Origin of the sequence: Roseateles sp. (assembly GCF_965262435.1) — a bacterium.
In the GTDB taxonomy this organism is placed as follows: domain Bacteria; phylum Pseudomonadota; class Gammaproteobacteria; order Burkholderiales; family Burkholderiaceae_C; genus Paucibacter_A.
The window spans coordinates 3190512-3305561 of the sequence record NZ_OZ253537.1; the positions used below are offsets into that span (position 1 = coordinate 3190512).

The window sequence follows — 115050 nt, forward strand, 5'->3', positions numbered from 1 at the left end:
GGCGGCCACCGACATTGCCTTCGCCATCGGCATCGTCATGCTGCTGGGTTCGCGCGTGCCGCCCTCGCTCAAGGTCTTCCTGACGGCCGTGGCCATCATCGACGACCTGGGTGCCATCGTCGTGATTGCTTTGTTCTACACCCAGCAGCTGTCCTTGTTGATGCTGGGTATGGCGGCGCTGTGCCTGCTGGGCCTGGCCTTGCTGAACCGCGCTGGCGTGATGCGCAGCGATGTCTACATCGTGTTGGGGCTGTTGCTCTGGCTGTGCGTGCTCAAGTCGGGCGTGCATGCCACCCTGGCGGGTGTGGCCACGGCGCTGTTCATTCCCATGCGTGACCCCAAGAGCGGCCACTCGCCGCTGGAGACGCTGGAGCATGGCCTGCATCCCTGGGTGGCGTTTCTGATCCTGCCCATGTTTGCGTTCGCCAATGCCGGCGTTTCACTGGTGGGCTTGAGCCCGGCGGCCTTGCTGGAGCCGCTGCCCCTGGGTATTGCCGCTGGCCTGGTTCTTGGCAAGGCTCTGGGCGTGTTCGGCAGCGCCTGGTTGCTGATCCAAACCGGCGCGGCCAGTCGGCCGCAGGGGGCGAGCTGGACGCAGTTCTTCGGCGTCTGCGTGCTCTGCGGCATCGGCTTCACCATGAGCCTCTTCATTGGTGGCCTGGCCTTTGCCGGGCTGGACCCGAGCTTTGAGACGCGAGTCAAGCTGGGCGTGCTGAGCGGCTCACTCCTGGCCGGGGTCCTGGGTGCCTTGATCCTGAGCAAAGCGGCGCCGGCGGCTGCGAGGTAAAAATTCCCCAAGCGCGGCTTGCCGGGCGGGTCAGTGAGGGAAAACGCTCAAGCTCGACGGCATCCGGTCGAAGAAGCAGACTGGCGCGAAATGGCGTTCGGCCGGTGCTGAAGCGTCGTTTGCGTGCCAGATTTGTCAGTTTGGGCTGCGAAGCAGCAGGTGTCGGGTGTCTGTCATATGCCCGCGCTTCAATCGCATCGCAGCGATCTTGTCTTCGGTCATTCGCTCTCAGAAAAGGAACCCGCTATGAAATCCTTGCCTGTCCATGCCGCCCAGCGCACCCTCGCGGCCTCAGCCGCGCCAGCCCTCTTGATGGGCTTGGTCGCGCCGGCTTTGCTGGCTTTTTCAGCGCTGCTGCCGCGTCCGGCCCTGGCGGCTGAAGGCGGCGCCACACCTGATCAGGCCGTGGCCATGGTTAAAAAGGGCGTGGCCTTCATCAAGAAAGAAGGCAAGGACAAGGGCTATAGCGAGATTTCCGTCAAGGGTGGCCAGTTCAGCTTTGAGGACCTCTACTTGGTGGTCTACGGATTGGACGGTACGGTCCATGCCCATGGCGCCAATGTCAAGATGGTGGGCAAGAACTTGATCGAGTTGAAGGATGTGGACGGCAAAGCCTTCGTCAAGGAACGCGTTGACATGGGCAAAGCCAAGCCCAGCTTCTGGCAGGACTACAAGTTCACCAACCCGGAGACCAAGAAGATCGAGCCTAAGAGCATGTACTGCGAGCGGCTCGAAGAGACGGTGGTGTGCGGCGGCATTTACAAATAAATAGAACAAAGCCGGCCAGCACCATGTGTTTCTTCCCCAGGGAGTCTTATGAAACTCGCAAGCAAATTGCTCGCAGCCCCACTGCTGACCGCGGTCATCGTGTTCGGAACCGGGCAGATCAACGCTGTCTTCCTGAGTCGAGCGGCGACCGAGAACCGCGCCAGCTTTGAGGCGCAGAAAGATGTCTTTCGCACCCTGACCAGTTCGCGGGAGCAACTGGCCCTGGTTCATGCCAGCGTCTACCGGACCTTGACCATCATTGCCTCTCTGGACGAGGCCAAGGTCAAGAGCGTGCGTGATGACCTGGCCCGGCAGCTGGCGGGCGTCAAGCGGGTCACCCAAGCCCTGGGGGAGTCTCCGGCTGCCGACGAGGACGTCAAGTCCGCCGCCGCGAAGCTGGGCGTGCTGATCGACAAGTACCTGAAGCAGGCCGACTCGGCCCTGGACCTTGCCACCATGGACCCCAATATCGGCGTGGCCTCCATGCAGGAAGGGGATGCCACCTTTAATGCCCTGGCCGCGCAGATGAATGCCGTGGTCGAACATGCCGAGGAGTTCGCCACGGAGAGCATGAACGCTGCCGACCGGACTTCCAGTGGCATCGCCTGGGGCTTGGGTGCGCTGGGCCTTCTTTGCGGCGTGCTGGCGGTGACGGCCTCCCGGCTGATGCAAAGGGCATTGACTGCCGAACTGCGGCGGGCGGCCGATTTGGCTCGTGAGGTAGCAGCTGGCAACCTGACCATTGACGCGAGCAGCCAGCGCCAGGACGAAGTGGGTGACCTGATGCGCGCACTCGGCGCCATGGCCGTGCAGCTCGGTCATTCCCTGCGCACGGTCATGGCTTCCAGTGAATCCATCCGAACCGCCAGTGCCGAAATTGCCCAGGGCAATCAAGATCTCAGTACACGCACCGAGCTGGCGGCTTCCAATCTGCAGCAGACGGCTTCCTCGATGGACCACCTGACGGGCAACGTCAAGCATTCCGCCAGTTCGGCCGGCGAGGCCAATCGGCTGGCGGCTTCGGCCGCAGAAGTGGCGGCCCGCGGCGGCGTGGTGGTGGGCCAGGTGGTCAGTACCATGGAGGACATCAACACCAGCTCGCGCAAGATCGGCGACATCATCGGTGTGATCGACAGCATCGCCTTTCAGACCAACATCCTGGCCTTGAATGCCGCGGTGGAAGCGGCCCGGGCCGGCGATCAGGGGCGGGGTTTTGCGGTGGTGGCCAGTGAAGTGCGTTCTTTGGCTCAGCGTAGCGCCCAGGCTGCGCGCGAGATCAAGACCTTGATCGGCGCCTCGGTGGACAAGGTCGAGGGGGGCACCCGCTTGGTGGCCGATGCTGGTCGCACCATGAGCGAGATCGTGGCCAGCGTGCAGAAGGTGTCCGACATCATCGGTGACATCTCTTCGGCCGCTGAAGCCCAGTCCAGTGGCATTGGCGAGGTCAACACTTCGGTGTTGCAACTGGACCAGATGACGCAGCAGAATGCCGCCTTGGTCGAACAGTCTGCCGCCGCCGCTGAAAGCCTTAAGGAGCAGGCCGTGCGCCTGGCCGAGGTGGTCCATACCTTCCGGCTGGGTGATTGATCGGCGCTGGTCCGGCAATAAAAAAAGCCGCTCCTCGGAGCGGCTTTTTCATGTCTGGGCTGAGGTTTCGCGTCAGTGCTTGGCGGCCTGACCATGGCTGCTGTTGAGCAGCTTGTCGGTGTAGGCGATGGCGATGGCCGAGAACAGGAAGGCGATGTGGATCAGGGTCTGCCACATCAGCGTCTTCTCGCTGTAGTTGTCGGCGTTGATGAAGGTCTTGAGCAGGTGGATGGACGAGATGCCGATGATGGCTGTCGCCAGCTTGACCTTGAGCACCGAAGCGTTCACATGGCTCAGCCATTCGGGCTGGTCCGGGTGGTCCTCCAGACCCATGCGCGAGACAAAGGTCTCGTAGCCGCCGACGATCACCATGATCAGCAGGTTGGAGATCATCACCACATCAATCAGGCCCAGCACCACCAGCATCAGGATGGTTTCGTTGAGCTTGGCAATCGGCTCGTAGCCGATCACCGCGCCGCCCGCGTCCTTGATCGCCGTGGCCTTGTAGCCGATGCTCTTGACCAGCATGCCCAGGGCATCCTGGTTGCCAAAGGCGGCTTCGATCAGATGGACCAACTCGGTCCAGAACTGGAAGACATAGACCGCCTGCGCCAGGATCAGGCCCAGGTACAGAGGCAGCTGCAGCCAGCGGCTGGCAAAGATGATGTTGGGCAAGGGGCGCAAAGGGCGCGACGGGGTGCTCATAGGGTTTGTACTCGGTGGTCTGTTCGAACTGGCGCGATTCTATGGGTGAGTCCGCGGTGCGAGGTGAAGACGCAGTGACAGCGCGGCCCAGCGGTACGCTCAGTTACCGCGCTAGAGTAAGCGCTTCGTCAGAGACAAGACGCACAGTTGCAAACATTCGCACAGTTTGCAATCAAGCCCGCCCGAGGAGACAAGTTCATGAGCGAGACACAAGCGTACCTGCCCAGCGCCGCCTGGCAAGAACAGGCCCACGTCAAAGGCATGGCCGCCTATCAGGCCCTGGTGGCTGAGAGCGAGGCCGACTACGAAGGCTATTGGGCCCGTCTGGCGCGCGAATTCGTGAGCTGGCAGACGCCGTTCACCCAGGTGCTCAACGACAGCGAAGCACCGTTCTTCAAGTGGTTCGAAGATGGCCGCCTGAATGTCTCCTACAACTGTCTGGACCGCAATGTCGAACGCGGTCTGGGCGACAAGGTCGCCATCATTTTTGAAGCCGACGACGGCGCGGTCACCAAGGTCACTTACAGCGAACTGCTGGCCAAGACGGCCCAGCTCGCCAATGTGCTGAAGTCACGTGGCGTGAAGAAGGGCGACCGTGTCGTCATCTACATGTCCATGTCGGTGGAAGGCGTGGCGGCCATGCAGGCCTGCGCGCGCATCGGCGCCACTCACTCGGTGGTGTTCGGCGGTTTCTCGGCGCAGAGCCTGCGCGACCGCGTGCAGGATGCCGGCGCGGTCATGGTCATCACCGCCGACGAGCAGCTGCGTGGCGGCAAGGCTTTGCCGCTCAAGGCCATCGTGGACGAGGCCTTTGCCGACGGCAGCTGCCCGACCTTGAAGGATGTGATCGTCTATCAGCGCACCGGCGGCAAGATCGCCTGGGTCGAAGGGCGCGACCACTGGCTGCACGAGCTGCTGGCCGGTCAGTCCACCGTCTGCGAACCGGAATGGGTGGAGGCCGAGCATCCGCTGTTCTTGCTCTACACCTCGGGCTCGACCGGCAAGCCCAAGGGCGTGCAGCATTCGAGCGGCGGTTATCTGCTGCATGCGGCACTGACCACCAAGTGGACCTTTGACCTGAAGGACGACGATGTCTTCTGGTGCACGGCCGACATCGGCTGGGTGACCGGCCACAGCTACATCACCTATGGCCCGCTGGCACTGGGCGGCACCGAGATCGTCTTCGAGGGTGTGCCCACCTACCCGGATGCCGGTCGCTTCTGGCAGATGATCGAAAAGCACAAGGTTTCGATCTTCTACACCGCGCCGACCGCGATTCGTTCGCTGATCAAGGCGGCTGAAACCAATGAGGCTGTGCATCCGGCTCGTTATGACTTGAGCAGCCTGCGCTTGCTCGGTTCGGTCGGTGAGCCCATCAACCCTGCCGCCTGGGAGTGGTACCACAAGCATGTCGGTGGCGGCCGTTGCCCCATCGTCGACACCTTCTGGCAGACCGAGACCGGCGGCCACATGATCACGCCGCTGCCGGGGGCCACGCCGTTGATCCCGGGTTCCTGCACCTTGCCCTTCCCGGGCATCACCACTGCCATCGTCGACGAACTCGGCAATGATGTGCCCAACGGGCAGGGCGGCATCCTGGTGGTCAAGAAGCCTTGGCCTTCGATGATCCGCACCATCTGGAACGACCCGGAGCGTTTCAAGAAGAGCTATTACCCGAGCGAGCTGCGCGGCTACTACCTGGCTGGCGACGGCGCCATCCGCGATGCCGACACCGGTTACTTCACCATCACCGGCCGCATTGACGATGTGCTGAACGTGTCCGGTCACCGCATGGGCACGATGGAGATTGAGTCGGCCCTGGTCAGTTGCACCGAGCTGGTGGCGGAAGCAGCCGTCGTCGGCCGCCCCGACGACACCACCGGCGAGGCCATCTGTGCCTTCGTCGTGCTCAAGCGCCCACGGCCCAGCGGCGATGAGGCCAAGGCGATCGCCAAGACCTTGCGCGATTGGGTGGCCAAGGAAATCGGCCCGATCGCCAAACCCAAGGACATCCGCTTCGGCGACAACCTGCCCAAGACCCGTTCCGGCAAGATCATGCGCCGCCTGCTGCGCTCGGTCGCCAAGGGCGAAGCCGTCACCCAGGACACCAGCACCTTGGAGAACCCGGCCATTCTTGAGCAACTGGGTCAGGCCTACTGAGCGAGTTACGCCCTTGGAAATACAAACAGGCCCCGTGGGGCCTGTTTCTCTTTCATGGCTGAAAGGGCTTGCGCCCTTCAGTCAAGCTGCTTCACTTGGTGCTCAGCACCCAGGTTGCCAATTGCTTGGCTTCTGCCGCGCTCACTTGCGTGTTGGCGGGCATGGGCACGGGGCCCCAGACACCAGCGCCGCCCTTGACGATCTTGTCAGCCAGTTTGGTGGCGGCGTCCTTGTCCTTGGCGTACTTGGCCGCCACATCTTTGTAGGACGGGCCCACCAGCTTTTTGTCGACGGCGTGGCAGGCCATGCAGTTTTTCTTCTGCGCCAATTCAGCGTTGGCGAAGGCTGCCGGTGCAGCGGCAACAGTGGCCACGGCGGCCAGGATCAGTGCGAATTTCATGACTTCCTTTCGAGGGCAGACAAAGGGGCAATTCCGCAGATTCCGGCTGGCTTTGTGTTCTACAGTTCAGGCCAACCAGTGCTGCCGGAATTGTAGTGTTGACGATTGCCGCTGGGCTGCATGTGCAAGGGGTTTCTCTCTATGTTGTTTTTGGTCTTGGGTGTTCTGGCAGTGCTGCTGAAGTGGGCGGGCATCGAGCCTGTGGCCAGCAGCAGCTGGCTCTTGGTCTTGTCGCCATTTGGCTTGGCCGTCGCCTGGTGGGCCTGGGCAGACGGCACCGGCTACACACAGCGCAAGGCCATGCAGCGCATGGACGAAAAGAAGGCGGCCCGCCGCGAGAAGGCCATGGAAGCCTTGGGGCAGATCGACCCGAAGAACAAGAAAAAGCGCTGAAGCCGCATACCGCGCGCCATGGCATAGGATGCGGGCCCGCATGTGGCGGCGCCCATCGGCGTTGCTGCTCATTGCATGCCTCTGACCAGACCTTGCCTTTCCTGTGCCCGCTTTCTTCAAGTCTCGACTCTTCGCCCTGACCCTGGTACTCGCCGCCTTGTTGGTGCTGGGCTTGGCCGTGATCAAGCTGCAGCGCCACCGGTCTGCGCTTGCAGGTGGCGAGGCTGCCGGCCATGCTGCTGCGCCCCCGGCCGCCGACGCAAGCACTCCGATCGCCCCCGACCTGCCGCTGAAACCACCGGCCAGCGAGTTCGGCGCTGCGGCTCGCCTCGAGTTGTGGGCGGGCGACGGCCATGCCGGTTTGCGCGAAGGTCCTCGTCGGGAGGCACGTTTTGCCGACCCCTATGGTTTGGTTGTCGATGCGCGGGGGCTGGTCTACATCAGCGATGGCGGCGACAGCAATCGCATCTTGCGGCTCGCGCCGGACGGACACCTCAGAAGCTACGCCGGGGGCGAGGAGGGCTTTCGCGACGGCCCGGCGGCTGAGGCTGCCTTTCACACGCCCTCAGGGTTGGCGCTCGATGCCCAGGGCAATCTCTATGTGGCGGACACCGGCAATCATGCGATTCGCAAGATCAGTTCTCAGGGTGAGGTCAGGACCTTGGCCGGCAATGGCCAGCCCGGCTTTCGCGATGGCCCTGCGGCTCAGGCTCGCTTCAACGGGCCTTTGGGTGTGGCCGTCGGGCGCGATGGTTCGGTCTATGTGGCCGACAGTTACAACGACCGGATCCGGGTCATCAGCCCGCAAGGCGAGGTTCGTACCCTGGCCGGCAGTGCCTGGCCGGGTGAGCAGGATGGTCGCGGAGCCACGGCTCGTTTTGATACGCCCACGGCCTTGGTGGTCGATGCTGAAGACCGGGTCTGGGTGCTGGACAGCCGCAACGATGCGGTGCGCGTGGTGCAGCCCGATGGCATGGTCAGCACCTTTGTGCGGGGCAAGGATGACGATGAGCAGGAACTGCTGCGCCGACCCTTGAGTCTGACCCGGAGTCACGATGGCTTCTTGTACATCGGTGTGCTGCGGCGTGGTGCTCTCTTGCAGATTGCGCCCGATGGCCGGGTGCATCGGCTCAGCGGCGGCCCGCAAGCACATCTGGCCAGGCCGGCGGGCTTGGCCTTGATGCCAAGCGGCGAACTCTTGGTGTCGGACGCGGCGTCCTACCGATTGCACCGCTTGAGCTGGCATTCGGAAGCGGGCCAGACTGATGATGAGGTGGCACCGCGGCCCGACGTCGGGCCTGCGCCGGATCTGGCGCTGCCTCGCACGGAGGGGCGCTGGCCCCTGTTGCCTCAAGGGAGCTGGCATGAGGTGGTGGGCACACCGGGCGAGGTGCGTGGGCGCTCAGGGGGTGACGCGCGCGATCATCTGCACGAAGGGCTCGATGTGCGCGGCGATGTCGGCGAAACCGTGGTCGCCATGGCCGATGCCAAGGTCAGCAGCCCCTTGGCCAACTGGGCTTATGGCAGCAATACTGAGGGCCTGGCCCTGGATCGCCTGAGCTATATCCACATCCGGGTCGGCCGAGACAAGCGCGGCCATCTGTTCAATGCGCGTCAGTTCCAGCTGGTGCTCGATGCCGCGGGGCGCCCCGAGCGCATTCGCGTCCGCCGCGGCATGCGCTTCACGGCCGGCGATGCGCTGGGCAGCATCAATCCCATGGCCCATGTCCACATCAATCTGGGCACGGGTGGCTACCACCGCAACCCCTTGCAGCTGGGTTTTCTGGGTTTCAGCGACCAGCAGCCACCCATGATCGAGGCTATCGAGATTGCGGATGCCGCCGGACGCCGTTTGCAGGCACAAGATCGTGGTCGCCTGGTTCTGCCCTCGGGACGATCCGGTCTGCAGCTGGTGGTCGATGCCTGGGATCAGGTCGATGGCAATGAAGAGCGGCGCCGCCTTGGGCTGCAGGCCTTGGGCTATCAGCTCTTGCGGGCGGATGGCCGACCCGTGGCGGGCTTTGAACAGCCACGCATGCTGCTGGATTTCGCGCGCCTGCCGGTCGATGACAAGGCCGTCAAGATGGCTTACGCAGCCCGCAGTGGTGTGACCGTGCACGGCAGCGCGGTGACTCGTTTCCGTTATCAGCTGGGCAGCTTGGTGCGCGATGGTCGCAGTGAAAGCGCCAGCTTGGGGCTAGAGACGCTGCCCCCCGGAGAGTATGTGCTGCGGGTGCTGGCGCGAGATTTCAGCGGTAACGAGGCTCAGCTGCGGCGCGACCTGCGCTTGCTGCTGCTTCCCTGACAGCTCAGCGGCCGCCGGGTCTGCTCAGACCAGGCCCTGCTTGCTCGCCAGCACGGCGGCTTCAGCGCGGCTGGATACATTGAGCTTTTTGTAGATGGACTTGATGTGGTCATTCACAGTGAACCACTTGATGCCCATCAGGTTGGCGATTTCCTTGATGGTGAAGCCCTTGCTGAGGTAGGTCAGGACTTCGCTCTCGCGAGGTGTCAGGCGCTCCCACTCCGGCGGCGGGTCCAGAACCACGCCGCGGCCGGCGGCAAAGGTGCTGGACGAGGACAAGGCGCCGAAACCGGAGTTCAGGGCCATGGGACCGCTGTCACCGCTGGAACTGGGGCGGAAGTGCGAGAGCAGCCGGCGTGCAATCGCGGGCGAGAGTGGCGGTTGGCCACGCACGATGCGCTGCAGCTCTTCGACCAGCACTTCAAAGCGGTCTTCCTTGAGCAGATAACCGTCGGCGCCGCATTGCAGGGCCGGGAACAAATGGTCGTCGTCGGAATAGAGGGTGGTGACGATTTTGAGTGCAGGGGTGCCGGCCATTTCGGCCAGCAGCTCCATGCCATTGCCGTCGGGCAGCTCCAAGTCCACCAGCACCAAACGGAAGCAGGCCTCGGGGTCGGTTTGCGCCAGCTGGGCGATGTGTCGTCGCGCCCCTTCCAGATCGCCGGCCTCGGAAATCTCCATGGGATCACTGAAGCTCTCTCGCACGACGCGGCACAGAAAGCTCCGGGCAACCGGGTTGTCTTCGATGATCAGTACTTTGACGGCCATAGTGAGAGGTTCAGCACAAATTCCATCCTAGCTTACATCTGAGCTGAGCGGCCCTTTGATGCGCCCGTGTTTGCGCTTGGCTAACGTCTTGTTGCAAAGCTGCTGGGGTCCGGACCTAGGGATTGCTCGGGTGAGAGGCCGGTCCGTGCCTGAGTAGTCGCTGTCTGGCATGTTCGCTGGATCACTCGACTCAGGGTTGTGCTGGGGTTCTACCGGCGAGTGCTTGCCTACAATGGCGCGATGCGCATATTGATCGCCAATGATGATGGTTACCTCGCCCCTGGTTTACATGCGCTGGTGAAGGCGTGCGAGGGGCTCGGGCAGATCGAGGTCATCGCCCCTGAGCAGAATGCCAGCGGCACCTCCAACTCCCTGACACTGGGCCGGCCGCTGTCGGTTTTCACGGCCAGCAACGGCTTCCGCTACGTCAACGGCACCCCTTCGGATTGCGTCCATGTTGCGTTGACAGGCTTGCTTGATTACCGCCCGGACCTGGTGCTTTCGGGTATCAATAATGGCGCCAATATGGGCGACGACACCCTGTACTCAGGCACCGTCGCTGCTGCGACGGAAGGCTACCTCTTCGGCATTCCTTCGATCGCGTTTTCCCAGGTCGACAAAGGTTGGGGGCAGCTGGAGGCCGCCGCGGCCATGGCTCGTGACTTGGTCCAGCAGGTGATCGCCGGCGGCTTGGGCCCTGCCTTCTTGCTCAATGTGAATATTCCGAACCGTGTTGACGCGGTCGAATTGCCGCGCCGTGTCACGCGCCTGGGGCGTCGCCATGCCAGCGAGCCGGTGATCAAGCAGATCAGCCCGCGCGGCGAAGCGATCTACTGGATCGGCCCGGCCGGCGATGCGCGCGAGGCCGGTGAAGGCACCGACTTCCACGCCACCGCCAATGGCATGGTGTCAGTGACGCCGTTGCAGGTCGACCTGACCCACCATGCAGCGCTCGCCGGCTGGGCCCAGCGTCTGGATCGTTTCGCATGAGCGCCGGCAAGCCGGCCGCCCGTCCGCAGCGCTTCCCTTTGCCCTTGGGCAAGATGGGCGGCGCCGGCTTGGGAGCACCGGCTGGTAGCGGCACCGCTGTGCGTGAAGTGCTGATGCCCCAGCGCCATTTGCGCGAAGCTGCGCAGGATGCGGCCCGGCAATTGGCTCCCAGTGGCCTGGGCTTGGATTCCGTCAAGGTTCGTCAGCGCATGGTGCAGCGCCTGCGTCGCGACGGCTTGCACGATGAGCGTGTGCTGGAGGCCATGGCTCGCGTACCGCGCCATGAGTTTGTCGACAGCGCCTTGGCCATCCAGGCCTATGAAGACACCAGCCTGCCGATTGGCCATGAGCAGACCATCTCCAAGCCTTCGGTCGTCGGGCGCATGACGGCTTTGTTGCTTGGTGGCCAGTCGGCCCGCCAACATGGCCACCTTGGGCGGACCATGGAAATCGGCACCGGCTGCGGCTACCAGGCGGCTGTGTTGGCACTGCTTTCGCAAGCCCTGGTCTCCATCGAGCGCCTGAAGCCCTTGCATGACAAGGCGCGACTGAATCTGGCTGCCGTGCAGCTGAGCCAGGTGCGCTTGATCTACGGCGACGGACGGCTCGGTTGGCCGGCCGGAGGGCCGTTTGACAGCATCGTCGCCGCGGCGGGTGGCGAGGACCTGCCCGAAGCCTGGCTGGCGCAGCTGGCGCCTGGTGGGCGTTTGATCGCGCCGATGGCCGCTCCGGGGGGGCGAGGTCAGGTGTTGGTCTGTGTCGATCATGTGGCAGAGGCCGGTCGTTCGCGCTTTGTGCGCAGCGAGTACGAGGCCGTATTGTTCGTGCCCCTAAAATCAGGCGTCATGTGAGGCGCTAGGTGCGCCTCGCGATCTTGGACTCCGGCCGCAGGGGCGGAGCCTTCCAACGCACCAGCTCTTACGGCGACGCATGCAACCGACAATTCATCCCTCCATCAAGCTCTTGCTGGCCAGCAGCCTGCTTTCTTTGACGGCTTGCGGGACCAGCCTCAATCGGGCCCCGGTGGAGGAGCGCCCGATCAGCGGAGCTGCCAAGACGACGCCGGCGAGCGCGCCGGTGCCGGCCACCGCGCCTGTGACCGTAGCGGAGAGCAAGCCCCTGCCGGGTGCCGAGAACGCGGGCAAGCCGGGTTACTACACCGTCAAGCCCGGTGATACCTTGATTCGAATTGCCTTGGATAACGGCCAGAACTGGCGGGACCTGAGCAAGTGGAATGGCCTGGACAAGCCCAATCTGATCGAGGTGGGTCAAGTCTTGCGCGTTCTGCCGCCGGGCGTTGATGCGGCTTCGGTGGCGGCGCGGCCCATCACCAGCGCCAAGGTGGAATCGCGGCCGCTGGACGCCAAGCCGGGCGCGGCTGCAGGAGGTGCATCGACGACGGCGCCAGGCGTGGCCACGGCCTCAGCTTCCGCTGCGTCGGCAGGCGCGAGTGCGGCCGCAGCTGCGCCGGCAGCGGCGCGGGACACCGACGAAGACCCCAGCTGGGCTTGGCCGACCGGCACTGCGGTCGGCGCTGGTTTTGACGAGCAACGCAACAAGGGCCTGGCGTTTTTCGGCAAGAGCGGGGATGCCGTGCTGGCCGCAGCGGATGGGCGCGTGGTGTACGCAGGTTCGGGCTTGCGCGGCTACGGCAATCTGGTCATCATCAAACACAACGCAACCTATCTGACCGCCTACGCGCACAACCAAACCCTGCTGGTCAAGGAAGACCAGGCGGTGCGCAAGGGCCAGAAGATCGCCGAAATGGGGTCCAGCGACGCCGAGCAGGTCAAGCTGCATTTTGAAGTGCGCAAGCTGGGCAAACCGATCGACCCCGCCAAGGTCCTGCCCTCACGCTAGCCTCCTTTTGGCCGGCGCATTCAATGTGAGCCCGCCATGAAACGAAGCGCGCCGACCGTAGTCTCTGATGCTTCAGCCTCTGCGGGTGCGCGCGAGCACGCGCTGCCGCCGCCGCGAGATGTGATGGAGCTTCACGGGGAGCTCGGAACGGCAGCGACAGACGATGAGGCGCAGGCCTCGCACCAGAGCTTGGCAGCCGGCAGCGATCTCGAGGTAGGCAATGCACTGCAGGCCTATTTGCGCGATATCCGGCGCACGCCCTTGCTCAGCCCCCAGCAGGAGTTCGCGACGGCCGTGAAGGCGCGGGCGGGTGATTTTTCGGCCCGCCAGGCCATGATCGAGCACAACCTGCGTCTGGTGGTCAGCATTGCCAAGAACTATCTGGGTCGCGGCTTGCCGCTCAGTGATCTGATTGAGGATGGCAATCTCGGCCTGATGCATGCCATCGGCAAATTCGAACCCGAACGGGGCTTTCGTTTTTCCACCTACGCGAGCTGGTGGATCCGTCAGAGCATCGAAAGTGCCTTGATGCACCAAGCACGTCTGGTGCGTCTGCCCGTGCATATCGTGCGCGAACTCAACCATGTGTTGAAGGCCCGGCGTGCGCTGGAAGCGGTGCAGAGCCAGAACGGCGGCGCCGGTCAGGTGCGCGCAGAGGATATCGCCGCCGCATTGGGGCGACCCTTGGCTGAAGTGTCCGAGTTGCTGGCCTACGCCGAGCTGCCCAGCTCGCTCGACTCTCCGGTCGACCGCAACGGAGAGGGCGGCGAGTCGATGATGGACCTGGTCGCTGATGAGCAGTCCGTCGATCCGCTGGGCCTGCGGCTCAGTCATGAGTTGGAAGAGTTGCTGGTGCACGGCATGGCGGCGCTGAACGAGCGCGAACGCGAGGTGCTGGCCGGGCGATTTGGCTTGTTTGACCGCGAACCCGAGACTCTGGATGTGCTGGCGGTGCGACTCAAGCTGACCCGCGAGCGGATCCGCCAAATCCAGATCGAAGCCTTGGCCAAGCTCAAGCGCAACATGATGCGGCACGGCATCGACCGGGACTCGATCTTCTGAGTATTGCTGGACCGGCGCTCAGGGCTGGGATAATCAGCCCATGAGTCAAGAAACAGAATGGCTGACGGTCGAGTCGCTCGACCTCGATGCCCAGGGCGTGGCCCACAAGGAAGACGGCAAGGTGGTGTTCATCGAGGGCGCTTTGCCTGGTGAGCAGGTTCAGGTCAGCATCGGCCGCAAGAAGAACGCCTGGGAACAGGGCACCATGACGGCAATGCGTCGTGAGAGTTCTCAACGCGTGACGCCGGGCTGCCCGCATTTCGGCCTGCATCCGGGGGCATGCGGTGGCTGCAAGATGCAGCATTTGCACGCCAGTGCCCAAGTGGCGGTCAAGCAGCGGGTGGTGGAGGACAACCTCTGGCATCTGGGCAAGGTCAAGGCGGAGATGCTGCTGCGCCCGATCGAAGGGCCGACCTGGGGCTATCGTTATCGGGCTCGCTTCTCGGTCCGCTATGTGCCCAAGAAGGGTCAGGTCTTGATCGGCTTCCACGAGCGGAAGAGCCGCTATGTCGCCGACATGCAGGTCTGCAAGGTGGTACCTCAGCGCGTCAGCGACTTGCTGATGCCTTTGCGTGATCTGATCGCCAGCATGGACGAGCGTGATCGCCTGCCGCAGATCGAGCTGGCCATGGGTGATGAGGTGATCGCCCTGGTGCTGCGCAATTTGAATCCGCTGCTGGAGGCCGACAAGACGCGCCTGCGCGACTTCGCTGCCCAGCATGAAGGGGTGCAGTGGTGGTTGCAGCCCAAGGGGCCGGACACGGTTCATTTGCTGGACGAAGGCGGACCGGAGTTGGCCTACCGCCTGCCCGAGTTTGGCGTGCTGATGCCCTTCAAGCCGACCGATTTCACCCAGGTGAATCCGCATATCAACTCGGTGCTGGTCGGGCGGGCCCTGCGTTTGCTGGATGTGCGGCCGCATGAGCGGGTGATCGATTGGTTCTGCGGCCTCGGTAACTTCACCTTGCCGTTGGCGACGCGCGCGCGTGAGGTGCTGGGCATCGAAGGCAGCGAAACCCTGGTGCAACGCTCGCGCGAGAACGCACGCCGCAATGGGCTTGAGGCCAAGACATCGTTTGTCGCCCGCAATCTCTTCGAGATGACGCCCGAGTTGTTGGTGGCCGACGGCGTGGCGGATAAATGGTTGGTGGATCCGCCGCGCGACGGTGCATTCGCCTTGGCCAAGGCGGTGGCCGACATTGCGCAGGATCCGAGCCTTGCGCCCGGCTGGACGCCGCCGCGTCGGATTGTCTATGTCTCCTGCAATCCATCGACGCTCGCGCGTGATGCTGGCCTGCTGGTCAATGTGGCGGGCTACCGCTGTACGGCGGCCAGTGCGGTCAATATGTTCCCGCACACCTCGCATGTGGAGAGCATTGCTGTGTTTGAGCGCGACGTGGTTTGAAGCGCAGCTGAGGCTGCTACCAAATGAAAAAGGGCCCACGGGCCCTTTTTTGTTTTGTGCTGCGCGGCGCCAAACTGAGCGCCGTCCAACAGCTCATTCGCGCTCGCCGCCGAAGATGCCTAGCAGGGACAGCAGGCTCTGGAACACGTTGTAGAGGTCGAGATAGATGGCCAGGGTGGCGGAGATGTAGTTGGTCTCGCCGCCGTCCAGCACGCGCTTGATGTCGTAGAGCATGAAGGCTGAGAACACGGCCATGGACAGCACCAGCAGGGTCAGCATCAGGGCCGAGGACTGCAGGAACACATTCACCACGCCGGCGACCAGCATGATGACGGCGCCTACGAACAAGAACTTACCCATGCTGGAGAGGTCGCGCTTGATCACGGTGGCCAGGCTGGCCATGGCAAAGAAGATGGCGCCGGTGCCGCCAAAGGCGGTCATGATCAGGCTGCCGCCATTCTTGAAGCCCAGCACCGCAGCCAGCAGGCGCGAGAGCATCAGGCCCATGAAGAAGGTGAAAGCGAGCAGGGCGTAGACGCCGGTGCTGCTGTTCTTGGTCTTCTCGACCAATATCATCAAGCCGAAGGCGCCGGCCATGAAGACGATCAGGCTCATGCCGGTGCCCATGGTCGCCATCACGCCGGTGGACACGCCCACCCAGGCGCCCAGCACGGTGGGCAGCATGGACAGGGCCAGCAGCCAGTAGGTGTTGCGCAGCACGCGTTGGCGCTCGGCCGCCAGGCCTTGGCCCAGGCCTACGTTCAGTTGGGTTTGCAGGGTTTCATTCATTTCAAGCGTCCTCCGTCGTTCAATCCATCGGTGGTGTGGCGCATGCAGGTCCCTCTGCGTCACTCCGGGCGAAATGTAGCGCGTGCTGGCTTGATTCACCGTGCGCCAGCGCTTGTGTCCGCGCAGCCGGGCTTTCGGGGTCAGGTCAGTACTGCAGCCGGCCACATGAATGCCTGCTGCCCATGGAGCTAAAGTGCGGCCTTTCCCGTCCCGATTCAAGAGAGACCATGAAACAAAAACCGTATCTGAGCCTGGAAGACGTCAAGCGCATGGCCGCAGCCGCCGAGGCTGAAGCATTGGCCCATCAATGGGCGGTCACCATCGCTATCGTCGATGACGGCGGCCATCTGCTGTGGTTGCAGCGCCTGGACGGTGCGCCTGCGGTGTCGGCCCAGATCGCTCCGGCCAAGGCCCATACGGCTGCGCTCGGCCGCCGCGAGTCCAAGATCTACGAAGACATCATCAACCAAGGCCGCGTGTCCTTTCTGAGTGCGCCGGGCTTGAGCGGTTTGCTTGAAGGCGGTGTACCGGTGCTGGTGGATGGCCACTGCATCGGTGCAGTGGGTGTCAGCGGCGTCAAGTCCAGCGAAGACGCGCAGATTGCGCGTGCAGGCATCGCGGCCCTGGCTTGAATGAGACTGGGCGCCGTCGTTTCGTGATGGCGCTCTGCTGAGGTTGAGGGTAGACATGCCGTGCGGCGAAGGCTGACTTGATGCCGTCATTTGCGCAAAGTATGCAAAACCGGGCTTGGTGATAACCCTGCTCGGTTATACTCAGCAGGTTTACCCGCAACCACAGCCACCCCAGCGAAACTCGCTTCAGTTTCTCCACCGAACTCAGGCTCCTCGGCCCGGTCCACCAGCGACCCGGGCCGGTCGGACGAGCAGAGCCGGGCGTGCGCACCTCACCGGAGTTCCCCGTGCTGCCCGATCTGCTCCATACCCCCAAAGCGATTCTCGCCCTGGCAGACGGCACGGTCTTCACAGGCACCTCGATCGGCGCAGCCGGTCACACGGTCGGCGAGGTGGTGTTCAACACCGCCATGACCGGCTACCAGGAAATCCTCACCGACCCCAGCTACTGCCGGCAGATCGTGACTCTCACGTATCCGCACATCGGCAACTACGGCGTCAATGACGAGGATGTCGAGGCCCCGAAGATCCATGCCGCTGGCTTGATCATCAAGGAGTTGCCCATCCTTGATTCCAACTTCCGCAAGACCCGCAGCCTGGCGCAGTACCTGCGCGACGAAGGCACGGTCGCCATTGCCGACATCGACACCCGCCGCCTGACCCGCTTGCTGCGCAGCACTGGTGCCCAGAACGGTTGCATCCTGGCCGTGCCCGAGGGGCAGCTCGTGACCGAGGCCCTGATCGCCGAGGCCGTGGCCAAGGCTCAGGCTGCGCCCAGCATGGCTGGGCAGGACCTGGCCAAAGTGGTCAGCACGCCCGAGGCACATGGCTGGACGGAAACCGAATGGACCCTGGGCAAGGGCTATGGCCAGCTCAGCCAGCCGCGCTTCCACGTGGTGGCCTATGACTTCGGCGTCAAGCGCAACATCTTGCGCATGTTGGCCCAACGCGGCTGCAAGATCACCGTGGTGCCGGCGCAGACCCCGGCTTCGACCGTGTTCGGTCTGGAGCCGGACGGTGTTTTCCTGTCCAACGGCCCCGGCGATCCGCAGCCCTGCGACTATGCGATTGCCGCCGCCGCGCAGCTGATCGAGGCCGGCATCCCGACCTTCGGCATCTGCCTGGGTCACCAGATCATGGCCCTGGCTTCGGGCGCCAAGACCTTCAAGATGAAGTTCGGCCACCACGGTGGCAACCATCCGGTCAAGGACCTGGACAACGGCCGCGTCAGCATCACCAGCCAGAACCACGGCTTTGCGGTCGATGCTGACAGCCTGCCCCCTAATCTGCGCGCCACCCACATCAGCTTGTTCGACGGCACGCTGCAAGGCCTGGCCCGCACCGACAAGCCGGCTTTCTGCTTCCAGGGTCACCCCGAAGCTAGCCCCGGCCCCCACGACATCGCCTACCTGTTTGACCGCTTCATCGGTCTGATGGCCAAGTCCTGATCACGGCCTGATGGAGTAAAGACATGCCCAAACGTACAGACATCAAGAGCATCCTCATCATCGGCGCCGGCCCCATCATCATCGGCCAAGCCTGTGAATTCGACTATTCCGGCGCCCAGGCCTGCAAGGCCCTGCGCGAGGAAGGTTACAAGGTCATCCTGGTCAACAGCAATCCGGCGACCATCATGACCGACCCGGACACGGCGGACGTGACCTATATCGAGCCCATCACTTGGCAGGTGGTCGAGAAGATCATCGCCAAGGAACGGCCCGATGCCGTGCTGCCCACCATGGGCGGCCAAACCGCGCTGAACTGCGCCCTGGACCTGCACAAGCACGGTGTGCTGGCCAAGTACGGCGTGGAGATGATCGGCGCCAACGAAAAGGCGATCGAGAAGGCAGAAGACCGCCTGAAGTTCAAGGATGCGATGACCAAGATCGGTCTCGACTCCGCCAAGTCCGGCATCGCCCATTCCATGGAAGAAGCGCTGACGGTGCAGAAGCGCATCGCCATCGAGACCGGCAGCAATGGCTTCCCCATGGTGATCCGCCCCAGCTTCACGCTCGGCGGCAGCGGTGGCGGCATTGCCTACAACCCGGAAGAGTTCGAGGAAATCTGCAAGCGCGGCCTCGACCTCTCGCCGACCAATGAGCTGCTGATCGAAGAATCGCTGATCGGCTGGAAAGAGTACGAGATGGAAGTGGTGCGCGACAGCCGCGACAACTGCATCATCGTCTGCTCGATCGAGAACCTGGACCCCATGGGCGTGCACACCGGTGACTCCATCACCGTGGCCCCGGCTCAGACGCTGACCGACAAGGAATACCAACTGCTGCGCAACGCCTCGATCGCCATCTTGCGCGAAATCGGCGTGGACACCGGCGGCTCCAACGTGCAGTTCTCGATCAATCCGCAAAACGGCCGCATGACCGTGATCGAGATGAACCCGCGCGTGTCGCGTTCCTCAGCACTGGCGTCCAAGGCCACCGGCTTCCCGATTGCCAAGATCGCCGCCAAGCTGGCCGTGGGCTACACCCTGGACGAGCTGAAGAATGACATCACCGGCGGCGTGACCCCGGCGTCCTTCGAGCCCTCGATCGACTACGTGGTCACCAAGATCCCGCGTTTCGCCTTCGAGAAATTCCCCATGGCCGATTCGCGTCTGACCACGCAGATGAAGTCGGTGGGCGAGGTGATGGCCATGGGCCGCACCTTCCAGGAATCGTTCCAGAAGGCGCTGCGCGGTTTGGAAACCGGCATCGACGGCCTGAGCGAGCGCTCGACCGACCGTGAAGAAATCATCCAGGAAATTGGCGAGCCCGGCCCGGAGCGCATCCTCTTTGTCGGTGACGCCTTCCGTCTGGGCATGAGCCTGCAGGAAGTGTTCGAAGAAACCGCCATCGATCCCTGGTTCCTGGCCCAGATCGAACAGCTGATCAAGATCGAGCAATCGCTGGCCGGCCGCAGCCTGGCTTCGTTGAGTGCCGACGAGCTGCGCCTGCTGAAGAAAAAAGGCTTCTCTGATCGCCGCCTGGCCAAGTTGCTGGGCACGAACCAGCATGAAGTGCGCGCCACCCGCCATGCTTTGAAGGTGCGCCCGGTCTACAAGCGCGTGGACACCTGCGCGGCTGAGTTCAGCACCGAGACGGCTTACCTGTATTCGACCTATGAGGAAGAGTGCGAGGCTGAGCCGACCAACAACAAAAAGATCATGGTCCTCGGCGGCGGCCCGAACCGGATCGGTCAGGGCATCGAGTTCGATTACTGCTGCGTCCACGCCGCGCTCGCCATGCGCGAGGACGGCTACGAGACCATCATGGTCAACTGCAACCCCGAGACCGTGTCCACCGACTACGACACGTCGGACCGCCTCTACTTCGAGCCGGTGACGCTGGAAGATGTGCTGGAAATTGTCGACAAGGAAAAGCCGGTCGGCGTGATCGTCCAGTACGGCGGCCAGACGCCACTGAAGCTGGCGTTGGATCTCGAGCGCGCCGGCGTGCCCATCATCGGCACCTCGCCTGACAGCATCGACATGGCCGAGGATCGCGAGCGTTTCCAGAAGCTGCTGCACGAGCTGGGCCTGAAGCAGCCGCCGAACCGCACGGCACGCACCGAAGAGCAGGCCGTGGCCCTGGCCAACGAAATTGGCTACCCGCTGGTCGTTCGCCCGAGCTATGTGCTGGGCGGCCGCGCCATGGAAATCGTCCATGGTGACAAAGACCTGGAGCGCTATATGCGCGAGGCGGTGCGGGTCTCGGAGAAGTCCCCCGTGCTGCTGGATCGCTTCCTGGAAGACGCCGTGGAAGTCGATGCCGATTGCATCAGCGACGGCACCGACGTGATGATCGGCGGCATCATGGAGCACATCGAGGCTGCCGGCATTCACTCCGGCGACTCGGCCTGCTCGCTGCCGCCCTACACCCTGTCCAAGGAGCTGCAGGATGAGCTGCGCCGCCAGACGGCGGCCATGGCGCGCGCGCTCAAGGTCGTGGGCCTGATGAATGTGCAGTTCGCCATCCAGGGTGACGTGACGGGCGGCCTCGACGGTGCCACGGTCTATGTGCTGGAAGTGAATCCGCGCGCATCGCGCACCGTGCCCTTCGTCAGCAAGGCGACCGGCCAGCAACTGGCCAAGATTGCCGCGCGCTGCATGGCCGGCCAGAAGCTCAAGGACCAGAAGGATCGCCTGGGTCGCGTGCCCGCCGAGGTGATTCCGCCGTATTACAGCGTCAAGGAAGCGGTCTTCCCCTTCAACAAGTTCCCCGGCGTGGATCCCATCCTCAGCCCGGAAATGCGTTCGACCGGCGAGGTGATGGGTGCGGCCAAGACCTTCGGCGAAGCGATGCTGAAGAGCCAGCTCGGTGCCGGTTCACGCCTGCCGCGTCAGGGCAATATCCTGATCACGGTGAAGAACGGCGACAAGGCGCGTGCTGTGGCCGTGGCCAAGGATCTGCATGCCCTGGGCTTCGGCGTCGTCGCCACCAAGGGCACGGCCGCTGCGATTGCTGAGGCGGGTGTGCCGGTCAAGCTGGTCAACAAGGTCAAGGATGGCCGCCCGCATATCGTGGACATGATCAAGGGTGGCGAGATTCAGCTGGTGTTCACCACCGTGGACGAAACCCGCACTGCGATTGCGGACAGTCGCCACATTCGCCAGGCGGCGCTGGCTGCCCGTGTCACCTACTACACCACCATGGCCGGTTGTGAGGCCGCGGTGGAGGGTATGAAGCACCAGAATGGCCTGCTGGTGCAATCCCTGCAAGAACTACATGCCGAACTGATCTAAACTTCAGTCCAACGATGTCCGCCGCCGCGCTCCTGGAGACACCAGGGTCGCAGCGGCGGCTTCATTTTGTGGAGCGAGCTTCAAGCAAGCGTTTGCGCTTTCTCGCCATTCAGCGGCTCTGGCCCGTGTTTCGCGGTCAGTCCCCAGTTTTTTCAAGGTTTCATTCAAATCATGGCCACTATTCCATTGACCGTCCGCGGTGCTGAGAAGCTCAAGGCAGAGTTGCATCAACTCAAGAGCGTTGAGCGTCATGCCGTGATCAATGCAATTTCCGAGGCTCGTGCCCAGGGCGATCTGTCCGAGAACGCCGAGTACGAAGCGGCCAAGGACAAGCAAGGCTTTATTGAAGGCCGCATTCTGGAGATTGAAGGCAAGCTCTCTGCCGCCCAGATCATCGATCCTGCGTCGGTCGATGCCGGTGGTCGAATCGTCTTTGGCTCGACCGTTGATTTGGAAGAAGAGGCCAGCGGCGCCGAAGTGACTTATCAGATCGTCGGCGATGACGAGGCGGATCTGAAGCTGGGCCTGATCTCCATCAGTTCGCCGATCGCTCGCGCCCTGATTGGCAAGGAGGCCGGTGACGTGGCCGATGTGCAGGCGCCCGGCGGCGTCAAGCGTTATGAGGTGGTGGAAGTCCGCTACGTCTGATTGGTTGTCGGTGCTGCTGCGCGCTCAACTCTTGCTGGCTGCCCTCTGGGGCGGCCTTTTGCTTTGTGTCGCTTTCATGGCGGCACCCAGCGCTTTCGCGGTTTTGGAAAAGGCGCAGGCTGGGCTGCTGGTCGGGCGTTTGTTTGCTCAGGAAGCGCACTTGAGTTTGGCCGCGGCGCTCTTGCTGATGATGATGGATCGCCGCATGACCCGCGACTCGCAATCGTCGGCTGTCCGAGCGGAATTTTTGCTTCCGGCTGCGGCGCTGTTTTGTACGGTGCTGGGCTATTTCGCCTTGCAGCCCTTGATGGCTGAGGCTCGGGCGGGCCAGGGCTCATGGTCATTCATGAGCTTGCATGCCGTGTCCTTTGCCTTGTACGGGCTCAAGACCTTGGCGGTCTTGGCTCTGGCGTGGCGCTGCAGCGGCCGTGCGCCGTAGCTGAAGCTCTCAGGGTGGTCGTCAGCTCCCGCTGACGACCGAGACCGTTTTATTGGTCTTGCGAAGTTTTCTTGATGCTGGTCAGTCGGCGCTTGGCGCGCTTGATTTCGCCACCTTGGGCGACGCGCTCGTTGCCGAGCACACGCAGCTTCTTGGTTTGCGGCCGGTGGTTGCCGCTCTTGGAGAACTTGACGATCTTGACGACGCGCGGTCCGAACTTGTTGTCAGCACGTGTGTTGTCATCTTCCTTTTCGGGCATCGGACGCCAGATGATGAGCAGCTTGCCGATGTGCTGAATCGGCGCCGCATTGAGCTCGCCGCAGAGGCTGGCAAAGATACCTTCGCGGTTGGCGCGGTCGTCCGAGAAAATCCGCACCTTGATCAGCCCGTGGGCGTTCAGTGCGGCGTCGGTAGCTTTGACGACGGCAGGGGTGAGTCCATCCGCGCCTATCATGACCACGGGGTCGAGATGATGGGCTTCGGAGCGTTTTTCCTTGCGCTGGGCAGGGGTCAATTGAATCGCAGGCATAGGCGTATTATCCGTGCAACATGAAGTTCACAACAAAAAGCAAAAAACTTAATAAGGCGTGGTTGCATGATCACATCAATGATCCCTACGTCAAGATGGCGCAGCGTGATGGTTATCGCGCTCGTGCGGCTTACAAGCTGAAGGAAATTGACGAAGAGCTCAAGCTGATTCGACCGGGGCAAGTGGTCGTTGATCTGGGTGCTTCGCCGGGCGCTTGGAGCCAGTACCTGCGACGCTGCTTTGCGCCCAAGGAAGCCGGTACAGGCGGCGCAGCGGTTGGGCAGTTGAACGGCATGATCATTTCCCTCGATCTTTTGGAGTGCGCGCCGATTGAAGGCGTGCATTTCATTCAGGGTGATTTCCAGGAGGAGGCCGTCTTGCATCAGCTGGAAGCTGCCTTGGGCGGCAGGCCTGTTGATGTGGTGGTGTCGGATATGGCGCCCAATCTCTCCGGTATCGAGAGTTCGGATGCGGCCCGTGTTGCTGGCTTGGTTGAGTTGGCTTTGGACTTTGCCCAGAACCACTTGAAGCCCGAAGGAGCTTTGGTGGCCAAGGTGTTTCATGGCAGCGGCTACACCCAGTTGGTCGAACAATTCAAGGCTACCTTCAAGAAGGTCAAGCCGCTCAAGCCCAAGGCTTCCCGGGATCGTTCGTCAGAAACCTTCCTGATCGGTATCGGATTGAAGAGGCCGGCTGCAGCCAAGGCTTGAAAGGCGGTCTTTTCGCATGGCCATGCAAATCGGCCGTGCCACTTGACTGCAATAGAATCGACCCCATATGCCGTGCACGTGGCTGAGATCAGTGCAGCCTGGCCGTAATGAACAAGGAGTGGCGGTGAACAATCAGTGGTTCTCGAAAGTAGCGGTCTGGATAGTGATTGCCCTGGTGCTGTTCACCGTCTTCAAGCAATTCGACCGAGGCGTGGCTCAAGGCAGCGCCATGGGTTACTCGGAATTTCTAGACGAAGTCCAGTCCGGGCGCATCAAGCAGGTGACTCTGCAAGAAGGCAATGGCGGGACCGACATCATTGCCGAGGGTTCGGACGGTAAGAAGATTCGCGTCACGGCCACCTATCTCGACCGTGGCTTGGTCGGTGACTTGCGCAACCATGGCGTCAAGTTCGACGTCAAGCCGCGCGAAGAGCCTTCCTTCCTGATCAGTATGTTGGTCAGCTGGGGCCCGATGCTGCTGCTGATTGGTGTGTGGATCTACTTCATGCGCCAGATGCAAGGCGGTGGCAAGGGTGGCGCGTTCAGCTTCGGCAAGAGCAAGGCTCGTATGCTGGACGAAGCCAATAACTCGACCACCTTTGCCGATGTCGCCGGTTGCGACGAGGCCAAGGAAGAGGTCAAGGAATTGGTCGATTTCTTGAAGGACCCGCAGAAGTTCCAGAAGCTGGGCGGTCGTATCCCGCGTGGCGTGCTGCTGGTGGGCCCGCCAGGAACCGGCAAGACCTTGCTGGCCAAGGCGATTGCTGGCGAAGCCAAGGTGCCTTTCTTCAGCATCTCGGGTTCAGACTTCGTTGAAATGTTCGTCGGTGTCGGTGCAGCGCGTGTGCGCGACATGTTCGAGCAGGCCAAGAAGAGTGCGCCCTGCATCATTTTTGTCGATGAAATCGACGCGGTCGGCCGTCATCGTGGCGCAGGGCTGGGCGGCGGTAATGATGAGCGTGAGCAGACCTTGAATCAGATGTTGGTTGAGATGGATGGTTTCGAAACCAATCTCGGCGTCATCGTCATGGCCGCCACCAACCGCCCTGACATTCTGGACCCGGCTTTGCTGCGTCCGGGTCGTTTTGACCGCCAGGTCTATGTGACGCTGCCCGACGTGCGTGGGCGTGAGCAGATTCTCAATGTACACATGCGTAAAGTGCCGGTCGGTCAGGACATCCGCGCCGACATCCTGGCGCGTGGCACTCCCGGTTTCTCGGGTGCCGATCTGGCCAATCTGGTCAATGAGGCGGCCTTGTTTGCGGCTCGCCGAAGCGGCCGCGTGGTCGAGATGGTCGACTTCGAGAAGGCCAAGGACAAGATCATGATGGGCCCTGAGCGCAAGTCCATGGTCATGCCTGAGGAAGAGCGCAAGAACACGGCTTACCACGAGGCAGGTCATGCCCTGGTGGCACGCTTGATGCCCAAGACCGACCCTGTTCATAAGGTCACCGTGATTCCGCGTGGCCGCGCACTGGGCGTGACCATGCAACTGCCGGAAGGTGATCGCTACAGCCTGGACAAGGAGCGCATGCTCAGCACGATCTCGGTGCTGTTCGGCGGCCGCATCGCGGAAGAAGTGTTCATGAACCAGATGACCACTGGCGCCAGTAATGACTTCGAGCGCGCCACCGCTATTGCTCGTGACATGGTGACCCGCTACGGCATGACTGATGAGTTGGGTCCTATGGTCTACGCCGAGAACGAAGGTGAAGTGTTCTTGGGTCGTTCGGTGACCAAGACCACCAGCATGTCGGAAGAGACCATGCGCAAGGTTGACAGCGTCATCCGTCGCATCATCGACGAGCAGTACGCGATTGCCCGCAAGCACATCGAGGACAACCAGGACAAGATGCACGCGATGGCGAAAGCCTTGTTGGAGTGGGAAACCATCGATGCCGATCAGATCGACGACATCATGGGCGGCAAGCCACCGCGTACGCCCAAGGACTGGACACCTCCTTCGGGCGGCAAGACCGAGCCAGCAACGCCGGTGGTCAATGCTGACGGGGCCGCTGCCGCAGCTTGAACGAATCGCGGCGCCGATAGGTGCAGCGTACTGCTGTGTTCATCGGGCCGGAATGAGTTGAAGCAAGGGTCAGCCTGAAAGGGCGGACCCTTTTTTCTTGTCTTGGAGTCCATGCCTTTGAGTTCACTGTCATGAAGTGGCAAACCACCCGATTCCTGATTGACCTGCAGCGCCCTCAGGTGATGGGCATTGTCAATGTCACACCGGACTCCTTCTCAGACGGCGGCCAGCATGCCCAGGCCCGTCAGGCGATTCTGCATTGCCAACGCCTGGTGGAAGAGGGGACCGATATCCTCGATATTGGCGGCGAGTCGAGCCGACCGGGTGCGCAGCGCCTCAGTGACGCTGAAGAATGGTCGCGGGTGGAGGCGGTGCTGCGCGAGGCCCTGACGCTCGGCGTGCCGGTGTCCATCGACACCTGCAAACCCGGGCTGATGCAGCGTGCGCTTGATATGGGCGTGGACATCATCAATGACATTCAGGCCTTGCGGGCCAAAGGCGCGCTGAGCGCGGTGCGAGGGCATCCCCGGGCCGGTGTCTGTCTCATGCATATGCGCGGCGACTCCGGCAGCATGCAAGGACTGGTTGACTATGCGGATCTTGTCGGCGAGGTGGCGAGCTTCCTCGCTGAGCGTGCCTCTGTGCTTCGAGCTGTCGGTATTGATGCCGACCGTATCGTCTTGGATCCAGGTTATGGTTTCGCCAAGACCAGCGAGCAGAATTTTCAGTTGCTTGCCCGGCAGTCTGAGCTGATGGGATTGGGCTACCCCTTGCTGATTGGTTGGTCGCGCAAGCGTGCTTTGGGTGATTTGACCGGCAGGCCCGTGGAGCAGCGGCTTGCGGGCAGTCTGGCTGCGGCGCTGGCCGGCGTGGCACGTGGTGCGCGCGTGCTACGTGTGCACGATGTAGCTGCCACGGTGGACGCGATCAAGGTGTGGCAGGCGGTTTCGAGCCGCGCGTGAATCGGTGGTGCAGTTGCTTCGGCGACTGACCGACAATAGAGAATTGTCTTTCAGGAGGGTGCTCACAATGAGCCGCAAGTATTTTGGTACCGATGGTATTCGTGGCACGGTTGGCCAGGCGCCAATCACGCCGGACTTCATGCTGCGCCTGGGTCATGCAGTGGGTCAGGTCTTGCGCAAGAAGTCGAGTCGTCCCAGCGTTCTGATCGGCAAGGACACGCGTATTTCCGGCTACATGATCGAGTCGGCATTGGAAGCCGGCTTTGCTTCGGCGGGCGTCGATGTGCAGTTGACTGGGCCTCTGCCGACGCCTGGCGTGGCCTACCTGACCCGGGCATTGCGGCAGGATTTGGGCGTGGTCATCAGCGCCTCGCACAATCCATTTGCAGATAACGGCATCAAGTTCTTCTCGGCCAAGGGTGAGAAGCTGCCCGATGCCTGGGAACTGGCTGTAGAGGCTGCATTGGAGGAGCCTCCTACCTGGATCGATTCCGCCAATTTGGGGCGCGCCCGACGGATCGGTGATGCCCGAGGCCGCTATATCGAGTTCTGTAAAAACAGCTTCGGCTCGGATCTGACCCTCAAGGGCCTGAAGATCGTGGTCGATGCAGCGAACGGCGCGGCCTATCACGTGGCGCCCGACGTGTTCCATGAGTTGGGCGCCGAGGTGATCTCGATCGGCTGCAGCCCTGATGGCTTCAATATCAACGCCGGTTTCGGCGCGACTTCACCTGCGGCCTTGGTCAAAGCCGTTCATGAGCATGGCGCGCATTACGGCGTGGCACTGGATGGTGATGCCGATCGCCTGCAGTTGGTCGATGCTCAAGGGCGTCTCTACAACGGCGATGAGCTGCTTTACGTCATGGTGGCCGACCGACTGTCGCAAGGCTTGCATGTGCCGGGTGCGGTGGGCACGCTGATGACCAATATGGCCGTCGAGCTGGCCCTTCGTTCGCGCGACGTTGACTTTGTTCGTGCCAAGGTGGGCGACCGTTATGTGCTGGAGGAGCTCAGTGCGCGCGGCTGGCAGCTGGGCGGTGAAGGCTCGGGCCACCTGCTGGCCCTCGACAAGCACACCACAGGTGACGGCATTGTCAGCGCGCTCTTGATCTTGCAGGCCATCAGCCGCACGGGGCAGTCTTTGTCCGATCAATTGGCGGCGGTGACGTTGTTCCCGCAGACCATGATCAATGTGCGCTTGCAGCCTGGGCAGGATTGGCGCAGCAATGCGCACCTGGCGCGTGAGCAGGCGGAAGTGACGGCTGAGCTTGGCGATCGGGGTCGCGTGCTGATTCGTGCATCCGGCACCGAACCCTTGTTGCGTGTGATGGTGGAGGCCAGTGATGCCGCCCTGGCGCAACAGAGCGCGCAGCGCTTGGTCGAGGCCGTCAAGGCCTGAGGAATGACTGTTGATCAGAACGGGTCGCTTGCGGCTCGTGTCTGCCCTTGAAAAAAGGCCTCTGCAGCTTTGATCTGCAGAGGCCTTTTTGGTGAGCCGAGCGGAGCGCAGTGAGGCTTCAGAGCCGTCTCAGAATCACGAAGCCGCTGGTCTTGTCGGAGGGACGTCGCACCGCGGCAACCAAGGTCCAGCCCTTGGAAATTTCGATCGCATTGCTTTGGACGGCGTGGCTGCAAGCGGTCTGTTGCAGGGTCTTGTCGGCCTCCACGCGCCAGTGGCCCTGGAATTGCAGTGCTGCCAAAGTGGCCAGAGATTGATCGGGTGCGGCCACGCAGTTGACATCAGCAGGCAGATGCGCGCGCAGACGTTCCACCAATGGACCATTGCTGCGGATGAAGTCCAAGGGCGGGAGCAGCAGCGTCATGATCAGCAGCCAGCTCAAGCTGACGCCACCGGCTGGCAAGACCAGACTCTTCCAGAGCGCATGTTGATGGCGGGCCGTGCGCCAGCGCACCAGGGCGATCCAGGCCGCCGTCGCCAGGGCGGCTAGCAGCAAGGCGAGCGGATTGAAGCTGGGCTCGAAGCTGTCCCCCAGGCCAAGGCGGCGCAAATTGCTCATGGGGGTGCGCGGCCAGCCTAGGTGCATGGAAACGTAGTGCAGCCAGAACAGCAAAGCCCAGGCACTGAAAAAGAAAACCGAAAACCAATCCATGGCGGCGGCAATGCCGCGTTGCAAAGTCGGCAGGGCAAAGCTGGCCAGTACCGCCATGGCCGGCAAGCTGAGCAAGAGTGCGCGGTCCGAGCCGCCCATGAGCACACTGGTCAGCAAAGGCACCAATGCCGCAAGGAGTGGCAGCAAGATGTGTCGACCTTGCCAATGAGCGCGCCAGCGCCACAGCGTCCACAGCGACATAGGCCAGACAGGCCAGCAGAACCACGCGAGCAGGCTCAAGTTGCGTTGAGCTTGTTCCCAGTCCAATGTGCCCTTCAAGCGCCAGGCCCAGGCGTTGAACTCCCAAGCGCTCAATGCAGCCAGAACTCCGGCAGCTAGCAGCCATGGCGTCAAGCTGCGCACTTCGGAGAAGCGTGAGCGTTGGCACAGCCAGGCGCCGACAGCGGACAAAACCAGGGCGACCGCCGGCGCGCCACTGGCTGCCAAGATGGGCAGTGCAAACAGACTGGCCCAGCGAGCCTTGGTGGCCCGATAGGGCGCAGCAGCCAAACCGTAGAGATAGATGCTGATGGCCAGCAGCTGCAGGAGTTCGGGCGTGGTTTCATGGCCCAGCTGGAGCAGACCCAGAGTCGCAATCAAGGCCAGCACCGAGCCATCTGCAAGTGCTCGTGCATAGTCCACCGCTTGGGCTTCTCCACCGAAGGCAAAAGCCACCGGTTGCGCCGCATCGGTGCGCGCCAAGTGAAAGCAGCTGTACCAAACCAGCATCAGCACCAGCGCAAGAATCAGCGCATAGGGCAGGCGGGCCGCAAATGCTGCGTCGGCAAAAGGCATGGCCTTGATGGCCAGTGCGCCAATCCAGTAGGGCAGGGGGCCGCCCTCGGCCGGGATGCCGGCGATGGCCGGCTGCCACCACGGTGCGCTGCCTTGGGCGATGCTGGCCATGAAGCCGAATGCGCTTAGGTCGGCGTTGCGCCAGGGGTCGCGGCCAAACAGTCCTGGCAGAACATAGGCGGCGCAGAACAGGATCAGGGCCAATCTGGGCAGGCGTTGGGCGCTGCGTTCGGCAACGATGGCAGGTGTCGGGAGATTCACTCGTGGTGCGTGCAGGGAGATTCTTGAAGTCGGATCATGCCGCAGAACGGCTGGACTCAGCGGGGCCTGCGCGCTCGGCGTCGGTAAAGTACTCTGGCGCTGGGCTTCTGCAGACAGGCATGAAAAAAGGCAGCCGCAGCTGCCTTTTCGGTCTTCGGCCCAATAGGGCTTACTTCTTGGCGAAGCCCGCAAACTTGTTGCGGAACTTTTCGACACGGCCGCCCAGGGAGTCGATGCTCTTCTGTGTGCCGGTGTAGAAAGGGTGCGATTCGCTGGTGGTTTCCAGCTTGATCAGCGGCACTTCGCGGCCGTCGTCGAGCTTGGTGGTTTCCTTGCTGGTCACGGTCGAACGCGTGATGAACTTGAAACCGTTGGACTGATCCACGAAGCAAACGTCGCGGTAGTTGGGGTGAATGCCGTCTTTCATGAGAGACCTCTCGCTTTGCGCTGACGTGCCGGGAGCCAAGTCGCACCATGCGACGCACTTTCCGACAGCGACAAAAACGCGGATTATAGCAATGTTTTTTGGGAGCCGGCCTCCGGGCTCGGCTCGATGCCCGCGTCTGCGGGCCTGTGTCCAGCAAGCCTCAGCCGCCTCGACGCATCATGTCGAAGAAATCAAGGTTGTTCTTGGTGGACTTCATCTTGTCCAGCACGAACTCCATCGCCTCGATCTCGTCCATGTTGTAGAGTAGCTTGCGCAGGATCCAGCTCTTTTGCAGGATCTCCGGCTTGAGCAGCAGCTCTTCACGGCGTGTGCCGGACTTGTTGATCAGGATCGAAGGGTAGACGCGCTTTTCGGCCATACGGCGATCCAGATGGATTTCGCAGTTGCCCGTGCCCTTGAATTCTTCGTAGATCACTTCGTCCATGCGGCTGCCGGTGTCGATCAGCGCGGTGCCGATGATGGTCAGCGAGCCGCCTTCTTCCACCTTGCGGGCGGCGCCGAAGAAGCGCTTGGGGCGCTGCAGGGCGTTGGCGTCCACGCCACCGGTCAGCACTTTGCCTGAGGACGGCAAGACATTGTTGTAGGCGCGGGCTAGACGAGTGATCGAGTCCAGCAGGATGATCACGTCTTTCTTGAGTTCGACCAAGCGCTTGGCGCGCTCGATCACCATCTCGGCCACTTGCACGTGGCGAGCGGCCGGCTCGTCGAAGGTGGAGCTGATCACTTCACCGCGCACGGTGCGGATCATCTCGGTCACTTCTTCGGGGCGCTCGTCCACCAGCAGCACGATCAGGTGGGACTCGGGATGATTGGCCACCAGCGCATGCGCGATGCTCTTCATCATCTCGGTCTTGCCGGTCTTGGGCTGAGCGACGATCAGGGCGCGTTGGCCTTTGCCGATGGGTGCGATCAAGTCGATGATGCGACCGGTGATGTTTTCTTCGCCCTTGAAGTTGTCACGCTCGAGCTTGAACGGTTCCCGCGGGAACAGCGGCGTCAAGTTCTCGAACATGATCTTGTGCTTGCTCTCCTCGGGCGTCAGTTCATTGACGCGGTCGACCTTGACCAGGGCAAAGTAGCGCTCGCCGTCTTTGGGGACGCGCACTTCGCCTTCGATCATGTCGCCGGTATGGAGGTTGAAGCGGCGAATCTGGCTCGGGCTCAGGTAGATGTCATCGGTCGATGCCATATAGCTGTCGTCGATGGATCGCAGGAAGCCGAAGCCATCCGGCAGCACTTCGAGCACGCCGTTGCCGAACACTTGCTCGCCAGCTTTGGCGCGCTTTTTCATGATCGCAAACATCAGCTCCTGCTTGCGCATGCGAGCGACGTTATCGATCTCCAGCTCTTCGCCCATCTTGATGAGTTCGGAGACGTGAAGCGCTTTCAGTTCGGAAAGATGCATGGGTGAACACCCGGTAGGTCGTCAGGGTCCTGCCAAGGACCGGGGACTTAAAACTTCGGCGGCAAGCGCAAATCGCCCTGCAAGCCACGCCAACGGCACAGAAACAGCCAGCGGAACTGCGAATACGAAAAACGAGGGAGCTTGGGCGCCGAGTCCACGCGCCAAAACCGTCGATGCGGCCAGGGCGTGTTGGCAATTCACTGTTGCCGCGAGCCGGGATCCGGGTGGTCACGGCAACAGATTGGAATTGATTATAGGTTAGCGTCCAGGAAGGCAGTCAATTGAGCCTTGGACAGGGCGCCGACTTTGGTGGCTGCCAACTGTCCGTCCTTGAACAACATCAGGGTTGGGATGCCGCGGATGCCGAACTTGGCGGGTACTTCGCGGTTCTCGTCGACGTTCATCTTGGTGACTTGCAGGCGGTCGCCATAGTCCTTGGAAACTTCGTCCAAGATCGGGGCGATCATCTTGCAAGGGCCGCACCACTCTGCCCAGTAGTCGACCAGCACGGGCTTGCCGGCTTGAATCACGTCGGCGTCAAAGGATGCGTCGGAAATGTGTTTGATCAGTTCGCTGCTCATGGAATGTCCTTGGACGGGGTCTCGGCGGGGTGCCGACAGAAGTCCAGTCAGGGCTGGCTTGAATGCCGCAAGATTTTGACACAAAGCCTCCTTGTTCGTGAGTCGCTCCCAATTGCGTAGGCTGGTCTGTGCCTGGTGTCTTTGTCGCGATGTCTTGTGGGTCCCAAGCCATGGCATAACGAGTAAATTGAGTGGATCCGCTTTCGTCTGCGAATGAGGTTGTCGAAGAATTGTTGGTCACACACGGAGTAATGCTGAATTTTCGGGCTAGAATAGATGTCTTAGTCGGGGCGTAGCGCAGCCTGGTAGCGCATCTGCTTTGGGAGCAGAGGGTCGCGAGTTCGAATCCCGCCGCCCCGACCAAGACCCTTTCGAGGAACCCGCTGTAAGCAATGGCTTGCAGCGGGTTTTTTCGTTGTGCAAAGGGTATGCGAAGGCCTCGGGTGGAGGCCGTGCTCCACGGGCTTGCCCTGGGTTATCTCGCCTTCACTGCGCGCAGTTCGAACCTGAGAATTGCGCCCTTCGTGGCCTTACCGGGCCAGCCAACCAAGAAGAATCACTGTCATGGCAATTCAACAACTGACCGACGAGCAGATCAGGACCTGGACGCGCGCCCAAAAGGACGAGTGGTGGTTCAAGAACGTGTTTCGTGGTGATATGCCGCAGTTGACGCTGCGCTCGGCCATGACCGGCTTTCTGCTCGGTGCGGTGCTGGCGGCGACTGCCCTCTATATTGGCGGCAAGACGGGCATTGGCATCGGCGTAGGTCTGACCTCCGTGATCCTGTCGTTCGCATTGTTCCGCGCTCTGCATGGTGCGGGGCTGGCCAAGGACTACACGATTCTCGAGAACAACTGCACCCAGTCCATCGCGACGGCAGCTGGCTATGTGGTCGCGCCCCTGTACTCGAGCCTGGCTGCCTACATGCTGATCACTGGGCGCATCATTCCCTGGTGGCAGATGATGATCTGGATGGCCGTCACATCGATTCTCGGCGTGCTGGTGGCTTTCCCGATGAAGCGGCGCTTCATCAACGACGAGCAACTGCCCTTCCCCGAAGGGCGTGCCAGCGGCGTGGTGCTGGACGCGCTCTATACCGGCGATGCGGCTGCAGGCATGTACAAGGCTCGTCTGCTGGGCGCGGTAGCTGGATTCACGGCTCTTTATCAGGCCATGGTCAGCGACGGCTGGATGAAGCTGATCCAATTCAAGATCCTGCGCATGGACCAATGGGCGGGCATGAAAGAGCCCTGGTACTTCCATGAGCGCTTGGATACTTACTATTACCAAGCGGCCGTGAAGGCTGATTTGTGGATCCCCAAGATTCTGGGTACCGATTTCCGCGTGCTGGGACTTCGCCTGACCTTGGATGCCGCCATGATTGGCGTGGGCGGCCTGATGGGTATCGCCGTCGCCACCAGCTGCTTGTTGGGCGCGTTCATCAATTTCGGGATCCTGGCCCCATTGATGATTCAGGCCGGCGACATTGCCCCGCGGGTCAGCCCGACCGGCGTTGTCGTTCCGCTGGGGCGTGCCGAGATCGTCAATCAATGGTCCCTGTGGTGGGGTGTGACGATGATGGTGGTGGGCTCGCTGACCAGCTTGCTGGCCAAGCCAGAGCTCTTCACCAGTCTGTTCAAGGGCAAGCCTAAGGGTTCGGCTGCAGCCGTCAGGGGCCCCGATCTGCTGGCTGGTATCGAAGTGCCGCTGTGGGTGTCTTACGTCGGCATCCCGGTGTTCAGCTTGCTGGGTGCCTGGGTGACACATCTATTTTTTGGTGTGCCCATGTTCCTGGCGCTGGTGTCTTTGCCCTTGATCTTTGTTTTGACGATCATTTGTGCCAATTCCATGGCGCTCACTTCCTGGACGCCCACTGGCGCGCTGTCCAAGATCACCCAGTTCACGATGGGTGCGATCGACCGCAGCAATCCGGCCAGCAATCTGCTGCCGGCTGGTATGACCTCGGAAATCGCTTCGAACGCTGCCAATTTGCTGTCCGACATCAAGCCTGGCTACATGCTGGGCGGTAAACCGCGTCACCAGGTGATTGGCCATGTGATCGGCATCTTCGCTGGCCTTGCGGCGTGCGTCCCCTTGTATTTCCTGCTGTTCCTGCCTGCCGATGCAGCCGGTGTGCGAACGACGACCACGCTGGTGACCGAGCAGTTTGCGATGCCCGCTGCATTGCAGTGGAAAGGTGTGGCGGAGTTGATTGCCAAGGGCATTCAGGGGCTGCCGCAATCGGCGGTGGTGGCCATGATCGTGGCCGCTCTGAGTGCTTTTGCGATTGAGGTGGCCCGCATTGTCACCAAGGGCCGCTTCCCCTTGTCAGCAGTGTCGATCGGCCTTGGCGTGGTTCTGCCGCCTGAATCGGTGTTCGCCATGTGGGTCGGCGCGCTGCTGTTCTGGGTGATGGGCTTGCGCAACAAGAAGGCCGGCAGCTCTGGCCACCGTTTCTGGGTCGAGGGTTGCGAATCCATCTGTGCTGGCCTGATTTCTGGTGCGGCCTTGATGGGCATTGGCAACGCCATCGTCAACGTGTTGCTGGCCTGAGTACCCTGTAGACCGGTCAGCCCAGGCGCATGGCAGCCTTGGGCTGCATGGCACAATCGCGGCCCGCAATGAGTGCCTGTTGCCGATGTGCATCAGGTGGGTCATGCACCCTGCTTAACTGCCTTCATCCGACCATAGCTCAACTGGATAGAGCACCCGCCTTCTAAGCGGGCGGTTGCAAGTTCGATTCTTGCTGGTCGGGCCAATTCTTGCGATCGAACCACTTTTTGGTTTCGTTGAATCGCCGGAGACCTTCGTTCTTGCCATTGGCTGATCGCTAGATTCTTGTCGCGCGTACAAGATTACCGCTGAATATCGGCGTCCTAGGGTTTTCCTGGTGTTTGCGCTAGCTTAAATCGGCCTTTGGCGCCGGATTCCTGCGTTTTGGCCTCCGATTTGCCTTCGCAAGGGTCGTATCTTGCGTGTTACAGAACGTAAAGTGGGAAGCACAAAACGAGGGAAGCGATGCGCTTTGAGGCGCACGCCCGGAGGGGGAGCGGGGTGGGGCTGACCAGGCCCCTCCCGCACCCAGGGGGAATGGCTTGGAACGCGTGCGGGCTTCAATGCTCGCCTTGAGTGTGTTCCTTGTGAGCTGGCGGCGCCCTTGTGGCGCCGCTTTGCTTTTGTTCCTTGCCACCTGCCGCGGAGGCTGGCAGCCGGTCCGCCGGATTCGATTGTTAGACTCGCCGGGCCGTGCTGCCTTGCAACTGCCACTTTGGGCCCGGAAAAGCTGAATCGACCCCCTCTGCACCGCACCATGAATTGCCTTGAATCCCGCCGGCGCTTGCTGCCGCCAGTTTTTGCCGCTCTGGTCGCGCTGACCTTGATGGTGTTGCCTCTGGCCGTGCGAGCCCAGGCTGCTGCAGATTGCCTGATGGTGTTTGGTCATGGGCGCAACTACGAACCCGCCATGGCGGCGCAGAATGCGCAGTGGGATCAGGTCAATCTGCGCTTCAACCGGCAGGTGGTGGAGGTGTTGAACCAGGCGGCTCGACCGGCTCATGGCATGGTGCTTCAGGTCGCCGCTGTGGACCTGGCGCGCAACCTGGGGATGCTGCTCAATGAAGCCGGGCAGCGCGGCTGCTCCCAAGTTCTTGAAACCACGGTGTTTGCCGATGTGGAGTCCGCAACGTTCAAAGCGCGGCTGCGCCTGTACCCCGTGCTTGGCTTGAAAGGCCCGCGTGCGGCCGATGCTGGCTTGAGCGTCGGGCAAGCGGTCTACACCAATGAGCGTGGATTTGAACTCAGCCTGCGCAGCCTGGAGAGGCTGCGACCTGAACTGCTGGCGCGGACCATGACCGAAGAGTTTCTGGCGGCTCAGTCGCAGGCCACGCCGCTTCAGGGGCCGGCCGCATCGGATCAGCCGTGATGACAGCGCCTTCAGCGCCGGCGGTATTGGCCTTTGCCGAACAGCGCGTCGCGAGCTTTGTCATCGAGCAGTGGTTTGCGTTGTCCCTCAAGCACGGCCAGCCCGCGCTGCACCGCTGGCCGAGCCGCAATCTCGTCAAACCAGCCCTTGAGATGGGGGAACTCCGAAAGCTGCACGCCTTGATTTTTCCAGCTGCGCAGCCAGGGGAAGATGGCCATGTCGGCAATGCTGTAGGCTGGCCCACCGACGTAGCGGCTGGCCGCCAGTCGCTTGTTGATGACGCCGTACAAGCGCTGTGCCTCATTGCTATAGCGCTCGATCGCGTAGTCGATTTTTTCCTGGGCGTAGATACGAAAGTGGTGCGCCTGTCCGAGCATGGGGCCTACGCTGCCCATCTGGAACATCAGCCACTGCAGCACTTCATATTTGCCGGCGGTATCGGCGGGCAGGAATTTGCCGGTCTTGCCTGCGAGGTAAAGCAGGATGGCACCCGACTCGAACAGATGGATCGGTCGGCAGTCCGGGCCTTCGTTGTCGGTGATCGCCGGGATCTTGTTGTTCGGGCTGATGGCCAGGAAAGCGGCTTCAAATTGGGCGCCGCTGCCGATATCCACAGGGATCACCCGATAGGGCAGTCCGCATTCTTCCAACATGATGTGAACCTTGTGGCCATTGGGTGTGGGCCATGAATACACTTCAATCATTTGGGTTCTCCACCTTGGCCAGACGGTCGATGCAGACCGCATCGGGTCGCAGCTCTGGCGATTGCCGCATTGTGCTAGCTCATGTTTTTTAAGCAAGTCAAACACTGGTTTGTGGCCCGCTCCAACGCAGCGCGGTGGCGGCCCATCCATGATTGGTCGGAGAGCCGCAACGCTCAGTTCCGGCTGACTCGCGACGGCCGTGGTTTTGTGATGGAGCAGCCCAAGGCCTTGCCTGGAGGCCTGCGCATCGAGTGGGGGGCTTCGCAGCGCGGTTACATCAAAGGCAATGAGCTTCGCATGCGCTGCGAGTTGCGGCTGCACAGCGACCTGCAGATGATGGTCTTGTGCAGGCAGCTGATGGATACGTTGGAGTCCACGGTCTTCGAAGCTTATACGGACACCCTCAAAACCCGTGTTGATACCGATACGCCGGAAGAGATGCGCTGGCTGGTGATGTTTCCCAAGCTCGGGCAGATCAGCTCCAAGCTGGTGCGCCAGCGCTTCGGTGCCGTCGGCGTCAACAAGGACCTGACTGCGGCCTGGCTGGATGGTGAGTTCTCTGAAGTGCTGGCTCAGGCCAGTCAGGATTTGCTGCCCGAGGGTCACCCCTTTGTGCTGATGACCATGCGTGGCAACGCCTATCTGCGTACTGCCATGGAGCAGCCCAGCTTGGCGGTGATTCAGGGTTTGCTCAAGGTGCTGGACTCGGCCTGCCGTGAAGCACAGCGCATCAACGGCCGCTTGTCCGACAGCGGTCCTTGGCCCACCACCACCTCGATTGCCTGGCAGTCTTCGCGGCCGGAAGAGGACCTCAGCCGGCCTTGAGTGCGGAGTTTGGGTCGAGCCGGGTATTGGTCCGTTCTGATAAGAGTCGCGCCCGCGCTGCGCCTTGCTGTGTTGGCTGTCCCGTCTTCAGCGGTTGGCAATTGTCAGCAGTTTGTCCCGGTTCAGCACGACCAGGCGTGTCGGTTCGACCCGCACCGCGCCCTCACGCTCGAAACTCTTGAGCTCCTGATTCACGCGCTGACGCGAGGCGCCCAGCAGCTGGGCCAGGTCTTCTTGGGCGAGTTGCAGTCCAATGCGGATTTCATCGCCCTGGAGCTCTCCATATGAGCGCGCTAGAAAGAGTATTTGCTTGGCCAGGCGTGATGCCAACGGGCGCGTGTTGAGGTCTTCGACCATGTCGAACATCAGGCGCAGGCGGCGGCAGTTCAAGCGCAGGAGTGCTTCATAGAGCTCGGTGTGGCGCTGCAGCAGCTCCTTGAAATCGGGTTTGCGCATGACCAGCAAGGTCGTTTCGCCGTGCACGCTCGCGTCATGCGTGCGAGGCAGGCCATCAAACAGAGAGATGTCACCGAACCAGGTGCCGGGCTCCACATAAGTCAGTGCAATTTGCTTGCCGGCCAGGGAGACTGAGCTGACACGCACGGCGCCCTTGGCGACCGCCATCCATTCTTCAGCGGGTTCGCCGCGGCAAGACAGCAAGGCGCCGTCGTGCAAGCGGCGGACTGAAGCGCGGGCGAGGATGTCGCTGCGCAATGCGGCCGACAGCTTGGAGAACCAGGGGCCGGAGTCGATGTTGTGGCGTTCAAGCTGTGTGAGGGCCGTGCTGTTCATTGTGGATCGCTGACGTGACGGCGGGGTTCCGCTGTCTGGCCCGACATTGTCCATGAGGGCGAGGGGCGCTGCTCCTTGGTGCTGCGAACGAGCGGCAAGATTGGGCACGAGTCTCGCAAATAGGTGGTTGAAGCAGGCTTGTTTCGCAGCTCCATCGAGCCCAGCCGAGGGGCCCTCCATGCTAGAGTGAGTCAAACAACATTGACCCCCGGCATGGACCGAGATTTCCCACTGTCCTCTCATCTTTGGCGCAAATCCCGTGTGCTGGCGCCGCTGCTGATCAGCTGGACCGGCCTGGGGTTCGGGGTCGCTGGCAGTGCTCATGCCCTGGGGGTGGACAGGCCGCTGACTCAGTCAGCCTTGGGCCAGGCCCTGAGTCTGGTGTTCCCGGTCTTGCTCAAGCCCGGTGAGATGCTGGCCGCTGAGTGCGTCCAGGCTGATGTGTATGCCGGTGAAGCGCGTGTGCCTCCCAATTTGGTTCAGTTGGTGCTGGAAGGGGAGAGCGAAGGGGCGGTGCGAGCCGTGCGCTTGTATAGCCCGGTGCCCATCAACGAGCCCTTGGTTCATGTCAGCTTGAGCCTGGGTTGCCCGACTCAGCTGAGTCGCCAGTACACCGCGTTCATCGATCCACCGGGTCTTGATCAAGGTGCCCGCGCCATCGCTGGTGCAGCGACGCGGCCGCCTCAGTATTCGCCAGCCCTGCGCGCAGCCCTGGGTGCTGCCGGCGCGAGACCTGAGGCGTTGCTGGCCGGCTCGGTCCGTATGCCCGTGCCTGCTGTTGTGGCGCCGTCCGCCGCGCGCCCCGCTCAAGCATCGGCCGTGGCGGGCATTCTGGCTGAATCAGGTCAGCCTCAGGCCAAAGCCCGTGCCAAACCGTTCCGATCGGTGGGCGTGAAGACTGTGCCGGTGCAGCCTTTGGTGGCCGGGCCAGCACCACGACTTCGCTTGGAGCCGCCTGATGCGGTGGAAGCAGCCGAATCGCCCCTGGCGCAGATTGCCGCTGCAGAAACGGCTCTGTTGCGCCTGCGCCAGCTCGAAGAGACGCTCAACCGTTTGCAGCAAGACAACCAGGCCAGCCGTGGCAAGCTCCAGGACTTGCACACGCAATTGGCGGCGCCGGAAGTTGCAGAACCACCGTCGCTTGCGTTGCTGTCCTTGGGCTTGCTGAGCCTGTCCTTGGCGGGCTTCAGTGCCTTCCTGTGGCGCAGCCGCAGTCGCGAACGAGCCGAGCGCGATGCGGCATGGTGGAGTGCCGGGCGAGTCGATGCCGACTCCCCAGAGCCATCTCCTGCAGTCGCCGAACCGGCCCGCGGTGCTGCGCCCAGCACTGGCGCGCCAAGCGCATCTTTGGCAGGCCTGCAGGTCGCCGCAGGTGCAGCGGTGCCTCCTGCCCTCGCGCATGAACCTACGCCCTTCGCCGGCTTGCCCTCATTGGGCAGCCGAGACGAACGCACAATCACCATGCCGCCACTGGATTCGGCTGAGCTGGCCGACGGCTTCGCCGAGAGTCGGGTGGGTTCCCTGCGCGATGATGTCGGCGGGCCAGCAGGGCGCAGCTTGCCGGCCGCAGAAGTAGCTCCGCTGGACGATTTGAATTCCGGGCCCTTGAGCATCCAGCTGCTCGACTCGTCGGCCAATTTTGTCAATGAAACTGGCGCGTTCACGGCCCCTGTGCCTTTGAATGTGACCGCCGTGGGCAACGATCACGTCACGGTGGAAGAGCTGATTGATCTGGAACAGCAGGTTGAGTTTTTCCTGGTGCTGGGCCAGAGCGAGGCGGCGATCGAGCTGCTGCAGGCGCGCATCAATTTTGGCGGCGCCAGTGCCTTGCCCTATTTGAAGTTGCTGGAGATTCACCAGCGCCAGGGCGAAGAGATGTACTTCAATGAAGTCGCGGCCAGCTTCGCCAAGCGCTTTGATGCGCTGGCACCCACATGGGGGCCGATCTCAATTCCGGTCGCGATCTCGAAACCTATGCCGCTGTCCTCAAGCGAGTGCAGGGCCGCTGGGCTGATCCTGCGGCTAGCATGGCGCTCTTGCAGGAGCTGCTGTCCAAGGGCGGGGACAACGGTCGCGGTTTCGATCTGCCCGCGTATCGCGAGTTGCTGTTCCTCTACAGCGTGGCCCGTGATCGCTCCGAGCATGAAGTCCGCAGCGATGAGATCGACCTCTTCCTGCCTCTGGACTCCAAGAACCAGCCCGATGACGGCCACCAATTGATGGCGACCATGATCTGGCAGGGCAAGGAAATTCCTGGGCCGCAACATGCGCTGGAGGTCGACATCTCCCTGGATGATGAGCCTGTCGCCCCCGCTTTGTCGCCCGTGGAAAACAGCCGTCACTGAGCCGGGCTAGCCCCGCTGGGCCGCGACTCAGAGTTGGTTGAGCAGCGCCACGGCGCGATCCAAAGTGCTGTCTTGCTTGGCAAAGCAAAAGCGAATGATCTTGCGTTCACTGGCCCGCATCTGATCTTCCGCGCTGTTGTGAAAGGCCGAGATCGGAATGGCGGCCACGCCGACTTCTCGCGTCAGCCATTGGCAGAACTCGCTGTCGTTCAGCTCGCTGGGCTGGCCCAGTTCGCCGTAGTCCACGCATTGGAAATAGCTGCCTGAACAAGGCAGCAGCCGCAGTTGCGAAGCGGCCAGGCCGGCACGGAAATGGTCGCGCTTGCGCTGGTAAAAGGCGGGTACGGACTGGTGAGGGCGAGGGTCCTCGAGGTAGCGCGCCAGACCGAGCTGCACCGGCGTGTTGACTGAGAACACCGTGTACTGGTGCACCTTGCGAAACTCGGTGCTGAGCGAGGCTGGCGCTGCCACATAACCGGCCTTCCAGCCGGTGACGTGGAAGGTCTTGCCGAAACTCGACACGATCAGGCTGCGTGCCGCCAACTCGGGAAAGCGCGCCACACTTTGGTGGGCCGCGCCGTCGAACACCATGTGTTCGTACACCTCATCACTGATCAGCAGTACCGAGGTGCCGCGCAACAGTTCCGCCAGGCTGAGCATTTCCTCCTCGCTCCAGACCGTGGCGCTGGGGTTGTGCGGCGTGTTGATGATGATGGCGCGGGTGCGCGGGCTGAGTGCGGCACGAATGCGCTCAAAATCGGGTCGGAAGCTGTGCGGGTCCAGCGGCACGCGCACCAGCACGCCGCCGGCCAGTTCTACATTGGGCGCATAGCTGTCGTAGCAGGGTTCCAGCACCATCACCTCGTCGCCCGGATGGACGATGGCCAGCAGCGCCGTCAAGATCGCCTGGGTCGCGCCAGCGGTGATGGTGATCTCCCGCTCCGGGCAGTAGGACATGCCGTGGCTGGCCAGAAGCTTGGCGGCTACGGCCTCACGCAGCGCCGGCACTCCGGGCATGGGCGGGTATTGGTTGTGCCCGGCCAGCATGGCTTGATGGACGGCCTCGATCAGTGCAGGGTCGCAGTCGAAGTCCGGGAAGCCCTGGCCCAGATTGACGGCACCATGGGCTTGCGCCAAAGCCGACATGGTGCTGAAGATGGTGGCGCCGACACGCGGCAGGCGGCTGATCAGCGCCGGTGTTTCGAAGTTCATTCGGTCTAGCAGTTGTGGGTCGGCCTTTGGATGACCTGACGTCAGAGTTTGTAGTCGCTGGCGTCGCCGCTCATGGCGCGTTCCAGCAGCGGGCGATTGAGGCGGTCTGACAGCAGCTCGGCAAAGCTGTAGACATAATTCCTCAGATAAGCGCCACGCTTGAAGGCGATGCGGGTGACATTCTGGCCGAACAGATGGCCCAGCGGCCGCGAGGCCAGATCGCTGCCCGGTGCATCTTCTCGCACCGCCATCTCGGCGACGATACCGACACCCATGCCTAGGCGCACATAGGTCTTGATGACATCGGAATCGATCGCTTCCAGAACAAAGTTCGGATGCAGACCGTGCGCACTGAAGGCGCGGTCGATGCGCGTGCGCCCCGTGAAGCTTGGGTGATAGGAAACCAGGGGCTCGGCGGCGAGCTGTTCCAAGCTGGGGCGTTCGACTTGCGCCAAGGGGTGGTCGGCCGGTACCACCAGCACATGCTGCCATTCATAGCAGGGCAGGGTGACCAGCTCCTCGATCTGGGCCAGGGACTCGGTGGCCAGGCCGACGTCCGCGCTGTCATCCAGCAGCATGCGCACGACCTGGTCAGGGTTGCCTTGGTGCAGGCTGATGCGCACCAGGGGCATCTGACGGCGCAGCTGAGCTACGGGCCCGGGCAACACATAGCGTGCCTGGGTGTGGGTGGTGGCAATCGACAGGGTGCCGTTGTCCTGCTTGGAGTACTCGTCACCAATGCGCTTGAGGTTGTTGACCTCGCGCATGATGATTTCGATGGCGGCCAGTACCTGCTGCCCCGGCTCAGTGATGCGGCGCAGGCGTTTGCCGTGGCGGGCGAAGATGTCGATGCCCAGCTCTTCTTCCAGTTCGAGAATCGCCTTGGAGACGCCGGGCTGTGAGGTGAAGAGTGCCTTGGCGGTCTCGGTCAGGTTCAGGTTGCGGCGCGCAGCCTCCTGCACGAAGCGAAACTGATGCAAGTTCATGTCTGCGGCTCGAGCGGGCCATCAAGCCAGGCCAGGCTGGCGTCGGTCATGGCCTGGATGATGCGTTCCTGATCGCCCAAAGCCGGGTGCAGCAACCAGCTCACCGTCGCGCCATAGTGTTGCTGCAGGCGTTCCAGCAGCGGGGGAATGTCGCGCCGCACATGGCCGCCGGTGCCCAGGAACATGGGCACGATATGGATGCTGGTGCAGCCCTGTGCCGCGAGCTCATTCGCGGCCTGTTCCAGGCTGGGTTCCATGAATTCTAGAAAGGCCAACCGCAAAGGCAGGCCGGGGCGCTGGGCCGCCAAGCGGGCGGCCACGGCCGCGAAGGGACGAGCCCAATCGGGGTCGCGTGCTCCGTGGGCAAATAGCAGCAGTCCTTGGCTCATGGGATAGGTTCCGTGGGGGTTGTCAGCGGTAGCGAACCAGCCAGCCAAAGGCGGCCAGAGAAAGGGCCAGATAGACCAGGCTCGGCGAGGCGGCGGCGGCCCAGGGCGTCCAGTTGTTCAGGATGCCCATATGGCCCGCCACATTGTTCAGCAGCACAAAGCTGATACCCAGCATGATGCCGCCAAACACCTTGAGGCTGATGCCGCCCGAGCGCCCATGCAAATAGGCAAAGGGCAGGGCCAGGGCGATCATCACAAAGCAGGCGAAGGGGTAGAGCGCCTTGCGCCAGAACTGGATGTTATGGGCCTGGGCTGATTGCTCTTGTGCCGACAGGTGCTCGGTGTAGCGGTAGAGCTCCAAGGTGGACATGGAGCCTGCAGGCAGCACCGCGGCCGTGATCACGCCGGCATGTAGGCTGCTCGGCCAATCGAGGCTTGGCAGGCGTAGCTCGCGCACTGGAGCCTCTTCTTTGTTGCCGGAGCTGCTGCGGGTGGCCCACTCGGTCCGCTGTACATCCTGCAACTGCCACAGGCCTTGCTTGTCGACACTGGCGCGCTCGGCTGCGGTGCGGGAGATCAGGCCGCCATGTTCATCAAACTCAAAGATGCGCACATCGCGCAGCTGGCCGGCCACATCGGCCTGGCCAACGTTGATCGAATAGCTGCGGTCCTGACCGTCCACGGTCCGGTGCTCCTTGAGCCAAGCACCCTTGGCGCCAGATTGGGTGTTCCCGGTGGCGCTGGCGCGCAACAGGTCGTACTGACGCTTGAAGAAGGGCTCGGCGTAGTCACCGGCCACAAAGGTGAGCACCGCGAAGACCAGGGCCAGATTGGCCAGCAAGCCGAGAGCACGCCCTGGTCCCAGGCCGCCGGTCCGCAAGATGGTGAACTCACTGGATTGGGCCAAACGGGCCAGGGAGAAGATCGTGCCGATCAGTACTGTGATCGGGAACAGCTGGTAGAAATGTCCCGGTATGGACAGCAAGGCCAGCTGAACTGCCACCCAGCTGCCAGCGCCGGCACGGCTCATGCGGTCGATTTCATCGACGCAATCGGTGAAGAAGAACAGGGACAAAAAGGCCAGGGTGACAAAGGCGACCGCACCGACGATGTCGCGGTAGAGCAGGCGGCGGACGGTCTTCATGCGGGGTTCCCCGGGCAGCTGGCTTTCAGGCCAGCGCCGCGGCGGCGAGGCAGGTGGATGCGATTGCCTTGGTCGCGCCACCAGAGCAGCAGCAAGGCCAGAGCCAAAGCACTGCCGTGAACGCTCAGAAGTGCGCCGCTCATGCTCATGCGGCCGCTGGTGATCCAGGCCTGGCTGAGGTTGACCAGGTTGAAATAGACGACAAAAGTCAGCAAGGCGAAAAGCAGGTTCCAGTTGCTGGCGCGGCGCGGATTGGTGGCCGACAGACCGAGTCCCAGCAGGCACATATTGACGGCCGACAGAATCATGCCAAAGCGCCAGGCCAGCTCGGCGCGGTTGCGCGGCGTGGGGGTGGTCAGCAGTTCCATCGTGGCCAGGGCTTTGGGCGGCAACTGATCGGCCGAACGCAGCACTTGGCTGTCCATCAGCACTTGGTACTCCTCGAAGCGAGCCAGGGTCTTCTCACCGCCAAAGCCCTTCATTTCATTGCGCTGACCGCGGTCCAGCACGAGGAATCGGTCGTCGCCGTTTTGCTCGATGCGTCCCTTGGATGAGGTGGTGACTGATTCGGTGTCGTTTTGCTTGGACAGGATGAAGACATTGCGACCAGTGCGGCCGTCTTCGCTGTCGCGTTCGATGAAGAAGACCCGGCTGCCGTCGCGCGAAGGCTGGAATTGGCCGGGCGCGACGCGGGAGAGGTCGCTGCGCTTTTGATAGCGCTCGCGCAGCTGGGCGCTGTTCTGGTTGCCCCAGGGCCAAATCAAGAGATAAAGCGCCATCACCACCAGCAAGACCGGCCAGGCCATGCGGAACACCGGCTTGGCGAATCGGCTCAGGCCGATGCCGCTGGCGAACCAGATGGACATCTCCGAGTCGCGGTACATGCGGCCCAGGCTGGTCACGATGGCGATGAACAGCGACAGGATCAGCATCGTGGGCAGATGGCCCAGCGAGGCGTAACCCAGCAACAGCATCACATCCTGCGGCGCCACGCTACCGCCCGCCGCCTGGCCCAGGGTGCCAATCAGCATGATGGTGAGGACGGTGGTGAGAATGACCACGAGGGTCACGCCGAAGCTGCGGGCCAGCTCGGTGCGTACGGTGGAATCGAATAACATCCTGGGACTTTTTTCTACTCGGCGACATTATGGACTTCCGTACACAGTCTGCGTCCTTTGACGCATTGGCCAGCTTCAATGCTGATGCCTTGATCCTGGTTCTGGGCGGTGACACGCTGCCCGCGGGCCTGGACGCCGGCCTGAGCGCCCTCATCAAGGACGCCATCAAGCTGGGCGACTTCGAGTTGAAAGCCGGCAAGTCGCTGGTGCTGCAGCGCCCCGCCGGTGTGAAGGTTCCGCGCGTGGTGCTGGCCGCCTCTGGCAAGACCAGCGTCAAGGCTGCACGCGCGGCGGTGCAAGCGGCGCTGGGTCTGCTCAAGGGCCGCGGCGTGGCGCATGCCGGCGTGGCATTTGTCGGCTTCGACCTCGCAGCTCACGGCGACAGCTTGGCCGAGCAGTTCGTGCTGGCCGCGGGCGATGCGACTTACGTGTACCGCCACACCAAGCCGAGCGCACCTGAAGCCGGTAAGCTGACCAAGCTGAGCCTGCTGGTGGACAAGGCCGACACGGCCTTCGCCAAGGCCGCCAAGCTGGGCCTGGCCCGCGGCGAGGCGATCGGTGCGGGTGTCGAGTTGGCCCGCGAATGCGCCAACCGTCCCGGCAACTACGCCACCCCGACCTTCCTCGGCGAGCAGGTCAAGGCCTTGGGCCAGACCTACGGCCTGAAGGTCGAAGTGCTGGACAAGAAGGCGGTCGAGAAGCTGGGCATGGGCTCCTTCCTGTCCGTGGCTCAAGGCTCGGACGAGCCGTTGCGTTTCATCGTGGCCCGCTACGAAGGTGCAGCCAAGACCCAGGCCCCTGTGGTGTTGGTGGGCAAGGGCATCACCTTCGACTCCGGCGGCATCTCGCTGAAGCCGGGCGCCGAAATGGACGAGATGAAGTTCGACATGGGCGGCGCCGCCAGCGTCATCGGCACCCTGCGTGCCGTGGCCGAGCTCAAGCCCAAGATCAATTTGGTGGTGCTGATCGCTGCCTGCGAGAACATGCCCAGCGGCCGAGCCCTCAAGCCGGGTGATGTGGTAACCTCGATGTCGGGCCAGACCATCGAAATCCTGAACACCGACGCCGAAGGCCGCCTGGTGCTCTGCGACGCGCTGACCTACGCCGAGCGTTTCAAGCCCGCCGCCGTGGTGGATGTGGCCACGCTGACGGGCGCTTGTGTGATCGCCCTGGGCGGCGTGCGCAGCGGCATGTACGCTAACGACGAGAGTCTTGCGCAAGCCCTGACCGCAGCCGGCGAAGCCTCGCTGGACCTGTGCTGGCGCATGCCACTGGATGACGACTACGAAGAAGGCCTCAAGAGCAACTTCGCGGACGTCGCCAATGTGGGCTCGCGCGCTGGTGGCTCGATCACTGCGGCCAAGTTCCTGCAGCGCTTTGCCAGCAAGTTCGTCTGGGGTCACCTGGACATCGCCGGTACCGCCTGGAAGGGCGGCGCGGCCAAGGGCGGCACCGGCCGTCCGGTCGGTCTGTTGACCCACTTTGTGCTGTCGCAAGTTCGTTGATCGAAGAATGGCGCGGGCGCCGGTGATCGGCGCCCGCCGTTTCTCGTTCACAAGGACCGAATGACTACCGAAGTCAGTTTCTACACCGGCGTTGCCGATCGACTCGGCTACCTCGTGCGCCTGCTGCGCAAGTCACAGCAGGCCGGGGTGCGCACGGGCGTGTGTGGCCCGGCCCATTTGCTGGGGCGGCTGGACAGCAAGCTCTGGGATGCCGAGGTCAGCATTTTTGTGCCGCACGCGCGCTGGGAAGCTGCGCATGCGGGTACGCCCTTGGGCGAGCACACGCCGATCTTGTTGATTGAGCGGTGCGCGGACTTGCCCCATCGCGAGGTGCTGCTCAATGTCGGCGCTGAAATGCCCGAAGGTTTCGACGAATTCCAGCGCGTGCTGGAGGTGGTGTCGACCGACCCTGAGCAGGTGCAGGCTGCGCGCCGGCGCTGGCGCCGCTATGAAGAGTTGGGCTTCAAGGTCACCCACCATAAAGTGTCCTGAGGGATTTGAAGCTTTGCCATTTGCACCCTGGCAAAGCCTGTTGCGCTTCCATGCTTTCCCCATGTCGTCACCCCCTTGTTTTGGGGTATGTTCAAGGGGTTGAGAATTCAACGGCAAATAACTCTCCTTCTTCCAACTCGGAGGTAATTCATGCAGGTTAAATTGAATGTTGTGGTCGGCGCCGTGGCGCTGATGCTGAGCGGTGCAGCCATGTCCCAGGACCTGGTCGTGAAGATCGGTCACGTCGGCCCCACCAGCGGCGCGATTGCCCACCTGGGCAAGGACAATGAGTTGGGCGCTCGCATGGCCATCACCGAGCTGAACGCCAAGGGCGTGATGATCGGCGGCAAGAAGGCCAAGTTCGAACTGCTGGCTGAAGACGACGCTGGCGATCCGAAGCAAGGTACGGCCGCAGCACAGAAGCTGGTGGACTCCAAGGTCAACGGCGTGGTCGGTCACCTGAACTCGGGTACCTCCATCCCCGCTTCCAAGGTTTACAGCGACGCTGGCATCCCCCAGATCTCGCCTTCGGCCACCAACCCCAAGTTCACACGCAACGGCTACAAGACCACATTCCGCGTGGTGGCTGACGACGTGCATTTGGGTGGCACGTTGGGCAAGTACGCCGTCAAGGAGCTGAAGGGCCAGTCGATCGCCGTGATCGACGACCGTACCGCTTACGGCCAAGGCGTGGCTGACGAGTTCGAAAAGGGCGTCAAGGCATCCGGCGGCAAGGTCGTTGGTCGCGAGTTCACCACTGACAAGGCCACGGACTTCACCGCCATCCTGACCAACTTGAAGGCCAAGAAGCCTGATGTGGTCTTCTTTGGCGGTATGGATGCTGTGGCCGGCCCGATGCTGCGCCAGATGAAGCAACTGGGCATCGAAGCCAAGTTCGTGGGCGGTGACGGCATCTGCTCGGGCGAACTGCCTAAGCTGGCTGCTGGCACCATGGGTGACGGCCAAGTGGTTTGCGCTGAAGCCGGTGGCGTGGAAGGCGAATCGAAGAAGACTTCGGACGCGTTCAAGGCCAAGTTCAAGGAAACCTACAAGGTTGAAGTCCAGATCTACGCACCTTACGTCTACGACGCTGTGAACGTTCTGGTGGCTGCCATGGTCAAGGCTGGTTCTTCCGAGCCGGCAAAGTATCTGCCGGTGTTGGCCAAGACCGAAGGCTACAAGGGCGTGACCGGCACCATTTCCTTCGACAACAAGGGCGACATCAAGAATGGCGCCCTGACCATGTACACCTACAAGGGTGGCGAGAAGGCGCAGATCGCCGTGGTTCGTTGATCTAGATAGGTCTTTTTGGATCGCAAAAGGCCCGCGTAAGCGGGCCTTTTTCATTTCACTGAACCGATGATGGGGTCAATTACGTCTTCAAACGTGGCAGTTTGGTTTCTCGTCCTGGCTTGATTTCCGTTTGCACTCGAAGCCCAAGTTTGTTTGCGGCACAGTCCCGTGGAAAAGGCACGCTGTCAGCTGCTGTGTTTTTCAAGGCGAATGTTGGATGCGTTCTACTGTGGGCTCTTAGTCGCTGGCTCCTGAAACTTCAATGGCCGTGTAGCGTTAATTTGTCTTTATTCCCGCGTGTCCCCCTCTAAACGGGGGGCTTTCAAGGTGGGTGGCTACAGGCATCATTCGCTCGCGATCAAGGTACGACCCAGCGTCAGATTTGATTGTCTGCTTCAAGGTCCGCAGCTAAGCGCGGAACGCCGGTGTCCACGCCCTGGGTGCCAAGAGTTTGAGGCAGGCACTTGACGCGGTTTGCAGTTCTGTTTTTGTGATCGGGGAATAGCATGATTCGGATATTCAGCCACTATTTGCACAGGCAAACCTTGCTGCAGGTCTTTTTTGATCTGGGGTTGATTGTTTTCGCGGTGGTGGCTGTGGTCATGAGTCAAGACGAGGCCGCGTCCTCGGTGATTCCCTTTGTTGCCTCTCATGGCTTGTCTTTGGCTGGTTGCATGTTCGTGATCAATTCGGCCAGTGGCCTCTATCAGCACGTTCACAACCGGTCACTGACAGAGTCCTGTGCTCGAGCTTTGCTGGGCTTGTTGTTCGGACTCCCGATTGCATATGCAATTTTCAGCCTCCTGCCTGTGGACCCTGGTCACCGCCAACTGGTGACTGTCGCTGCCATGGCCGCGGTGGCCGCCGTGATGGTGCACCGTGTTTACGCTGCTCACGCAGGAGCTCAGTCCCGGACTCGTACACGCATCCTGATTTTCGGGTCGGGTGCCGTGGCAAAGACTGTCGGTGCAACCCTGAAGGCGGCGGATCCGCATGCTTTGATCGTTGGGTATTTGCCAGGACCCAATGAGGAGAGCTTCGAAGTTCCCCAGGGTGAAATGATTGAATCGCGCGGCTCATTGACGGAGACCGCACGGAGCTTGGGCGTGGATGAAATCGTTGTGGCGCTGTCCGAGCGTCGCGGCGGTAGCATGCCCTTGCGTCAACTGCTTGACTGCAAGCTGTATGGCATTCGTGTGGTCGACATTGCCACGCACTTCGAGAAGACGCTGGCTCAGATCAAGATCAGCCACGTCAATGCAGGCTGGTTGATTTTTGGTGATGGCTTCAATCAAGGCATGGTGCGCACCGCGATCAAGCGCCTTTGCGATATCGTTTTCTCGTCGTTGATCTTCCTCGTCTCTCTGCCGATCATGGTGGTCACCGCCGTGCTGATCAAACTGGAATCGAAGGGCCCGGTCTTGTACCAACAAGAACGGGTCGGCTTGAACGGTGCCATTTTCAAGGTCATCAAGTTCCGGAGCATGCGGACCGACGCTGAGAAGGATGGCAAGCCACGTTGGGCAACCTTGAATGATGATCGGGTGACGCGTGTCGGTCGATTCATCCGCAAAGTGCGCATCGACGAGTTGCCCCAGCTGCTGAACGTGCTGCGCGGTGAGATGAGCATGGTGGGCCCCCGTCCCGAGCGCCAATTCTTTGTTGATGATTTGATCAGCAAGATTCCTTACTTCGCCGTCCGCCACAGCGTCAAGCCAGGTGTGACAGGTTGGGCTCAGGTTCGCTACGAGTATGGCTCGACCGTGGAAGACTCGATCGAGAAGCTGCAGTACGACCTGTACTACGTCAAGAACAATTCCTTGTTCCTCGATCTGTTGATCATGCTGGAAACTGTGGCTGTGGTGCTGACCGGCAAGGGCGCACGCTGATCGAGTTTCTGCGCTACTCAAGATGGGCCGGCTCTTGGAGCCGGCCATTTTTTTGTTCCGCTGCGGGCGAGCTCTTGGCATTTGTGCCGATTCAGCTGACCTGTACGTCGTGCTCCAATCGCTGATGCTTAACAGTTTGCTGGACCTCAGCTTGTTTGGTGATGCGCTGGCCGCTTCGGCCTATGCGGTGTTCACGCTCTATTTCACTTGGAAGCTTTGTTGGCGCCGCAGCGTGCCTGCGCACATCGTTTCCTACGTGTTTTTGTCTGCGCTCAGTGTCAGCACAGCCTGGGCGGCTTTGTCCTGGCTGACCCAGTGGCTGCGCCTGCCCATCGAGGTCGATGTCTGGCTGATCCCGCTGGCCGACTGGTTGCGCTATGCCCTGTGGCTCGCCTTTATCTGTCTGCTCTTGCGTCCGGCTGATGGCGGGGCTCGCGCAGCAGGTTTGCCTAGGTTCGTGCCGCTGGCGGTGTTGGTGTCCCTGGTTTCGCTGGCCTTTTTACTCTCGCGTGAATACAGCAGCCCGTGGCTGTCCTGGCCGGTCATGCTCAGCCGGCCCGCCGCATTTGCGTCGCTGGCTCAGGCTGTGGTGGGCCTGATTTTGTTAGAGCAGTTGCTGCGCAACGTTTCTGCGGATTCACGCTGGAATGCCAAGCCTGTCTGCCTTGGCCTGAGTGCCATCTTTGCCTTCGATTTGTTCTTTTTTTCGCAGGCTGCTTTGTTCCGGCGCTTTGACAGCGATGCTTTGAGCGTGCGCGCCTTGGTTCACAGTCTTGCGGTGCCTCTGCTGTTCATGGCCGCTCGTCGGCAAGTGGATTGGCTGGACAAGCTCCATGTCTCTCGGGCCGCCGTGTTTCATTCGGCCACGCTCCTGCTGGTGGGGGCTTATTTGCTGCTTGTGTCGGGGGTCGGCTATTACGTCCGTTACACCGGTGGTGAGTGGGGCAGGGCGCTGCAATTGGCCCTGATGTTTGTGGCGCTGATCGCGCTTGCTGTGGCTGTGCTGTCGGGCTCGATTCGAGCGCGCTTGAAGATCTACATCAGCAAGAATTTCTTCAATTACCGTTACGACTACCGAGAAGAGTGGCTTCGGTTTACCGCCATCCTGTCTTCGGGTAGCTCACCGCAGGAAATGGGCCTGACGGTGGTCAAGGCATTGGCCAATTTGGTGGAGGCGCCTTCAGGTGCGCTGTGGTTGCGGCGCGGTGTCGAAGCCGAATTGCATCCGGTGCTCCATTGGAACCTGCCCCAACAAGATCAGGCAGAACCGATCGCCTCCAGCTTTTGCGAGTTCCTGCGTGAGCGCAACTGGATTATCGATACCCAACAACTTCGTTCGTGGCGTCAGGATTACCAGGAGGTGGCTCTGCCTGACTGGCTGCTGGACGATGCGCGCTATTGGTTGGTCATTCCTTTGATCGTGGGCGGAGAACTGCTGGGATGGGTCTTGCTCGGGCGGCCACGGGCGCCCATCGAAGTCAACTGGGAAGTCCGAGACCTGCTCAAGACCGCCAGCAGTCAGGCTGCGAGCTATCTGGCCCAAATGCAGGCGGCAGAGGCCTTGCTAGAGGCACGCAAGTTCGATGCCTTCAATCGCATGTCGGCCTTTGTGGTTCATGATTTGAAAAACATCGTGACGCAGCTGTCCTTGATGATGAGGAACGCCAAACGGCTTCGAGATAATCCCGAGTTTCAGCAGGACATGCTGGATACGGTGGAAAACTCATTGGAAAAGATGCGCCAGTTGATGCTGCAATTGCGCGAGGGCGAAAAGCCGCATGGCTTGAGCAGTGGCGTGGACCTTGTCGGCATTGCCAAGCGCCTGGCCGCTGCAGCCGATGCGAAGGGGCGACGCCTGAACTTGCAATTGAACCAAGGCTTGCGTACGCGTGGCCACGAGGACCGGGTTGAGCGAGTTCTCGGTCATGTGGTGCAAAACGCATTTGATGCCAGTGAGGCTGAGGCCGCCGTGAGCTTGGTCCTGGAACAGAATGGCAGCATGGCTCGCCTCATCATCAGCGATCAAGGTTGCGGAATGAGCGAAGAATTCATTCAAAACCGGCTTTTTAAACCTTTCCAAACCACCAAATCCAGCGGCATGGGTATTGGGGCATATGAGAGCTACCAGTACCTGCAGGAACTAGGCGGGAAGATTTCGGTGGACAGCAAACTCAAGATCGGGACCACAGTGACGATTTCCTTGCCCTTGTTTCACAGCGGCGGAGCGGGTGAACATTCCTTGGTGGGCGGCGCATGAGTGCCGTGCGTCAACAACCTTTGCTGATCGTCGAAGACGATTTGTCCTTGCAGAAGCAGCTCAAGTGGTCGCTCGATCGGTTTGAGTCCGTTCTGGCTCAGGACGTGGCCTCGGCCGTGTTGCAGTTCCGACGCCACAGCCCGGCCGTGGTGACCATGGATTTGGGGCTGCCCCCGGATCAGGATTCGGTGTCCGAGGGTTTCAAGTGCCTGGAAAAGCTTTTGGAGCTCGACCCTTCGGCCAAGGTAATTGTGCTGACCGGTCAGAACGACCAGGACAACGCACTGCGCGCCATTCGCATGGGTGCCTACGATTTCCTGTCCAAGCCGGTTGATCCGGATGTGCTGAGCTTGACGGTCGAGCGTGCCTACCGGCTCTACGAGTTGCAGCAAGAGAATCGTCGCTTGCAAACCGCACAGCAAACGGGTGCCCTGAGCGGCCTGGTGACCCGGGATTCGCAGATGCAGCGCATCTGCCGGACGATCGAGAAGGTCGCCAGTAGTGATGTCACGGTGCTCTTGCTCGGCGAGAGCGGCACCGGCAAGGAGGTGCTGGCCCAGGGCTTGCATGAGGCATCCAAGCGGGAAGGGCGCTTCGTTGCCATCAACTGCGCGGCCATTCCAGAGAACCTGCTGGAGAGTGAGCTTTTTGGTTACGAGAAGGGGGCCTTTACCGGCGCCAGCAAGACCACCATAGGCAAGATCGAGACCGCCCACGGCGGCACCTTGATGCTGGATGAGATCGGCGACCTGCCCATGCCCTTGCAGGCCAAGCTCTTGCGATTCTTGCAAGAGCGGGTGATTGAGCGGGTCGGTGGTCGCAAAGAGATTCCCATCGATGTGCGGGTGATCGGCGCAACCCATCAGGACTTGAAGTCTCAAATCAGCTCAGGCGGTTTCCGAGAGGACTTGTATTACCGCCTGGCTGAAATCGTGATCGACATTCCTGCCCTGCGCGAGCGTCAGGGTGATGCGGTGCTTTTGGCTCACACGTTTTTGCGGAAATTCAGCAGCGAGCTGCGCCGCCCTGGCCTGAGTCTGGGTGAAGACGCGATCCGCAAGATCGAGGCCTATCCCTGGCCCGGCAATGTGCGAGAGCTGCAGAACATCATCAAGCGTGCCGCCATCATGGCCGACGGCCAACAGATCACAGCCGACGACATCGGCATCGCCGCTGCGGCGCCGGCGGATGGCGAAGAAGCGCCAGTCCTGGACTTGCGCACCGTTCGCGAGCGCGCTGAACGTCAGGCCGTGGTGGCCGCTTTGGCGCGGGTGGACGGCAATATCGTGCGCGCGTCTGAGTTGCTGGGAGTCAGTCGTCCGACCTTGTACGACCTGATGGACAAGTTGCAGATCAAGGCTTGATCAAGCGGGATGGTCGTTGAGGCTGGCTCGCGACACCCTCCGCTGCGATGGGCCTCAGCAGTCACTGTTTAGGTTGGCTGTGGCGGGTATAGCTCGCCTGATTTGCTTGGCTGCAAAAGCAAGGGCCCATTGAAACCGAGTCGATTTGTGGCCGGGCTGTGAAGCTCAGGGTCTTTGTGCTTTCGAAAAGCTGGGCGTCTTGCCGCTTGCAAACTTTGTCACGATTTTGCGCGCGACGTATATTGGCCGAACGGTGGCGAGCATGCGCCCGCAATGCCATGCGGCCCCGTCACTCCCGCTGATTCCATACCCGCCGCCCGAATGCAGCGGAGTTCTGGGGGACGCATCAGATTGAGGAATCTATGAGTCAAATCCGCCGGTCCAGTTTTCGCAAGAGCCTCCATCAACAGCTGCGCGGCTTGTTCCGCAAGTTCCCGCAGAGCATCCGCTTTCCTTTCTACCGGCGCATGGTGGACTGCGATCCCGCGCCCGACAGTCGATTGGAGCTGAAAATTGCGGAGAGCCAGGAAGAGCTGGAGGCATGTTTTCAGATCCTGCATGACGCCTACGTATCCAGCGGCTTCATGAAGCCGCATCCGTCTGGCATGCGCGTTACGATTTATCACGCACTGCCCACGACCACAACTTTGTGTGCCAAGTTCGACGGCCGTGTGGTGGGTACCATTTCAATCATCCGCGAAGGCGTGTTTGGCTTCCCCATGCAGTCGGCGTTTGACCTGACTCAAGTGCGCGCCAAGGGCGGAAAGATTGCGGAGATTTCCGCGTTGGCGGTACATCCTGAATTCCGTCGCACTGGCGGCGCGATCTTGTTCCCCTTGATGAAATTCATGCGGGAATACTGTGCGGAGTACTTTGACACCCGTCACTTGGTGATCGCTGTGAATCCCGATCGCATCGAGCTCTACGAGGCTGTGCTGTATTGCGAGCGGCTTCAGGAAAACGTTGTTGATCGCTATGACTTCGCCAACGGTGCGCCGGCTGTCGGCGCGACCCTGGATTTGCGTACCGCGTCGGCTGTGTTCAAGCAAGGCTACGGCCGCCGCCCACCGCGCAAGAACCTGCACAGGTACTTTTTTGAGCTGACTCTTCCCAATATCAAGCGGCCCAGCCGTAAGTATTTCACCACCAACGACCCGGTGATGACTCCTGAGTTGCTGGACTACTTCTTCAATCAAAGGACTCAAGTTCTTCCCCAACTCGACGATCGCAAGAAGTCCCTGCTGTGGTCGATTTACGATCAGGTCGAGTACCGCCCCGTACTGCCTTTGATGCAGGGCTCGGCTGATCACGGCCATCCATTGCGTCGTCACCAACGCTATTCCATCCGTTGCCCTGGCACAGTGGAGTTCGATCTGGGCGGGCAGAAACAGAGCTTCGTGTTGGATGTCATCGAGATCTCGCTTTCCGGCTTTCAAGCGGAGTCCAAGATCAGTCTGTCGCTTGAGCAGGACGGCTGGGCTGAAATCGATCTGGGGCACAACAAGCGTTCGCGGGTCGAGGTGCGTTTGGTGCGCCATCGAGAAACCGAAGCAGGGAATTTCTACGGCTTCAAGTTGTCCGATCCCGATCAGACGTGGCGCGAGTGCGTGGCCGCCTTGGAGATGAGCTTGACCTCAGGAGATTTGGCTTGATGCTTGGGATGCAAAGTGTTCTGCGGCCGGGCTGCTGGACTTGGGCTTCAGGCCTTCGCAACGTTGTGGCTGCGTTGGCCTTGCTTGTCTCTGCAGCTCATGCCCAGAATGCTTCGCCGCTACCGAGCACGGCCGAGATCATTGCGCGCAGCAAACCTTCGGTGGTGCTGGTCGGTACCTTCAACCCCTTGGCCAATCCGCGCTTTGCCTTCCGTGGCACAGGCTTTGCGGTGGCCGATGGTAGGCGTATCGCAACAAATGCCCATGTGCTGCCGGAGTCAGGGTCCGAGCAGGAGTCTCAATTGGTGGTGCAGGTCAAGCAGGCCAACGGTGCGTGGGAGATACGCAAAGTGCAGGATGTCAGCTTGGAGCGCTCTCACGACTTGGCGATTCTGGACATCGGCGCTCCGGCGTTGCGGCCTTTGCCATTGAAAACCGAGCTGCCCCAGGAGGGCACCGAGGTGCTTTTCATCGGCTTTCCCATCGGGGGCGCGCTGGGCTTTTCGCATGTCAGCCATCGCGGCATGATCTCGGCCATCACGCCCGTGGCCCTGCCTGCGCCCAGTTCCAATTCACTCAACGCTCGCAATCTGTCGCAACTGCGTTCTGGTGCTTTCAACATCTTGCAGATGGACGCTGTGGCCTACCCCGGCAACAGCGGGGGGCCAGTGCTCGATGCCCGTACAGGCGAGGTGCTGGGCGTCATCAACATGGTCTTGATCAAGAACACCAAGGAATCGGTGTTGGCCCAACCCTCAGGTATCAGCTACGCCATACCGATAGATAACGTGGCTCGCATTTTGCAGCGCTGATCCGCCGGCATCTGGCCCGGCACGTCCTGCCTTGCTTGCAGTAGAGGAGTCGTCATGAATGTATTGATCACCGGTGGCGCTGGATTCATCGGCACCCACACCACCCGCGCTTTGGTGGCCCAGGGGCATCGCGTCCGGATTCTGGACAGCCTGGACCCGCAGATTCACGGCGCTGAACCGAAGTTCAGTGCCGCGCTGCAAGAACTGGCGGAATGTCGCCTGGGCTCGGTGTTGAGCTTGAGTGATTGCATGGAGGCCTTGGACGGTATCGATGCCGTGTATCACATGGCCGCGCGCACGGGCGTGGGGCAAAGCATGTATGAGATCGCGGACTATGTGTCCACGAATGTGCTGGGCACGGCCGTCCTTTTGGAAGCCATTCTGAAGAAGAAGGTGGAGCTCCATCGCCTGGTGCTCTCGTCTTCGCGGGCCATTTACGGTGAAGGCCTGTACAACTGCCCGATTCACGGCATCCAGCATCCCGAGATCCGTTCGGTGGCGGCCATGAATCGAGGCGATTTCTCCATGCCATGCCCGCATTGCCAGGCGCCGATGCAGGCCATGCCAACGACCGAGGATTGCCCGTCCGCGCCTTTGTCGGTGTATGCGCGTACGAAGAAAGAGCAGGAAGACTACTGCGACTACTTTGCCAAGACTTACCAACTGCCCGTCACCACTTTGCGCTATTTCAATGTTTATGGCTCCGGCCAGTCGTTGAAAAATCCCTACACCGGGGTGGTCTCGATCTTCTTTTCCTTGCTTCGCGAGGGCAAGTCCCTGTCCATGTACGAGAGCGGACTACCGATCCGCGATTTCGTGCATGTCCGCGACGTGGTGCAAGCCAATGTCTTGGCCTTGAGCACGCCAAGTGCCGCCGGCCAGAAGTTCAATGTCGGCTCCGGCGTCCCTGCCAGCATTGCCGACATCGCCCGGACACAAGCACAGGCGATGAAGCTCGACGCCCAACTGGACGACCGTGGCGAGTTCCGCGTGGGCGACATCTTCGCCTGCTACGCCGATCTGGCGCGTTCTCGCCGAGACCTCGGCTTCCAACCTCAAGTAGACCTGCTTCAGGGCATGGAGGAGTTTGTGGCCTGGGCCTCGGGTGAACAGTCCGAGAATTTGTACGACAAGACTGTGAGCGAGCTCCGCGCCCACGGCCTCTTTGGCCAGGCACGGCGGTCTTGAGGCTTGCTCGCGCCACGTCCTCACCCACACTGAGTCGCGACTGATGATTGCATCGAAATTGCTGTTTGTGGCTGAGGCTGTTTCCTTGGCCCACGTGGCACGACCCAGCGTCCTGGCCCACCGCGCTGTTGAGTTGGGCCATGAGGTTGTGTTTGCGAGCAATGGTCAGTTTCCGATCTGCTCGGCCAGCCCTGAATGGCAATCTCACACCCTGCAGAGCATTGCGCCTGCGCTGTTTCTGCAGCGCCTGGCGGCGGGGCAGCCGGTCTACACCGAGGCGGAATTGCGCCAGTACGTGGAGGCCGACATCCGCATGCTTGAGTCCGTGCGCCCAGCCGCGGTCGTGGGTGACTATCGGCTTTCCCTGAGTGTGGCGGCGCGTAAGGTCGGCATTCCTCTGCTCTCGATCGCCAACGCGCATTGGAGCCCGTTTGCTCGTGATCAGCGCATGCAGGCGCCTGAGATGGCGCCGGCTCGCTATCTGGGCTATGCAGGCCTGGATCTGGTGTTTCGTGCCGTTTGGCCATGGGCCAGCTTGCATCACTGTGCTGCGATGAATCGGGTGCGCAAGGACCATGGCTTGCCGCCCTATCAAACCTTGCGGGAGTACTACTGCGATGGTGATCTGACGCTCTATTCGGACACCCCAGCCCTGGTGCCTACCGAGGGCTTGCCAGCGTCGCACCACTATGTCGGGCCTATCGTCTGGTCGCCGACCATGGGATTGCCCGAATGGTGGGAGCGGGCCGTCAGCCAAACCCGGCCGCTGGCCTATATCACTCTTGGCTCGACCGGCAGCGTTGACCTGCTGCCTGGAATCATTGAAGCCTGTCTGGCCGAGGGCTTGAGTTGCCTAGTGGCCACGGCCGGTCGCAGCGACTTCCGCTCGGACTCACCTCATGTGTTCAGCGCGCCCTATCTGCCGGGCAGCGAGGCGGCCGCCCGGGCCGACCTGGTGGTTTGCAACGGCGGCAGTGCCACCGTGCAGCAGGCCTTGCAGAAGGGGCGGCCGGTGTTGGGCATCTGCTCCAACCTGGACCAGGTTTTGACCATGAAGGCCATGCAGCAAGCGGGCGTCGGGCGCTATTTCCGCGCCGGGCAATTCGCGCAGCCGCGCATGCGTCAGGCCTTGCGCGACTTGGCGACTGATCCGGCGCTGCGCGCGCGAGCCGCAGCGATGGTTGGTGAGTTTGCGCAATGGGATCCCCGCATCCATTTCCCGCGTGTCCTGCACACCGTCCTGGCTTGAGCGGCAGGCTGCGCCTGAGACAATGCGCGGATGAATTTGCCCGTCTCACCCGATTCCCCTGTTTCCCCAGTTGCCGAAGTCAGGCCCGAGGGTTTTCTTCGTGTCCAGGCAGTCTTGCGACAACGCGGCCATGCTCAGCCCCCCCGTTGGCTCGACGTCGCCGCGCGGACTTCGCAAGAAGCAGCCGAGGCCTTGGGCGTCAGCCTGGGCCAGATTGCCAAATCGGTGGTGTTTCGTCGCCGAGCCGATGACGCCGCGGTGATGGTGATTGCCTCGGGCGACCGCCGCGTTGACGAGAAAAAGCTGCATCAGCACACCGGGCCTCTGGGCCGTGCCGATGCCGACTACGTCAAGGCACGCACCGGTTTTTCGATTGGCGGGGTGTCTCCGCTGGGCTTTGCGCCGTTGCCGGGGCTGCCTTTGCCTCAGCTGTTTCTGGACGCTGATCTGCAGCGCTTCGAGCTCATCTGGGCTGCGGCTGGCCATCCGAACGGCGTGTTTCCGATGAGCCCTCAGGAGCTCAAGCATTTGACCGGTGCCGAGTTCATCGAGGTGGTGCAAGCATGAGTGGCCTGCGTCCTCCTGTGCCCGTGGCGGCGCCAGTGCCGGCCTCTACCGTGAGCTCCCCCTGCACCAATATCTGCCGTATTCATGCGCCGACCGGCTGGTGCGAAGGTTGTGCCCGCAGCATTCCGGAAATCACCGTCTGGTCACGCGCCGACGATGAGACACGCCGCGAGATCCTGGCGCGCCTGCCCGAGCGTCGCGAGCAATTGGCAGAGCAGGGCATTTTCATCGCCTGAGTGCCCGTCCGCACGAGTCCTTCAGATCTACTTTCGTCCACCCGCGTTCGGCTGGGGCCCACAGGGCCGCAGCACCCGACAGGAGCCTTACTCATGAAACAGCTGCGCTTTTATTTCGACCCGATTTCTCCCTACGCGGCCTTGGCTTTCGAGCATCTGCCTCAAGCCTTGGAGGGATTGAGCTACAGCGTCGAATACCGGCCGATTCTGTTTGCGGCCTTGCTTCACGCTTTGGGCCAGAAAGGACCCGCCGAGATTGAACCCAAGCGCCAGTGGACTTTCCGTCAGGTCAGCTGGGCCGCTCACAAGTTGGGACTGCCGCTGCAGGTGCCGGCCCAGCACCCATTCAACCCCTTGCCTTTGCTGCGCCTCGCCTGGGCCTGTGCCCCGGCGGGCGGCACGCCGAACCGAGCCACAGTCGAGCGCATCTTCCGTCACGTCTGGCGCAGCGAGGGTGCTCATCCCGCCGATGCCGCGCGTTTGGCCGCGCTGACGCAGGAGCTCGCTCCGGTGCGCGACCCCGCCAGCGAAGAAATCAAGGAAACCCTGCGTGGGGCCACCGAAGCAGCGCTGACGCTCGGGGTGTTCGGGGTGCCGACGATCGAGGTCGACGGCCGGCTGTTCTGGGGCCTGGATTCGCTGGAGATGCTGGCCGCCTACCTCAAGGGTGACGCCTGGTTTGAGCAGGGCGACTGGGAGGCGGCCGCCGTGCCGCGCCCTGGCTTGCGCCGCGCCGGTACCTAAGGCTTGCCGCCAAGTCGAGTGCGGCAGCTCGGGCTGGCGCGGCCGGCGATGTCTTGAGCTGACGCGCTAGTTCAGCGGCATACCGAGGCTGACAGACTCAGCCCGGGACTTACCCTGTAAAGGCTATAAATTTCGGATTGTGAAATTTTTAAGCAGGGTTGCAGCGGATTTTGTCAGCCTGGATTCAGTTCGGCGTCAGAGTTGGGTCAGAGCCGGCTCCCATGATGCGTGTCAAGAGCTACCGGTCGGTGGCTCTCAAGCAAACGTCGGTTTGCAAGAGGATGGGCCCTCAGCCTTTTGCTGGTGAGAGCCTCTCAGGACCCCAGGTCCATCCCCTTGTGGCCGGACGAAATCAACGGAGACACCCACCATGGCAACTGCAAACGCAGTCTCCACCAACACGCCGATGACGGCAGAGGAAAAGAAGGTCATCTTCGCCTCCTCGCTCGGCACCGTGTTCGAGTGGTACGACTTCTACCTCTACGGTTCGCTGGCGGCCATCATCGCCAAGCAATTCTTCTCGCAACTGGATCCACAGGCGGCCTTCATCGCCTCGCTGCTGGCCTTTGCGGCTGGCTTCATCGTGCGCCCCTTCGGCGCTCTGGTGTTCGGTCGCCTGGGTGACATGATCGGCCGCAAGTACACCTTCTTGGTGACCATCCTGCTCATGGGCCTGTCGACCTTCATCGTCGGCATCTTGCCCGGTTCGGCCACCATCGGCGCTGCGGCTCCGGTGATCCTGATCGCACTGCGCATGCTGCAAGGCCTGGCCCTCGGCGGCGAATACGGCGGCGCTGCCACTTATGTGGCAGAGCATGCGCCACAAGGCAAGCGCGGCGCCTACACCTCCTGGATTCAAACCACGGCGACACTGGGCCTGTTCCTGTCGCTGATGGTGATTCTGGGCACGCGAACCCTGGTCGGCGAGGCTGCGTTTGCCGATTGGGGCTGGCGTGTTCCTTTCTTGGTGTCCATCCTGCTGCTGGCCATCAGCGTCTGGATCCGCCTGTCGATGAATGAATCGCCGGCCTTCCAGAAGATGAAGGCAGAAGGCAAGACCTCCAAGGCGCCTTTGTCTGAGTCTTTCGGTCAGTGGAAGAACTTGAAGATCGTTGCCCTGGCCTTGTTCGGCCTGGTGGCTGGTCAAGGTGTGGTCTGGTATTCGGGCCAGTTCTACGCCCTGTTCTTCCTGACCAGCGTGTTGAAGGTGGACAACGCCACCGCCAACATCATGGTGGCTGTCTCGCTGCTGCTGGGTACACCCTTCTTCGTGATCTTCGGCACTCTGTCGGACAAGATCGGTCGCAAGCCCATCATCATGGCGGGTCTGCTGCTGGCCATCGTCACCTACTTCCCGCTGTTCAAGGCTCTGACCAACGCTGCCAACCCGGATCTGGCCAAGGCTCAAGCCAGCGCCCAGATCACCCTGACCGTGGACATGAGCACCTGCTCCTTCCAGGGCAGCCCGGTGGCCAAGGAAGTGGACTTCACCAGCTCCTGCGACATCGCCAAGCGTGCCCTGGCGCAGTCCTCGGCCAGCTATGAAACCCTGCCGGGCCCCGCTGGTTCGGTGGCCGTTATCAAGATCGGCGACAAGGTCGTCAATGGCCTGAACGCGACCAAGCTGAACGACTACAAGTTTGACGAAGCAACGGTCAAGGGCATTGCCGCTTTCAAGAAGGAACTGTCTGAAGGCCTGAAGGCCGCCGGCTATCCCGCCAAGGCCGACCCGGCCAAGGTCAACCAGCCCATGGTCGTGGCCATCCTCTTCGTCCTGGTGCTGTACGTGACCATGGTTTACGGTCCGATCGCCGCGATGCTGGTGGAGATGTTCCCGACTCGCATCCGCTACACCTCGATGAGCTTGCCGTACCACATCGGCAATGGCTGGTTCGGTGGCCTGCTGCCTTCCATCACCTTTGCGATGGTGGCTCAGAACGGCAACATCTATCACGGCCTCTGGTACCCGATCGGCGTCGCCGCCATGACCCTGGTCATCGGCCTGCTGTTTGTGCGTGAAACCAAGGACGTGGACATCTACGCCAAGGATTGAAACAGGCCCTGTCTTGCTTGGTCTCGTGCTCAAGGCGCGGCCAGGCAAGCACGGTGAGTTTGAATTGGAAAGGGAGGCCGCTGGCCTCCCTTTTTTGTGCCTGTCACCCGTTGCTAAGCCGGTCTCAAACTCCACCGGGGCTGGGCTGCGGCCAACTTCTGGGGCTGAGGTGGTCCCCGTTGCCGCCTTGCCGCTGAAGTGCTGGATTAGCTGGAATGCTTGCCCGGCGCCAGCTGGCAGTTTGCGCCTCTGTACGCTCAGCCTGCTGTCAGCTTGGCGCGCAAGAATTCAGCATCCAAACTTTTGATTCGGGAATACAACCATGTGGAAATTGCTCGTCGGATTCTTTTTGTTCGCAGCCCTGGCCATCTTCATCATGAGCAAGGGTGGCGACATCGATATGAGCGGCGAAAAGCATGATGTGACGGCGGGCCATGCCGAAGCGCCTGCGGCGGCCTCTGAGCCCGCTGCTGCGGTGGCCGCTTCGGCACCGGCTTCTGCTGCCTCCAACTGAGGAGCTTGCCCCGGGCTGCCGAGGCAGCCCGTTAGCGCTGCATTGAAACGTTCGAGTGCCGTGTCTCAGTGCAGTGCTTCTTCGCTGCCGCTGCCGCGTTGCGGCGCAACGATAGGCAGGTGCATCACCATGCGGGTGCCCTGGCCGACAGTGCTGAACACTTCGATCTGGCCGCCCAGCACATGGGTGACGATGTTGTGCACGATGTGCATGCCCAGACCGGAGCCGCCGGTGCCCAGCTTGGTGGTAAAGAAGGGGTCGAAGATGCGGCGCCGTACCGACTCATCCATGCCGCGGCCGTCATCCTCGACGCTCAATTCGACCTCCTCGGCACTGGGCAGGCTGCACCGCACCAGGACTTCTCCCTGTTCGCGGCCTTCGAAACCATGTACCAAGGCGTTGATCAGCAAATTGGTCAGCACTTGGCCCAGCGATCCCGGATAGCTGCTCATCTCGATGCCCCTCACCAACTCGGTCCGGATCAAGAAAGGCGTGTGCTTGAAGCTGGGCTCGACCATGACCAGCACGTCCTCGATCACCCGGTCGAGCTCGAAGTCGCGGCGCGAGTCGGTGGTCTGGTCGATGGCCACGCGCTTGAAATCACGCACCAAGTCAGCAGCCTTCTGCACATTGCGCTGCAGGATGTCCTGGCCGCGTCGGGTGTCGCGCACCAGGTCCTCAAGCACGCTGCGTCGCATCGGTGTGTTGTTGCTCAGCATCTCGTCGAGTTGTCGGTAGCGGTCCTCCAGCGAGGACACCACCGTGAGCGAGTTGCCCAGGGGCGTGTTCAGTTCATGGGCCACGCCCGCCACCAAGCGCCCCAGGGATGCCAGCTTCTCTGATTCGACCAGTTCATGCTGGGCCGTCTTCAGGTTGGCCAAAGCCTGGGTGAGATCGCCATTGCTGGTGGTCAGTTCAGCCGTGCGCTGTTCCACCTGTTCCTCCAGGGTGTTGGCGTGTTCGCGCAAGGCGTCGAAGGCTTGTAGCAAAGACTGGCGCATGCGCTCCATGGACAGCCCGACTCGGGCAATTTCATCGCTACCGCCGAGCTTCAGCGGCTGCTGCAGCTGGCCAGCGGCCAAGGCTTCGGCGGCCTGCGTCAGTTGGGTCATGGGTTGCAGCACGCGGCGTTGCATCACCCACAGGATCAGGGCTGAGGACAAGGTCAGGGTCAGGAAACTGCGCCACAAGGTGCGCAGCATTTCGGCCTGCTTGGCCTCGAGCAAGGGCGCGGCACTCATTTCCACCGTCAGCTCGGCAATCTTGCGCCCATCGCGCATGACGGCCCGGCTTTCGCTCAGGGTCAGGTCCGGTTCGGTTGCCGCTTCTTGCTTGCGGCGCAGCTCCTGAAACGGGGCGACGGAGGAGGGCTCGCGCACCACGACCGAAACAAAGCGCGGGTCATCGAACTGGGCCTTGATCATCGGTTCGGCCAGGTCGGGCGAGACCTGCCACACCGGCTCGGCCAGCGACAGGGCCATCACTTCCGTGGTGCGCACCAGGTCACGCTTGAGATCCTCCAGCGCTGTGCGCCGCGTCTTTTGCGCGTCATAAAGCAGCACCAAGGCCGTCGGCACCAGCAGGCCGATCAGCAGGGCGACGATGACCGCGTAACGAAGCGACGCGCGTTCAAACATCATGGAACCCGGTCCGTGCGAGGGCGGCGATGCAAACCAGGGTCGGCAGGGGCAGGAAGCGGTGCGTCATCACGTCAACAGGGGCCGAGGTGCACCGAGTGTATGGGCAGTTGCGCGCGGGTCAAGCGGCGCACGGGTTCGTCGTCGTGCGCGCGCGTCGCCGGGCGCCGCTGCCGTCTGCGACAGCCATCAAGCGGCTTGTGCGCTCAGCACCGTGACGCAGTTACGGCCGCAGCGCTTCGAGGCGTAGAGCGCCCGGTCCGCCCGCGCGAAGAAGTCGTTGGCACTCTCGCCAGGGTGCATCTGGGTGACGCCCATTGAAATGGTGATGCGCTCCAGCGCGGCCTGAGTTTGCGCGGGGCGGATGCGACTCGCCGCCACCGAGGCTCGCATCTGCTCGGCCACGCTCTCGGCTTCGGCGAGCTGAGCCCGCGGTAGCAACAAGGCGAATTCTTCCCCGCCCACGCGCGCCGGCAGGTTGTCGTGGGCGGCCACGCCTTTCAGCGTTTGCGCCACGGCGCGCAGCACATGGTCTCCGAACTGGTGGCCGAAGCTGTCGTTGACACGCTTGAAGAAGTCGATGTCGCCGAGCACCAGGCAGGGTGCTGGCTGCCCTGCGTCTGCAGTGCTGTTTGGCCCGCGATGGCGTGCCGTGCACTGGCTCAGTTGCTGTTCGAAGGCGCGCCGGTTGGCTAGGCCGGTCAGTGCGTCCACCAAGGCATCGGCACGGGCTTTCTGCACTTCAGCGCGCAAGAGACGGATCTCGTTCTGGCTGCTGTCCAGTCGGCCCTGCAATTGCTGCAGACTGGCGCGCACTTCCCGGGTGCTGTCGAGCAGTTCTCGGACCATACCTGCAGGGTCCTGTTCGGCGAACTGAGGTTGAAGGGCGGCGTCGGCGAGTAGCTCTTGGACCCAGCGCTGCAGCGAGGCTTCGAAGCCGGCCGTGTGCTGGCCGGCCTGAGCGGTCGAGGCCGACAAGTTGTCCAACACTCGCGCCATGCCGTCGCCAATGGTCTGGGCGGTTCTGGGGTTGAAGTCGCTGACATGGGCGTCATAGAGCTGCCAGGTCTGGGCTTCGTCAAGGCTGCGACCCTCTTGCGTGAGCTTCTGCACGGCGCGGCTCAAGGGCGGGTTGATGCCGCTGACATGCTCGTACCAGACTGCATAGCTGACCGGGTGCAGCGCCGCCCGCTGCCGTGTCATCAAGGGCAGGGCCGCGCGCAAGTGTTCGGCGCTGCGTGACATCGAATCCTGGTATCTCATCGGGCTTGCCTTTTTTGTTCCTGGCGCGGGTGTGGCCAAGCTCGTCGCGGCAGATGCAGGGCTGCCGTTCCGTCTTGGGCCGGGCCGCCTCGCTCTTGCGGTGCCGTCCACTTGGCTTGCTTCGCTTTCGGCCTGCGGCTGACGAACTCAAGAGCAGCGACTGACTGTGATCGCAGTGCTGCTGACTTTCGTCAATTAGTACCGCCTCTCTAAGCCTTAGTCTGCGGCCTGACTTTCTCTTTCATGGCGCCGACCGCGCCAGCCCATGCTCATGACTACAGACCTCAGTTCCCCGCAGCAACTGCAATCTATGTTTGACCGCAGTGGCTTGCGTGCCCTGGAGTTGCAAGGTCGTCGCCTCTTGCCCATCGTGCAAGGCGGCATGGGTGTGGGTGTCAGTGCCCAGCAGTTGGCCGGCACCGTGGCTTCGCTCGGGGGCGTGGGGACCTTGAGCTCCGTCGATCTGCGCCGCCAGCATCCCGATCTGATGGCCCGCACCGAAGGCCACAACGCGGGCGAGGCGGCCAAGCGCTTGATCAATGAAGTCAATCTGATCGCGCTGGAACGCGAGATCGAGGGAGCCAAGCAGCGCGCCCAGGGCCGTGGCCTGGTGGCGCTCAATGTCATGCGTGCCGTTGCTGAATACGCGCCGCAGGTGCGGCGGGCGCTCGAGTGCGGCATTGAGGCGGTGGTGGTTGGGGCCGGCCTGCCGCTGGACCTTCCGGATCTGGCGGCGGCCTACCCCCGGGTGGCCTTGATTCCCATCCTCAGCGATGCTCGTGGTGTGCAGCTGATCGTGCGCAAGTGGGAGCGCAAGCAGCGCCTGCCCGATGCCATCGTGATCGAGCACCCGCGCCTGGCCGGGGGCCACCTCGGCGCGGCCAAGGTCAGTGATGTCAACGATGCGCGCTTCGACTTCGAACGTGTCATACCCGAGTGCCTGGAGTATTTCGAGAAGGCCGGCATCGCTGGCAAGATTCCCCTGATCGCGGCCGGTGGCGTGCGCTCCTTCGAGGACATCCAGCGCCTGCAGGCCCTGGGGGCAGCGGCCGTGCAGCTGGGCACGCCCTTTGCCGTCACGCTGGAAGGCGACGCGCATCCCGAATTCAAACGGGTCTTGGCGGAGGCCAGTGACGCCGATCTGGTGGAGTTCATCAGTGTGGCCGGCCTGCCTGCGCGCGCTGTGGCCACGCCTTGGTTGCGCAACTATCTGCGTGCAGCTCCCAAGCTGCAGGCCATGGCTCAGGTCAAGAGCCGCTGCACCAAGGCGTTCGACTGCCTGGCGCAATGCGGCCTGCGTGACGGGCTCAAAGAGGCCGGTCAGTTCTGCATCGACAACCAACTGGCCGCCGCCCTGCGTGGCGACGCCAAACATGGGCTGTTCTTTCGCGGCGTGGGCGCCTTGCCTTTCGGCAGCCAAATTCGCAGCGTTGCCGAGCTGATGCAGTGCCTTTTGAGCCCCAGCGGTGGACGGGCCGCGCTGGGCGTTTGAGTCGGGTGCTGAGTCCCTGATCAGGGCCTTGAACCCGCCGTCGTTTCACGGGTTTGTCCGGGTGCCAATGGTCACCCGAGAGGGCCTGCCCTGCGCCACAATCGCGCCTTGAATTTTCGCCGACGGCGCCTTTGTGACCGGCGAAAGACAAGAGACGAGGGTGAGGGGGAGAGTCATGCGTGACGCTGGAGGAAGGGCTGCTGCTGCGGCCCGGCAGCAGGGCACCGTGGTGCCCGTGTGGAGCAGGGCTGCGCGTGCAGCCCTGCTGGCCTGCCTGTGTGCAACAGGCCTGGCACAAGCCCAGATCAAGATCGGCCAAACGGCTGGTTTCAGCGGACCCGCGGCCGCCGGGGTGCAAGAGATCACCGATGGCGCGCGCCTGTATTTCGATGCCATCAATGCCCAGGGCGGCATCAAGGGGCAGTCGATCGAGCTGATCTCGCTGGATGACAAATACGAGCCCCAACTCAGCGCCGCCAATGCCGAGCGATTGATCGAGCAGGGCGTGGTGGCTCTGTTCCTGAGTCGTGGTACGGCCCAGAGCCAGGCTCTGCTGCCCTTGCTCAGCAAGTATCAGGTGGCCTTGGTGGCGCCGTCCAGCGGCGCCATGGTCTTGCATCAACCCTTCATCCCCCAGGTCTTCAATGTGCGGGCCACCTTTCAGCGCGAGGCGGCGCGGGCGGTTCAGCATCTGGCCGCCATCGGCGTCAAGCGGGTGACTGTGGTGCAGGTCAATGATGCCTTCGGCAACGACGCTGGTGTTGGTGCGATCAAGGGCTTGGAGGCCCAGGGCATGAAGGCCTCGGCCATCTTGCGCTTCGATCGCGACAAGCCCGAACTCGCTCCCTTGATGGAGCAGGTGGCCAAGGCGGGCGTTGAAGCAGTGCTGTTCATCGGCCCCAGCTATGCCGTGGTGCAAGGTGTCAACGCTCTGCGCGCCACGGGCTCCAAAGCCCATATCGCCACCCTGTCGAACAATGCGTCCACGGACTTCGTCAAGGCCTTGGGTGAGAACGCGCATGGCGTCATCGTCACCCAGGTCTTTCCGTATGAGCGCTCCAGCAACAACCCCCTGGTGCGCGAAGCTCTGGGCCTGGCCAAGGCACGCGGTCGCAACGAGCTGAGCCCGGCTCAGATCGAAGGCTTCGCGGCCGCCAAACTGATGGTCGAGGGACTCAAGCGCAGCGTCAAGGACATCAACCGCGCCAGTCTGCTCAAGGCCCTGGAAGGCGTGCAGCGCCTGGACCTCGGCGGTGTCGAGCTGCATTACGGGCCCAAGGACCGCAGCGGCCTGGATTTCGTCGACATCTCCATCATCGGGCCTGACGGCAAGTTCTGGCGCTGAGCCTCTGCGGCCTGCGCGGCTGACTCGTCGAGGAGAGAAGGCCCAGCTCGCCCGCGGGCAGAGCCTGGCTTCTATGATGCCGGCGATGTCTTCCCCTGTGCCGAGTGAATGTTCCCCTGCGCCCGCGCGTCTGTGGCCGGGTTTCGCCTTGGCGACGGCCGGGGCTGTTGCCTTCTCGGGCAAGGCCATCATTGTCAAACTGGCCTACCGGCACGGCGTCGACGCCGTGACGCTGCTGATGCTGCGCATGCTGATCGCGCTGCCGATGTTTCTCTTGCTGGCTTGGTGGGCCGGTCGGGGCAAACCGGCGCTGAGCCGGCGTGATGTGCGCGTGGTGCTGGGCCTGGGTTTCAGCGGTTACTACCTGGCCAGCTTTCTGGACTTCGCCGGCCTGGCCTACATCAGCGCCAGTTTTGAGCGCCTGATCCTCTACCTCAATCCGACCCTGGTGCTCTTGCTGGGCTGGGTGTTTTTCAAACGCAGGGTCACGGGCCGGCAGTTGACGGCCTTGACCATCAGCTACAGCGGCGTGCTCCTGGTGTTCGGTCAGGAGTTGTCCGTGCAGGGCCCTGATGTCGGCTTGGGCGCCGCGCTGGTCTTCGGCAGTGCGCTCAGCTATGCCTGCTATTTGCTGTTCAGCGGCGAGGAGGTGCAGCGCCTGGGCGCGATGCGCCTGACCGGCCTGGCCACCAGCGTGGCCTGTGTGCTCTGCGTTGTTCAGTTCCTCGTGCTGCGCCCGCTCGGTGGCCTGGCCCAGCTGGCGCCCGAGGTGCTGTGGCTGTCCCTGCTCAACGCCACGGCCTGCACGTTTGCGCCGGTGTTGATGGTGATGCTGGCGATCGAGCGCCTGGGCGCCAGTTTGGCGGCGCAGACCGGCATGGTGGGGCCCATGTCCACCATCGTGCTGGGCGCGCTGATTCTTGATGAACCCTTCACCGTCTGGGTGCTGTTGGGCACCTTGTTGGTCCTGGGTGGGGTGTGGTTGTTGACGCGTTGGAGGTGATGACGATGGATCTTGGACTGTCGGGCCGTTGGGCCCTGGTGTGTGCGGCCAGCAAGGGCCTGGGTCGAGGCTGTGCCGAGGCCTTGGTGAAAGAGGGCGCCCATGTGGTGATCACGGCACGCGGAGCCGAGGCGCTCGAGGCCACGGCTCAGGAGCTGCGGGCGCTGAACCCTGCCGTGCAGGTGCGCACCGTGGTCGGTGACATCGCCACGCCCGAGGGCCGCGCTGCCGCCCTGGCGGCCTGTCCGCAGGTCGATGTGCTGATCAACAATGCTGGCGGTCCGCCGCCGGGCGATTTCCGTGACTGGGACCGTGCCGCTTGGCTGGCTGCCATCGACGCCAATATGCTGACGCCGATCGAGCTGATCAAGGCCACGGTGGATGGCATGGCGGCGCGTGGTTTCGGTCGTGTGGTCAACATCACCTCGGGCGCGGTCAAGGCGCCCATCGATGTGCTGGGCCTGTCCAATGGGGCGCGCTCGGGCCTGACCGGTTTTGTCGCCGGTCTGGCGCGCCAGCCGCAGCTGGCCGGCCGCAATGTCACGATCAACAACCTTTTGCCTGGCGCCTTCGACACCGAGCGCCTGCACAAGACCCTGGTGGCTGGCGCGGGCAAGAACGGCCTGGCAACCGAAGAGTTTGCGCAGCGCCGCAAGCAAGGCATTCCGGCCCAGCGCTTCGGCACGGCCGCTGAGTTTGGCGCCCTCTGCGCCATGCTGTGCAGCGTCCAGGCGGGCTATCTGACGGGGCAGAACATCCTGCTCGATGGCGGCGCCTACGCCGGGGTCTTCTGAGGCTGAGCGGCCCACATTCGGTCCGTCGCAATTTGTTACCGCTGCCTGCCCTTTTTGGGGGTGGGTGAGCGGGCCGCACTTGGGCACAATGCCGGGCTTCGTGTGGTTATGCCTGAATGGGAGTGCATCTTGATGATGAAGCAGAAGGTCTTCGTGCAGACCGGCGTGGTGGCTGCGGCTGTGATGATGCTGGCGGGCGGCGCCCGCGCCGAGGAGCAGGGCTCCAATGTCGAGAAGTGCTCCAAGAAGCTGGGCGTGATCGCCGTGGCCGAGCCGCAGACCGGCTGGCACCATCTGTCGCGTTATGGCCTGGGTTCGCCGGAGGCGCTGCTGCGCATGATGATCCAGCAGTCCGGTTGCTTCGATGTCGTCGAACGTGGCATGGCCATGCAGAACCTGCAGCAAGAGCGCGCCCTCGGTCAGAACGGTGATCTGCGCCAGGAATCCAATGTCGGCAAAGGTCAGATGCAGGCGGCCGACTTTGTCATGACGCCCAATGTGCAACTGGCGGCATCTGACACCGGCGGCATCGGCGGTGCCTTGATGGGCCGCCTGGGCGTGCTGGGCGCCCTCGCCGGCGGCCTGAAGTTCAAGGAGGCCTCGACCAGCCTGCTGATCGCCGATGTGCGCTCCAGCATCCAGGTGGCCGCAGCCGAAGGCAAGGCCACCAAGACCGATTTCGGCATTGGCGGCTGGGCCTATGGCAACGGCATGTTGGGTGCCCTGGGCGGCTACACCAAGACGCCAGAAGGCAAGATGGTGGCCGCCAGCCTGCTGGACAACTACAACAAGATTGTCCAGACTGTCCGTGACCAGCCTCAGCTGATCCGCAGCAACAGCGCTTCGGGCGATGCCAATGCTGCGGCTTCACAAAAGGCCGAGGCACCGCAAAAGCCAGGCCAGACCTTGTGCCCCAAGATCGCCAATGTTAAGGCTTATGCCAGCGCCTCGCGCGAGGGCAAGGTGGTGGCCACGCTGACCAAGAACGATGAACTGATCGCCTCGGGCGAGCTCAGCAACGGCTTTGTGTTTGTTGACGCTGCCAACTTCAGCGGCTGGGTGCAGCGCACCCTGGTCAGCGCTTGTGGCCTGGTGTCGAGTGCGCCGTCGGTCCAGCCCGTCACGCAGACGGTCGCTGGCGGCATCTTTGGTAATTTCACGGGCAGCTTCAGCGGCCCTGAGCAGGGCAGTTTCACGGTCAGCATCTTGCCCGGCCTGAACGGCAGCGGCACGGTGACCGGCAGTGGCATGTCCAGCCAGACCGGCGCATTCAGTGTCAGCGGTGCGGTGCAGCCGAACGGGCGCCTCACCATGGTCGCCTCGGGTTCGGCCGGCTCCGCCCATTACCAGGGTGGTGTCGACCCGATCAGCGGCACGGTCAGCGGCAGCTGGAGCTACGGTGGCGGCCTGAAGGGCGGTGGTTCCTTCAGCGGCCAGCGCAGCTGAGCCCTTTTGGTTTGAGAATCAGCGCCGAGCAGAAACCCAGATTCCGGCCGCGATCAGGCCCAATGCCGCGCCGTGGTACCACTGCGGCCATTCGCCCAACAGGGCGGCCGACATCAAGCCGGCGAACAGCGGCGTGAGGTTGCCAAAAAAGGCAGCCACCGCCGGACCGGCCTGGGCCACACCGAGACCCCAGCAGCGGTAGGCGATCAGCGAGGGCCCAACGGCCACGTACAGGAGGGTAAAGGCAAGACCTGGCCCCCAAGCAATGGGCGCAGCACCGAGCACTTGCTCGGCGCCTGCCATGCCGCCGGCAAAGACCAGGCCGAACAGCAGCTGGGCCATCAAGGCCTCCGCCCAGTTCCAGCCGGGGCTGTCTGCGCCGCGCATCGAGGCCGGCGGGCGCGCCAGCAGCCAGCTGTACAGCGCCCATGACACGATGGCCAGCAGCATCAAGAGATCGCCGCTGACGAACTGCACCTGGGCCAGGGCAGCTGGCTGACCACGGGCCATCACCAGCGCCACGCCAGCCAGCGACAGCAGCGCGCCGAGCAACTGGCGTCGCTGTGGCCGCACCCCGAACAGCAGGGCGCCCACCGCGAGCATCCAGACGGGCAGGCTGGCCGCGATCAAGGTCACATTGAGCGCAGTCGAGCTGCGCAAGGCCTGGTACTGCAGCGCGTTGTAGCAACCCATGCCGAGAAAGCCGGTCAGGGCCAGGTAGGCCCAGCGTTGGCGTAAGGCTGTGGTGTTCCGCAGCAGGCGCCAGGACAGGGGCAGCAGCAGCAGGCCTGCCAAAGCCCAGCGCAGGGCATTGAGCGACAAAGGGCTGATGCTGCCCACCACCATGCGACCCAGCACCGCATTGCCGGCCCACAGCAAGGGCGGCAAGGTCAGCAGTAGACCGAGGCGCAGGTTCAAAGGTGTGGGCTCTTGCCAGCCGCAGCGTGCTGCGTAGTTCCTTGGCTGCGCATGTCCATGCCTCAGCTCTCCGTGTCGGCAGCAGTTGCGGCGGCCGAGCCGTCGAGCGCCACTTCAAAGCTGAAGCAGGAGCCCGTACCCGGTTGGCTTTCGACCTGCACCTGGCCGCCCATGAGGCCGACCAGGCGCTGCACGATGGTCAGGCCCAAACCCGTGCCGCCATAACGGCGCGTGATGCTGCCGTCGGCCTGGCTGAAGGGTTCAAAGATCTGCTGGATCTGATCGCGTGTCATGCCGATGCCGGTGTCATGGACGCTGAAGCGCAGGCGCAGCGCCGCGGCGGTGCCGCCGGTGGGTGGCAGCTCGCTGGCATCGGCGTCGATGCGTTCCACCTCGACGCGCACTTCGCCTTTTTCGGTGAACTTGAGCGCGTTGCCGACCAGATTGACCAGCACCTGGCGCAGGCGCAGGGCATCGCCGGTCGCGTGTTGAGGCACACCGGGCTGCACACGTGCATGCAGGTGCAGGCCTTTTTCATGGGCTTGCAGCAGCAGCGGATGCAGGGCCTCGCGCAGACAATCGTGCAGGGAGAAATGGGCTTGTTCGATGTGCACACGGCCCGACTCGATCTTGGCCACATCGAGCAGGTCGTTGATGATGACCATCAAGCCCTTGGCCGAGCTGTGCGCCAGCTCGATGAACTTGCGCTGCTTGTCGCTCAACTCGGTCTGCAGCACCAGCTCGGTCAGGCCGAGCACACCGTTCATGGGCGTGCGGATCTCGTGGCTCATATTGGCCAGGAAGCTGCTCTTGGCCTGGCTGGCGGCTTCGGCCACTTCGCGCGCGGCCTCCAGCGCGGCCTGGCTGGCCTTGAGGTCGGCGATGTCACGGGCATTGAGCAGCAGCACTTGCTCCCCAGTCACCGGGTCGCGCATGGGGCGTGCGTTGACCCCATGCCAGCAGCGCCCGCCGTCGCTGAGCAGTTCCAGGTCTGCCTTGAAGCTGTGCCCCGCCCGCACCTGGTTGAAAACTTTGATCGCATCTGCCCGGTCGGCAAACAGGGCTTCGAAGTCGCTGATGCGGTGGCCATCGCTGGCAGGCTTGCGGGTGTCGAAGGCCAGCGCCGCGGCCGGGTTGCGCATCAGGGTGTTGCCGTCCTGCAGGCTGAAGACGGCGATGCGCACGCTGGTGTGCTGCAAGGCTTCGACGCCGCGCAGCATGGCCTTGTCACTGCCGCTGGCCAGGGAGTCGGCCGCGAACAGCATGACCTGGCGACGGTCGGGCGTCAGGATGCCGCGCGAGACCAGCATGACGGTGGCCGGTTGGCCCTTGGGGTAGAGCGTCCACTGCTCGCGCACGATCTTGCCCTGACCATGGTCGGCGGCAGTGACCGCCAGTCGTTCGCGCACGGCTTCGCTGGTGTCCGAAAAATCACGTGACAAGAATTCTTCCGCACTGCTGGCACGCCAGAAGCTCAAGGCGGCTGCATTGGCCCATAGATTGCGCTGGCGTTCGGGATCGAAAACCCACATCGGCACATCGAGCCAGTCGTAGTGGGTCAGGCAGGCAAAGTCGAGCATGGAGGATCAGTGGGGCAGTGGGCTGCCGGTCCGTAGGCGGTGGGGCGCGGAATGCTGCGCATTGTCGCCTGCGCGACCCCATGCTCGGACTCGCTGGGGCGCGAGCTCACGCAAAAATTTGCGCAAACAAGGCGGGCATGTCTGGCATGCGTCGGCATGAGCTGAGCCCTGCGTTTCACTCGACCACGGCTGCCCGGTAGGCGTGCCAGCTGGCATGCCCCAGCACCGGCCCCACCACCAGCAGGCCGGCAAAACCGGGCAGCAATGCCAGCACCACCAGCACGGTGATCAGCGCCCCCCAGAACAGCATCACACCCGTCTGCGTCAACACCAGACGCAGGCTGGTCAAACCGGCCGTGACCGCGTCGGTGGGCCGGTCCAGCAGCATGGGGATCGAGACCACGCTGACGGCATAGATCAGGCCAGCGAAGAAGGCGCCGACGCCGAGGTAGGCGACGATGAAGCCCAGGTTTTCGGGGTTGAGCAGCTTGACCAGGGATCCGCTGAGATCGGGCATGCCGTCAAAGCTGACGGCAAACACCACCAGGGCCGCGCGGCCCCAGATCATCTCCAGAATCAGCAGCACGGTGCCGAAGATGGCGATCTGCGACATGCGCTTGCGCCAGGCGGTCAGGCAGTCCAGCAGTCGCGGCTGGAAACCCTGTTGTAGCCGGCGGCTGACCTGGTACAGGCCCAGACAGAGAAAGGGCCCCATCAGCAGGAAGCCCGCGGACAGGGCCAGGGTGTAGATGGGCGCGTGCTCGTAGACGCCGAGCAGGCACCAGCCCATGAGCATGAAGCAGGCGCCGAAGAACAGGCCGATCAGGGGCGCGCGCCGAAAGTCCCGCCAGCCGGCGGCCAGCCAGCGAAACGGGTCGGCAAAGCTCAAGGGCCTCAGCCCGATGGCGAAGGCGCTGTCGGCGGGGATCTCATCACGCGAGCTGCTGTCGTCAGCCGGAGGTGTGATCGGCGCAGCCGCGTCGGGCGAAGGCGGTTCGGCAGGATTCATGGGCGCAGCTTAGGCGCCCAGCCGGCCCGCGCACCAGCGGGCTTTCCAGCAGACGGCGCGCGCTGCCGTGCGCTGCCTTCGAGGTTCAGCGGCAGCGCCGCAGACTTCAGCCCTTGCGCACCCGGCGGATCTCGTCCCAGATCAGCAGAGCCGCGCCGACGGAGATGGCACTGTCGGCCACATTGAAGGAGGGGAAAGCCCAGCCGTTCCAGTGCAGCTGGATGAAGTCCACCACATAGCCGTGCAGCAGGCGGTCGATGACATTGCCGAGGGCGCCGCCCAGGATCAGGCTCAACGCCGTGGCAAACAGCGTCTGCTGGCCATGGCGTTTGAGCATGACGAGGATGAAGACCGTGGCCACGGCGCCCAAACCGACAAAGAACCAGCGCTGCCAGCCATCCGCCCCTGCCAAAAAGCTGAAGGCTGCGCCGGTGTTGTGCCATCGCACAACGTTGAAGAAGCCATTCACGTAGCGGCTGTCGCCGAGCTGGAAATTGCCCAGGATCAGCACCTTGGTGAACTGATCCAGGACGATGATCAGCAAGGCGATGGCCAGCCACAAGGCCAGCTTGTTGCCGCCGCTGCTATTGCTGCTGCTAACTTTTTTGATCGAGCTTGCCATCGTTCAGGCCACCGTCCGGGTTTCGCCGCTGCCGTGCAAATTGCTGTCGCAACGGCCGCACAGGGTCGGGTGGCTCTCGCTGAGGCCCACGTCGGCGCTGTAATGCCAGCAACGCTCGCACTTTTGGTGCGCCGAGGGTGTGACCGTGACGCTCAAGGCCTCCGCAGCCACCAAGCTGGCGGCCGAGGTGATGAAGACGAACTTCAAGTCCTCACCCAGCGACTGCAGCAGGGTCAGGTCTTGCGCATTGACGCCCAAGGCCACCTCGGCCTGCAGGGAAGCGCCGACGCTGCCGGCCGTACGCAATTCTTCAATGGACTTGTTGACCGCCTCACGGATCTCGCGGATGCGGCCCCACTTGGCCAGCAGGGCCTCGTCGGGCGCGGCGAAGGGCCAGTAGGTCTCCACAAAGATGCTGTTGTCGCCATGGCCGCCGTCGAAGATGGCCCAGGCTTCTTCGGCCGTGAAACTCAGGAAGGGCGCCATCCAGCGCAGCATGGCCTGGGTGATGTGCCAGAGCGCGGTTTGCGCCGAGCGTCGTGCCAGGCTCTTGGGCGCGGTGGTGTAGAGGCGATCCTTGAGCACGTCGAGGTAGAAGGCGCCCAAGTCTTCCGAGCAATAGACCTGCAGCTTGGCCACCACCGGGTGGAACTCATAGCGCTGGTAGTGCGCCAGGATGTCGGCCTGGAGCTGCGACGCACGAGCCAGGGCGAAGCGGTCCACTTCCAGCAGCTGATCCAGCGGCACGGCATCGGTCTTGGCGTCGAAGTCCGAGACATTGGCCAGCAGGAAGCGCAGGGTGTTGCGGATGCGGCGGTAGGCGTCCACCACGCGGGCCAGGATCTTGTCGTCCAGGCCCAGGTCGCCCGAGTAATCGGTCGAAGCGCACCAGAGGCGGATGATCTCGGCCCCCATCTTCTCGCTGACGGCTTGCGGCGCCACCACATTGCCCTCCGACTTGCTCATCTTGCGGCCCTTGCCGTCGACGACGAAGCCGTGGGTCAGCAAGCCCTTGTAGGGCGCACGGCCGTAGAGTGCGCAGCCGATCAGCAGGGAGCTGTGGAACCAGCCGCGGTGCTGGTCGTGGCCTTCCAGGTAGAGGTCGGCCTCGGGGCCGCTGTCGTGGGCGGCGCCGGCATGGCTGCCCTTGAGCACATGCTGGAAGGTCGAACCGGAGTCGAACCAGACGTCAAGGATGTCACTGCCCTTGCTGTAGTGCTCTGCCTCTTCGCCCAGCCACTCGGCCGAGTCCAGCTTGGCCCAGGCCTCGACGCCGCCGGCTTCCACCAGCTGCGCGGCGCGCTCGATGAACTCCAGGGTCTTGGGGTGGGCCAGGCCGCTGTCCTTGTGCAGGAAGATGGGCAGGGGCACGCCCCAGCTGCGCTGGCGCGAGATGCACCAGTCGGGCCGGCCGGCGATCATGTCGCGCAGGCGAGCGCGGCCGTTCTCGGGGTAGAAGCTGGTGGCGTCGATGGCTTCCAAAGCGGTCTGGCGCAGGGTCTTGGCGGCCGGGTCGGTGGCGAACAAACCTTCGCCCTCATCCATGCGCACAAACCACTGGGCCGCCGCCCGGTAGATCACCGGCGTCTTGTGGCGCCAGCAATGCGGGTAGCTGTGGGTGATCTGCACATGCGAGAGCAGGCGGCCGGCTTCTTCCAGCGTCTGGGCGATGACGGCATTGGCCTTCCAGATGTGCTGGCCGCCGAACAGGGGCAGGCTGGCTTCGTAAGTGCCGTTGCCGGTGACCGGGTTCAGGATGTCCTTGAAGGCCATGCCATGCGAGATGCAGGACTGGAAGTCATCCAGGCCGTAGGCGGGCGCCGAGTGCACGACGCCGGTGCCGTCCTCGGCGGTGGCGTAATCGGCCAAATAGACGGGGCTGGTTCGGTTGTAGCCCGCATCGACATGGGCCAGCGGGTGCTTGAACTCCAGGCCGGCCAGGTTCTTGCCAACCGTGGTGGCCAGTACCGAGCCCTCGAGCTTCCAGCGCGCCAGGCACTTCTCGACCAGAGCCTCGGCCACGACATACAGGCCACGTGGTGTATCCACCAGGGCGTAGCTCAGCTCGGGGTTGAGGTTGAGCGCCTGGTTGGCCGGGATGGTCCAGGGCGTGGTGGTCCAGATGACGGTGAAGGCATCCTTGTCCAGCGAACCCAGGCCAAAGGCTGCGGCTAGGCGCACCGGCTCGGCGCTGAGGAAAGCCACGTCCACGGCCGGGCTCTTCTTGTCCTGGTACTCGATCTCGAACTCGGCCAGTGAGGAGCCGCAGTCGAAGCACCAGTACACGGGCTTGAGGCCGCGGTAGACGAAGCCGCGCTCGAACATGCGCTTCAGGACGCGGATCTCACCGGCCTCGTTCTTGAAGTCCATGGTGCGGTAGGGACGGTCCCACTCACCAAGCACACCCAGGCGCTTGAAATCGGCGCGCTGGGCGTCGATCTGCTCGCCGGCATAGGCGCGGCTCTTGGCCTGCACCTCGTCGCGCGGCAGGCCGCGGCCGTGGGTCTTCTCGATCTGGTTCTCGATCGGCAGGCCGTGGCAGTCCCAACCGGGGATGTAGGCCGCGTCCAGGCCTTCCAGCTGGCGGGCCTTGACGATCATGTCCTTGAGGATCTTGTTGGCGGCGTGGCCGATGTGGATCTGGCCATTGGCATACGGCGGGCCGTCATGCAGCACAAACTTGGGCGCGCCGCGGCGCGCTTCGCGCAGACGCTGGTAGGTGCCTTGTTCTTCCCAGGCCTTGATCCAGCCCGGCTCGCGCTTGGGCAGGTCGCCGCGCATGGGAAAAGGGGTGTCGGGCAGGTTCAGCGTGGCGCGGTAATCGGCGGGGGTGTCTTTGGCGGCTGTCATGGTGAAGCGATGGCTTTCAGGCGTGAGCCCGTTCAAAAGAGGCGCCGCGCGCAGGGCGGGCGTTGGAATGCGTGCAGGAGGGGCGAGGGCGCAGAGCCCAGCGCAGGGGCTGCGGCAGGCCGGTGTGCAGCACCCGGCCCCCGCGTCGATCAAATTCGATCGCGGGTGGTCTGTCGGCGCAGGGCGGCGTGAGTGGCCAGGAAGGCGCGGGCCTGCTCGGCATCCTGCCGGATGGCCGCTGTCAAAGCGTCGAGCCCGTCGTAGCGGGCTTCGTCGCGAAGTTTGTGCAGGAGTTCCACGCGCACGAGTTTACCGTAGGCCTCCTCGCGGCCCAGTGGCGCGGGCCAGTCGAAGCAATGCACCTCAAGCAGCACGCGGCCGGCGTCTTCCACCGTGGGGCGCACGCCGAGGCTGGCCACGCCATCCAGCGGCTCGGCGGCCAGGCCGTGGGTGCGCACGGCGAAGATGCCATGCGCGGCCGGCTTGTCGTGGCTGAAGCGCAGGTTCAGGGTGCGAAAACCGTCCAGGGCACCGGGGCTGGATTCGCCCAGGCTGCGGCCCAGCTTCTGGCCATGAACGACATGGCCCGAGATGGCATAGGGCCGGCCAAGCAGTCGCGTCGCGCCCGCCATGTCGCCAGCGGCCAGGGCCTCTCGCACGGCCGAGCTGCTGACGCGCAGCCCGTGTACCTCGTAACTCATCATGCGGGCGACATCGAAGCCGCGCTGCCGTCCGGCTGCGTCCAGCGTGGCGTAGTCACCTTGCCGCTTGGCGCCGAAGCGGAAGTCATCGCCGACCAGGATGTAGCGAGCCCCCAGGCCCTGCATCAGCACCTGTTCGATGAAGGCTTGTGCACTCAAGGCGGCCAGCGCCGCATCGAAGCGCAGCACGATGACCTGGTCGATGCCACAGCGCTTGAGCTCGCTGAGTTTGTCGCGCAAGGTGGCAATGCGTGCCGGTGCGAGCTCGGGCTTGCCGGCGAGCTGGGCGAAAAAGTCGCGTGGGTGGGGCTCGAAGGTCATCACGCAGCTGGGCAAGCCGCGGTGAGAAGCCTCGGACTTGAGCAAGGCCAGCATGGCCTGGTGGCCGCGATGGACGCCGTCGAAATTGCCAATCGTCAGCGCACAGGCGCTGGCGATGCCGGGATGATGAAAACCGCGAAAAACCTGCATGGCGCCGATTATCGTGCGCCGGCGCAGCGGCCGGATTTGCCCTTCAGACCAGGGCGGCCGAGCGGCTCAGCTGCGCGACCTGCATATGGCGCTGCACCACGGCCACGAGGTCGTCCATTTCGAAGGGTTTGACCAGGTAATCGTCCATGCCGCACTGGATGCAGCGTTCGCGGTCGCCGTTCACGGCGCTGGCGGTCAGGGCGACGATGGGCACGGGCGGCAGGAACTTCTGGCGCTCCTGGCTGCGCCAGCGGCGCGTGGCCTCGAAGCCATCCATGCGCGGCATCTGGCAGTCCATCAGGACAAGCTGGTAGTCCTGTTGATTCAGGCAGGCCAGCGCTTCGACCCCGTTCTCGGCGGTGTCCACCTGCAAGCCACAACATTCCAGCATGGAGGAGGCCACCAGCACATTGACCAGACTGTCGTCGACCAGCAGCACGCGGCCGCTGAGCTGCGGCGCCAGTTCGCTGGCCGGCGTTGCAGCACCGAGCTTGCGATAGTCACTGGCCACCGGCGCGCGTGCTGCAGCAGGCTGGCATGCTTGCAAAGGCAAGGTGAATTCGAACAGCGAGCCCTGGCCGGGCACGGAGCTGCAACGCAAGTCTCCGCCCATGGCGCGTGCCAGTTCGCGCGAGATGGTCAATCCCAGGCCGCTGCCGTCCTGGCGCACAGCCTGTGCCTGCTGCGTGGCTTGCTCGAAGGGGGCGAAGATGCGCTCCATCTGGTCGGCGGCAATGCCTTCACCGCTGTCGCGGACCGCGAAGCGCAGCAGGGTGCCAGCACGCATGTCCAGGGTGGCGCTGACTTCCACTTGAACGCTGCCGTGCTCGGTGAACTTGATGGCGTTGCCGATCAGGTTATGCAGCACCTGCTTGATGCGGGAGGCGTCACCGAGTGCATGGCTGGGCAGGGCGGGGCTGAACTGCAATTCGAACGCCAGGCCTTTGTCGCGCGCGGTCTGCACCAGCAACTGACAGACGTCATCGACAACCTCACGCAGGCTGACCGGTCCGGCGTCGACCGCCAGCTTGCCCGATTCGATGCGCGCCAGATCCAGGATGTCGTTGACCAAGGCCAGCAGATGGCGGCCTGAGCGCCGCACGATGTCGATCTGTTCGCGTTGCTCCGGGTTCAGCTCGCTGCGCTCCAGCAACTGGGTCATGCCCAAGATGCCGTTCAGCGGTGTGCGGATCTCGTGGCTCATGACGGCAACAAAGCGGCTCTTGCTGGTACTTTGGTGTTCGGCCGACTGCAGTGCTTGCTGCCTTTGTTCGGCCACCCAGGCATTGGCAAAGCGCAGGCGTAGCAGTTCGGTCAGGCGCAGCTCGATTCGGCGTGACTCGCTCAAGCCCAGGCCAAGAAAGAAGCCCAGGCCGATGGCGATGACCGCACCGGTCTGCGTGCCGAGGCTCAGTTGGTAGGCCATCAAGGGCGCGAGGGCCAGGCTAGAGAAGATCAGGTTGGCTTGGAACCGGCCTCCCAGCACGAACAGCCCCATGGCGCTCAAACCCAGCATCGATGCCAGCATCACGCCTTCAAGCTCAGGTGCTTGCGGGGTATGGAAGAACCAGCCCATGGCCCCCCAGCTCAGCGCATCCAAGGCCAGCAAGCGCAGGGCGCGACGACGCCATGGCAAAAGGACTTCAAGTGGCGGGCTCTCCTGGCTGCCCTTGCCCTGGAACTGACGCTGAAAGTGCAGGGCTTGGGCACAGCGCCACACGGTCATTGCGGCGCGCACTGCGAACCAGCCCAACAGGAGTTCGTGAGAGAGGTGGGGCCAGAGCAGATAGACCGGCAAGGCACAAAAAGCCAAGCCCAACAGGGTGCGTTTGACGGTGCCCTCAAAGAGCCCGAGTATTTGTTCGACCTGAACCTGGGCGGAAATATCGGGGCTCTGGCGCTCTTCTCGCGTCAGCCCCATGTCCTGGGGCCACACCGAGGCCATGCTGGCGCCCGCCTTGTTCGCGGCCCATGACGCCGACTCTGAAGTCATCTGGATACCCCTCGACGTCCCGGCTGCCACTTGATGGGCCGCTCGTTATGCACAGCTCTGCGGCTGCGACCTTCGCTCACTCTCTCGGTCGTCTTTCTACAGGGGCTTGATGACAAACTGAACGGGGTCAACCCTTGAAAAACAATTGCAGACAGGAAATCCCCGGGAATTCCCTGGGTGAGCCGACGGCGGAGTCGCTATCTGCAGCTCAAGGCGTGATCAAGGAGGGGCTGCTGACCCACTGCCACTCGCCGGGTTTCAGATCGCTGGGCAGGACCAAAGCGCCGAACTCCGATCGGTGCAGGCTTTCCACGCGGTTGCCCACGGCGGCCACCATGCGTTTGACTTGGTGGTACTTACCTTCCGTCAAGGTCAGGCGCAGACCGTGGCTGCCAAAAGCTTCTGCGCCCTCGGCCTTGACCATCTCGGGCGTGAAACCCGGGCGCTCGCTGGGGCTGGGCTTGCTCGACTTTTCAGGCTTGCGGGCTTCACTGGCGCGCCGGGCTGCCAACTCTGGCGGCAGTTTGGATTCCGCAGGTTCGCGCAACTCCACGCCGGCCAGCAACTGGGCCACCATCTCGGCAGTGACGGGGTGCTTGCACTGTGCTTCGTAGACCTTGGGCACATGGTGCTTGGGGCTGGTCAGCTTGTGAATCAGGGTGCCGTCGTCGGTCAGCAGCAGCAGACCCGTGGTGTCTTCGTCCAATCTCCCCACGGGCTGGACATTCCGCTCGCGCAGCGGCGCGGGCAGCAGGCTCATGACGCTAGGATGGTGCTTGGGTTTTTGCGAGCACTCGTAGCCGGCCGGCTTGTTCAGCAGGATCAGCGCTTTCTCATAGAAGGGCCAGGTCTTGCCGCCGACCTCAAAGCTGAAACCCTCGGTCTCGAACTCGGCATCGGCGTCGTCGACCTCCTCGCCAGCGATTCGAACTTCGCCGTTGTAGATCAGGCCGGCACAGAGGCGGCGGGTGCCGAAGCCTTGCGAAAAGAGGATGTTGGAGAGGCGCATTTTCATGGCCCTATTGTCTACGAGGACGCTGCGCTGTCCGCACGCGTCAGCTCTTGTGGCGGTCGGCGCTGGCTATCATGAGTCGATGGTTACGCGGCACAGCTGTTTCCTTGGGCATGGGCATGGGCACGCCATGTCGCAAGGCCCACGGCGGGCTTGTCGCGACGCGTCCATGTCGAACAGCCCCCTTACGCTTGCGAGGAAGCCCCCAAGATGTCTAGCACCCCGACTCCTCGTCCTTTGCCCGTTTTGGCCATTCACGGAGGCGCCGGCACCTTGACGCGTGGCGCCATGAGGGCCGACCAGGAGGCTCTGTACCGCGACGCCCTGAGTCGTGTTTTGATGGCCGGGCAAGAGCAGTTGGCCCTCGGCGCCAGTGCAGTCGATGTGGTGGTGGAGGCAGTTCGTCTGCTTGAAGAATGTGAGCTCTTCAACGCTGGCAGAGGCGCGGTGTACACCGCGGCTGGCACGCATGAATTGGATGCCTGCGTGATGGATGGTCGTGACTGTCGTGCCGGTGCGGTGGCGGGTGTCAGCCGTACGCGTAACCCGATTCTGGCGGCGCGCGCGGTGATGGATCACAGCGCCCATCTGCTCTTTGTTGGCGCTGCCGCCGATGAGTTGGCAGCTCGCCATGGCTTGGAGCAGGTGTCTCCCAATTGGTTCGGCACGCCGCATAGGCTGGAGCAGTTGCGGCGCGCGCAGCGCTTGCAGGCAGGCGCGCTGCGTGATCACGATGGGCAGGATCTTTTGGACCAGGCGACACCCATCGAAGCCTCAGGTCCGATTGATGAAGAAACCAAGTTCGGTACCGTCGGCGCCGTGGCCCTGGATGCTGCTGGTCATTTGGCGGCTGCCACTTCGACGGGCGGCATGACCAACAAGCAAGTCGGCCGTGTCGGTGACACGCCTTTGGTCGGTGCAGGAACCTACGCCAACGATGCCACCGTGGCAGTGTCGTGCACGGGCACAGGAGAGTTGTTCATTCGTGCATGTGCCGCGCACGATGTTTCTGCTCTGATGGCTTATGCCGGCATGTCCCTCGAAGAGGCTTGCGATCGTGTGGTGATGCAGAAGCTGCCAGCCGATGCCGGAGGCTTGATCGCTGTCGCTGCAAATGGCGATGTCTGCCTGCCCTTCAATTCTGAAGGCATGTATCGCGGATACGTCCGTGTGGGCGCAGTTCGGCCTGTGGTCGCGGTGTATCGCTCGAAGTGAAACTCTGGCTTCAATGGTTTTGCCGCAAGCACCTGGGGTGCAAATCGCGCAAACTTCTCAGGCAGAAAAGCGAAAAAGCGGCCAATGGCCGCTTTTCTGTCTGGATCCGGCTGTGCCGAAATCAGCTCTTCTTTCCTTTGCGACGCGTGTACACCACACCAAACACGGCCAAGCTGACCAAGGCCAGCGAACCCGGCTCCGGTACGGCGTTTGCCGTTGCGCGGATCAGGGCTTGGCCGCTACCGCTCGGGTTGGGGTTGTACACCGAGAAGGTGTAGTTCGTCGTGCCAGTCAAACCTGCGGCCCAAGTGCCGTTCAAGCCAGCCAAGTAAGTGTCGACCTGCGTCTTGAATGTGGTGCCGGTTTCATTGAGGTCCAGGCCGCTGTTGGTGTAGCCCGCGCTGTAATACTTCTTGTTGGTCGACTGACCTGCGCCATCGCCGAGGATTTCCCAAATGGCGAATTGGAAGGCGGCCGACTTGACCGAAGAGGTGATGCTGTCAGCGTAAGCATGCTGAAACAGGTTTGTCAGATCGCTCAAGACGCGCGAGGTCGTCGTGGTCGAGTCGTCATAAACGCCCTGGACGCCTGCAGCCTGATAGTTGGCGCCAGCAAAGATCGAGGCATAGCCCAAGGTCGCGCCGCCAGGCGTTGCCTGGTAACCATTGACAAAGTTGCTCAGCGAGACTTTGTCGTAGGTGTCCGGCGAGATGTAATTGTTCAAGGGGTCCAGGCAATAGACCCAGAAGCTGTTGGCCCCCAGAGTGCTGCTGGTACCTTCGTTGACTTTCCAGGCGCCCATGTTGACGTTGCGTGCAGCCGTGTTGCCGAACACCAGCGAGTGAGTTTCTCCCAAGGAAGAGCCCGTGCCGGTCGCCTTGGTCACGGTCGTCGCGCCTTGAGCGTAAGCGGAGCCTGCGGCCACCACGAGCAGAGCCGACGCGGCGAAAGACGCAAATCGACCGGTGGTAGTTGTCGCTGTAGCAGCGTAGTTCATGGTGTGGACCCTGTCGGCGTAGATGGTGTTACGGAAATCTTGGATAGCATCCTACGTGCCCGGTGAATCCGAACAATCCCGCGAACCGGGGGGTGCTTGGAAACCGTAAAAATTCACAGCTGAAATCTGCTGGCCAAACAAGGATGCAATCTTTGTTCTTGTTTGTATTTTGCCTGCTCAATAGCCGACAAGAGAACCCCCGATTTCAAGGGGCGTGAGTAAAGTCTCGGTTGAATTCACCGTGAACGTGAATATTCGCATGGGCCATTCAGCGGATTTCTTTTAACTGACTCCGCCATATTTTCGTCACGAAAAAATCAAAGTATTGATTACAAGCCCAATTCGATTTTCAGGCGATTCAGGTCCTGAGTCATCGGCAGCTTGGGCTGGCTGTTGAGCGCTGCGTTCAGCTCTTCCTTTGCCTCCGCTTTGCGGTTCAATTTTGCCAAGGCAAACGCCAAGTGGTAGCGGATTTCGCCGTTGTTGGGGCTGCGAAGTCGAGCCTCACGCAAATGGCGCAATCCGCCTTCGATATTGCCGCGCTGGACGAGGATCCAGCCCAAGGTGTCAGCTGCATCGGCATTTCCTGGGGCTTGTTTCAGGGCTTTTTCTGCGACAGCGACAGCGCCTGCATCGCCCATGCGCTGCAGCAGCTGGGCATAGTTCAGCTGCATCCCGATGTCGGCGGGTTGCAGAGCCAGAATCTGTTGGTAGTTTTTCTTGGCCGCCTCATTTCGGCCAGCCTGCATTTGCACGCCTGCCACGGCTTTGAGGGCAGTGATGTCGCTTGGTGATTTTTTGGCCCAGGCTTCCAGCATTGCCAAGGCCTTGTCCAGTTCGCCGGCGGCAACCAGGGCTCGGGCCAGCAGGATGGCGTTGGGCGTACTGGGCTCTTTTTCAAAGACGGTGCGGTAGCCGGACTGGGCCGCAGCAAATTGGCCGCGTGACATGGCCACATGAGCGCCGACCAACGCAACTTGTACCTTGCCAGGGTGGGTGCTGTTCAAGGTTTTGAGCGCGGCATCGACCTTGGCTGGGTCACCGCGGCGGGCTTCCACCTCGACTTGGAGCAGCAGGGCGCCGAGATCTCCGGTCTGGGACTGCAGGGCCTTTTGCACGTTGTAACTGGCGCCATCGATATTGCCGGCTGCCAATTGCATGCGACCAATCTGCACCTGCTGCGGGGCGTCAAAGTCAGCCACTCGGGTGGCTTCCTGGAAAACCTGGCGAGCGTTCGCGCCATCGTTCATGGCCAGATAGACGCGGCCCAAGGCCAGCAGGGCGGGCAACTTGCTGGAATAGTTCGCAGCCAAAGCCTTGGCCAGGGGCAGAGCCTGGTCCACCTGGCGCTGCTCCATATAGAGGTCGACCAGCATCAGGCCAGGACGCGCGTCGACGCGTTGTACTTCGTGAGCCTGCTTCAGATGAACAATGGCCTCATTGGGGCGTTTGGCGCGCAGTTCGAGAATTGCCAGTTGGTAGAGCAGTTCGGTGTCGTCCTTGTTGCCGCCTTCCAGCAACTTTTCCAGGCGTTTGCGAGCGGGATCGAACTTGCTTTCCTCCATGTCCAGCCAAGATAAATTGATCGCGGCGGGCCGGAAATTCGGATCCTTCTGCAGCAACTGCTGAAAGGCCTCGCGTGCGCCCTTTTTGTCGCCGGAACGGCCCTTGATATTGCCCAGGAAGTTGAGCATGGTCAGGTTGTCGGGCTCCCGTTTGACGATGGCAAGCGCGGTCTGCAAGGCTTTGGCCGTTTGGCCTTGGCTCAAATAGACATTGGCCAGTTGAACGCCGGCACGACCATCGCCGGGTGCGGCGGCGAAGGCTTTTTCCAAGTTCGCCAGGCCCAGCTTGTCCTGGCCGAGGCTGAGTTGACTGAAACCCAGTTCACGGATGGCCGAGGTCGAACCGCCGCGCGCGGCCGATTTTTCAAAGAACTCACTGGCCTGGACATAGCGTTTGCGAGCCATGTTCACCGTGCCCAGCAGGAACAGCACCTGCGGGTCGTCCGGGTTGATGCGCTGAGCGCCCTCCAGCAGGATCATGGCCCGGCCGTAGTCGCGGGTGTCAACCAGGATGGATGCCAGCATCACCTGGGCGGCGTAGTTCTTGCTGTTGAGACCCAGTAGGAGATCAAGATAGCCACGAGCCTTCTCTGGATTGCCCAGGGCTCGGTGAGACATGGCTCCAGCCAGCAGCAAGGGATCATTGCCCGCCAGTACCTCGGGAGCGATCGCGTCAATCAGGTCGACCGCGTTGGCAAAGGCGGTCTTCGCAGCCGCGAGGTCGCCTTTGCGATTGGCCAGAAAACCGCGCAAAAATGACGCTCGAGGGTCTTCGAGCTCCCAGTCCAGCAATTGCGCCAAGTCTTTGCTGGCTTCGGCTTCCTGGTTCAGGCCGATCAAGATTGAGGCTCGTGCAACTCGTGCGTCGACCTGCTTGGGGTTCAGCTTGAGTGCACGTTCCTGGGCCGCGAGGGCGCCTTTCAAGTCTTGCTGACCCTGCAAAATCGTGCCCAGGGTGTACCAGGCACCGGCTTCGCCCGGTGAAAGTTCTGTCCCTTTGATGGCCGAGGCTTTGGCCTTGTCGCGCTCACCTTGGCGCAGCAGCATGGGCGCTTCCGCGGTCCAGGGGCTGCCCGAGCGAGGGTTCAAAGCCTTGGCATCGGCGAAACTCCTGGCCGCCAAGCTCACATTGCCTGACATGGCGTAGGCTGAGCCGCGCAGCGTCAGGACCTCGGCCTGTGCGTTGGTTGGTAGGCCGCTGGTGTTGATTTGATCCAGTAGCTTTTTCCGGTCGCCCAGTAGCAAATAGATCTGCGCCAAGGGAATGGCCACCTCGCTGCGGCTGACTCCCTGCTTCAGAGCTTCTTCCAGCGCGGCTTCTGCGGCCTTCAGTTCGCCCTGACCCAAGAGCACCTTGCCCAGCAGCAGGTGGGCCGCCAGCATCTTCTGATCCTCCTGGATGGAGTTCTTCAGCTGGATGATGGATCCAGGAAGGTCGCCGCGTTCGAAGCGCCGCAGGCCGTCTTCGTAATACGTCGAGGCCTTGTCGGCAGCCGCCAAGCTCCAGTTTGAGCCGCTCAGCAAGAGCATGCCCAGCACCAGAGGGCGCAGCAGGCGGGGAGCAGATGAGAAGCTCGCATAGAGCGCAGTCGAAGAGGCGGGCGTTTGTTTTGATCGCATGGGCGAAGTATCGTCAAGCGCCAAGAGCGGCGGGCGGAATTTATACCGGGCAGAAGCGCAATTGTGCAGCTTGGTTCGAGCCTCCTGCGGCAAGCAGGCTCGCCTGCTGAACGCGGCGCTACCCGACCTTCAGTAGCGCAAGTCCAGCGTTAGCACGTCATTGTCGCGACGCATCTGGAAACGGGTCAGGAAGCTGTTGCCCAGCAGGACGTGGCTCATCTGGCCTGGAACCACGATGGCCTCGACGTTGCGCACCTCGACGTCGCCAATGCGCACGGTGTCGAGGTAGAGCGCATGAGCCGGCACGATGCCGTTGGCGGTGTGGGTTTGCAGGCGGCGGCCATCGCGGAATCTCAGATTCAAGCGTTCGGCCTCGGCCTGGCTGATGGAGATGGCCGTTGCGCCCGTGTCGACCAAGAATTGGGTAGTACCGCCGTTGATGGTGCCGCCAGTTGTGAAGTGCCCACCATGCCCGGATGCCAAAACGATCTGGCGCCCGGTGTTGGGGGCTGCGCTGGCGTTACCGACGCGGCCCGGCGAAGCGCCGAGCAGCAGGCTTTGACGCCGACCGGCGATTTCGACGACGACCTGGGATTCGTCCAGGGACAGCAGCTTGACGCCACGTACACGTTCGCCCACGGGCACGGTGCGCGGCTCGCCGTCGATCAGGAGCAGGGCCGCCTTGCTGCCCAGGCTGCCGTTGAAGCTGACCACCTGGGCCACTGCCGCTGAGCCCCACAGGACCGCAGCCAGCACGATCAGGCCCGACCGCAGGGTCTTACTCACGGAAATTGCCGTAGTCGAGCGGCACATCGGCCATCTCTTTTTTCAACATATTGATGGCCACTTGCAGGTCATCGCGGTTCTTGCCGGTGATCCGCACGGTGTCGCCCTGGATGGAGGCTTGCACCTTGAGCTTGCTGTTCTTGACCGCAGCGACGATCTTCTTGGCCAGATCGGACTCGATGCCGTTCTTGATCTTGTAGACCTGGCGCACCTTGTCGCCGCCCATCTTCTCGACTTTGTCTTGCTTGTCGAGGAAGCTGATCACCACGCCTTGCTTGACCAGCTTGGCATACAGCACGGCTTCGATCTGCTCCAGTTGGAAGTCACTTTCGCCGACCGAGTGGATTTCCTTTTCCTTTTCCTTCAGCGTGACTTCAGCGGCCGTGCCTTTGAAGTCGAAGCGGGTGCTGATTTCCTTGATGCTGTTGTCGACCCCGTTGCGGATCTTGACCATATCGGCTTCAAGGGTGGTGTCAAAGCTGGGCATAGGTTTGGGTTTCTTATTTCTGTTGGACGGCGGGAGATGCCGCCTTGATCTGGGAAAATTCTGCCATGCCGGAACAAGCTGTAAATCCCCCGAATGAGCTGACTGCACCTTCGTTGCTCCTGGAGCGCGAGGTCAATCTGAAGCCCTACAACACCTTTGCGCTGCCAGCGATGGCACGCCGACTGGTGCGCATCCGCGAAGCGGCCGATGTGCGCCGGGTCCTTGATCACCCGGAATTGGGCCGTGCACCCAAGTTTGTCCTGGGTGGCGGCAGCAATTTGGTGCTGAGCAAAGACCTTGATGCGGTGGTTCTGAAGATGGAGATTCCTGGCCTGCGCCTGCTGGAAGAGCGAGCGGACGCCTGGATTATCGAGGCAGGCGCCGGAGTGCCCTGGCATGAGCTGGTGCAATGGACGATGGACCACGGCTTTCCAGGTCTCGAGAACCTGGCCTTGATCCCTGGCACCGTGGGCGCAGCGCCGGTTCAGAACATCGGCGCCTACGGCCTGGAGATGAAAGACCGACTGGACAGTGTCGAGGTGGTCGACCTGGTCACAGGCCGTCCGGTGCTGCTGCCGGCCGAGGTCTGCAAGCTGGGCTACCGGGACAGCGTCTTCAAGCACAGCACCGATGGCGGTCTGGCGGGCAAATGCGTGATCACCCGGGTGCGCCTGCGCCTGCCCAAGCCCTGGCGGCCGGTGCTCGGCTATTTGGAGCTGGAGCGCAAGATGGCCGAAACCGGCATCAGCGAGCCCAGTGCCCGGCAGATCTTCGACTGGGTGTGCGCGGTGCGCCGTGCCAAGCTGCCTGACCCGGCCGTCATCGGCAACGCGGGCAGCTTCTTCAAGAACCCGGTGGTCAGCCCCGAGCAATGCCGCGACATCATCGGCCGCGACCCTGGCATCGTTCACTACCCCATGCCCGACGGCAGCATCAAGCTGGCGGCAGGCTGGATGATTGACGCCTGCGGCTGGAAGGGCAAGGCCGTCGGCGGCGCTGCGGTTTACGAGAAGCAGGCCCTGGTCCTGGTGAATCGCGGTGAGGCGCGTGGTGCCGAGGTGATCACGCTGGCCCGGGCGATTCAGGAAAGCGTCTACGGCCGCTTTGGCATTCGCCTGGAACCTGAACCGGTGCTGATCTGATCGCCTCGCTCAGACCAGTTGATGCTGGCGGCACAGCGTTGCGCTTTGGGTCAGGTCGGTCTGCAAGGCCTGGCTCAACGCCTGGAGCTCGGCCCAGTCGGCGTCGCTTGGCGTGGCCGGCAGGAGTTTGACGCGCAGCTCCACCGCTTGTGCCGCCCGCGCCACCGTGCTCAGGCCCAGGTTGGCCGCCGCACCCTTGACACCATGGGCGGCCTCGCTCAGTTGGCGAGCATCGTGCGCCCGCAGGCTGTTCTGAATGGCATCACCGGTGCTTGCCAAACTGTCCAGATAGCTGCTGTAGAGCTGACGCACGGTTGCGGCCGGCAGCATCTCGCGCAAGGCTGCCAGCGCCTTCATGTCCAGCCCGGGCTCCGCGACCTGGCTATCGGCTTGCGCCAAATCTGACGCGTTCGCGGCCACCTCCGCCACTTCGCGAGACAGCGGGCGCAACTTCGTCGCCAGCTGGTTCAGGGCTCGGGACAACGCCTCCACGCCGATCGGCTTGGGCAAGAACTCGTCCATGCCGGCTTGCAGGGCGCGCTGGCGTGATTCAGCAAAGGCGTCGGCCGACAGCGCAATGATGCGCACCTGGCATTTGGGCATGGGCAGGCGACGCATGGCTCGGGCCGCATCAAAGCCATCCATGACCGGAGTGTGCAAGTCCATCAGCACCAGGTCGAAGTCCTGCTGGGCCAGGGCCTGCAAGGCTTCCTGGCCGTTTTCGCAGAAAAATGCGGCATGGCCCAGGCGCTCTAGCACGGCCTGCAGATAGCTGCGATTGGTGGCGTGGTCTTCCGAAACCAGGATGCGCAGCCGCGGCGGCGTGTTGCGGGGCGTTTCTTCGCTGGCTGGGGGCGGGCTGACAAGCGGCGCCGCGCAGCTCAACAAGGGCAAGTCGACCGTGAACGTGGAGCCTTGACCCGGGCTGCTGACCACCGATATGTCGCCGCCCATGGCGCGCGCCAGATTGCGCGAGATTTCCAGGCCCAGACCGGTGCCGCCGAAGCGCCGCATGCGCGTGCTGTCGCCTTGGCTGAAGCGCTGGAACAGCTTGCCTTGGGTGTCGGTGTCCATGCCCAGGCCGGTGTCGCTGACGTCACAACGCAGCAGGGTCTGACCCAGGGCAGACTGTTGGCGGCTCAGGTGCAGCATGACCTGACCCTGCTCGGAAAACTTGAGTGCATTGCCGAGCAAATTGAGCAGGATCTGGCGCAGCCGGGTCGGGTCTGCGCTGATCCATTCGGGCACATCGTCATCGGCATGCAGGCGCAGGGTCAGCGCCTTGCTCAGGGCTTGCGGTCGGCTCAGTTCGTCGAGCTCCTGCAGCAAGCGCGGCAAGTAGACGGGTTCGGGCTGGATGTGAATTCCGCCGGCCTCCATCTTGGAAACATCGAGGATGTCGTTGAGCACGCTCAGGAGGTGGCGGCTGGAGTCATGCGCGGCGCGCAGCTGGCTTTTCTGCGAGGGCGTCAGCGCGGTGTCTTGGAGCAGGTCCAGCATGCCCAGCAAACCGTGCATGGGCGTGCGCAGTTCATGGCTCATATTGGCCAGGAACACGCTCTTGGCCCGGCTGCCCGCTTCGGCTTCGGTCTGGGCCTGCTGCAGGCGTTCGGCCAGATCATGCTGCTCCTGGCCGTACTGTTTGAGTCGACGGAATTGGCGCAGTACCAGGGTGGCGAAGCTGAGCGTCAGGGCGCACAGCAGCACGGTCAGCCACAAGCTCATGCGGGCTTGTTCGCGCACCAGCCGGTTGCGCTCGTCGACCTGCTCGGCGACATGGTGTGAGGCGGTCAACGAGAGCTCGCGCACCGAGCTGGACAAGCCTTCCAACTGCTGCAAGGCCGACTGCAGTTGCGCGCCACTGTGCCCCGGCTGGGTTTGCTGGCGCAGCCATTCGGCTTTCAAGGGCAGGGCATCGGCCCAGGCCACGAAGCGCTTGCTGCGGTCCAGGGTCTGGAGATAGTCGGGGTGTTCGCGCAGCACCAGGGTGGCATGCTCACCTTCGATCAGGCCGAGTCGGCTGACGAAGATCTCATAGCGCTGCTCAATCTGTTCGACGTCCACGCTGCCGGCCGCATGCGTGGCCTCATCCAAAGCCAAGCGCAGGCGCAGCGATTCCACCTCGAACTGGAACAGGCTCCAGATCATGTAGTCGTCCTGGTAGCTGCGTGTGGCATTGAGCAACTGGTACTGCCGGATCTGCAGAAAGCCCACCGCTGCCAGTGCCAGCACCAGCATGCCGGCCATGAGCAGCAACAGTGCTCGCCAGCGGCGCAGATGGCCGCCGGCCTGAAGCTGTACGGTGCCGCTCACCGGACCTCCAGCGCCTTCAGCTGCCAGATCGAGCGGCTGTAGTAGATGGTGCTGCGTAGCTGTGGGTCATGGTCATAGGGGTAGACGATGAAGATGGGGCCCTTGTCGCGCAAGGCGATGGGCTTGCCGTCGATCTGCAAAGCCAGCACTGGCTTGAAGCGTTCGGCGTCACTGACCGGAATGCTGACCTTGTAGTCATTGACAGCGCGCGCATGCACGACCTGGCCTTGGGCGCCGGCGCGGCTCAGAACATCCCGCAGCAAGGGGCCGCTGAAGGTGCGCGGGCCGGGGTACCAGGGAGTCTGCGTGTGGATGCTGTGCTGGGGCAGGGCGCTGAGCTGGGCCAGATCAAACTGGACCACCTGGTCCTGCCCACCTGCGAGCTTGCCGCTGACGGTCAGGACCACAGGCCCACGCGCGGCCGCAGCGGCGGCGTCCTGGGCCATGGCGGGCCGGGTTCCGGCGGCAGCCAAGAACAGCCAAGCTAGCCAGGCCCGGCGTCTGGCCCCTGCACAGCGGAGCTTCATGGTCGTGCGGTGGCTGAGGGTCAGCGCGCTTCGTCGCTCTTGTCGTTGGCGAGCTGGAGCAAACTGCCGCTCTGGCCCGCGGTCAGCAGGCCGGCCTGGGTGTAGGTCATCAGCTTGGCGCGCGTGTCGACGATGTCCAGATTGCGCATGGTCAGTTGGCCGATGCGGTCTTGCGGCGAGAAGGGCGCGTCCTCGACCTTCTCCATGGACAGGCGCTCGGGCTTGTAGGTCAGGTTGGGGCTGCGGGTATCCAGCAGCGAATAGTCATTGCCACGGCGCAGCTCGATCGCCACCTCGCCGGTCACGGCGCGGGCCACCCAGCGCTGGGCGGTTTCGCGCAGCATGATGGCTTGCGGGTCGAACCAGCGGCCTTGGTAAAGCAGACGGCCGAGCTTGAGGCCGTTCATGCGGTACTGCTCGATGGTGTCTTCGTTGTGGATGCCGGTGACCAGGCGCTCGTAGGCGATGTGCAGAAGGGCCAGGCCCGGGGCTTCGTAGATGCCGCGGCTCTTGGCTTCGATGATGCGGTTCTCGATCTGGTCGCTCATGCCCAGGCCGTGGCGGCCGCCGATGCGGTTGGCTTCCAGCAGCAGGGCCACCGGGTCGCTGTACTCGACGCCGTTCAGCGCCACCGGCATGCCTTCTTCAAAGCGCACGGTGACTTCCTCGGCCTTGACCACCACGTCATCGCGCCAGAAGGCCACGCCCATGATGGGGTTGACGATCTTGATGCCGCTGTTCAGGTGCTCCAGGTCCTTGGCCTCGTGGGTGGCGCCCAGCAGGTTGGAGTCGGTGGAGTAGGCCTTCTCGGCCGACATCTTGTAGCCGAAACCGGCCTTGCTCATGAAGGCGGACATCTCGGCGCGGCCGCCCAGCTCGTCGATGAAGGCCTGGTCCAGCCAGGGCTTGTAGATCTTCAACGCCGGGTTGGTCAGCAGGCCGTAGCGGTAAAAGCGCTCGATGTCATTGCCTTTGAAGGTCGAACCGTCACCCCAGATGTTGACGTCGTCTTCCTTCATGGCCGCCACCAGCATGGTGCCGGTCACGGCGCGGCCGATGGGCGTGGTGTTGAAGTAGGTCACACCGGCGGTGCTGATGTGGAAGGCGCCGGCCTGCAGGGCGGCAATGCCTTCGTGCACCAGCTGGGCGCGGCAGTCCACCAGCACGGCCTTCTCGGCACCGTACTGCATGGCTTTGCGCGGGATCTCGTCGTAGTCCGGCTCGTCGGGCTGGCCCAGATTGGCGGTGTAGGCGTAGGGGATGGCGCCCTTGTTGCGCATCCAGTGCAGGGCGGCGCTGGTGTCCAGGCCACCGGAGAAAGCGATACCGACCTTCTGGCCGACGGGGATGTTCTGAAGAATGCTGGACATGTGGAACTCGAGGGGGCTGAGTGGGTTCGAGCGAAACGTTCGGGAGCCAGGCTCAGCAGGTGGACAACAAAGGGCGGACGCGTCGCATTTTCTGTCAATTTTCACGAGCGGCCCGGCGCATCGTCGCGCCGGGCTGACAGCGAGCGCCGCCTTGCGGGTTCAGAAGCCGGCGCCGGGTTGGGCGAGGTACTGCTGTTCGGCCTCGGTGGAGGCCCGGCCCAGCAGGGCATTTCGGTGGGGGAATCGGCCGTATTGAGCGATCACCTGCTGGTGGCGGTGCGCGTAATCGGCTGCGCCGGCCAAGCGTGGGTCTTCAGCGGCCAAAGCTTCGAAAGCCCGCACGCAGCGGTTCTGCAAGGTCAGGTCTTCGGCATGTTCCAGCGGCATGAGCATGAACCAGCGCTGCAAGGCGGAGAGCTCACGGGCCTCGGGTTGGTCCATCAGGCTCAGAGCCAGCTGCAGCGCCAGTGGGTCGCCTGCAAAGGCTCGAGCGCTGTCACGGAAGATGTTGCGGGTGAACTGGTCCAGCAGCAGGATTCGAGCCAGTCGCGCTTGCGCGCTATCGCCCCAATCGCTCAGACCTTGCTGCAAAGCCTGTTCGACCAAGGCGCCAAAGCGGCTGCGGATCTCTGCATCGGTGGCCGCGCTCTTGGTGAACCAGAGCGGGCGCACCTGGCCATCCTCTGCGCTGCCCAGCGTGCCGAACCAGTAGTTGAGCACGGCCTGGGCATCCGCCGGCAGACGCAAGCGCTGCCACTGCGGGTGGCGCTGCAGATAGGCCTCGACATAGCTGCAGCCGGGCAGCAGGGGCAGACCAAGGCCCGCAGCCCAGCGCAAGCCGTGCGCCACCAGTTTGCCGGCCAGGCCACGGCCTTGCAGGGCTGGCGCCGTTCCGGTGTGGGTGAAGACCAGATCGCGGCCGCTGAGTTGGTAGTCCAGCTCGATTTGATGGCCGTCGACCAGGGCCCAAAAACGGCCTTGAATCGCGCCGCCGGCGCCGCTCTCGCTGTGGTGTTGGATGTCGAGGGTACTCATGACTTCAGCGTCCCAGTTGTTGCCAGAGGTAGCTGTACTCCAGCGCTTGCAGCGTGGCGCGCTGCTCGTTGTCAGCCGCGCCGCCGTGGCCGCCCTCGGTGTTCTCGAAGTAGTACAGCGGGTGGCCTTGTTCCAGCATCAGCGCCGCCATCTTGCGGGCATGGCCGGGGTGGACGCGGTCGTCGCGGGTTGAGGTGGTGAACAGCACCTTGGGGTATTTCACGCCGGGCTTGACGTTCTGGTAGGGGCTGTACTTGGAGATGAAGCTCCACTCCTCGGCGCGGTCCGGGTCGCCGTACTCGGCCATCCAGGAGGCACCGGCCAGCAGCTGGTGGTAGCGGCGCATGTCCAGCAGCGGCACTTGGCAGACCACGGCATTGAACAGATCGGGGCGCTGCACGAATGTAGCGCCGACCAGCAGGCCGCCGTTGCTGCCGCCCATGATGCCCAGATGCCTGGGCGAGCTGATCTTGCGGGCAATCAGGTCCTCGGCCACGGCGATGAAGTCGTCGTAGCTGCGCTGCTTGTTGGCCTTGACGGCGGACTGGTGCCAGGCCGGGCCAAACTCGCCGCCGCCGCGGATATTGGCCAGCACGAACACGCCGCCGCGGCTGTACCAGGCGCGGCCGAAACCGCCCGAGTAAAAGGGCTGCATGGAGGCCTCAAAGCCGCCGTAGCCGTAAAGCAAGGTGGGGTTCTGGCCATCTAGGGCCGCGCCTTCCGGGCGCACCAAGAAGTAGGGCACGCGGGTGCCGTCCTTGCTGGTGGCGAAATGCTGCTCGGCCTTGATGCCGCGGGCCTCGAACTTGGCTTCACGCGCCTTGAGCAGCTCGCGCGCGTCGCTGCCGGCGCGGGCGAGGAAGAGGCTGTCGGGGGTCAGGAAGTCCGCGTAATTGACCAGGTAGTGCTCGGCCAGCTCGTCCTGGGCCAGCTCGCTGTCGTGCAGGGCTTGCAGATGCAGGGTGCCGGGGAAGGGCGCCTGGATCTGGCGGTGGCGGGCCGGGCGGCCGGGCGCAAAGCTCCATTCTTCGAGCTTGCTCGCCACCTGGTCGTTGATATTGAGGACCAGGTGCTGGCGGGTGGTGATGAAGCTGTCCAGCGAGCGGGTGGCGCTGGGCTTGAACAAGGTGCTGAACTTGCGCTCGCCGCGGATGAAGGCGGCTGCCGGTGCGCTCAGCAAGCTGCCGGCAGCGTGGCGCACGCCGGCGACGCGCCAGTCCTTGCGCGGCTGCAGCAGCACGCGGGCGCCCCAGAAGCTCAGCTGCAGGTCGGTGGGCAGGTCCAGGGCCTGGAGCTTGGCCCCTTGCAGCAGGAAATAGCGCTGGTTGTAGAAATCCAGCGCGCGGCTGAACACGGTGCGCTCATGGCCGGGCGTCCGGTCCACCATCACCGACACGGCCACGTCCTGAGCCTGGCCCTCGAACACCGTGCGGGCCTGGGCCAGCGGCGTGCCGCGCTGCCAGCGCTTGATCACTCGCGGGTAGCCCGAATCGGTCAGCGTGCCGGGACCGAAATCGCTGGCCACATAGATGTGATCGGCATCGATCCAGCTGACCTCGCTCTTGGCTTCGGGCAGGACGAAACCGCCTGCGACGAACTGCTTGCTGACGGTATCGAACTCGCGCACCACATGGGCGTCCGAGCCGCCGCGCGAGAGCGAGACCAGGCAGCGCCGGTACTCGGGGGCCAGGCAATGGGCGCCGGCAAACACCCAGCTCTCGCCCTCAGCGGCGCCGAGCGCGTCCAGGTCCAGCACGGTTTGCCAGGCGGGGCTGGCTTTTTTGTACTCGGCCAGGCTGCTGCGGCGCCACAGGCCTCGCTTGTGGTTCTGGTCTTGCCAAAGGTTGTAAACCCAGGCCCCCTTGCGGCTGATCTGCGGGATGCGGTCGCTGGCGTTGAGCAGGTCCAGCATCTCGCGGCGCAGGCCCGGGTACTCGGGTCGGGCTTGCAGCTCGCCCAGGGTGAGCTGGTTGCGTTCCTTGACCCAGGCCAGAGCGCGCTCGCCTTGCACCTCTTCCAGCCACTGGCGGGAGTCGGCGTTAGGCGCATCGGTGGAAGGCTGTGCGAGGCTCATCGGGCTTGTGCTCATCAGTGCGGTGAAGGCCAGCGCGCAGGCGCTGAAGGAAATCCGGCTCATCGAGGGCATACAAGGCATCCTGGTATTCATGCGTCAGAACAGGCGTGGCGTCTGAGAGGGTGAGAACTTTTTACTGCGCGGCCGCCATACGTCGTTGGCCGAATGCTCGGAATCCTCACGTACATAGCGTACGTTCCGGTTCCTGCGCTCCGCCCGCCTAGTTTGACTGCCGCTCGCTACAAAAGTTCTCACCCTCTGGGCTCAGGCCGGCGTTTTGAGTGCCACCGGGTTGATCTCTACCGAGGTATCCGCGGTGGATACATAAATGCCACCATCCTGAACCGTGACCTGCAGCTGCATGCTGCGTTGCGCCAGGGCGGCCAGGGCCTGTGACTGCTCTGCCGGGATCTGCCAGACGGCCAGGCGCGGGCAGCGCTGCAGCTTGGCTTCGATGCCCGCCCACCAGATCGGCGTGCTGTAGGCATAGCCATAGACCGATACCCGCTCCGAGCGACCATGGGCCTTGAGCAAGCGGCGGTCATCGGGCTGGCCGAGGTCGATCCAGTGCAGGATGTCGCCGGTCAGGTCGCGCTGCCAGAGCTCGGGTTCCTCGGCGTCGGCCAGGCCCTTGCTCAGCTCCAGCTTGCCGCGCAGCTCGTCGGCGGGCACGTTCAGGGCGAAAGCCAGGATGCGGATCATCATGCGTTCGTCCGTCTCCGAGGGCTGGCGCGCGATGGTCAGGTTGTGCTCGCCGTAGACATGGCGGTCCATGTCAGCGATTTGCAACTGGGCTTTGTGGATGGTGGCTTTGATGGCCATAGGGCGTGGCTACTCTCGGATTCTTGCGGCTGGACGGTGCGGGCTCGGTGCGAGCCGGCGCCGGATTATCAACGTAGGGGACAATCAGATCCTTGTTTCCCCCAAAGCCTTTGCCGGCGCCCCTCCGATGAGCATGAAGAAGACCGACCTCGACCGCCTTGCCGGCATCAAACTCGACAGCCAGATGCGTGGCGCGGCCATCCCCGGTCGCTTTGGCAAGCAGGCGGCTCAGCTGCCGGACCGCAAGGAGCAACGCCGGCTCGACGCGGCCGCCGGTCTCGTGCCCTTTGCCTGCAAGCTGCCGGCCGAGCTGACCCAGCAGCTGCGCGAGCGCGCGGCCACGCACGCTGGCGGCATCAACGGTCTGGTGGCAGAGCTGCTGCAGAAATCCCTGGCCTGAGGCCGGGAAGACGCCAGCCCTCATGCCGCTTCAGCCATGGCATGATGGCCGCCGTTGTGCGCCGGCTCAAACCTGCGCACCACAGCTTTTTTTGCATGCGCCCGGATGTCGCTGCCAGCGAGCCCCGGGCGGCAGTCCCGTCATCGAAAAAGAGTCATTGCCATGAAACGTCTCCTCATCTCCTTGGCCGCTGCGGCCCTGATGCCCGCGTTTGCTCAGACCGTCAACCCCGGCGCCAAGGTCGACCCCAAGAACAACAAGGTCGGCAAGCCCGTCGTGGAAAAGCCCAAGGCCAAGTTGCTGAGCCGCGATCAGCTGCGCAACTGCATCGAAATGAGCGAGGCCAATGGCATTGAAGCCGAAGCCGTCAAGGCCGATCAGAACAGCTACAAGGACACCGCCAGCGCCCTCAAGGCCGAGCGCGATGCCCTGCAAAAGGCCGACGAGGCTGCCGGTGTGGCGCTGGCCGAGATGAAGGCCGAGCGTGAAGGCATCTTGAAAGAGTTCGAGAACATCAAGGCCTACGCCGAAAACAAGGATCCACGTCCCGACCCGGAAGTTCTGGCTGCCCGCAACAAGGCCTACCAGGAGCGCGCCAAGGCCTTTGACACTCGCGTGAACAGCATCAACGAGAACAACGCCAAGAGCAACGAAGCCCGCAAGGCCTTCGGCACCAAGGTCGATGCCTTGAATGTCAGCTTCAAGGCCCTGGAAGAGCGCCAGGAAAACCATCTGGACAAGGTCGACACCTGGAAGCAGGAATGCGGCAACAAGCAGTACGACGAAGAAGACGAAAAAGCCATCAAGAAAGAGCGTGCGGCTGCCGGCAAGTGATGCCTGCCCGCTGAGTTTTTCGCGCTGCGCATGAGGCGCCAGGCTCACCGGCTTGGCGCCTTTTTCTTTGTCTTTTAGTTTGCTTTGTGGAGTTTCCTGTGTCCTCGACGCCCACCAATCCCCTTTTGCAAGACTGGACAGGCCCCTTTGGTTTGCCGCCCTTTGCGGCCATCGAAGCGGCTCATTTTCAGCCCGCCTTCGAGCGGGCCTTGGCGCAGCACCGCAGTGAGCTGGATGCCATTGCTGGGCAAGCCGAGGCGCCCACTTTCGCCAACACACTGGCCGCCTTCGACCGCAGCGGCCGCCTGTTGACCCGACTGGAGCATCTCTTCTATTCCCTGGCGGCGTCGGCCTCTTCCCCTGAGATCCAGGCGGTGCAGCGCGCTCTGGCGGCGCCGCTGGCGGCGCACAGCAATGCGGTTTACATGCATGCCGGCCTGTTTCAGCGCGTGCATGCGATCTACGAGCAGCGAAGCGCATTGGGCCTGGCTGCCGAGCCGCTGCGCTTGCTGGAGCGTGTGCATCTGGATTTCGTGCGCGCTGGCGCGCAGCTGGAACCCGCCGCGCAAGCGCGTTATGCCCAGGTCATGGAGCGCCTGGCCGAACTCAACACCCAATTCGGCCAGAACGTGCTGGCCGACGAAACCGGCTTCCGCCTGGAGCTGCGCAGCGAGGACGAACTGGCCGGCTTGCCCGGCTTTGTGCGTGCAGCGGCGGCCCAGGCTGCGGCCGAGCGCGGACTGGAGGCGGGCGTTCATGTGATCACCTTGTCGCGCTCCCACATCGTGCCCTTCCTGACCTTCAGCGAGCGGCGCGATCTGCGTGAGCAAGCCTGGCGTGCCTGGGTGGGCCGCGGCGAGAACGCCGGCCCGAGCGACAACCGCGCGATTGCGCAGGAGATCTTGAGCCTGCGCCAGGAGCAGGCGCGTTTGCATGGCCATGCCTGCTACGCCGACTTCGCCCTGGCCGACACCATGGCCGGTTCGCGCGAGGCGGTGCTGGGCCTGCTCAACCAGGTCTGGGAGCCGGCCAAGGCGGCCGCCGAGGGTGAGCGCCAGGCCCTGGAGGGCATGATGGCCACGCAGGATCACCACTTCCCGCTGGAGGCCTGGGATTGGCGCTTCTACGCCGAGAAGGTGCGCAAGGCGCGCTATGACTTGGAAGAAGCGGAGGTCAAGCCATACTTCCCGCTCGATGCCATGGTTCAAGCCTTGTTCGATTGCGCCCAACGTCTGTTCGGACTGCGCTTCGTGCATCGCCCTGAGGTGGCCGGTTACCACGCCGATGTGCAGGTCTACGAGGTCCGCAATGCCGACGACAGCCTGCGTGGTGTCTTCCTGCATGACAACTTCGCCCGCAGCACCAAGCGCAGCGGCGCCTGGATGAACGCCATGCGCTGGCAGGCGCGCAATGGCATGGACTGCGTGCCCATCATCCTGAACAACAACAACTTCGCCAAGGGCGCGCCGGGTGAGCCCACGCTCTTGAGCTTCGATGACGCCCGCACCCTGTTCCATGAGTTCGGCCATGGCTTGCACGGCCTGCTGTCCGAGGTGGAGTTCGAGCGCCTGTCTGGCACCCAGGTGCTGCGCGATTTCGTGGAGCTCCCCTCCCAAATCTTCGAACACTGGATGAGCGAGCCCGAGGTGCTGAAGAAGCATGCCCGCCATTACCAAAGCGGCGAGCCCATTCCCGACAGCCTGCTGGCCAAGCTCAAAGCGGCCGAGCTGTTCAATCAGGGCTATGAGACCGTGCGCTACACGGCCAGCGCCTTGGTCGACCTGGCCGTGCATTCGCGCAGCGATTCGGAGGGGCCGGATGTGGTGGCTTTTGAAGCCGAGTGCTTGGCCGCTTACGGGCTGCCGGCTGCCGTCGGCTTGAACCACCGGCTGACGCATTTCCAGCATCTGTTCTCGGGTGCCAGCTATGCCGCCGGCTACTACGTCTATATGTGGGCGGAAGTGCTGGACTGCGACGGTTACGAGGCCTTTGTCGAAGCCGGCAGCGCCTTCGATGCGGCCACCGCCGAGCGCCTGCGCCAAAGCATTCTTTCCAGCGGCAACAGCCAGGAGCCGGGTGCGGCTTTCCGCGCCTTCCGCGGCCGCGACCCGGTGGTTCAGCCCATGCTCAAGAGCCGGGGCTTGCTGCCGGCTTGATGCAATCGGCCCGCCGGGCCAGTTCGGCCAGGAACTGGTCCAGGCCGGCGTGGAAGGCTTTGAAATCCACCGGCTTGGTCCAGTAGTCGGAAAAACCGGCGGCCTTGGCGCGGCGCAGGTCTTCCGGCATGGCGTTGGCCGAGAGCGCAATGCAGGGGATGTGGGCTGTGGCGGCCGATGCGCGCAAGGCCTGCAACACCTGGAAGCCGTTCATGTCCGGCAACTCCAGGTCCAAGAGGATCAGATCCGGCAAATAGCTGGCTGCCCGATTCAGGCCCTGGGTGCCGTCGCAGGCCAACTCCAGGCGCCAGGCAGGGCGCATGGCGGTCAGTTCCTCGACCAGCAGCTGATTGACGAGGTTGTCTTCAATGTAAAGGAGGCGGGCTTGGGTCTCGGGTCTTTTCAGCTCTGAGTCAGGCCGAGCCAGCCGGGCATCGGCGTTGCCCTGCCGGTGGCTGTGCACTTGCTTGGGGGCCGCGTGGATTCCGCTGAGGAATTCCGGGCTCTGACTGGAGAGCGAGAACATATCGTTACAGTCTACGGCGCCTCTGTGACAGCCTCTGCGACAAGCGTCGCGCATGTTGAAATGCTGCCACGCTCCGCGACAAGGCTTGACAGGCCCGCGGGCCTTCGTTCCATAACCTTGAATTCCACTGCCATGAATCTTGGTACTTCTGAAAGCAGCAGCTCGGCTGCGCCCGCTGAAACGTACCCGGTTGCCCTGGTCACCGGTGCAGGCTCGGGCATTGGCCGGGCCGTGGCGTTGGCCTTGTTGGCGGCCGGCTACCGGGTTGGCTTGCTGGGTCGGCGCCTGGAGACGCTGGAGCAGACCGCGAGTCTGGCCGGCGGGGGCGGCCAGAGCTGCCTGCTGCTGGTGGCGGATGTCACCCAGCCGGCCGAGGTCGCTGCCGCCTTTGAGCGACTGGGCCAGCATTGGGGCCGGCTCGATCTGCTGTTCAACAACGCCGGGGTCAGTGCCGCCGCGCTGCCCATCGATGAGTTGAGCTTTGAACAATGGCGTGCGGTGCTCGATGTCAATGTCAGTGGCGCTTTTCTGTGCGCCCAGGCTGCCGTCCGTATGATGAAGCAGCAACAACCGCGAGGCGGCCGCATCATCAACAACGGCTCGATTTCCGCCCATGCGCCGCGCCCCAACTCGGCTCCGTACACCGCGAGCAAGCATGCCATCACCGGCTTGACCAAGTCCTTGTCCCTGGATGGCCGGGCTTTTGACATCGCCTGCGGCCAGATCGACATTGGCAACGCCCTGACCGAGATGGCGCTTCCCATGACCCGCGGGGTGCCGCAGGCTCATGGCGCTGTGGCCGTGGAGGCGACCATGGATGTCGCCCATGTCGCCAGTGCCGTGCTTTATATGGCCAGCTTGCCCTTGTCGGCCAATGTGCAAAGCTTGACCGTCATGGCCACGACCATGCCTTTTGTCGGCCGGGGTTGAATTGCGCTTCAATGCCCCGATCTGAATTTCGTTTCGCCGTTTCAATCACCACGAAGGTCTGACCTTGTTCTCCGCCCTCATTTCCCTGATCTTCCGCCTGGTCCTGGCTGTGGCCACTGTCGTGCTGGTGCTGAGCCTGATGGCGGTGGCGGTGCTGACCGTGATCGGCCTGTTGATCTGGAGTCTCTTGCGCGGCCGCAAGCCGGTTATTGACATGGGGCGCTTCCATCGCGCCCGCCAGGCGCGACCTGGTTTTGCTGCCCGTCGCACCAGCCAACCCATGGGCGAGGTGGTCGATGTCGAGGCCCGTGAGGTCAGCCCTGGGAGCCCGCGCCTGCCTTGAGCCATGGCGCGACGTAGGTGGAGGTAGGCGCGGAATTGACTGCAAGCGGCACAAAGCAGCCGTTGCGTCCGGCGGTGATCGGGTCGACTGGGCACTCCGCTCCGTTCATGTCCCCCGGCCCCAGCCTGAGGCTGGGGCCTCCTCCTTAACTTCACTTCGCGAAGCACCCAGCCGACCCAATCCAGCACGGCCTTGCCCCTTCGACAAGAACGCCGACCGGTTGAACTGACAAGGGGTGTCGGGTGAGTGCTGAAGCGAAGTAAAGGAGGAGGTCCGCGCCTAGCGCGGGCCGGGGGACATGAGCGGAAGCACTCGCCCGGCGACCCTTGGCAACAGCCCAATCAGAGCGACTGCTTCGTGCCGGGATCTGCCATCGCTCAAGTTCAGCCAGCTGCAGATTCAGTAGCGCTTGTTAGACAGTTCAGCCAGGATCTCACCGTAAATGCGGTAGCGTGAAGCGCTGATCTGGCCGGCGGCCACGGCGTCGCGCACGCCGCAGCCGGGTTCGTGCTGGTGGCTGCAGTTGTAGAAACGGCAGTGGTCGGCGTGGGCGCTCATGTCGGGCATCAAACGTGCCAGGGTGGCCGGGTCGATCTGGTGCAGTCCGAATTCTTGGAAGCCGGGTGAGTCGATCAAGGCGCTCTCACGTGCGGCGTCGACCCAGTACCACTGCGTCGTCGTGGTCGTATGCCGGCCCGAGTTCAGCGCGACCGAGATATCACCGACTTGGGCCTTGGCGTCAGGAATCAGGAGGTTGATCAGCGTGCTCTTGCCCGTGCCGCTGGGGCCCAGTACAAAGCTGCGCTTGCCGCTGAGCCAGGGCGTCAGCTGTGCGCGCGCATCTTCGGGGTCGGCCTTCATGGCCAGCTCCATCATGGGCATGCCCATGGCGCGATAGGGGGCCAGGCGTTCACGGGCATGGGCCGTGCCGGGCAGGTCGGTCTTGTTCAGGGCGATGGTGGTGGCGATGCCGGCGCTTTCGGCCGCAATCATGGCGCGGCAGAGCTGGCTTTCGCTGAACACAGGCTCCACCGCCACCAGGATCAGCAGCTGGTCGAGGTTCGAAGCAAAGCTCTTGGTCTTCCACTCGTCCTGGCGGAACAGCAGATTGCGGCGCGGCTCCACCGCCTCGATCACGCCTTCGTCTGAACCCGAGGGCGCCCAGCGCACCTGGTCACCGACCACGCAGTCGCTTTTCTTGCCGCGCGGGTGGCAGACCCGGCGCTGCCCTTCGGCGTCTTCGACGATGTAGTGGCGGCCGTGGCCGCGCACCACCAGGCCCAAGTCCAGCTGCGAAAACTTGCCGCTCACGACGCGGCGCCCTGCAGACCTGCGGCGGAAGAAGGGTGCTGCGCAATGGCCGCCAAGCGTTCGCTGGCCGGTGGGTGCGAATAGTAGAACGCCGCGTAGACCGGATCTGGCGTCAAGGTGCCGGCATTGTCTTCATGGAGCTTGAGCAGGGCCGAGGACAGCTCCGAGCCGCTGGCATGGGCGCATGCGTAGGCATCGGCCTGGAACTCGTCGCGGCGTGACATCAGGCTGCCCAGCGGTGTAAAAAAGAAAGCGAAGACCGGCACGACCAGCATGAAGAGCAGCAGAGCCAGGGCATCGTTGGGCGCCGCCATATTGGGCTGCACATTGAAGGCGATGTAGAAGCCCGCCTGGCTGGACAGCCAGCCCAACAGGGCGAAACCGGCCAGGCTGAGCGCGAACATCGTCAGCATGCGTTTGAGCACATGGCGGTGCTTGAAGTGGCCCAGCTCATGGGCCAGCACCGCCTCGACCTCGCTGCCATTGAGGCGCTGCAGCAAGGTGTCGAAGAACACCACCCGCTTGGCCGGGCCGAAGCCGGTGAAATAAGCATTGCCATGGGCCGAGCGGCGGCTGCCGTCCATCACGAACAGGCCTTGCGAGGCGAAGCCGCAGCGCTGCATCAAGCCTTCGACGCGCGCCTTCAGAGCTTCGTCCGGCAGGGGCGTGAATTTGTTGAACAGCGGTGCGATCACGGTCGGGTAGAGCACCAGGATCAGCAGGTTGAAACCCATCCAGCTGCCCCAGGCCCAGAGCCACCAGGCCTGGCCGGCCGTGCCCATCAGCCACAGAATCAGGGCCGCAATCGGCAGGCCGATCAGGGCGCCGACCAGGGCGCCCTTGAGCGCATCGGCCACATAGAGCTTGAGCGTCATGCGGTTGAAGCCGAAGCGCTGCTCGATGCGGAAGGTGTTGTACAGCTCCCAGGGTAGGTCTAGCAGGCTGCCCGCCAAAGTGAAGGCTACCAGCAGGCTCAGCTGGTAGCCCATGGGGCCGAAGCGTTCAGCCGTTGCGGCATGCACCCAATGGTTGAGCAGATCCAGGCCGCCGAGCAGGGTCCAACCGAGCAGCAGGGCGCTGTCGAAGGCCAGGCTGAGCAGGCCGAAGCGGCTGCGCGCCACAGTGTAATCGGCCGCTTTCTGATGGGCGGCCAGTGGCACGGTGGCGGCAAAAGCGGGCGGCACGGCGTCGCGGTGCTGCATGACATGGCGCACCTGGCGGCTGCTCAGCCAGAGCTTCAGGCCCAGGGACAGCAGCAGGGCCAGGGCGAAGGCTAAGCTCAGCACGGTGGGGTGGAGGGTCGGGGATAGGCTTGCAAACATGGGTGGCAAGTGTAGGGCTGCGACAATGCGGCGCACTGATTGCATAGAAAGCCCTGCCCATGAGCGACCTGACCCCATCCGTGCCGGCCGATGCCGCACCCGTGCTGCCCGTCAACGACCAGAACCTGATCTGGATCGATTTGGAAATGACCGGCCTCTACCCCGAGACCGACCGCATCATCGAGATCGCGGTGGTGGTCACCGATGCGCAGCTCAATGTGCGCGTCGAAGGCCCGGTTTTCGCCATTCACCAGAGTGACGAAACCCTGGACAAGATGGATGCCTGGAACAAGGGCACCCATGGTCGCAGCGGCTTGATCGACCGAGTCAAGGCCTCGACCATCAGCGAGGATGAGGCCGTCGCCCAAACCATCGCCTTCCTCAAGCAATATGTGCCCGCCGGCAAATCGCCGATGTGCGGCAACAGCATCTGCCAGGACCGCCGTTTCCTGGCCAACTACATGCCCAAGCTGGAAGCGTTCTTCCACTACCGCAACCTCGATGTCTCCACACTCAAGGAACTGGCGCGGCGCTGGAAGCCGGCCATCTTGGATGGCTTCAAGAAGGCCCAGGCGCACACCGCCATGGCCGACATTCACGAGTCCATCGACGAGCTCGCTTATTACCGCGAGCACTTTCTGTCGCTGTGAACCTGTCACCGTGACCTTGTCAGCGTTTTCGGCGAGGGTGACTGCCTGTGGCTGAGCCGGCTGCCGCCGAACTGTGGGCGGCTTTTGATTTTCCCCGCCATCCGCTGGCCCGGGAAGACGGCGAGCGGGTGCGCGGGGCGTTCTATCAGCCACCCTCGCGCTGGCTGCGCGCGCACCGCCCTGAAGAGGTGGTCGCCGTACTCGATGCCGCCCATGAGGCCAGCCGGGCCGGCGCCTGGGTGCTGGGAGGTTTGCGCTACGAGGCGGCCGTCGCGCTGGACCCGGCCTTGTGTGCCCAAGCGGGCAGTGGCCCTTTGGCCGAGTTTGCAGTCTATGACTGCACGCCTTCCGAGTGGCCCGCTCTTGCAGCTTCGCCCGGCCTGCTGACGGCTGACTGGCTGGACGCGCAGGACGAAGCGGACGAGGCCGGGCAGATCGAGCGCATCCGCGAATGGATTCGCAGCGGTGACTGCTACCAAGTCAATCTGACCACGCGCCTGGGTTCCCGCTTGAGCGCTGAGGTGGATCTGGCCCAGTTCTTCCTGGCCTTGCACCGCAGCCAGCCCGGCGGTTTTTCGCTGTTTTTGCGCGAGGCTCAGGTGGCCAGCGTCTCTCCCGAGCTGTTCTTCGATTGGCGCCCGGTGCCAGACGCCCAGAGCAGTTGGTTGCTGGCGGCCCAGCCCATGAAGGGCACGGCCGCGCGCGGCCGCGACGCGGCCGAAGACGAGGCGGCGCAGGCCCATCTGCGCACCAGCGAGAAGGAGCGGGCCGAGAACCTGATGATCGTCGACCTGCTGCGCAATGACATCGGCCGGGTCGCCCAGCTGGGCAGTGTGCGCGTGCCGCGTTTGTTCGAGTTGCTGGCCTTGCCGACGGTCTGGCAGATGACCTCGACCATCACGGCGGTCAGCCGGCCGCGCCTGCGCCTGTCGGAGTTGTTCGCGGCTCTGTTCCCTTGCGGCTCGGTCACCGGCGCCCCCAAGATCCGGGCCATGGAAATCATTGCCGAGCTGGAAGGGCAGGCGCGCGGCTGGTACTGCGGTGCCCTGGGTCTGCTGCAGCCCGGTGGCGTGGCGACCTTCAATGTGCCGATCCGGACCGTCGAGCAGGTGGGCGGGCTGGAGCTGCAGGCCGGTGTGGGCAGCGCCATCACACTCGATTCCGAGGCGGGCGCGGAAGTGGCCGAGTGGCGGGCCAAGGCACGCTTTCTTTTGCGCGCGCAGGCGCCCGTGGCTGCGCTGGAAACACTGCGTTTGTCCGATGGAGAGTTCGTACGCTTGAGCGGCCACCTGAGCCGTCTGCAACGCAGCTGCCAGCACTTCGGGCTCAAACCCCGGCTGCCCGAAGTTCGCGCCGCCTTGCAGCGGTTGGCGGTCGATCATGCGGTGGGCGATTGGCGTGTGCGCCTGAGCTTTTGCGCGCAACAGGGCCTGCAATTGCGGGCCACGCCGCTGGAGCCGACACCAAATTGCGTGATACTCGCGCTGGCTGCACGGGCCATCGCTTCGCAAGGGGCGGCGGCCGAGTTCATCCAGCACAAGACCACGCGGCGCGAGATCTATGGGGCCTTCGTCGCGAGCAAGCCTGCCGAGGCTTTCGATGTCTTGCTGTGGAACCCGGCCGGTGAACTGACCGAGTGCAGCTTTGGCAATATCGCCGTACAAATTGAGGGGCAGTGGCTGACGCCAGGCCTGCAAGCCGGGCTGCTGCCCGGTGTTTACCGAGAACAACTGCTGCAAGAAGGGCGGCTGCGTGAAGCGCGGCTGATGAAGAGCGATCTGCAACGCGCCCAAGCCCTTGCCTTTTTCAACAGCTTGCGTGGCTGGTGTCCTGCCCGCTTGCTGAACCCAGACGAAGCGCTGCTCTGAGACCAGAGCCCCGCCTCGTCTTTCGCGAAACCAAACAATCTCCCATGGCTACCAAATCCAAACCGCGCGCTGCGGCCGAAGCTGCTCCCGTCGCACTCAAGGCGCCTGCAAAAACCAAGTCCAAGAGCGCGGCTCCGGCCGCCGTCAAAACTGCAACCGAGAAGCCAAGCAAGGTCGTGGCCAAGAAGGCGCCGACTGCTGTGGCGGCAAAAGTCGCCGTAAAGGCAGCTGCAAAAACTGCGGCAAAAACTGCGGCAAAGGCGCCCGTGAAGACGGCAGCGAAGCCTTCAGCCAAGGTGGCAGTGAAGGCAGCACCAAAGGCTGCGCCCAAAGCAGCCGTGAAAGCAGCCCCGGTGAAGGCAGCGGCCAAGAAGGCCGCTGCAACAGCCAAGCCCGCAGCGGCATCGTTGCCCGCTCCCGCTGCAGCCAAGAAGGCCGCAGCGAAGAAGCCGGCCCGAGTCGAGGCCAAGCCCAAGTCCAAGGTGAAAGCCGAAGTCGTGGCGGAGCTGCCAGCGCCGGCAGCCGCCAAGAAAGCGGGGCCGGCCGCCAAGTCGACCCGGGCGGTCGGCAAGGCTGCGGAGCTTCCGCAAGTGGTAGCGCCGGTCCAAGTTGCTGCCAAGCCAGTGGCCAAGTCCGCTGCAAAGTCTTCGGAAAAGGCCGCCCCCAAAGTTGCTGCAAAGGCTTCAGCCAAGAAGAAACCGTCCGATGCCCCAGCCGCGGCGATGCCCGCGCCGGCAGAGCCAGTCGTGCTGAGCGAGCCCAAGAAAAAGCTTGCTGCGAAGACGCCAGTGGCGGAGGCTGCCAAGCCCGTCGTCAAGGAAGTGCGCAGCCCGGCAGCTCGCTCGACAAAGGCCAAGGCCGCGGCGGCTGAGGAGCTTGCAGTGCCTGAGGTGCCGGCCACGGCCAGCAAGAAGAAGGGCAAGCCCGGCAAACTGCCAAAGCTCGCACCCGCGACGGCGGCTGTTGCCGCCCCGCTTGTGGCGGCCCCTGCGCCAGCGCCGGCCCCCAAGCCTGCAGCCAAGCCCGCTCCCGTCCCTCCGCCCGCGCCGGTTCGCTTCACCTTGCAAGCTCAGGATACAGCGTTGTTTGGTCGTTACCTGGTCACCCCTATCGAGGGCGGCGAGCCCTGGAGCTTGCAGTTGCGCGGTCCGCGTCCGCGTGATGTGCTGTGCAGCTGCCAGGCCTTCGCCTTGAGCGAGAACGGCAGCTGCGAACACAGCCAGTTCCTGCTGAATCAGTTGCGCGCCGATCTGGCTGCGGGCTGGCAGGCCGAGTACAGCGAACTGGGGCTGAGCGGCGGTGCGCGTCGTCAGCTCTTGTGGCGCCAGTCGCCGGCTTGCCCGGCGGAGCTGGCAGACGAGGTGCAGCTTGGCCTGCGTGCCATCCAGCAAGGCAAGCGCCAGGGCGTTCAGGTCTTGACCCAGTTGCTGCAGCATGCGGCGGAGCTGGGCCATGAGCTGCGCGTGGATGCGGCCGTGTGGGAACAGCTGGCTTTGGCCGGCGACGCCGCCGAGCGCGTGCGACTGCTGGGTGAAGCCTACCCGCAGCTGTTTGACAGCCCGGGCCTGCGCAATTTGCTCAAGCTGCCCTTGCCGCATTACCAGTTGGAGGCTGCCTTGTTTGCGGTCTGCGCCGGCCGCAGTCTGGTGGCTGATGACCTGGGCTTGGGCCTGTACGCGCAAGCCTTGGGCGCCGCGGAGTTGATGCTGCGCCATTTCGGTGTCGAGCGGGTGCTGGTGCTGTGCGCCGAGTCTTCGCAGACCCGTTGGCTCAGTGAGACCCAGAGCCTGAGCGCACGCCGTGCCGGCTTGATCTGGGGTGACGCGTCGACGCGTCGCGAGCAATTGGATGCGGCCGGTGAGATCAAGATCGCTGCGCTCAACACCTTGCAGCAGGACCTGACTCTGCTGCAGGCCTACGCGCCCGAGCTCATCATCATTGACGAGGCCCAGCGCCTGGATGCGGCCACGCTGGCGCGCTTGCAGCAGTTGGATCGCGGCGGTTTTGTGTTGATGCTGAGCAGCCAGCTGCTCAATGCCCAGCCGCAAATCTTGTTGCCCCTGGTCGAGATGCTGGATTGCCACCGCCAAGGCGCTCTGGCGGACTTCCTGGCCGAGCATGTGCACCGCGATGCCGCGGGCCGCGTCTCGGGCTTCATGGCCCTGGGTGTTGTCGACGAGACGCTGGAGCGCCTGGTGTTCAGCCGCGCCAAGTCCGAGCTCCTGCCCAATCTGCCTTTGGCCCTGGTTCAACTGCGGGCGCTGCCCTTGAGCGAAGCGCAGCTGGCCTTGCAGGCGCCGCTGCAGAATGAGCTGCGTCGCAGTGTCAGCCGTTGGCAGCGCAGCGGCTTTGTCTCGGGCGCCGAGCAGCTGCAACTGCTGCGTTTGCTGCAAGACCTGCGCCGTCTGGCCATCAGCCCGCAGCTCTTGGCCGGGCAGGCCGATGCTGGGCGCCTCAGCGATGCACCCAAGCTGATCGCCGTGGCGGCTGTGGCGCGCGAGCTGCAGGGCAGGGCGCTGGAACGCTTGCGCGTGTGCAGCCAATGGGACGATGCCTTGAACTTGCTGCAGCCGGTGCTCCAGTCGGCCGGCATTGCCTGTGTGCAAATCCAGGCGGCACAGCCGCTGGCCCAGCGACGTGCGCTGGCCGAGCGCTGGCGCAACGAGACGCGTGCGACCGTGCTGCTGTGCAGCGACGCGGCCGCCCAAGGTTTGGATCTGCAGCTGCCGCGTTGCGGCCTGCTCAACCTCGAGCTGGCCTGGGGCGAGGACGTGCTGGAGCAGCGCCTGGCCAGCGTGGCCGATGACGATGCACGCGGCTTGCCGCTGGTGCAGTTGCAAGCGCAAGGTGGCTTCGAGTCTGCCTTGCTGCAGCTCCAGGACGGCAGTGAAGCCTTGCCCGCTTGCAGCCTGGATGGTGATGTTGGCCTGCAGGTGCTTCAGGGTCAGGCCTTGGCTGCCTTCATGCAGGCCCTGGTTGATCTCCTGGCCTTGTGGCCGGCCGACTGATCCGGCTTGGCTTCAGCCTCCGGGTAGCAGCAGCGGGCGTGAATTCCACACGCCCGCTCTGCATTCCGGCGATTTCTTTTCGCAAATGCAGATATTTCTGTCTTTGACGGCCTGATGAAGCTCCCGTGAAAACCCTAGTGTGCTATAGTCATGGACTTGCTTGCAGCTGAAGCTGCTCTGCAATTCGTTCGTCTCCTCTGACCTCGTTCAGGCCGCTGACCACAGTCGAAACTCCACAAGGTGTTTTCGAGCATGTTGCGCTCAGTGACACGAATCCCCGGGCTCCGCCCTGGCTTCGTGAACATCCCTTACCGGGATGGTGTGCTGGACACCCTTCGGGTTCGGTCGGCGGCGATGCCGTCGCTTTGACTGTTCCCCCGGCGCCGCACCTGGCACCTCACGGCTTTGCTTTGCCGTCTCTCAAGTCCCGGTGCACGACGCGAGCTTTCTCCCAGCGACTTTACTGGCTTGACACGCATTCTTTTGCTGCGTGGCAGGCGCGTGTTTTCGTCTCGTTTTTGCGAGGCGGGGCATGGCTTTGTTGAAAGAAGATATGAGCTTTGAAAATCTAGGTTTGCACGAGTCCCTGTTGCGTGCCGTGAAAGATTCCGGTTACGAAACCGCCACTGAAGTGCAAGCCCTGGCGATCCCCGCCGGCCTCAAGGGCCTGGACCTGATGGTGTCCTCGCGCACTGGCAGCGGCAAGACCGCTTCCTTCATCCTGCCGGCCCTGCAAAAGGTGCTGGACGCTCGCACCGCTGCGGCCGCTGCTGCCGGTGGCGAGAACACCCGCCGCGAAAAAGGCAAGGTTCTGGGCCCGCGCGTCCTGGTCCTGTGCCCCACCCGTGAGCTGGCCATGCAAGTGGCCAAGGCTGCACAGACCTACGGCCGCCACATCCAGGGCCTGAAGCTGTCGACCGTGCTGGGCGGCATGCCTTACGCCCTGCAGCTGCGTCAGCTGAGCGGCCCCCTGGACATCCTGATCGCCACTCCCGGCCGTCTGATGGACCACATCCAGTCCGGCAAGGCCGTGCTGGACAATGTCGAGATGCTGGTGCTGGACGAAGCCGACCGCATGCTGGACATGGGCTTCATCGATGACATCAAGTTCATCGCTGACCGCATCCCGGCCACCCGCCAGACCGTGATGTTCAGCGCGACCTTCGCCGGTCACGTCGGCCGCCTGGCCAACGAGCTGCTGCGCGAGCCGCAGCGCATCGATGTGGCTTCGCACACCGACACCCACGAGAACATCACCCAGCGCCTGCACTGGGCTGACAACAACAACCACAAGGACCAGCTGCTGGAGCATCTGCTGGCCGACAAGGATGTTGATCAAGCCCTGGTTTTCACCAGCACCCAGCGCGACGCCGACTGGTTGGCCGAACGCCTGCAAGAGCTGGGTCATGCCGTGGCACCCTTGCACGGCGGCATGCCGCAAGGTCGTCGCAACCGCGTGCTGATGGCGCTGCGCCGTCGTGAAGTGCGCGTGCTGGTGGCCACCGACGTCGCCGCCCGCGGCATCGACGTGCCCACCATCACCCACGTGATCAACTACGGCCTGCCCATGAAGGCCGAGGACTATGTGCACCGTATCGGCCGTACCGGCCGTGCCGGTCGCGAAGGCCTGGCTGTCACTCTGGCCACGCGTGACGATGTGTCCATGATCCGCCGCATCCAGCAGTTCACGACCCAGACCATTCCTTCGGCTCAGATCGAAGGCCTGGAGCCGAAGTCGCAAGAGCCGCGCATCTTCCCGCCTCGGCCCGCTGGCGCCGGTGGTTTTGAAGACCGTGGTGCACGTCCGAGCTGGGGTGGCAAGCCCGGCTTTGGCGGCAAGAGCTTCGGCGGTGGCGCCAAGCCTTTCAACCGTGACGGCGGCCGCCCCTTTGTGCGCGACAACCGTGATGGCGGTGCCCGTCCGCAAGGCTTCGAGCCGCGCGGTGGTGACTTCCGCCCCGATGCCCGTCCTTTCGACCGTGCCCCGGCCGACCGTGGCTTCGATCGTGGTTTTGATCGCGCCCCCGCTGGCGGCGGTTTCGACCGCGGCAATGCCGGCTTCGCCCCGCGTGGTGACAAGCCCGCGTTCGCCCC

The 115050-nt window shown here is 63.1% G+C and carries 95 protein-coding genes and 2 tRNA genes (2 of these 97 running past the window's edge); 57 read left to right on the top strand and 40 right to left on the bottom strand.

The genetic code is table 11. From position 1 onward, the window contains the following. From nhaA to ACQY39_RS13840, 3 genes are all read left to right on the top strand, one after another. On the top strand, nt 1-787 hold the 3' portion of the coding sequence (gene nhaA, locus ACQY39_RS13830) for a Na+/H+ antiporter NhaA (RefSeq protein ID WP_428507133.1). 404 nt of this gene lie to the left of the window's left edge; 787 of the gene's 1191 nt are visible here — the last part of the coding sequence; its start codon lies beyond the left edge, outside the window; the stop codon is at nt 785-787. 246 nt (nt 788-1033) lie between these two features. Continuing rightward, entirely contained in the window at nt 1034-1555 is a 522-nt protein-coding gene (locus tag ACQY39_RS13835) for a cache domain-containing protein (RefSeq protein ID WP_428507135.1), read from the top strand. Nucleotides 1556-1603: 48 nt separating this feature from the next. Next, complete coding sequence (locus ACQY39_RS13840) at nt 1604-3142, top strand: methyl-accepting chemotaxis protein (RefSeq protein ID WP_428507137.1); 1539 nt, start codon at nt 1604-1606, stop codon at nt 3140-3142. A 72-nt stretch (nt 3143-3214) separates the two neighbouring features. Here ACQY39_RS13840 and ACQY39_RS13845 read toward each other — a convergent pair whose 3' ends face one another. Beyond that, complete coding sequence (locus ACQY39_RS13845) at nt 3215-3847, bottom strand: TIGR00645 family protein (protein ID WP_428507139.1); 633 nt, start codon at nt 3845-3847, stop codon at nt 3215-3217. A 198-nt stretch (nt 3848-4045) separates the two neighbouring features. Between ACQY39_RS13845 and acs the strand changes: the two genes are divergently transcribed. After that, nucleotides 4046-6007, top strand: a complete 1962-nt coding sequence (gene acs, locus ACQY39_RS13850; protein ID WP_428507141.1) for an acetate--CoA ligase — start codon at nt 4046-4048, stop codon at nt 6005-6007. Between the two features lie 91 nt (nt 6008-6098). Here the strand turns inward: acs and ACQY39_RS13855 are convergent, their stop codons facing one another. Continuing rightward, nucleotides 6099-6407 carry a c-type cytochrome gene (locus ACQY39_RS13855; protein ID WP_428507143.1) on the bottom strand — a complete coding sequence of 103 codons (309 nt, stop codon included), beginning with the start codon at nt 6405-6407 and terminating at the stop codon, nt 6099-6101. Nucleotides 6408-6548: 141 nt separating this feature from the next. Here ACQY39_RS13855 and ACQY39_RS13860 point away from each other — a divergent pair, with 141 nt between their 5' ends. Together ACQY39_RS13860 and ACQY39_RS13865 are read left to right on the top strand one after the other, a co-directional pair. Beyond that, nucleotides 6549-6800, top strand: a complete 252-nt coding sequence (locus ACQY39_RS13860; RefSeq protein WP_263517528.1) for a TIGR04438 family Trp-rich protein — start codon at nt 6549-6551, stop codon at nt 6798-6800. A gap of 103 nt (nt 6801-6903) precedes the next feature. Beyond that, nucleotides 6904-9105, top strand: a complete 2202-nt coding sequence (locus ACQY39_RS13865) for a gluconolaconase (protein ID WP_428507145.1) — start codon at nt 6904-6906, stop codon at nt 9103-9105. 24 nt (nt 9106-9129) lie between these two features. On the opposite strand, the gene ACQY39_RS13870 is transcribed toward ACQY39_RS13865, so the two are convergent. Further along, nucleotides 9130-9873 carry a LuxR C-terminal-related transcriptional regulator gene (locus tag ACQY39_RS13870; RefSeq protein WP_428507147.1) on the bottom strand — a complete coding sequence of 248 codons (744 nt, stop codon included), beginning with the start codon at nt 9871-9873 and terminating at the stop codon, nt 9130-9132. 240 nt (nt 9874-10113) lie between these two features. Between ACQY39_RS13870 and surE the strand changes: the two genes are divergently transcribed. From surE to rlmD, 5 genes are all read left to right on the top strand, one after another. Further along, nucleotides 10114-10863 carry a 5'/3'-nucleotidase SurE gene (gene surE / locus ACQY39_RS13875; RefSeq protein WP_428510811.1) on the top strand — a complete coding sequence of 250 codons (750 nt, stop codon included), beginning with the start codon at nt 10114-10116 and terminating at the stop codon, nt 10861-10863. Further along, entirely contained in the window at nt 10860-11714 is an 855-nt protein-coding gene (locus ACQY39_RS13880; protein WP_428507149.1) for a protein-L-isoaspartate(D-aspartate) O-methyltransferase, read from the top strand. Before surE ends, ACQY39_RS13880 begins: the two co-directional genes overlap by 4 nt. 79 nt (nt 11715-11793) lie before the next feature. Next, nucleotides 11794-12723 carry a peptidoglycan DD-metalloendopeptidase family protein gene (locus ACQY39_RS13885; RefSeq protein ID WP_428507151.1) on the top strand — a complete coding sequence of 310 codons (930 nt, stop codon included), beginning with the start codon at nt 11794-11796 and terminating at the stop codon, nt 12721-12723. A 36-nt stretch (nt 12724-12759) separates the two neighbouring features. Next, entirely contained in the window at nt 12760-13785 is a 1026-nt protein-coding gene (rpoS, locus tag ACQY39_RS13890) for an RNA polymerase sigma factor RpoS (RefSeq protein ID WP_428507153.1), read from the top strand. Nucleotides 13786-13825: 40 nt separating this feature from the next. After that, the gene (rlmD, locus tag ACQY39_RS13895) at nt 13826-15190 is read left to right on the top strand and encodes a 23S rRNA (uracil(1939)-C(5))-methyltransferase RlmD (protein ID WP_428507155.1); all 1365 of its coding nucleotides are present in this window, start codon (nt 13826-13828) and stop codon (nt 15188-15190) included. 93 nt (nt 15191-15283) lie between these two features. Here the strand turns inward: rlmD and ACQY39_RS13900 are convergent, their stop codons facing one another. Then, the gene (locus ACQY39_RS13900; RefSeq protein WP_428507157.1) at nt 15284-15979 is read right to left on the bottom strand and encodes a Bax inhibitor-1/YccA family protein; all 696 of its coding nucleotides are present in this window, start codon (nt 15977-15979) and stop codon (nt 15284-15286) included. A 227-nt stretch (nt 15980-16206) separates the two neighbouring features. On the opposite strand from ACQY39_RS13900, the gene ACQY39_RS13905 reads away from it, so the two are divergent. The 5 genes from ACQY39_RS13905 to ACQY39_RS13925 all read left to right on the top strand — a co-directional run bounded on the left by ACQY39_RS13905 (nt 16207) and on the right by ACQY39_RS13925 (nt 22436). Beyond that, nucleotides 16207-16611, top strand: coding sequence for a GlcG/HbpS family heme-binding protein (locus ACQY39_RS13905; protein ID WP_428507159.1), 405 nt, complete (start codon nt 16207-16209; stop codon nt 16609-16611). 263 nt (nt 16612-16874) lie between these two features. Further along, a complete protein-coding gene (gene carA, locus ACQY39_RS13910; protein ID WP_428507161.1) occupies nt 16875-18059 on the top strand; it encodes a glutamine-hydrolyzing carbamoyl-phosphate synthase small subunit in 1185 nt (394 codons plus the stop codon). A 23-nt stretch (nt 18060-18082) separates the two neighbouring features. Beyond that, a complete protein-coding gene (gene carB / locus ACQY39_RS13915) occupies nt 18083-21349 on the top strand; it encodes a carbamoyl-phosphate synthase large subunit (RefSeq protein ID WP_428507163.1) in 3267 nt (1088 codons plus the stop codon). Between the two features lie 171 nt (nt 21350-21520). Continuing rightward, on the top strand, nt 21521-21997 hold the full coding sequence (gene greA / locus ACQY39_RS13920; protein ID WP_263517517.1) for a transcription elongation factor GreA: 477 nt from the start codon (nt 21521-21523) through the stop codon (nt 21995-21997). Then, on the top strand, nt 21969-22436 hold the full coding sequence (locus tag ACQY39_RS13925; protein WP_428507165.1) for a DUF4149 domain-containing protein: 468 nt from the start codon (nt 21969-21971) through the stop codon (nt 22434-22436). The genes greA and ACQY39_RS13925 overlap by 29 nt, the downstream gene beginning before the upstream one ends. Nucleotides 22437-22485: 49 nt before the next feature. On the opposite strand, the gene ACQY39_RS13930 is transcribed toward ACQY39_RS13925, so the two are convergent. Next, on the bottom strand, nt 22486-22965 hold the full coding sequence (locus ACQY39_RS13930; protein WP_428507167.1) for a YhbY family RNA-binding protein: 480 nt from the start codon (nt 22963-22965) through the stop codon (nt 22486-22488). Nucleotides 22966-22985: 20 nt separating this feature from the next. On the opposite strand from ACQY39_RS13930, the gene ACQY39_RS13935 reads away from it, so the two are divergent. The 4 genes from ACQY39_RS13935 (at nt 22986) to glmM (ending at nt 28065) form a co-directional block, all read left to right on the top strand. Further along, entirely contained in the window at nt 22986-23675 is a 690-nt protein-coding gene (locus tag ACQY39_RS13935; RefSeq protein ID WP_428507169.1) for an RlmE family RNA methyltransferase, read from the top strand. 124 nt (nt 23676-23799) lie between these two features. Further along, nucleotides 23800-25704: an ATP-dependent zinc metalloprotease FtsH gene (ftsH, locus tag ACQY39_RS13940; RefSeq protein WP_428507171.1), complete on the top strand. Its 1905-nt coding sequence runs from the start codon at nt 23800-23802 to the stop codon at nt 25702-25704. A 131-nt stretch (nt 25705-25835) separates the two neighbouring features. After that, nucleotides 25836-26666, top strand: coding sequence for a dihydropteroate synthase (gene folP / locus ACQY39_RS13945; protein ID WP_428507173.1), 831 nt, complete (start codon nt 25836-25838; stop codon nt 26664-26666). Nucleotides 26667-26733: 67 nt separating this feature from the next. Continuing rightward, nucleotides 26734-28065 (top strand): phosphoglucosamine mutase, encoded by a 1332-nt coding sequence (gene glmM / locus ACQY39_RS13950; protein ID WP_428507175.1) that lies wholly within the window; start codon nt 26734-26736, stop codon nt 28063-28065. Nucleotides 28066-28183: 118 nt separating this feature from the next. Here glmM and ACQY39_RS13955 read toward each other — a convergent pair whose 3' ends face one another. The 4 genes from ACQY39_RS13955 to trxA form a co-directional block, all read right to left on the bottom strand. Beyond that, a complete protein-coding gene (locus ACQY39_RS13955) occupies nt 28184-29833 on the bottom strand; it encodes an ArnT family glycosyltransferase (RefSeq protein WP_428507177.1) in 1650 nt (549 codons plus the stop codon). 169 nt (nt 29834-30002) lie between these two features. After that, nucleotides 30003-30260, bottom strand: coding sequence for a type B 50S ribosomal protein L31 (locus ACQY39_RS13960; RefSeq protein WP_428507179.1), 258 nt, complete (start codon nt 30258-30260; stop codon nt 30003-30005). 160 nt (nt 30261-30420) lie between these two features. Next, entirely contained in the window at nt 30421-31686 is a 1266-nt protein-coding gene (gene rho / locus ACQY39_RS13965) for a transcription termination factor Rho (protein WP_263517509.1), read from the bottom strand. A 251-nt stretch (nt 31687-31937) separates the two neighbouring features. Then, a complete protein-coding gene (gene trxA, locus ACQY39_RS13970; RefSeq protein WP_263517508.1) occupies nt 31938-32267 on the bottom strand; it encodes a thioredoxin TrxA in 330 nt (109 codons plus the stop codon). 286 nt (nt 32268-32553) lie between these two features. On the opposite strand from trxA, the gene ACQY39_RS13975 reads away from it, so the two are divergent. From ACQY39_RS13975 to ACQY39_RS13990, 4 genes are all read left to right on the top strand, one after another. Beyond that, nucleotides 32554-32630 (top strand) — tRNA-Pro (locus ACQY39_RS13975). Between the two features lie 201 nt (nt 32631-32831). Continuing rightward, nucleotides 32832-34820 (top strand): OPT family oligopeptide transporter, encoded by a 1989-nt coding sequence (locus ACQY39_RS13980; protein ID WP_428507182.1) that lies wholly within the window; start codon nt 32832-32834, stop codon nt 34818-34820. Between the two features lie 128 nt (nt 34821-34948). Continuing rightward, a tRNA-Arg gene (locus ACQY39_RS13985) sits at nt 34949-35025 on the top strand. Nucleotides 35026-35577: 552 nt separating this feature from the next. Beyond that, nucleotides 35578-36189: a hypothetical protein gene (locus tag ACQY39_RS13990; RefSeq protein WP_428507184.1), complete on the top strand. Its 612-nt coding sequence runs from the start codon at nt 35578-35580 to the stop codon at nt 36187-36189. Between the two features lie 11 nt (nt 36190-36200). Here ACQY39_RS13990 and ACQY39_RS13995 read toward each other — a convergent pair whose 3' ends face one another. Then, nucleotides 36201-36893 carry a glutathione S-transferase N-terminal domain-containing protein gene (locus ACQY39_RS13995; RefSeq protein ID WP_428510813.1) on the bottom strand — a complete coding sequence of 231 codons (693 nt, stop codon included), beginning with the start codon at nt 36891-36893 and terminating at the stop codon, nt 36201-36203. 81 nt (nt 36894-36974) lie between these two features. On the opposite strand from ACQY39_RS13995, the gene ACQY39_RS14000 reads away from it, so the two are divergent. Then, a complete protein-coding gene (locus ACQY39_RS14000) occupies nt 36975-37718 on the top strand; it encodes a hypothetical protein (RefSeq protein ID WP_428507186.1) in 744 nt (247 codons plus the stop codon). Between the two features lie 87 nt (nt 37719-37805). Here ACQY39_RS14000 and ACQY39_RS14005 read toward each other — a convergent pair whose 3' ends face one another. After that, on the bottom strand, nt 37806-38510 hold the full coding sequence (locus tag ACQY39_RS14005; RefSeq protein WP_428507188.1) for a Crp/Fnr family transcriptional regulator: 705 nt from the start codon (nt 38508-38510) through the stop codon (nt 37806-37808). Between the two features lie 1428 nt (nt 38511-39938). Continuing rightward, complete coding sequence (locus ACQY39_RS14010; protein WP_428507190.1) at nt 39939-40367, bottom strand: hypothetical protein; 429 nt, start codon at nt 40365-40367, stop codon at nt 39939-39941. 77 nt (nt 40368-40444) lie between these two features. Here ACQY39_RS14010 and ACQY39_RS14015 point away from each other — a divergent pair, with 77 nt between their 5' ends. Further along, a complete protein-coding gene (locus ACQY39_RS14015; RefSeq protein WP_428507192.1) occupies nt 40445-40855 on the top strand; it encodes a hypothetical protein in 411 nt (136 codons plus the stop codon). A gap of 27 nt (nt 40856-40882) precedes the next feature. Here the strand turns inward: ACQY39_RS14015 and ACQY39_RS14020 are convergent, their stop codons facing one another. Genes ACQY39_RS14020 through lptF form a run of 5 tightly spaced genes read right to left on the bottom strand, consistent with a single transcriptional unit; the run spans nt 40883 to nt 45704 of the window. Beyond that, entirely contained in the window at nt 40883-42067 is a 1185-nt protein-coding gene (locus tag ACQY39_RS14020; protein ID WP_428507194.1) for a pyridoxal phosphate-dependent aminotransferase, read from the bottom strand. A gap of 41 nt (nt 42068-42108) precedes the next feature. Beyond that, nucleotides 42109-43053, bottom strand: a complete 945-nt coding sequence (locus ACQY39_RS14025; protein WP_428507196.1) for a CysB family HTH-type transcriptional regulator — start codon at nt 43051-43053, stop codon at nt 42109-42111. Beyond that, nucleotides 43050-43442, bottom strand: a complete 393-nt coding sequence (locus ACQY39_RS14030) for a sirohydrochlorin chelatase (protein WP_428507198.1) — start codon at nt 43440-43442, stop codon at nt 43050-43052. Before ACQY39_RS14030 ends, ACQY39_RS14025 begins: the two co-directional genes overlap by 4 nt. Before the next feature lie 22 nt (nt 43443-43464). Continuing rightward, complete coding sequence (lptG, locus tag ACQY39_RS14035; protein WP_428507200.1) at nt 43465-44586, bottom strand: LPS export ABC transporter permease LptG; 1122 nt, start codon at nt 44584-44586, stop codon at nt 43465-43467. After that, nucleotides 44583-45704: an LPS export ABC transporter permease LptF gene (gene lptF / locus ACQY39_RS14040; RefSeq protein ID WP_428507202.1), complete on the bottom strand. Its 1122-nt coding sequence runs from the start codon at nt 45702-45704 to the stop codon at nt 44583-44585. Before lptF ends, lptG begins: the two co-directional genes overlap by 4 nt. Before the next feature lie 29 nt (nt 45705-45733). On the opposite strand from lptF, the gene ACQY39_RS14045 reads away from it, so the two are divergent. The 15 genes from ACQY39_RS14045 to ACQY39_RS14115 all read left to right on the top strand — a co-directional run bounded on the left by ACQY39_RS14045 (nt 45734) and on the right by ACQY39_RS14115 (nt 63519). After that, on the top strand, nt 45734-47209 hold the full coding sequence (locus tag ACQY39_RS14045) for a leucyl aminopeptidase (RefSeq protein ID WP_428507204.1): 1476 nt from the start codon (nt 45734-45736) through the stop codon (nt 47207-47209). A 60-nt stretch (nt 47210-47269) separates the two neighbouring features. Next, nucleotides 47270-47701, top strand: a complete 432-nt coding sequence (locus tag ACQY39_RS14050) for a DNA polymerase III subunit chi (RefSeq protein ID WP_428507206.1) — start codon at nt 47270-47272, stop codon at nt 47699-47701. 150 nt (nt 47702-47851) lie between these two features. After that, complete coding sequence (locus ACQY39_RS14055) at nt 47852-48994, top strand: branched-chain amino acid ABC transporter substrate-binding protein (RefSeq protein WP_428507208.1); 1143 nt, start codon at nt 47852-47854, stop codon at nt 48992-48994. A 506-nt stretch (nt 48995-49500) separates the two neighbouring features. Next, nucleotides 49501-50883 (top strand): TIGR03013 family XrtA/PEP-CTERM system glycosyltransferase, encoded by a 1383-nt coding sequence (locus ACQY39_RS14060; RefSeq protein ID WP_428507210.1) that lies wholly within the window; start codon nt 49501-49503, stop codon nt 50881-50883. Between the two features lie 34 nt (nt 50884-50917). Further along, complete coding sequence (prsK, locus tag ACQY39_RS14065) at nt 50918-53140, top strand: XrtA/PEP-CTERM system histidine kinase PrsK (protein ID WP_428507212.1); 2223 nt, start codon at nt 50918-50920, stop codon at nt 53138-53140. Next, nucleotides 53137-54504 (top strand): PEP-CTERM-box response regulator transcription factor, encoded by a 1368-nt coding sequence (prsR, locus tag ACQY39_RS14070; protein WP_428507214.1) that lies wholly within the window; start codon nt 53137-53139, stop codon nt 54502-54504. Before prsK ends, prsR begins: the two co-directional genes overlap by 4 nt. A gap of 362 nt (nt 54505-54866) precedes the next feature. Continuing rightward, nucleotides 54867-56156, top strand: coding sequence for a GNAT family N-acetyltransferase (locus tag ACQY39_RS14075; protein WP_428507216.1), 1290 nt, complete (start codon nt 54867-54869; stop codon nt 56154-56156). A gap of 80 nt (nt 56157-56236) precedes the next feature. Then, the gene (locus ACQY39_RS14080; protein ID WP_428507218.1) at nt 56237-56968 is read left to right on the top strand and encodes a S1C family serine protease; all 732 of its coding nucleotides are present in this window, start codon (nt 56237-56239) and stop codon (nt 56966-56968) included. Nucleotides 56969-57022: 54 nt separating this feature from the next. After that, nucleotides 57023-58156: an NAD-dependent epimerase/dehydratase family protein gene (locus ACQY39_RS14085; protein ID WP_428507220.1), complete on the top strand. Its 1134-nt coding sequence runs from the start codon at nt 57023-57025 to the stop codon at nt 58154-58156. 43 nt (nt 58157-58199) lie between these two features. Next, nucleotides 58200-59405: a glycosyltransferase gene (locus ACQY39_RS14090; protein ID WP_428507222.1), complete on the top strand. Its 1206-nt coding sequence runs from the start codon at nt 58200-58202 to the stop codon at nt 59403-59405. A gap of 30 nt (nt 59406-59435) precedes the next feature. Further along, nucleotides 59436-59972 carry a YbaK/EbsC family protein gene (locus ACQY39_RS14095; RefSeq protein ID WP_428507224.1) on the top strand — a complete coding sequence of 179 codons (537 nt, stop codon included), beginning with the start codon at nt 59436-59438 and terminating at the stop codon, nt 59970-59972. After that, the gene (locus ACQY39_RS14100) at nt 59969-60208 is read left to right on the top strand and encodes a DUF1289 domain-containing protein (protein WP_428507226.1); all 240 of its coding nucleotides are present in this window, start codon (nt 59969-59971) and stop codon (nt 60206-60208) included. Before ACQY39_RS14095 ends, ACQY39_RS14100 begins: the two co-directional genes overlap by 4 nt. A 93-nt stretch (nt 60209-60301) precedes the next feature. Then, entirely contained in the window at nt 60302-60952 is a 651-nt protein-coding gene (locus ACQY39_RS14105; RefSeq protein ID WP_428507228.1) for a 2-hydroxychromene-2-carboxylate isomerase, read from the top strand. Nucleotides 60953-61322: 370 nt separating this feature from the next. Then, nucleotides 61323-63005: an MFS transporter gene (locus ACQY39_RS14110; RefSeq protein ID WP_428507230.1), complete on the top strand. Its 1683-nt coding sequence runs from the start codon at nt 61323-61325 to the stop codon at nt 63003-63005. A gap of 322 nt (nt 63006-63327) precedes the next feature. Beyond that, a complete protein-coding gene (locus ACQY39_RS14115) occupies nt 63328-63519 on the top strand; it encodes a hypothetical protein (RefSeq protein ID WP_263517484.1) in 192 nt (63 codons plus the stop codon). Nucleotides 63520-63584: 65 nt separating this feature from the next. On the opposite strand, the gene ACQY39_RS14120 is transcribed toward ACQY39_RS14115, so the two are convergent. Then, complete coding sequence (locus ACQY39_RS14120) at nt 63585-65159, bottom strand: ATP-binding protein (RefSeq protein ID WP_428507232.1); 1575 nt, start codon at nt 65157-65159, stop codon at nt 63585-63587. Nucleotides 65160-65345: 186 nt separating this feature from the next. Further along, nucleotides 65346-66419, bottom strand: a complete 1074-nt coding sequence (locus ACQY39_RS14125; protein WP_428507234.1) for a GGDEF domain-containing protein — start codon at nt 66417-66419, stop codon at nt 65346-65348. Between the two features lie 265 nt (nt 66420-66684). On the opposite strand from ACQY39_RS14125, the gene ACQY39_RS14130 reads away from it, so the two are divergent. The 5 genes from ACQY39_RS14130 to ACQY39_RS14150 all read left to right on the top strand — a co-directional run bounded on the left by ACQY39_RS14130 (nt 66685) and on the right by ACQY39_RS14150 (nt 72499). Beyond that, nucleotides 66685-67911, top strand: a complete 1227-nt coding sequence (locus ACQY39_RS14130) for an NAD(P)H-dependent flavin oxidoreductase (protein WP_428507236.1) — start codon at nt 66685-66687, stop codon at nt 67909-67911. A 175-nt stretch (nt 67912-68086) separates the two neighbouring features. Beyond that, the gene (locus ACQY39_RS14135) at nt 68087-69256 is read left to right on the top strand and encodes an ABC transporter substrate-binding protein (protein ID WP_428507238.1); all 1170 of its coding nucleotides are present in this window, start codon (nt 68087-68089) and stop codon (nt 69254-69256) included. A gap of 85 nt (nt 69257-69341) precedes the next feature. Beyond that, nucleotides 69342-70259 (top strand): DMT family transporter, encoded by a 918-nt coding sequence (locus ACQY39_RS14140; RefSeq protein ID WP_428507240.1) that lies wholly within the window; start codon nt 69342-69344, stop codon nt 70257-70259. A gap of 5 nt (nt 70260-70264) precedes the next feature. Continuing rightward, entirely contained in the window at nt 70265-71053 is a 789-nt protein-coding gene (locus tag ACQY39_RS14145; RefSeq protein ID WP_428507242.1) for an SDR family oxidoreductase, read from the top strand. Between the two features lie 132 nt (nt 71054-71185). Then, entirely contained in the window at nt 71186-72499 is a 1314-nt protein-coding gene (locus ACQY39_RS14150; RefSeq protein WP_428507244.1) for a CsgG/HfaB family protein, read from the top strand. 18 nt (nt 72500-72517) lie between these two features. Here ACQY39_RS14150 and ACQY39_RS14155 read toward each other — a convergent pair whose 3' ends face one another. The 8 genes from ACQY39_RS14155 to ACQY39_RS14190 all read right to left on the bottom strand — a co-directional run bounded on the left by ACQY39_RS14155 (nt 72518) and on the right by ACQY39_RS14190 (nt 83652). Beyond that, nucleotides 72518-73417, bottom strand: a complete 900-nt coding sequence (locus ACQY39_RS14155) for a DMT family transporter (protein ID WP_428507246.1) — start codon at nt 73415-73417, stop codon at nt 72518-72520. 62 nt (nt 73418-73479) lie between these two features. Beyond that, on the bottom strand, nt 73480-74997 hold the full coding sequence (locus ACQY39_RS14160; RefSeq protein WP_428507248.1) for an ATP-binding protein: 1518 nt from the start codon (nt 74995-74997) through the stop codon (nt 73480-73482). 175 nt (nt 74998-75172) lie between these two features. Next, the gene (locus ACQY39_RS14165; protein WP_428507250.1) at nt 75173-76006 is read right to left on the bottom strand and encodes a DUF2189 domain-containing protein; all 834 of its coding nucleotides are present in this window, start codon (nt 76004-76006) and stop codon (nt 75173-75175) included. Between the two features lie 106 nt (nt 76007-76112). Then, entirely contained in the window at nt 76113-76628 is a 516-nt protein-coding gene (gene lspA, locus ACQY39_RS14170; RefSeq protein ID WP_428507252.1) for a signal peptidase II, read from the bottom strand. Nucleotides 76629-76631: 3 nt separating this feature from the next. Further along, entirely contained in the window at nt 76632-79478 is a 2847-nt protein-coding gene (ileS, locus tag ACQY39_RS14175) for an isoleucine--tRNA ligase (RefSeq protein WP_428507254.1), read from the bottom strand. A gap of 149 nt (nt 79479-79627) precedes the next feature. After that, nucleotides 79628-80650 (bottom strand): bifunctional riboflavin kinase/FAD synthetase, encoded by a 1023-nt coding sequence (locus tag ACQY39_RS14180; protein WP_428507256.1) that lies wholly within the window; start codon nt 80648-80650, stop codon nt 79628-79630. 43 nt (nt 80651-80693) lie between these two features. Next, complete coding sequence (locus ACQY39_RS14185) at nt 80694-82595, bottom strand: ATP-binding protein (RefSeq protein ID WP_428507258.1); 1902 nt, start codon at nt 82593-82595, stop codon at nt 80694-80696. A gap of 256 nt (nt 82596-82851) precedes the next feature. Next, nucleotides 82852-83652, bottom strand: coding sequence for a pseudouridine synthase (locus ACQY39_RS14190; protein ID WP_428510815.1), 801 nt, complete (start codon nt 83650-83652; stop codon nt 82852-82854). Nucleotides 83653-83865: 213 nt separating this feature from the next. On the opposite strand from ACQY39_RS14190, the gene ACQY39_RS14195 reads away from it, so the two are divergent. Further along, entirely contained in the window at nt 83866-84870 is a 1005-nt protein-coding gene (locus tag ACQY39_RS14195) for an isoaspartyl peptidase/L-asparaginase family protein (protein ID WP_428507260.1), read from the top strand. 121 nt (nt 84871-84991) lie between these two features. Here ACQY39_RS14195 and ACQY39_RS14200 read toward each other — a convergent pair whose 3' ends face one another. The 4 genes from ACQY39_RS14200 to ACQY39_RS14215 all read right to left on the bottom strand — a co-directional run bounded on the left by ACQY39_RS14200 (nt 84992) and on the right by ACQY39_RS14215 (nt 90325). Next, nucleotides 84992-85867, bottom strand: a complete 876-nt coding sequence (locus ACQY39_RS14200) for a PEP-CTERM sorting domain-containing protein (protein ID WP_428507262.1) — start codon at nt 85865-85867, stop codon at nt 84992-84994. A gap of 329 nt (nt 85868-86196) precedes the next feature. Then, on the bottom strand, nt 86197-89052 hold the full coding sequence (gene prsT / locus ACQY39_RS14205) for an XrtA/PEP-CTERM system TPR-repeat protein PrsT (RefSeq protein WP_428507264.1): 2856 nt from the start codon (nt 89050-89052) through the stop codon (nt 86197-86199). Nucleotides 89053-89181: 129 nt separating this feature from the next. Continuing rightward, a complete protein-coding gene (locus tag ACQY39_RS14210; protein WP_428507266.1) occupies nt 89182-89838 on the bottom strand; it encodes a retropepsin-like aspartic protease family protein in 657 nt (218 codons plus the stop codon). Further along, on the bottom strand, nt 89831-90325 hold the full coding sequence (locus ACQY39_RS14215) for a YajQ family cyclic di-GMP-binding protein (RefSeq protein WP_263517464.1): 495 nt from the start codon (nt 90323-90325) through the stop codon (nt 89831-89833). Before ACQY39_RS14215 ends, ACQY39_RS14210 begins: the two co-directional genes overlap by 8 nt. 113 nt (nt 90326-90438) lie before the next feature. On the opposite strand from ACQY39_RS14215, the gene murB reads away from it, so the two are divergent. Continuing rightward, on the top strand, nt 90439-91467 hold the full coding sequence (murB, locus tag ACQY39_RS14220) for a UDP-N-acetylmuramate dehydrogenase (RefSeq protein WP_428510817.1): 1029 nt from the start codon (nt 90439-90441) through the stop codon (nt 91465-91467). A gap of 9 nt (nt 91468-91476) precedes the next feature. Here the strand turns inward: murB and ACQY39_RS14225 are convergent, their stop codons facing one another. The 6 genes from ACQY39_RS14225 to ACQY39_RS14250 form a co-directional block, all read right to left on the bottom strand. Then, a complete protein-coding gene (locus ACQY39_RS14225) occupies nt 91477-93780 on the bottom strand; it encodes an ATP-binding protein (protein ID WP_428507268.1) in 2304 nt (767 codons plus the stop codon). Then, on the bottom strand, nt 93777-94226 hold the full coding sequence (locus ACQY39_RS14230) for a molybdopterin-dependent oxidoreductase (protein WP_428507270.1): 450 nt from the start codon (nt 94224-94226) through the stop codon (nt 93777-93779). The genes ACQY39_RS14225 and ACQY39_RS14230 overlap by 4 nt, the downstream gene beginning before the upstream one ends. A 101-nt stretch (nt 94227-94327) precedes the next feature. Continuing rightward, nucleotides 94328-95677: an argininosuccinate synthase gene (gene argG / locus ACQY39_RS14235; protein ID WP_428507272.1), complete on the bottom strand. Its 1350-nt coding sequence runs from the start codon at nt 95675-95677 to the stop codon at nt 94328-94330. Between the two features lie 159 nt (nt 95678-95836). Continuing rightward, nucleotides 95837-96712, bottom strand: coding sequence for a DUF924 family protein (locus ACQY39_RS14240; protein ID WP_428507274.1), 876 nt, complete (start codon nt 96710-96712; stop codon nt 95837-95839). A 4-nt stretch (nt 96713-96716) separates the two neighbouring features. After that, nucleotides 96717-98858 (bottom strand): prolyl oligopeptidase family serine peptidase, encoded by a 2142-nt coding sequence (locus ACQY39_RS14245; protein ID WP_428507276.1) that lies wholly within the window; start codon nt 98856-98858, stop codon nt 96717-96719. 192 nt (nt 98859-99050) lie between these two features. After that, complete coding sequence (locus ACQY39_RS14250) at nt 99051-99608, bottom strand: YaeQ family protein (protein WP_428507278.1); 558 nt, start codon at nt 99606-99608, stop codon at nt 99051-99053. Nucleotides 99609-99735: 127 nt separating this feature from the next. Between ACQY39_RS14250 and ACQY39_RS14255 the strand changes: the two genes are divergently transcribed. The 3 genes from ACQY39_RS14255 to ACQY39_RS14265 all read left to right on the top strand — a co-directional run bounded on the left by ACQY39_RS14255 (nt 99736) and on the right by ACQY39_RS14265 (nt 102998). Continuing rightward, nucleotides 99736-100008, top strand: coding sequence for a hypothetical protein (locus ACQY39_RS14255; RefSeq protein ID WP_263517458.1), 273 nt, complete (start codon nt 99736-99738; stop codon nt 100006-100008). A 162-nt stretch (nt 100009-100170) separates the two neighbouring features. Then, nucleotides 100171-100842 (top strand): hypothetical protein, encoded by a 672-nt coding sequence (locus tag ACQY39_RS14260; RefSeq protein ID WP_428507280.1) that lies wholly within the window; start codon nt 100171-100173, stop codon nt 100840-100842. Between the two features lie 98 nt (nt 100843-100940). After that, nucleotides 100941-102998, top strand: a complete 2058-nt coding sequence (locus ACQY39_RS14265) for a M3 family metallopeptidase (protein ID WP_428507282.1) — start codon at nt 100941-100943, stop codon at nt 102996-102998. On the opposite strand, the gene ACQY39_RS14270 is transcribed toward ACQY39_RS14265, so the two are convergent. Then, the gene (locus tag ACQY39_RS14270; protein WP_428507284.1) at nt 102970-103524 is read right to left on the bottom strand and encodes a response regulator; all 555 of its coding nucleotides are present in this window, start codon (nt 103522-103524) and stop codon (nt 102970-102972) included. The genes ACQY39_RS14265 and ACQY39_RS14270 overlap by 29 nt on opposite strands. Nucleotides 103525-103656: 132 nt before the next feature. Here ACQY39_RS14270 and ACQY39_RS14275 point away from each other — a divergent pair, with 132 nt between their 5' ends. Then, the gene (locus tag ACQY39_RS14275) at nt 103657-104454 is read left to right on the top strand and encodes an SDR family oxidoreductase (RefSeq protein WP_428507286.1); all 798 of its coding nucleotides are present in this window, start codon (nt 103657-103659) and stop codon (nt 104452-104454) included. Nucleotides 104455-104518: 64 nt separating this feature from the next. Further along, on the top strand, nt 104519-104797 hold the full coding sequence (locus ACQY39_RS14280; protein ID WP_428507288.1) for a hypothetical protein: 279 nt from the start codon (nt 104519-104521) through the stop codon (nt 104795-104797). A 399-nt stretch (nt 104798-105196) separates the two neighbouring features. On the opposite strand, the gene rsgA is transcribed toward ACQY39_RS14280, so the two are convergent. Both rsgA and ACQY39_RS14290 read right to left on the bottom strand, forming a co-directional pair. Next, on the bottom strand, nt 105197-106108 hold the full coding sequence (gene rsgA / locus ACQY39_RS14285; RefSeq protein WP_428507290.1) for a ribosome small subunit-dependent GTPase A: 912 nt from the start codon (nt 106106-106108) through the stop codon (nt 105197-105199). Then, nucleotides 106105-107430 carry a M48 family metallopeptidase gene (locus tag ACQY39_RS14290; RefSeq protein WP_428507292.1) on the bottom strand — a complete coding sequence of 442 codons (1326 nt, stop codon included), beginning with the start codon at nt 107428-107430 and terminating at the stop codon, nt 106105-106107. The genes rsgA and ACQY39_RS14290 overlap by 4 nt, the downstream gene beginning before the upstream one ends. Nucleotides 107431-107489: 59 nt before the next feature. On the opposite strand from ACQY39_RS14290, the gene orn reads away from it, so the two are divergent. The 4 genes from orn to ACQY39_RS14310 form a co-directional block, all read left to right on the top strand. Next, on the top strand, nt 107490-108080 hold the full coding sequence (gene orn / locus ACQY39_RS14295; RefSeq protein WP_428507294.1) for an oligoribonuclease: 591 nt from the start codon (nt 107490-107492) through the stop codon (nt 108078-108080). 47 nt (nt 108081-108127) lie between these two features. Beyond that, nucleotides 108128-109948, top strand: coding sequence for a chorismate-binding protein (locus tag ACQY39_RS14300; protein WP_428507296.1), 1821 nt, complete (start codon nt 108128-108130; stop codon nt 109946-109948). A gap of 338 nt (nt 109949-110286) precedes the next feature. Next, a complete protein-coding gene (locus tag ACQY39_RS14305) occupies nt 110287-112956 on the top strand; it encodes an SNF2-related protein (RefSeq protein ID WP_428507298.1) in 2670 nt (889 codons plus the stop codon). 553 nt (nt 112957-113509) lie between these two features. Beyond that, nucleotides 113510-115050, top strand: the 5' portion of a protein-coding gene (locus tag ACQY39_RS14310; RefSeq protein WP_263517447.1) for a DEAD/DEAH box helicase. It continues 163 nt past the right edge of the window; 1541 of the gene's 1704 nt are visible here — the first part of the coding sequence; its start codon is at nt 113510-113512; its stop codon lies beyond the right edge, outside the window.

Coding starts and splice junctions, on each gene's coding strand:
- ACQY39_RS13835 (WP_428507135.1), top strand. CDS start 1,034: ATGAAATCCTTGCCTGTCCATGCCGCCCAGCGCACCCTCGCGGCCTCA.
- ACQY39_RS13840 (WP_428507137.1), top strand. CDS start 1,604: ATGAAACTCGCAAGCAAATTGCTCGCAGCCCCACTGCTGACCGCGGTC.
- ACQY39_RS13845 (WP_428507139.1), bottom strand. CDS start 3,847: ATGAGCACCCCGTCGCGCCCTTTGCGCCCCTTGCCCAACATCATCTTT.
- acs (WP_428507141.1), top strand. CDS start 4,046: ATGAGCGAGACACAAGCGTACCTGCCCAGCGCCGCCTGGCAAGAACAG.
- ACQY39_RS13855 (WP_428507143.1), bottom strand. CDS start 6,407: ATGAAATTCGCACTGATCCTGGCCGCCGTGGCCACTGTTGCCGCTGCA.
- ACQY39_RS13860 (WP_263517528.1), top strand. CDS start 6,549: ATGTTGTTTTTGGTCTTGGGTGTTCTGGCAGTGCTGCTGAAGTGGGCG.
- ACQY39_RS13870 (WP_428507147.1), bottom strand. CDS start 9,873: ATGGCCGTCAAAGTACTGATCATCGAAGACAACCCGGTTGCCCGGAGC.
- surE (WP_428510811.1), top strand. CDS start 10,114: ATGCGCATATTGATCGCCAATGATGATGGTTACCTCGCCCCTGGTTTA.
- ACQY39_RS13880 (WP_428507149.1), top strand. CDS start 10,860: ATGAGCGCCGGCAAGCCGGCCGCCCGTCCGCAGCGCTTCCCTTTGCCC.
- ACQY39_RS13885 (WP_428507151.1), top strand. CDS start 11,794: ATGCAACCGACAATTCATCCCTCCATCAAGCTCTTGCTGGCCAGCAGC.
- rpoS (WP_428507153.1), top strand. CDS start 12,760: ATGAAACGAAGCGCGCCGACCGTAGTCTCTGATGCTTCAGCCTCTGCG.
- rlmD (WP_428507155.1), top strand. CDS start 13,826: ATGAGTCAAGAAACAGAATGGCTGACGGTCGAGTCGCTCGACCTCGAT.
- ACQY39_RS13900 (WP_428507157.1), bottom strand. CDS start 15,979: ATGAATGAAACCCTGCAAACCCAACTGAACGTAGGCCTGGGCCAAGGC.
- ACQY39_RS13905 (WP_428507159.1), top strand. CDS start 16,207: ATGAAACAAAAACCGTATCTGAGCCTGGAAGACGTCAAGCGCATGGCC.
- carB (WP_428507163.1), top strand. CDS start 18,083: ATGCCCAAACGTACAGACATCAAGAGCATCCTCATCATCGGCGCCGGC.
- greA (WP_263517517.1), top strand. CDS start 21,521: ATGGCCACTATTCCATTGACCGTCCGCGGTGCTGAGAAGCTCAAGGCA.
- ACQY39_RS13925 (WP_428507165.1), top strand. CDS start 21,969: ATGAGGTGGTGGAAGTCCGCTACGTCTGATTGGTTGTCGGTGCTGCTG.
- ACQY39_RS13930 (WP_428507167.1), bottom strand. CDS start 22,965: ATGCCTGCGATTCAATTGACCCCTGCCCAGCGCAAGGAAAAACGCTCC.
- ACQY39_RS13935 (WP_428507169.1), top strand. CDS start 22,986: ATGAAGTTCACAACAAAAAGCAAAAAACTTAATAAGGCGTGGTTGCAT.
- folP (WP_428507173.1), top strand. CDS start 25,836: ATGAAGTGGCAAACCACCCGATTCCTGATTGACCTGCAGCGCCCTCAG.
- glmM (WP_428507175.1), top strand. CDS start 26,734: ATGAGCCGCAAGTATTTTGGTACCGATGGTATTCGTGGCACGGTTGGC.
- ACQY39_RS13960 (WP_428507179.1), bottom strand. CDS start 30,260: ATGAAAGACGGCATTCACCCCAACTACCGCGACGTTTGCTTCGTGGAT.
- rho (WP_263517509.1), bottom strand. CDS start 31,686: ATGCATCTTTCCGAACTGAAAGCGCTTCACGTCTCCGAACTCATCAAG.
- trxA (WP_263517508.1), bottom strand. CDS start 32,267: ATGAGCAGCGAACTGATCAAACACATTTCCGACGCATCCTTTGACGCC.
- ACQY39_RS13980 (WP_428507182.1), top strand. CDS start 32,832: ATGGCAATTCAACAACTGACCGACGAGCAGATCAGGACCTGGACGCGC.
- ACQY39_RS13990 (WP_428507184.1), top strand. CDS start 35,578: ATGAATTGCCTTGAATCCCGCCGGCGCTTGCTGCCGCCAGTTTTTGCC.
- ACQY39_RS13995 (WP_428510813.1), bottom strand. CDS start 36,893: ATGATTGAAGTGTATTCATGGCCCACACCCAATGGCCACAAGGTTCAC.
- ACQY39_RS14000 (WP_428507186.1), top strand. CDS start 36,975: ATGTTTTTTAAGCAAGTCAAACACTGGTTTGTGGCCCGCTCCAACGCA.
- ACQY39_RS14005 (WP_428507188.1), bottom strand. CDS start 38,510: ATGAACAGCACGGCCCTCACACAGCTTGAACGCCACAACATCGACTCC.
- ACQY39_RS14015 (WP_428507192.1), top strand. CDS start 40,445: ATGGGGGCCGATCTCAATTCCGGTCGCGATCTCGAAACCTATGCCGCT.
- ACQY39_RS14020 (WP_428507194.1), bottom strand. CDS start 42,067: ATGAACTTCGAAACACCGGCGCTGATCAGCCGCCTGCCGCGTGTCGGC.
- ACQY39_RS14025 (WP_428507196.1), bottom strand. CDS start 43,053: ATGAACTTGCATCAGTTTCGCTTCGTGCAGGAGGCTGCGCGCCGCAAC.
- ACQY39_RS14030 (WP_428507198.1), bottom strand. CDS start 43,442: ATGAGCCAAGGACTGCTGCTATTTGCCCACGGAGCACGCGACCCCGAT.
- lptG (WP_428507200.1), bottom strand. CDS start 44,586: ATGAAGACCGTCCGCCGCCTGCTCTACCGCGACATCGTCGGTGCGGTC.
- lptF (WP_428507202.1), bottom strand. CDS start 45,704: ATGTTATTCGATTCCACCGTACGCACCGAGCTGGCCCGCAGCTTCGGC.
- ACQY39_RS14045 (WP_428507204.1), top strand. CDS start 45,734: ATGGACTTCCGTACACAGTCTGCGTCCTTTGACGCATTGGCCAGCTTC.
- ACQY39_RS14050 (WP_428507206.1), top strand. CDS start 47,270: ATGACTACCGAAGTCAGTTTCTACACCGGCGTTGCCGATCGACTCGGC.
- ACQY39_RS14055 (WP_428507208.1), top strand. CDS start 47,852: ATGCAGGTTAAATTGAATGTTGTGGTCGGCGCCGTGGCGCTGATGCTG.
- ACQY39_RS14060 (WP_428507210.1), top strand. CDS start 49,501: ATGATTCGGATATTCAGCCACTATTTGCACAGGCAAACCTTGCTGCAG.
- prsR (WP_428507214.1), top strand. CDS start 53,137: ATGAGTGCCGTGCGTCAACAACCTTTGCTGATCGTCGAAGACGATTTG.
- ACQY39_RS14075 (WP_428507216.1), top strand. CDS start 54,867: ATGAGTCAAATCCGCCGGTCCAGTTTTCGCAAGAGCCTCCATCAACAG.
- ACQY39_RS14085 (WP_428507220.1), top strand. CDS start 57,023: ATGAATGTATTGATCACCGGTGGCGCTGGATTCATCGGCACCCACACC.
- ACQY39_RS14090 (WP_428507222.1), top strand. CDS start 58,200: ATGATTGCATCGAAATTGCTGTTTGTGGCTGAGGCTGTTTCCTTGGCC.
- ACQY39_RS14095 (WP_428507224.1), top strand. CDS start 59,436: ATGAATTTGCCCGTCTCACCCGATTCCCCTGTTTCCCCAGTTGCCGAA.
- ACQY39_RS14100 (WP_428507226.1), top strand. CDS start 59,969: ATGAGTGGCCTGCGTCCTCCTGTGCCCGTGGCGGCGCCAGTGCCGGCC.
- ACQY39_RS14105 (WP_428507228.1), top strand. CDS start 60,302: ATGAAACAGCTGCGCTTTTATTTCGACCCGATTTCTCCCTACGCGGCC.
- ACQY39_RS14110 (WP_428507230.1), top strand. CDS start 61,323: ATGGCAACTGCAAACGCAGTCTCCACCAACACGCCGATGACGGCAGAG.
- ACQY39_RS14115 (WP_263517484.1), top strand. CDS start 63,328: ATGTGGAAATTGCTCGTCGGATTCTTTTTGTTCGCAGCCCTGGCCATC.
- ACQY39_RS14120 (WP_428507232.1), bottom strand. CDS start 65,159: ATGATGTTTGAACGCGCGTCGCTTCGTTACGCGGTCATCGTCGCCCTG.
- ACQY39_RS14125 (WP_428507234.1), bottom strand. CDS start 66,419: ATGAGATACCAGGATTCGATGTCACGCAGCGCCGAACACTTGCGCGCG.
- ACQY39_RS14130 (WP_428507236.1), top strand. CDS start 66,685: ATGCTCATGACTACAGACCTCAGTTCCCCGCAGCAACTGCAATCTATG.
- ACQY39_RS14135 (WP_428507238.1), top strand. CDS start 68,087: ATGCGTGACGCTGGAGGAAGGGCTGCTGCTGCGGCCCGGCAGCAGGGC.
- ACQY39_RS14140 (WP_428507240.1), top strand. CDS start 69,342: ATGTCTTCCCCTGTGCCGAGTGAATGTTCCCCTGCGCCCGCGCGTCTG.
- ACQY39_RS14145 (WP_428507242.1), top strand. CDS start 70,265: ATGGATCTTGGACTGTCGGGCCGTTGGGCCCTGGTGTGTGCGGCCAGC.
- ACQY39_RS14150 (WP_428507244.1), top strand. CDS start 71,186: ATGATGAAGCAGAAGGTCTTCGTGCAGACCGGCGTGGTGGCTGCGGCT.
- ACQY39_RS14160 (WP_428507248.1), bottom strand. CDS start 74,997: ATGCTCGACTTTGCCTGCCTGACCCACTACGACTGGCTCGATGTGCCG.
- ACQY39_RS14165 (WP_428507250.1), bottom strand. CDS start 76,006: ATGAATCCTGCCGAACCGCCTTCGCCCGACGCGGCTGCGCCGATCACA.
- lspA (WP_428507252.1), bottom strand. CDS start 76,628: ATGGCAAGCTCGATCAAAAAAGTTAGCAGCAGCAATAGCAGCGGCGGC.
- ileS (WP_428507254.1), bottom strand. CDS start 79,478: ATGACAGCCGCCAAAGACACCCCCGCCGATTACCGCGCCACGCTGAAC.
- ACQY39_RS14180 (WP_428507256.1), bottom strand. CDS start 80,650: ATGCAGGTTTTTCGCGGTTTTCATCATCCCGGCATCGCCAGCGCCTGT.
- ACQY39_RS14185 (WP_428507258.1), bottom strand. CDS start 82,595: ATGGCCTCGGTGTGGCCCCAGGACATGGGGCTGACGCGAGAAGAGCGC.
- ACQY39_RS14190 (WP_428510815.1), bottom strand. CDS start 83,652: ATGCGCCTCTCCAACATCCTCTTTTCGCAAGGCTTCGGCACCCGCCGC.
- ACQY39_RS14195 (WP_428507260.1), top strand. CDS start 83,866: ATGTCTAGCACCCCGACTCCTCGTCCTTTGCCCGTTTTGGCCATTCAC.
- ACQY39_RS14200 (WP_428507262.1), bottom strand. CDS start 85,867: ATGAACTACGCTGCTACAGCGACAACTACCACCGGTCGATTTGCGTCT.
- prsT (WP_428507264.1), bottom strand. CDS start 89,052: ATGCGATCAAAACAAACGCCCGCCTCTTCGACTGCGCTCTATGCGAGC.
- ACQY39_RS14215 (WP_263517464.1), bottom strand. CDS start 90,325: ATGCCCAGCTTTGACACCACCCTTGAAGCCGATATGGTCAAGATCCGC.
- ACQY39_RS14230 (WP_428507270.1), bottom strand. CDS start 94,226: ATGGCCCAGGACGCCGCCGCTGCGGCCGCGCGTGGGCCTGTGGTCCTG.
- argG (WP_428507272.1), bottom strand. CDS start 95,677: ATGTCCAGCATTCTTCAGAACATCCCCGTCGGCCAGAAGGTCGGTATC.
- ACQY39_RS14240 (WP_428507274.1), bottom strand. CDS start 96,712: ATGAGTACCCTCGACATCCAACACCACAGCGAGAGCGGCGCCGGCGGC.
- ACQY39_RS14245 (WP_428507276.1), bottom strand. CDS start 98,858: ATGCCCTCGATGAGCCGGATTTCCTTCAGCGCCTGCGCGCTGGCCTTC.
- ACQY39_RS14250 (WP_428507278.1), bottom strand. CDS start 99,608: ATGGCCATCAAAGCCACCATCCACAAAGCCCAGTTGCAAATCGCTGAC.
- ACQY39_RS14255 (WP_263517458.1), top strand. CDS start 99,736: ATGAGCATGAAGAAGACCGACCTCGACCGCCTTGCCGGCATCAAACTC.
- ACQY39_RS14260 (WP_428507280.1), top strand. CDS start 100,171: ATGAAACGTCTCCTCATCTCCTTGGCCGCTGCGGCCCTGATGCCCGCG.
- ACQY39_RS14270 (WP_428507284.1), bottom strand. CDS start 103,524: ATGTTCTCGCTCTCCAGTCAGAGCCCGGAATTCCTCAGCGGAATCCAC.
- ACQY39_RS14275 (WP_428507286.1), top strand. CDS start 103,657: ATGAATCTTGGTACTTCTGAAAGCAGCAGCTCGGCTGCGCCCGCTGAA.
- ACQY39_RS14290 (WP_428507292.1), bottom strand. CDS start 107,430: ATGTTTGCAAGCCTATCCCCGACCCTCCACCCCACCGTGCTGAGCTTA.
- orn (WP_428507294.1), top strand. CDS start 107,490: ATGAGCGACCTGACCCCATCCGTGCCGGCCGATGCCGCACCCGTGCTG.